Annotated in this window: 94 protein-coding genes, 2 pseudogenes and 1 riboswitch (1 of these 97 running past the window's edge); of the genes and pseudogenes, 57 read left to right on the plus strand and 39 right to left on the minus strand. The window is 72.3% G+C overall.

All coding sequences use genetic code 11. The features are described from left to right. A partial coding sequence (locus ABD120_RS35270; protein WP_343954678.1) for a LuxR C-terminal-related transcriptional regulator occupies positions 1 to 1442 on the plus strand: 1442 nt, incomplete at its 5' end. On the opposite strand, the gene ABD120_RS35275 is transcribed toward ABD120_RS35270, so the two are convergent. Continuing rightward, positions 1384 to 2826 carry an MFS transporter gene (locus ABD120_RS35275; protein ID WP_343954679.1) on the minus strand — a complete coding sequence of 481 codons (1443 nt, stop codon included), beginning with the start codon at positions 2824 to 2826 and terminating at the stop codon, positions 1384 to 1386. The two genes, ABD120_RS35270 and ABD120_RS35275, sit on opposite strands and share 59 nt — an antisense overlap. A gap of 246 nt (positions 2827 to 3072) precedes the next feature. Here ABD120_RS35275 and ABD120_RS35280 point away from each other — a divergent pair, with 246 nt between their 5' ends. After that, on the plus strand, positions 3073 to 4233 hold the full coding sequence (locus ABD120_RS35280) for a sensor histidine kinase (protein WP_343954680.1): 1161 nt from the start codon (positions 3073 to 3075) through the stop codon (positions 4231 to 4233). Further along, a complete protein-coding gene (locus ABD120_RS35285; protein ID WP_343954681.1) occupies positions 4230 to 4835 on the plus strand; it encodes a response regulator in 606 nt (201 codons plus the stop codon). The genes ABD120_RS35280 and ABD120_RS35285 overlap by 4 nt, the downstream gene beginning before the upstream one ends. A 71-nt stretch (positions 4836 to 4906) precedes the next feature. On the opposite strand, the gene ABD120_RS35290 is transcribed toward ABD120_RS35285, so the two are convergent. The 7 genes from ABD120_RS35290 to ABD120_RS35320 form a co-directional block, all read right to left on the minus strand. Continuing rightward, positions 4907 to 5671 carry an SDR family NAD(P)-dependent oxidoreductase gene (locus tag ABD120_RS35290; protein ID WP_343954682.1) on the minus strand — a complete coding sequence of 255 codons (765 nt, stop codon included), beginning with the start codon at positions 5669 to 5671 and terminating at the stop codon, positions 4907 to 4909. Positions 5672 to 5727: 56 nt separating this feature from the next. After that, positions 5728 to 6954 (minus strand): GNAT family N-acetyltransferase, encoded by a 1227-nt coding sequence (locus ABD120_RS35295; RefSeq protein ID WP_343954683.1) that lies wholly within the window; start codon positions 6952 to 6954, stop codon positions 5728 to 5730. Between the two features lie 63 nt (positions 6955 to 7017). Beyond that, positions 7018 to 7809, minus strand: a complete 792-nt coding sequence (locus ABD120_RS35300) for an ABC transporter ATP-binding protein (RefSeq protein ID WP_343954684.1) — start codon at positions 7807 to 7809, stop codon at positions 7018 to 7020. Then, positions 7806 to 8795 carry a FecCD family ABC transporter permease gene (locus ABD120_RS35305; RefSeq protein WP_343954685.1) on the minus strand — a complete coding sequence of 330 codons (990 nt, stop codon included), beginning with the start codon at positions 8793 to 8795 and terminating at the stop codon, positions 7806 to 7808. Before ABD120_RS35305 ends, ABD120_RS35300 begins: the two co-directional genes overlap by 4 nt. 38 nt (positions 8796 to 8833) lie before the next feature. Then, a complete protein-coding gene (locus tag ABD120_RS35310) occupies positions 8834 to 9823 on the minus strand; it encodes an ABC transporter substrate-binding protein (RefSeq protein WP_343954686.1) in 990 nt (329 codons plus the stop codon). A gap of 100 nt (positions 9824 to 9923) precedes the next feature. Beyond that, a riboswitch (cobalamin riboswitch) is annotated at positions 9924 to 10115 on the minus strand. Next, positions 10111 to 10977 carry a bile acid:sodium symporter family protein gene (locus ABD120_RS35315; RefSeq protein WP_343954687.1) on the minus strand — a complete coding sequence of 289 codons (867 nt, stop codon included), beginning with the start codon at positions 10975 to 10977 and terminating at the stop codon, positions 10111 to 10113. Its footprint overlaps the riboswitch before it by 5 nt. A gap of 59 nt (positions 10978 to 11036) precedes the next feature. Further along, positions 11037 to 11399, minus strand: coding sequence for an ArsR/SmtB family transcription factor (locus tag ABD120_RS35320; RefSeq protein ID WP_343954688.1), 363 nt, complete (start codon positions 11397 to 11399; stop codon positions 11037 to 11039). A 114-nt stretch (positions 11400 to 11513) separates the two neighbouring features. On the opposite strand from ABD120_RS35320, the gene ABD120_RS35325 reads away from it, so the two are divergent. Next, entirely contained in the window at positions 11514 to 12491 is a 978-nt protein-coding gene (locus ABD120_RS35325) for an acetylxylan esterase (RefSeq protein WP_343954689.1), read from the plus strand. 24 nt (positions 12492 to 12515) lie between these two features. Here ABD120_RS35325 and ABD120_RS35330 read toward each other — a convergent pair whose 3' ends face one another. Continuing rightward, entirely contained in the window at positions 12516 to 12803 is a 288-nt protein-coding gene (locus ABD120_RS35330) for a Fe-S cluster assembly protein HesB (RefSeq protein WP_343954690.1), read from the minus strand. Between the two features lie 207 nt (positions 12804 to 13010). Between ABD120_RS35330 and fxlM the strand changes: the two genes are divergently transcribed. Continuing rightward, on the plus strand, positions 13011 to 14180 hold the full coding sequence (fxlM, locus tag ABD120_RS35335; protein ID WP_343954692.1) for a methyltransferase, FxLD system: 1170 nt from the start codon (positions 13011 to 13013) through the stop codon (positions 14178 to 14180). Between the two features lie 42 nt (positions 14181 to 14222). Here fxlM and ABD120_RS35340 read toward each other — a convergent pair whose 3' ends face one another. Continuing rightward, complete coding sequence (locus ABD120_RS35340) at positions 14223 to 15281, minus strand: LLM class flavin-dependent oxidoreductase (protein WP_343954693.1); 1059 nt, start codon at positions 15279 to 15281, stop codon at positions 14223 to 14225. 143 nt (positions 15282 to 15424) lie between these two features. Here ABD120_RS35340 and ABD120_RS35345 point away from each other — a divergent pair, with 143 nt between their 5' ends. The 5 genes from ABD120_RS35345 to zwf all read left to right on the plus strand — a co-directional run bounded on the left by ABD120_RS35345 (position 15425) and on the right by zwf (position 20935). Continuing rightward, entirely contained in the window at positions 15425 to 16111 is a 687-nt protein-coding gene (locus tag ABD120_RS35345; protein ID WP_343954694.1) for a response regulator, read from the plus strand. Positions 16112 to 16250: 139 nt separating this feature from the next. Further along, complete coding sequence (locus ABD120_RS35350; RefSeq protein WP_343954695.1) at positions 16251 to 17072, plus strand: nitroreductase/quinone reductase family protein; 822 nt, start codon at positions 16251 to 16253, stop codon at positions 17070 to 17072. Between the two features lie 63 nt (positions 17073 to 17135). Next, complete coding sequence (locus tag ABD120_RS35355) at positions 17136 to 17795, plus strand: nitroreductase family protein (RefSeq protein ID WP_343954696.1); 660 nt, start codon at positions 17136 to 17138, stop codon at positions 17793 to 17795. A 148-nt stretch (positions 17796 to 17943) separates the two neighbouring features. After that, positions 17944 to 19575 (plus strand): glucose-6-phosphate isomerase, encoded by a 1632-nt coding sequence (gene pgi, locus ABD120_RS35360; RefSeq protein WP_343954697.1) that lies wholly within the window; start codon positions 17944 to 17946, stop codon positions 19573 to 19575. Between the two features lies 1 nt (position 19576). Continuing rightward, on the plus strand, positions 19577 to 20935 hold the full coding sequence (gene zwf / locus ABD120_RS35365) for a glucose-6-phosphate dehydrogenase (protein ID WP_343954698.1): 1359 nt from the start codon (positions 19577 to 19579) through the stop codon (positions 20933 to 20935). A gap of 32 nt (positions 20936 to 20967) precedes the next feature. Here zwf and ABD120_RS35370 read toward each other — a convergent pair whose 3' ends face one another. Both ABD120_RS35370 and ABD120_RS35375 read right to left on the minus strand, forming a co-directional pair. Further along, a complete protein-coding gene (locus tag ABD120_RS35370; RefSeq protein WP_343954699.1) occupies positions 20968 to 21693 on the minus strand; it encodes a VIT1/CCC1 transporter family protein in 726 nt (241 codons plus the stop codon). A 108-nt stretch (positions 21694 to 21801) separates the two neighbouring features. Beyond that, complete coding sequence (locus tag ABD120_RS35375; protein ID WP_343954700.1) at positions 21802 to 22458, minus strand: hypothetical protein; 657 nt, start codon at positions 22456 to 22458, stop codon at positions 21802 to 21804. A 188-nt stretch (positions 22459 to 22646) separates the two neighbouring features. On the opposite strand from ABD120_RS35375, the gene ABD120_RS35380 reads away from it, so the two are divergent. The 3 genes from ABD120_RS35380 to ABD120_RS35390 all read left to right on the plus strand — a co-directional run bounded on the left by ABD120_RS35380 (position 22647) and on the right by ABD120_RS35390 (position 30995). Beyond that, the gene (locus ABD120_RS35380; RefSeq protein WP_343954702.1) at positions 22647 to 25553 is read left to right on the plus strand and encodes a YbhB/YbcL family Raf kinase inhibitor-like protein; all 2907 of its coding nucleotides are present in this window, start codon (positions 22647 to 22649) and stop codon (positions 25551 to 25553) included. A 112-nt stretch (positions 25554 to 25665) separates the two neighbouring features. Then, entirely contained in the window at positions 25666 to 27504 is a 1839-nt protein-coding gene (locus ABD120_RS35385; RefSeq protein ID WP_343954703.1) for a PQQ-dependent sugar dehydrogenase, read from the plus strand. A 116-nt stretch (positions 27505 to 27620) separates the two neighbouring features. Further along, positions 27621 to 30995: a phosphodiester glycosidase family protein gene (locus ABD120_RS35390; RefSeq protein WP_343954704.1), complete on the plus strand. Its 3375-nt coding sequence runs from the start codon at positions 27621 to 27623 to the stop codon at positions 30993 to 30995. Between the two features lie 169 nt (positions 30996 to 31164). Here the strand turns inward: ABD120_RS35390 and ABD120_RS35395 are convergent, their stop codons facing one another. Next, on the minus strand, positions 31165 to 32097 hold the full coding sequence (locus ABD120_RS35395; protein WP_343954705.1) for a helix-turn-helix transcriptional regulator: 933 nt from the start codon (positions 32095 to 32097) through the stop codon (positions 31165 to 31167). Positions 32098 to 32184: 87 nt separating this feature from the next. Here ABD120_RS35395 and ABD120_RS35400 point away from each other — a divergent pair, with 87 nt between their 5' ends. The 15 genes from ABD120_RS35400 (at position 32185) to ABD120_RS35470 (ending at position 48579) form a co-directional block, all read left to right on the plus strand. Continuing rightward, positions 32185 to 32613, plus strand: a complete 429-nt coding sequence (locus tag ABD120_RS35400; protein WP_343954706.1) for a VOC family protein — start codon at positions 32185 to 32187, stop codon at positions 32611 to 32613. Beyond that, complete coding sequence (locus ABD120_RS35405; protein WP_343954707.1) at positions 32610 to 32960, plus strand: YdeI/OmpD-associated family protein; 351 nt, start codon at positions 32610 to 32612, stop codon at positions 32958 to 32960. The genes ABD120_RS35400 and ABD120_RS35405 overlap by 4 nt, the downstream gene beginning before the upstream one ends. A gap of 117 nt (positions 32961 to 33077) precedes the next feature. Continuing rightward, positions 33078 to 33353, plus strand: coding sequence for a hypothetical protein (locus ABD120_RS35410; protein ID WP_343954708.1), 276 nt, complete (start codon positions 33078 to 33080; stop codon positions 33351 to 33353). A gap of 10 nt (positions 33354 to 33363) precedes the next feature. Then, complete coding sequence (locus tag ABD120_RS35415; protein ID WP_343954709.1) at positions 33364 to 33843, plus strand: RrF2 family transcriptional regulator; 480 nt, start codon at positions 33364 to 33366, stop codon at positions 33841 to 33843. Positions 33844 to 33924: 81 nt separating this feature from the next. Continuing rightward, a complete protein-coding gene (locus ABD120_RS35420) occupies positions 33925 to 35091 on the plus strand; it encodes an MFS transporter (protein WP_343954710.1) in 1167 nt (388 codons plus the stop codon). A 214-nt stretch (positions 35092 to 35305) separates the two neighbouring features. Beyond that, the gene (tuf, locus tag ABD120_RS35425) at positions 35306 to 36481 is read left to right on the plus strand and encodes an elongation factor Tu (protein WP_343954711.1); all 1176 of its coding nucleotides are present in this window, start codon (positions 35306 to 35308) and stop codon (positions 36479 to 36481) included. A gap of 125 nt (positions 36482 to 36606) precedes the next feature. Then, complete coding sequence (locus tag ABD120_RS35430) at positions 36607 to 38457, plus strand: S9 family peptidase (RefSeq protein ID WP_343954712.1); 1851 nt, start codon at positions 36607 to 36609, stop codon at positions 38455 to 38457. Beyond that, positions 38421 to 39737, plus strand: a complete 1317-nt coding sequence (locus tag ABD120_RS35435; RefSeq protein ID WP_343954713.1) for a serine hydrolase domain-containing protein — start codon at positions 38421 to 38423, stop codon at positions 39735 to 39737. The genes ABD120_RS35430 and ABD120_RS35435 overlap by 37 nt, the downstream gene beginning before the upstream one ends. Positions 39738 to 39739: 2 nt before the next feature. Then, a complete protein-coding gene (locus ABD120_RS35440) occupies positions 39740 to 41065 on the plus strand; it encodes a serine hydrolase domain-containing protein (protein WP_343954714.1) in 1326 nt (441 codons plus the stop codon). A gap of 7 nt (positions 41066 to 41072) precedes the next feature. After that, on the plus strand, positions 41073 to 41912 hold the full coding sequence (locus tag ABD120_RS35445; RefSeq protein ID WP_343954716.1) for a serine hydrolase: 840 nt from the start codon (positions 41073 to 41075) through the stop codon (positions 41910 to 41912). Between the two features lie 29 nt (positions 41913 to 41941). Continuing rightward, complete coding sequence (locus tag ABD120_RS35450; protein WP_343954717.1) at positions 41942 to 43525, plus strand: PucR family transcriptional regulator; 1584 nt, start codon at positions 41942 to 41944, stop codon at positions 43523 to 43525. A gap of 70 nt (positions 43526 to 43595) precedes the next feature. Next, positions 43596 to 45170, plus strand: coding sequence for an ABC transporter substrate-binding protein (locus ABD120_RS35455; protein WP_343954719.1), 1575 nt, complete (start codon positions 43596 to 43598; stop codon positions 45168 to 45170). Beyond that, on the plus strand, positions 45171 to 46097 hold the full coding sequence (locus ABD120_RS35460) for an ABC transporter permease (RefSeq protein ID WP_343954720.1): 927 nt from the start codon (positions 45171 to 45173) through the stop codon (positions 46095 to 46097). Further along, positions 46097 to 47896, plus strand: a complete 1800-nt coding sequence (locus tag ABD120_RS35465; protein WP_343954722.1) for a dipeptide/oligopeptide/nickel ABC transporter permease/ATP-binding protein — start codon at positions 46097 to 46099, stop codon at positions 47894 to 47896. Before ABD120_RS35460 ends, ABD120_RS35465 begins: the two co-directional genes overlap by 1 nt. Next, positions 47893 to 48579 carry an ABC transporter ATP-binding protein gene (locus ABD120_RS35470; protein ID WP_343954723.1) on the plus strand — a complete coding sequence of 229 codons (687 nt, stop codon included), beginning with the start codon at positions 47893 to 47895 and terminating at the stop codon, positions 48577 to 48579. The genes ABD120_RS35465 and ABD120_RS35470 overlap by 4 nt, the downstream gene beginning before the upstream one ends. 74 nt (positions 48580 to 48653) lie before the next feature. Here ABD120_RS35470 and menC read toward each other — a convergent pair whose 3' ends face one another. Both menC and ABD120_RS35480 read right to left on the minus strand, forming a co-directional pair. Beyond that, positions 48654 to 49757, minus strand: a complete 1104-nt coding sequence (gene menC / locus ABD120_RS35475; RefSeq protein ID WP_343954724.1) for an o-succinylbenzoate synthase — start codon at positions 49755 to 49757, stop codon at positions 48654 to 48656. Continuing rightward, a complete protein-coding gene (locus ABD120_RS35480) occupies positions 49754 to 50515 on the minus strand; it encodes a GNAT family N-acetyltransferase (RefSeq protein ID WP_343954725.1) in 762 nt (253 codons plus the stop codon). Before ABD120_RS35480 ends, menC begins: the two co-directional genes overlap by 4 nt. Before the next feature lie 439 nt (positions 50516 to 50954). Here ABD120_RS35480 and ABD120_RS35485 point away from each other — a divergent pair, with 439 nt between their 5' ends. Continuing rightward, on the plus strand, positions 50955 to 51629 hold the full coding sequence (locus tag ABD120_RS35485; protein WP_343954727.1) for a tRNA-dependent cyclodipeptide synthase: 675 nt from the start codon (positions 50955 to 50957) through the stop codon (positions 51627 to 51629). Continuing rightward, entirely contained in the window at positions 51626 to 52822 is a 1197-nt protein-coding gene (locus ABD120_RS35490) for a cytochrome P450 (RefSeq protein WP_343954728.1), read from the plus strand. Before ABD120_RS35485 ends, ABD120_RS35490 begins: the two co-directional genes overlap by 4 nt. 139 nt (positions 52823 to 52961) lie before the next feature. Here the strand turns inward: ABD120_RS35490 and ABD120_RS35495 are convergent, their stop codons facing one another. Genes ABD120_RS35495 through ABD120_RS35520 form a run of 6 tightly spaced genes read right to left on the minus strand, consistent with a single transcriptional unit; the run spans position 52962 to position 59161 of the window. Then, entirely contained in the window at positions 52962 to 53966 is a 1005-nt protein-coding gene (locus ABD120_RS35495; RefSeq protein WP_343954729.1) for a M24 family metallopeptidase, read from the minus strand. Then, a complete protein-coding gene (locus tag ABD120_RS35500) occupies positions 53963 to 54871 on the minus strand; it encodes an ABC transporter ATP-binding protein (RefSeq protein WP_343954730.1) in 909 nt (302 codons plus the stop codon). The genes ABD120_RS35495 and ABD120_RS35500 overlap by 4 nt, the downstream gene beginning before the upstream one ends. Further along, entirely contained in the window at positions 54868 to 55650 is a 783-nt protein-coding gene (locus ABD120_RS35505; protein ID WP_343954731.1) for an ABC transporter ATP-binding protein, read from the minus strand. The genes ABD120_RS35500 and ABD120_RS35505 overlap by 4 nt, the downstream gene beginning before the upstream one ends. Next, positions 55647 to 56516 carry an ABC transporter permease gene (locus ABD120_RS35510; RefSeq protein ID WP_343954732.1) on the minus strand — a complete coding sequence of 290 codons (870 nt, stop codon included), beginning with the start codon at positions 56514 to 56516 and terminating at the stop codon, positions 55647 to 55649. The genes ABD120_RS35505 and ABD120_RS35510 overlap by 4 nt, the downstream gene beginning before the upstream one ends. Next, positions 56513 to 57568 (minus strand): ABC transporter permease, encoded by a 1056-nt coding sequence (locus tag ABD120_RS35515; RefSeq protein WP_343954733.1) that lies wholly within the window; start codon positions 57566 to 57568, stop codon positions 56513 to 56515. The genes ABD120_RS35510 and ABD120_RS35515 overlap by 4 nt, the downstream gene beginning before the upstream one ends. Positions 57569 to 57574: 6 nt before the next feature. Next, complete coding sequence (locus ABD120_RS35520; RefSeq protein ID WP_343954734.1) at positions 57575 to 59161, minus strand: ABC transporter substrate-binding protein; 1587 nt, start codon at positions 59159 to 59161, stop codon at positions 57575 to 57577. 103 nt (positions 59162 to 59264) lie between these two features. Here ABD120_RS35520 and ABD120_RS35525 point away from each other — a divergent pair, with 103 nt between their 5' ends. Continuing rightward, positions 59265 to 59894 (plus strand): Lrp/AsnC family transcriptional regulator, encoded by a 630-nt coding sequence (locus tag ABD120_RS35525; RefSeq protein ID WP_343954735.1) that lies wholly within the window; start codon positions 59265 to 59267, stop codon positions 59892 to 59894. 47 nt (positions 59895 to 59941) lie between these two features. After that, a complete protein-coding gene (locus tag ABD120_RS35530; RefSeq protein WP_343954736.1) occupies positions 59942 to 60565 on the plus strand; it encodes a hypothetical protein in 624 nt (207 codons plus the stop codon). On the opposite strand, the gene ABD120_RS35535 is transcribed toward ABD120_RS35530, so the two are convergent. The 4 genes from ABD120_RS35535 to ABD120_RS35550 form a co-directional block, all read right to left on the minus strand. Then, positions 60546 to 62165 (minus strand): GMC oxidoreductase, encoded by a 1620-nt coding sequence (locus ABD120_RS35535; protein WP_343954737.1) that lies wholly within the window; start codon positions 62163 to 62165, stop codon positions 60546 to 60548. The genes ABD120_RS35530 and ABD120_RS35535 overlap by 20 nt on opposite strands. A gap of 195 nt (positions 62166 to 62360) precedes the next feature. Further along, positions 62361 to 63230 carry a helix-turn-helix domain-containing protein gene (locus tag ABD120_RS35540; protein WP_343954738.1) on the minus strand — a complete coding sequence of 290 codons (870 nt, stop codon included), beginning with the start codon at positions 63228 to 63230 and terminating at the stop codon, positions 62361 to 62363. A gap of 52 nt (positions 63231 to 63282) precedes the next feature. Next, complete coding sequence (locus ABD120_RS35545) at positions 63283 to 64560, minus strand: proprotein convertase P-domain-containing protein (protein WP_343954739.1); 1278 nt, start codon at positions 64558 to 64560, stop codon at positions 63283 to 63285. A 167-nt stretch (positions 64561 to 64727) separates the two neighbouring features. Then, positions 64728 to 65672, minus strand: a complete 945-nt coding sequence (locus tag ABD120_RS35550; protein ID WP_343954740.1) for a phosphotransferase enzyme family protein — start codon at positions 65670 to 65672, stop codon at positions 64728 to 64730. Positions 65673 to 66207: 535 nt separating this feature from the next. Between ABD120_RS35550 and ABD120_RS35555 the strand changes: the two genes are divergently transcribed. The 9 genes from ABD120_RS35555 to ABD120_RS35595 all read left to right on the plus strand — a co-directional run bounded on the left by ABD120_RS35555 (position 66208) and on the right by ABD120_RS35595 (position 83037). Next, positions 66208 to 66969, plus strand: coding sequence for a bestrophin-like domain (locus tag ABD120_RS35555; protein WP_343954741.1), 762 nt, complete (start codon positions 66208 to 66210; stop codon positions 66967 to 66969). 1349 nt (positions 66970 to 68318) lie between these two features. After that, positions 68319 to 68507 (plus strand): hypothetical protein, encoded by a 189-nt coding sequence (locus ABD120_RS35560; RefSeq protein ID WP_343954742.1) that lies wholly within the window; start codon positions 68319 to 68321, stop codon positions 68505 to 68507. A gap of 492 nt (positions 68508 to 68999) precedes the next feature. Continuing rightward, positions 69000 to 71414 (plus strand): PQQ-dependent sugar dehydrogenase, encoded by a 2415-nt coding sequence (locus ABD120_RS35565; protein ID WP_343954743.1) that lies wholly within the window; start codon positions 69000 to 69002, stop codon positions 71412 to 71414. A 65-nt stretch (positions 71415 to 71479) separates the two neighbouring features. Then, on the plus strand, positions 71480 to 73282 hold the full coding sequence (locus ABD120_RS35570) for a glycosyl hydrolase family 28 protein (protein WP_343954744.1): 1803 nt from the start codon (positions 71480 to 71482) through the stop codon (positions 73280 to 73282). Beyond that, on the plus strand, positions 73279 to 75957 hold the full coding sequence (locus tag ABD120_RS35575) for a glycosyl hydrolase family 95 catalytic domain-containing protein (RefSeq protein WP_343954745.1): 2679 nt from the start codon (positions 73279 to 73281) through the stop codon (positions 75955 to 75957). Before ABD120_RS35570 ends, ABD120_RS35575 begins: the two co-directional genes overlap by 4 nt. A 6-nt stretch (positions 75958 to 75963) precedes the next feature. After that, complete coding sequence (locus tag ABD120_RS35580; protein WP_343954746.1) at positions 75964 to 77157, plus strand: CBM35 domain-containing protein; 1194 nt, start codon at positions 75964 to 75966, stop codon at positions 77155 to 77157. Next, positions 77154 to 78995 carry a glycosyl hydrolase family 28 protein gene (locus ABD120_RS35585; protein ID WP_343954747.1) on the plus strand — a complete coding sequence of 614 codons (1842 nt, stop codon included), beginning with the start codon at positions 77154 to 77156 and terminating at the stop codon, positions 78993 to 78995. Before ABD120_RS35580 ends, ABD120_RS35585 begins: the two co-directional genes overlap by 4 nt. Beyond that, entirely contained in the window at positions 78992 to 81319 is a 2328-nt protein-coding gene (locus ABD120_RS35590) for a glycosyl hydrolase family 28 protein (protein ID WP_343954748.1), read from the plus strand. The genes ABD120_RS35585 and ABD120_RS35590 overlap by 4 nt, the downstream gene beginning before the upstream one ends. Positions 81320 to 81330: 11 nt before the next feature. Continuing rightward, positions 81331 to 83037: a CBM35 domain-containing protein gene (locus ABD120_RS35595; RefSeq protein WP_343954749.1), complete on the plus strand. Its 1707-nt coding sequence runs from the start codon at positions 81331 to 81333 to the stop codon at positions 83035 to 83037. Positions 83038 to 83292: 255 nt separating this feature from the next. On the opposite strand, the pseudogene ABD120_RS35600 reads toward ABD120_RS35595, so the two are convergent. Next, positions 83293 to 84528: pseudogene (locus ABD120_RS35600) on the minus strand (Cmx/CmrA family chloramphenicol efflux MFS transporter); the annotation flags it as partial. Positions 84529 to 84834: 306 nt separating this feature from the next. Between ABD120_RS35600 and ABD120_RS35605 the strand changes: the two are divergent. Next, positions 84835 to 85917, plus strand: coding sequence for an FAD-dependent oxidoreductase (locus ABD120_RS35605; protein WP_343954751.1), 1083 nt, complete (start codon positions 84835 to 84837; stop codon positions 85915 to 85917). A 407-nt stretch (positions 85918 to 86324) separates the two neighbouring features. Next, positions 86325 to 87188: an alginate lyase family protein gene (locus ABD120_RS35610; protein ID WP_343954752.1), complete on the plus strand. Its 864-nt coding sequence runs from the start codon at positions 86325 to 86327 to the stop codon at positions 87186 to 87188. Positions 87189 to 87217: 29 nt separating this feature from the next. On the opposite strand, the gene ABD120_RS35615 is transcribed toward ABD120_RS35610, so the two are convergent. After that, positions 87218 to 87913, minus strand: a complete 696-nt coding sequence (locus ABD120_RS35615) for a DUF4396 domain-containing protein (protein WP_343954753.1) — start codon at positions 87911 to 87913, stop codon at positions 87218 to 87220. 27 nt (positions 87914 to 87940) lie between these two features. Further along, the gene (locus ABD120_RS35620; protein ID WP_343954754.1) at positions 87941 to 88525 is read right to left on the minus strand and encodes a GNAT family N-acetyltransferase; all 585 of its coding nucleotides are present in this window, start codon (positions 88523 to 88525) and stop codon (positions 87941 to 87943) included. Positions 88526 to 88603: 78 nt separating this feature from the next. On the opposite strand from ABD120_RS35620, the gene ABD120_RS35625 reads away from it, so the two are divergent. The 5 genes from ABD120_RS35625 (at position 88604) to ABD120_RS35645 (ending at position 94572) form a co-directional block, all read left to right on the plus strand. Next, complete coding sequence (locus ABD120_RS35625; protein ID WP_343954755.1) at positions 88604 to 88909, plus strand: hypothetical protein; 306 nt, start codon at positions 88604 to 88606, stop codon at positions 88907 to 88909. A gap of 58 nt (positions 88910 to 88967) precedes the next feature. Then, the gene (locus tag ABD120_RS35630; RefSeq protein ID WP_343954756.1) at positions 88968 to 90041 is read left to right on the plus strand and encodes a PLP-dependent cysteine synthase family protein; all 1074 of its coding nucleotides are present in this window, start codon (positions 88968 to 88970) and stop codon (positions 90039 to 90041) included. After that, entirely contained in the window at positions 90038 to 91270 is a 1233-nt protein-coding gene (locus ABD120_RS35635) for an MFS transporter (RefSeq protein ID WP_343954757.1), read from the plus strand. Before ABD120_RS35630 ends, ABD120_RS35635 begins: the two co-directional genes overlap by 4 nt. Positions 91271 to 91378: 108 nt before the next feature. Beyond that, complete coding sequence (locus ABD120_RS35640; protein ID WP_343954758.1) at positions 91379 to 92386, plus strand: coiled-coil domain-containing protein; 1008 nt, start codon at positions 91379 to 91381, stop codon at positions 92384 to 92386. A gap of 83 nt (positions 92387 to 92469) precedes the next feature. Then, positions 92470 to 94572, plus strand: a complete 2103-nt coding sequence (locus ABD120_RS35645) for a serine/threonine protein kinase (RefSeq protein ID WP_343954759.1) — start codon at positions 92470 to 92472, stop codon at positions 94570 to 94572. Here ABD120_RS35645 and ABD120_RS35650 read toward each other — a convergent pair. The 4 genes from ABD120_RS35650 to ABD120_RS35665 all read right to left on the minus strand — a co-directional run bounded on the left by ABD120_RS35650 (position 94562) and on the right by ABD120_RS35665 (position 97576). Then, entirely contained in the window at positions 94562 to 94927 is a 366-nt protein-coding gene (locus ABD120_RS35650) for a pirin-like C-terminal cupin domain-containing protein (RefSeq protein WP_343954760.1), read from the minus strand. The genes ABD120_RS35645 and ABD120_RS35650 overlap by 11 nt on opposite strands. Positions 94928 to 95085: 158 nt before the next feature. Further along, on the minus strand, positions 95086 to 96237 hold the full coding sequence (locus ABD120_RS35655) for an MBL fold metallo-hydrolase (protein ID WP_343954761.1): 1152 nt from the start codon (positions 96235 to 96237) through the stop codon (positions 95086 to 95088). A gap of 52 nt (positions 96238 to 96289) precedes the next feature. After that, positions 96290 to 96739 (minus strand): GbsR/MarR family transcriptional regulator, encoded by a 450-nt coding sequence (locus ABD120_RS35660; RefSeq protein ID WP_343954763.1) that lies wholly within the window; start codon positions 96737 to 96739, stop codon positions 96290 to 96292. A 147-nt stretch (positions 96740 to 96886) separates the two neighbouring features. Next, the gene (locus tag ABD120_RS35665; protein WP_343954765.1) at positions 96887 to 97576 is read right to left on the minus strand and encodes a DUF3152 domain-containing protein; all 690 of its coding nucleotides are present in this window, start codon (positions 97574 to 97576) and stop codon (positions 96887 to 96889) included. A gap of 88 nt (positions 97577 to 97664) precedes the next feature. Between ABD120_RS35665 and ABD120_RS35670 the strand changes: the two are divergent. The 3 genes and pseudogenes from ABD120_RS35670 to ABD120_RS35680 all read left to right on the plus strand — a co-directional run bounded on the left by ABD120_RS35670 (position 97665) and on the right by ABD120_RS35680 (position 100160). After that, a pseudogene (locus tag ABD120_RS35670) lies at positions 97665 to 98934 on the plus strand (Tm-1-like ATP-binding domain-containing protein). Further along, positions 98931 to 99752: a phosphoenolpyruvate hydrolase family protein gene (locus tag ABD120_RS35675; RefSeq protein ID WP_343954767.1), complete on the plus strand. Its 822-nt coding sequence runs from the start codon at positions 98931 to 98933 to the stop codon at positions 99750 to 99752. Before ABD120_RS35670 ends, ABD120_RS35675 begins: the two are co-directional and overlap by 4 nt. Then, positions 99753 to 100160, plus strand: coding sequence for a cupin domain-containing protein (locus tag ABD120_RS35680; RefSeq protein ID WP_343954769.1), 408 nt, complete (start codon positions 99753 to 99755; stop codon positions 100158 to 100160). Positions 100161 to 100170: 10 nt separating this feature from the next. Here ABD120_RS35680 and ABD120_RS35685 read toward each other — a convergent pair whose 3' ends face one another. The 3 genes from ABD120_RS35685 to gndA form a co-directional block, all read right to left on the minus strand. Next, positions 100171 to 100602 (minus strand): type II toxin-antitoxin system PemK/MazF family toxin, encoded by a 432-nt coding sequence (locus tag ABD120_RS35685; RefSeq protein ID WP_343954771.1) that lies wholly within the window; start codon positions 100600 to 100602, stop codon positions 100171 to 100173. A 106-nt stretch (positions 100603 to 100708) separates the two neighbouring features. After that, complete coding sequence (locus tag ABD120_RS35690) at positions 100709 to 102163, minus strand: SDR family NAD(P)-dependent oxidoreductase (RefSeq protein ID WP_343954772.1); 1455 nt, start codon at positions 102161 to 102163, stop codon at positions 100709 to 100711. A gap of 472 nt (positions 102164 to 102635) precedes the next feature. Beyond that, on the minus strand, positions 102636 to 104066 hold the full coding sequence (gene gndA, locus ABD120_RS35695; RefSeq protein WP_343954773.1) for an NADP-dependent phosphogluconate dehydrogenase: 1431 nt from the start codon (positions 104064 to 104066) through the stop codon (positions 102636 to 102638). A 304-nt stretch (positions 104067 to 104370) separates the two neighbouring features. On the opposite strand from gndA, the gene ABD120_RS35700 reads away from it, so the two are divergent. Genes ABD120_RS35700 through ABD120_RS35710 form a run of 3 tightly spaced genes read left to right on the plus strand, consistent with a single transcriptional unit; the run spans position 104371 to position 107096 of the window. Then, positions 104371 to 105003: a GOLPH3/VPS74 family protein gene (locus tag ABD120_RS35700; protein ID WP_343954774.1), complete on the plus strand. Its 633-nt coding sequence runs from the start codon at positions 104371 to 104373 to the stop codon at positions 105001 to 105003. Positions 105004 to 105045: 42 nt separating this feature from the next. Continuing rightward, positions 105046 to 106521 (plus strand): APC family permease, encoded by a 1476-nt coding sequence (locus ABD120_RS35705; RefSeq protein ID WP_343954775.1) that lies wholly within the window; start codon positions 105046 to 105048, stop codon positions 106519 to 106521. Further along, the gene (locus ABD120_RS35710; RefSeq protein WP_343954776.1) at positions 106518 to 107096 is read left to right on the plus strand and encodes a GNAT family N-acetyltransferase; all 579 of its coding nucleotides are present in this window, start codon (positions 106518 to 106520) and stop codon (positions 107094 to 107096) included. The genes ABD120_RS35705 and ABD120_RS35710 overlap by 4 nt, the downstream gene beginning before the upstream one ends. A gap of 4 nt (positions 107097 to 107100) precedes the next feature. On the opposite strand, the gene ABD120_RS35715 is transcribed toward ABD120_RS35710, so the two are convergent. Next, complete coding sequence (locus ABD120_RS35715; RefSeq protein ID WP_343954778.1) at positions 107101 to 108039, minus strand: serine hydrolase; 939 nt, start codon at positions 108037 to 108039, stop codon at positions 107101 to 107103. Positions 108040 to 108098: 59 nt separating this feature from the next. Beyond that, entirely contained in the window at positions 108099 to 110609 is a 2511-nt protein-coding gene (locus tag ABD120_RS35720) for an ATP-dependent Clp protease ATP-binding subunit (RefSeq protein WP_343954780.1), read from the minus strand. A gap of 973 nt (positions 110610 to 111582) precedes the next feature. Here ABD120_RS35720 and ABD120_RS35725 point away from each other — a divergent pair. Then, positions 111583 to 112506 (plus strand): alpha/beta hydrolase, encoded by a 924-nt coding sequence (locus ABD120_RS35725; RefSeq protein ID WP_343954782.1) that lies wholly within the window; start codon positions 111583 to 111585, stop codon positions 112504 to 112506. A 192-nt stretch (positions 112507 to 112698) separates the two neighbouring features. Here ABD120_RS35725 and def read toward each other — a convergent pair whose 3' ends face one another. Beyond that, positions 112699 to 113223 carry a peptide deformylase gene (def, locus tag ABD120_RS35730; protein ID WP_343954783.1) on the minus strand — a complete coding sequence of 175 codons (525 nt, stop codon included), beginning with the start codon at positions 113221 to 113223 and terminating at the stop codon, positions 112699 to 112701. A 110-nt stretch (positions 113224 to 113333) separates the two neighbouring features. Between def and ABD120_RS35735 the strand changes: the two genes are divergently transcribed. Further along, positions 113334 to 114128 (plus strand): class I SAM-dependent methyltransferase, encoded by a 795-nt coding sequence (locus ABD120_RS35735; protein WP_343954784.1) that lies wholly within the window; start codon positions 113334 to 113336, stop codon positions 114126 to 114128. A 4-nt stretch (positions 114129 to 114132) separates the two neighbouring features. Here ABD120_RS35735 and ABD120_RS35740 read toward each other — a convergent pair whose 3' ends face one another. After that, positions 114133 to 114657, minus strand: a complete 525-nt coding sequence (locus ABD120_RS35740; RefSeq protein WP_343954785.1) for a hypothetical protein — start codon at positions 114655 to 114657, stop codon at positions 114133 to 114135. Between the two features lie 77 nt (positions 114658 to 114734). Here ABD120_RS35740 and ABD120_RS35745 point away from each other — a divergent pair, with 77 nt between their 5' ends. Next, positions 114735 to 115343: the 5' portion of a DMT family transporter gene (locus ABD120_RS35745; protein ID WP_343954787.1), read on the plus strand. Its footprint extends 318 nt past the window's final position; only the first 609 of its 927 coding nucleotides appear in the window; its start codon is at positions 114735 to 114737; the stop codon falls past the right edge of the window.

The following is a 115343-nucleotide window of genomic DNA, read 5'->3' on the forward strand; positions in this document are numbered from 1 at the left end:
GCCCGGTGGCGCTCGCCCGGGCCGCCTCCATCCGCGCCACCGTCGCCGACGAGCACCACCGTCCCGCCTCCGCCCAGCGGATCCTGACCTCGGCCGGGCTCGCCGCCGGCCTCGATCCCGAACTGGCCGACTCGCTGCTCTTCCGCGCGGTCGACTCCGCGATCGTGGCCGGCGACCTGGCCGCCGTCCGCGAACTCTCGCAGCGGATGGCCCGTGACGTGCCGGGCGCCCGCCGGGCCTCGGCTCTGGCCCGCATGGCCGTCGGATTCGGCGGCGACCTCGCCGACGGCGTACGGGCGCTGCGCGAGCTGACCGGCCTCGCCGGCTCGCCGCACCTGCGGGAGACGGCGCTCGTCCCCTCCTGGTACTGGGCGCTCGGCGACGACGCCGACGGCCTGCGGCTGGCCGACGACCTGGTGGCCGCCTGCCGGGAGGAGGGCGCGATCGGGGTGCTGCCGCTGGCGCTGTGCGCGCAGAGCCGCTTCCAGATCCTGCTCGGCCACCGGCACGACGCGCTCGCGGGCGCCACCGAGGGCCTGCGCATCGCGCAGGACACCGGCCACCGGATGAGCGAGATCTACCTGGCCAGCCTCCTGGCCGACCTCGCCGCCCTCCAGGGCGACGAGGAGCGCTGCCGCGCGCTGATCGCCGACTGCCGGTCGCGTCAGCCGGGTCTCGGGACGGTCCTGACCTCGGGCGCCTCCAGCCTGCTCGCACTCGGACTCGGCCGGTACGACGACGTCCTGGCCGAGCAGGGCGTGATCGAGGACGCCGCGCACCGGCCGTACACGCTGTTCGCGCTGCCCGACGTGATCGAGGCGGCGGCCCGCACGGGACAGCCGGAACGGGCCGCCGCCGCCTGCGACTGGTACACCTCCTGGGCCGCGCACTCCGGCAACACCTGGGCCCTCGCCGTGGCGGCCAGGTGCCGCGCACTGGCCGGCGACGACCCGGACGGCCACTTCACCCGCGCCGTCGAACTCCACGAACGCGGCGGCGGACGGCCGCTGGAAGAGGCGCGGACCAGGCTGCTGTACGGCGAGTGGCTGCGGCGCGAGCGGCGCCGCGCCGAGGCCCGCCCCCACCTGCGTACCGCCCTCGCGGGCTTCGAACGGCTCGGCGCCGCGCTGTTCGCCGAGCGCGCCCGCGCCGAACTGCGCGCGGCAGGGGAGAGCCGTCCGGTCCGGCAGGACGCCGCCGACCTGGTCGCACGGCTCACCCCGCAGGAACTCCAGGTGGCCAGGCTCGCCGCTGACGGGCTGAGCAACCGCGCCATCGGCGCCCGGCTGTTCCTCAGCCCGAGGACCGTCGGCTACCACCTGTCCAACGCCTACCCCAAGCTCGGCGTCTCCTCCCGCGCCGCGCTCGCCACGCTCGCCGCACTCACCCGCCGGGACGGGCCCGGCCCAGCAGACCCGCCGCCACCGCCAGGACCACCATGATCACCGCGCTCAGGCCGGCGACCGTGTTCAGCCCGAGTGTGAACGCCTCCCGCGCCGCACCCTCAAGCAGCCCAGCCGGTACGGCGGGCGCCGCCGTACCCGCGACCTGCGCCCGGTAGACCGCCGCGCCGACACTGCCCAGCAACGCGATACCCAGCGCGGCGCCGAGTTCGGCGCTCGTCTCGGCCATCGCGGACGCCGAACCGGCCCTCTCCCGTGGCGCCGCGCCGACGATGAGGTCCGTGCCCAGGACCATGGCCGGGCTGATGCCCAGGAAGGCCACGAAGAACCCGGCCACCGTGAAGGCCGCGCCCGAGGTGCCGTCCACCTGCGCGATGGCCAGGAACCCGGCCGTCGCGACCGCCATCCCCGCCGCCACCACGAACCCCGGGCGCACCCGCCGCGCGAGCACCGGGGCCAGCAGCGAACCGGCCACGATGCCCAGGGCGGGCACCACGATCCACAGGGCCGCGCGCAGCGGCGACAGGCCCTCGACGAGCTGGAGATACTGCGCGAGGAAGTACTCCGTACCGTTCAACGCGATCATGCTCAGCAGCAGGAGGGCCAGCGCCGCGCCGAACGCGCGGTGGCCGAACAACCGCAGGTCCAGCAGCGGATCGGCGAGCCTGCGCTGCCTGCGGACGAAGAGCGCGCCCACGGCGAGCCCGGCCGCGGCCACCAGCAGCGGCTCCGCCGACGGCCCCTGCTCGGCCACCTTCTTGACCCCGTAGACGACCGGCAGGATCGCCGCGAGCGACAGCACCACGCTGAGCGGATCGAGTCGCCCGCCCGCGCCGGAGCGCTGCTCGGGCAGCAGCACCGGCGCCGTCACCAGCAGCAACACCATGACCGGCACCCCCGGCAGGAACACCGACCCCCACCAGAAGTACTCAAGCAGCACCCCGCCCACCACGGGACCGAGCGCGGTCCCCGCCGAGAAGCAGGCCATCCAGACGCCGATCGCGATGCCGCGCTGCCTGGCGTCACCGAACATCGTGCTGATCAGCGACAACGTGGACGGCATCAGCGTCGCACCGGCGATGCCGAGCAGGGCGCGGGCGGCGATGAGCATCTCCGCGCTGGCCGAGTACGCCGCGAGGACCGAGGCCGCACCGAACGCGGCCGCGCCGACGACCAGCAGGCGCCTGCGGCCGATCCGGTCGCCCAGCGCGCCCATCGTGACCAGGAGCCCGGCGCTCATGAACACGTAGACGTCCATGATCCACAGCAGTTGGGAGCCGCTCGGCGCCAGGTCCGCGCCCAGGTGCGGCAACGCCAGGAACAACACGCTCACATCCAGGGACAGCAGGAGCGTGGGCAGGGCCAGCACGGCCAGCCCGATCCACTCCCGGCGTGTCGCCCGTACTGTCTCACTCCGTACCATGCTGGTGACGCTAGGCGGGCGCAGCCCCCGGGCGCCTCTGTCAGGTGACCGGGTTACCTGCCGGCGCAGAACCCGGTCAACCCCCCGGTGCTCCAGCGCCGTGCTCGCACGCGCTTTTCGAACAGGGACCGCCGACCCGTGCCGCTCGCTCTGCCCGTCGCGCCGCGACCGGGCATGACATCTGTCAGGCGGATCTCCGGCGGTCCGGCACTTGAGCGCGGCCCGGTCCGGCCCGACGATCGAGTCATGACCGGGACACGAACCACCTCGACGCCCGCCGGCCGATTACCGGCGCGGTACACGCGCATTCTCGCCGCGGCGCACGTCGGCTTCCTGACCTTCGCCGTGGTCGCACTGGCCGAACAGGCACTGCCGGTGCCCGCCACCGTACTCGCCGCGCTCGGCATCGCGGCCTTCGGCGCGCTGTTCGTCAGGATCGTGTGGGCGCACCTGCCCCGCCCGCACGCGAACCGCACGCCGTACGCGCTGGCCGGGATGGTCGTCGTCGCGGTCGCCGTCCAGACGGTCATGGAAGCCACCTGGCTGCTGACCGCCCTGTACTACCTGATCACGATGGTGGTCTTCTCCCAGCCGCCGCGGCGCTGGCCGCTCGGGCTCGCCGGGATCCCCGTCGCGGGGGTGGCGGCCGGTGTGGTCCGGCTGGGCGACGACGTCGGCACGTCGCTGTCGCGGATCGTGCCCGTGCTGGTGTACGGCGTGCTCCTCGCCGCCCTCTACCTGATCATCCGGATGAACGGCAAGTTGCGCGCCGCCCGGATCGAACTCGCGCGCGGCGCCGTCGACGCCGAACGCGCCCGCATCGCGCGCGACCTGCACGACGTGCTCGGCCAGCGGCTCACCGCGATCGTGCTCAAGGCCGAACTGTCGGCCCGGCTCGTCACCCGCGACCCGCCGAGGGCCGCCGTCGAGATGGCCTCGGTCGGACGGGCGGCCCGTGAGGTGCTGGACGAGGTCAGAGCCACCGTCACCGGCTACCGGGAGATCTCGCTGGCCGGGGAGATCGCCACCGCCCGGGAGATCGCCGAGGTGGCCGGACTGGAACTCGACGTCCACGTGCCCGACCGCATTCCCGGCGGCGAGGCGGGCCAGGTGCTCGCCTGGGCCGTCCGGGAGGGGCTCACCAACGTGCTGCGGCACGCCGCCGCCGGGACTTGCGTGATCGGCGTCACGGCGGACGGCCCGGCGGTCGTCACCGTGGCGGACGACGGCCCGGCCAGAGGCGGCGGCGCGGGAACGATGACGTACGGCGCGGGGCTCACCGGTCTGGCCGAGCGGGCCGGCGCGCTGGGCGGGCGGCTGGAGGTGTCCGCCGACGACGCGTGGTTCACCCTGCGCGCCGAGGTGCCCGAAGAGGCCGAAGTACCCGGGGAAGGGGAGAAGCGGTGATCAGGGTACTTCTGGCGGAGGACCAGAATCTGGTGCGCGGGGCGCTGGTGGCGCTGCTCGCGCTGGAGGACGACATCACCGTCGTGGCCGACGTCGCGGACGGCCGCGCCGCAGTGGCCGCCGCCGTCGAGCACGCGCCCGACGTGGCGCTGCTGGACGTGGAGATGCCGGTGCTGGACGGCATCGCCGCCACCGCCGCGATCAGGACGAGGATGCCAGGGACCCGGGTGCTGATCCTGACCACCTTCGGCAGGCCCGGTTACCTGCGGCGGGCCATGGACGCGGGGGCGTCCGGGTTCGTCGTCAAGGACATCGAGCCCGACCGGCTGGCCGACGCCGTACGGCGGGTCCGGGCCGGCCGGACGGTGGTGGATCCCGCGCTCGCCGTGGCGTCGCTGGAACGTGGCCTCGACCCGTTGAGCGAGCGCGAGCGCGAGGTGCTCAGGGCCGCTGCGGACGGTGCGACCGTGGCGACGCTCGCCGTCCGGCTGCGGCTCTCGGAGGGGACGGTGCGCAACCACCTGTCCAGTGCCATCGGCAAGACCGGCGCCAGGACTCGCGCCGAGGCGGTGTGGAAGGCGCGCGGCAACGGCTGGCTCTGACGGCGGTCGTCGCACCTCTCACCTCGCCGCGGTGCGGCCTGCGCGGCACCGGTGACGGCAGAGCGGGTGGGTCAGTTGGGCGGGTCGAAGCGGCCGTCCACGGCCGTCCAGCCGCCGTCCACGTACAGCACCGAGCCGGTCACGAAGGTGGCGGCGTCACCGGCGAGGTAGACGACCGCGCCGGCCATCTCCTCCGGCCGCGCCCACCGGCCCAGCGCCGACTTGGCCGCGTACGCGTCGTACCAGGCGGGATGCTCCTTGATCTGGCGGGTCAGCGGTGTCTCCACCACCCCGGGCGCGACCGCGTTGACCCGCACCCCGTGCGGGCCGAACTCGGCCGCCGCCGTACGCAGCAGTTGCACCAGCCCGGCCTTGGTCGCGGAGTACACGCCCTGGCCGGGTTCGGTCACCGACGCCCTGATCGAGGCGAACCCGATGATCGAACCCCGCCCCCGCTCGACCATCCCGGCGCCGAACGCGCGGACCGTCTCGAAGGAGGCCCGCAGGTTCAGCTCGACCACCCGGGAGAACTCCTCGCCCGAGTAGTCGAGCAACCGCTTGCGGACGTTGGTCGCGGCGGTGAAGACCAGCACGTCGGCGGCGGCCTCCTCGGCCAGCGCCCGGACGGCGGGGGTGTCGAGGACGTCCACCTCCCGGGCCTGCCCGCCGCAGCGCTCGGCGCTCTCCCTCGCGGAGGCGGGGTCGCGGTCGGCGCACACCACCTCGGCGCCCTGCGCGGCCAGCGCCAGCGCGGACTCGCGGCCGATCCCGCTGCCCGCGCCGATCACGACCGCGCGCCGTCCGTCCAGCCGGAACAACCGCTCGTACGACGTCATGCAGTCACCATAGCGACTGGTCCGACCAGTGCACCAGGTCTACCTCTGGCGGCCGGTCAGAACTCGTCGGTGGTGTGGGGGAGCAGGGCCGTGGCCAGGGCCGCGTCGAGCGCGGCGGCGGCTCCCGGCGTGTGCTCGGCCGCCACCCCGGCCCGGACCATTCTGCGGACCTGGGAATCGCCCAGGTAGCAGGCGGACAGGTCGGCCACGTCGATCGTGAGGTCGGGGGCGTCGGCCGTGGGCTCGTACGCGCACGAACCGCCGGTGGCGGTCAGGCGGCGGCGCCCCGCGTTGCCGGGCACCATGGGGTCGCGGACGTCCAGGACGAGGTCCAGGTCGGCCCCCCACGTACGGCCCAGCAGCGCCGCGCGCACGTCGGCCAGCCGTACCCACAGCGCGGGGAACAGGCTCGGCGTCAGCACGTGATCGCGGTCGGCCGCGAAGTGCAGGATCGGGTCGTCCAGCGGACGGCCCCACGCGCGCAGCCGTCCGACGCGGTCGATGGAGGCGAGGTAGCGCCACAGCGCGGCCGCCACGGCGGGGGTGTCGGCCTCCAGCTCGTCGATCCGGGCGAAGCCCGCGTCGTCGCCCGACTTGGTGCGGTAGATCGCATACCCGGCGAGCGGGTCGCCGAGCGCGACGATCCTGGGCGGGGACAACTCGTCGTCGTCCTCGTCGTCGTCGGCCAGCCAGACCTCCGCCCATCGGTCGGTGGAACGTGCCACCCGGCCGGCGCGAACGGCGCGGGTCCGCTCGAAGTACGGCCCCAGCAGCGCGGGTGCCTCGGCCGGAGGCACCAGGCGGAGGGGGCGGGGGTCCGGCTCGATCCGCAGCTCCAGCGGATGCTCGGTGTCGATCTCCACGTTGACGCCGTGGGTGGCGGGGCCGAAGCCGAAGCGGCCGTAGATGGCGGCCTCCTCGGTCCAGAGTGCGGCGAGCGGCCGGCCCGCCTCCAGGCAGCCCTGGTACAGTTCGCCGATCATGCCGGTGAGCGCGCCCCGGCGCCGGTGCGTGGGCGCGACGCAGACGAACGTCACGCCCGCGCAGTCCAGCTCGCCCCCCGGCACCGCCATGGAGAAGGCGTGCGCCGCCAGCACCCCCACGAGCAGCGTCCCGTCGTAGGCGCCGATCCGGCGGCAGCCGCGCAGCGTCTCGCGGTGCCGCTCGCGCGCGTCCTCGTCGGGTCTGTCGTGGAAGACCAGGTCGATCAGGTCGAGGGCGTGGTCGATCGCGGTTTCGGGGAGGTCGGCGAAGGTCAGGGTGTCACTCACCGTGTCACTCACTGGCCGCACGATACGCGGGCGCGTCCGCCGGGCGCACCTGCTTTTCGCCCACCTCCGCGAGGCTCACCCCATTTCGTCCGGAAGCACGCTGACCTGCGGCGCCCCTGTTCTCGGGTGCGGATCGACCACCGCCCGCACCCGATACACCTCGGCGAGCAGGTCCGCCGTGAGCACCTCGGACGGTGCCCCGTCCGCCACGACCCGCCCGCCGTCCATCACGCAGACCCGGTCGCAGAACGCCGAGGCCAGGTTCAGGTCGTGCAGCGCCACCAGCGCGGTCACGCCGATCCGCCGCAGCAGGCGCAGCACGTCCAGCTGATGCCGCAGGTCCAGGTGGTTGGTCGGCTCGTCCAGCACCATCGTCCCGGCCTCCTGGGCGAGCGCCCGTGCGATCAGCACCCGCTGCCGCTCCCCGCCGGACAACCGGTCGAACGGTGCCCGCGCGAGCCCGGCGACGTCGAGTTCCGCGAGCGCGCGGTGCACGATCCCCCGGTCCTGCTCGCCGTCCCCCTCGAAGGGCCGCTTGTACGGCGTGCGCCCCATGGCGACCACGTCGTACACGGTGAGCTCGAACTCACCGGGCGCGTCCTGGAGGACGGCGGCGAGGCCGCGCGCCAGCCGCCGCCCGTTCATGCCCCAGATGTCCTCCCCGTCGAGGGTCACCCGCCCGGAGGTGGGCCGCCGGGCGCGGTAGAAGGTCCGCAGCAGCGTGGACTTCCCCGCACCGTTGGGTCCGACGAGCGCGACGACCTCGCCGGGTGAGACCGTCAGGTCGACGTCGGCCACCAGCGCCCTGCCGTCCACGACGACGCTCACGGCGTGGGCCCGCAGTTCCCCGGTCCCTGCTCCGGTCACTGGGCCGCCCTCCGCCGCATCAGCCACAGGAAGAAGGGGCCGCCGACGACGGCGGTCAGGATGCCGATGGGGATCTCCTCGGGGGCGATGAGGGTGCGCGCGGCCAGGTCCGCGGCGATGAGGAAGCCGGCGCCGAGCAGCGCGACGGCGGGCAGGGCACGCCGGTGGTCGGCGCCGACGAGCAGCCGCACGACGTGCGGCAGCATGAGCCCGACGAACCCGATGGACCCGCTGACCGCGACGATCGTGCCCACCATGAGCGCGACCAGCACGAACAGCGCGCTCCTGAAGCGGTGCACGTCGAGGCCGAGCGAGGCGGCCGCCTCCTCGCCCGCCAGCAGCAGGTTGAGCGGCCGGCTCACGCCGAGGAGCACGCCGGTGCCGAGGAGGACTGCGGTGGAGGGGATCCACAGCAGGTCCCACGTGGTGCCCGCGAGCCCGCCGAGCATCCAGCGCATCGCGGAGTCGGCCTTGTGCGGGTCGTCCGAGGTGACGATGAGGAAGCTCGCGACGGCCAGCAGCACCTCCGCCGTCGCCACCCCGGCGAGCACCAGCCGGACGGTGGTCATGCGCCCGCCCGAGCGGGCCAGGAAGTAGACGAGCGCGAGCGCGCCGAGCGCTCCGGCGAAGGCGGCGAGCGGCAGGGAGAACATCCCGAACACGGTGACGTTGAGGACGATCACGCAGACGGCGCCGAGCGTGCCGCCGGAGGAGACGCCGAGCAGCATGGGGTCGGCCAGCGGGTTGCGCACCAGTGCCTGGAGCGCCATGCCGGACACCGAGAGGCCCGCTCCGACGACGGCGCAGAGCAGGACGCGCGGCAGCCGCACGTCCATGACGATGGTCTCGCGGACGGCGGTCCAGGTCGGCTCGGCGAGGGCGGGATGGAGGCGGTGCAGCACGATGCCCCACACCTCGCCGAACGGCAGGCTGATCGAGCCGACGGCGACGCCGGCGGTGGCCGCCGCGAGCAGGGCCGCCGTCATGGTCGTGAGAACCAGCGGGTACGGCGGACGGCGGCGGGTCACTCGAAACGGTCCGGGTGGAACTGCCTGGCCAGCGTCTCGACCCCGGCGGGCACGCGGACGCCGAGCACGGCCGACGACAGCGGCAGCACGGCGAATCGCTGCTTCTGGATCGCGGGCACGTCCTTGAGCGCCGGGTTGGCCAGCAGCGCCTTCTTCTTGTCCTCGACGGAGGTGTCGCCGTAGTCGTAGATGAGCACGAGGTCGGGCGCCCGCTCGGCGACCTGCTCGTAGGAGACGTCGGCCCAGTTCTTCCGGATGTCGGCGAAGACGTTCTCGCCACCGGCGAGCCTGATCATCTCGTTGCCGATCCCGGCCCCGCCCGCGGTGAAGGCGGTCTTGTCCCCGTTGTCGTAGACGAACACCTTGATCGGTTCCGTCTTGCCGAGGCGCTGGGCGACGCCGCCGAGGGTGCTGCGCATCCCGGAGGCGAAGCTCTCGGCCCGCTCGGGCACGCCGAAGATCTTCGCGACGGTGCGGATCTCCTGCTCGGCCTGCTCGGCGGTGACCGGCCCGGCGGGGCACTCCTCCGAGTTGACGTGGGTGTCGATGCCCGCCTTGGCGAGCGCGTCCCGGCCCCTGCCCTCCTTGCCGTCGAAGCCGCTCTTGAAGCCCGCGTAGACGAAGTCGGGTTCGGCCGCGAGCAGCGCCTCGTACGAGGGGTACTTGTCGGCGAGGACCTTGACACGGTCGTAGGCGGCCTGGTGTTCCGGCAGGATCCGGTCGTCGAGGAAGGCGGTGCCGACCATCGACTTCTCCAGACCGAGCGCGAGCAGGATCTCGGTCGCGTGCTGGTTGAGGGCGACGGCCCGCCGGGGCGGCCGCTCGTAGGTCGTGTTCACACCGCAACTGGTGACGGTGAGGGGGAAGCCGGGGGCGTTCGACGGCGCTCCGGCCTGCCCGGCGGGCCGGGCGGCGCCGCCGCATCCGGAGGCGAGCAGGGCGGAGGTCGTCAGCGCGAGGAGGGTTAGCGAGCGTCGGCTCGTCATGAACGGCGTCCTTCTGTGCGAGGAGCCGGATCTCCGGTAAGCGGACACGCGGGCACCCCGCATCACGAGCACCGTCCTCTCTTGGGGAGATCCGCCCCAATTTCCTGAGGAGGCGACCGCGTGAGTCTCCTGGCTCTCGGGTCGACGCTCGTCCCGGCCTTCCCACCCCTGTGGAGGGCAGTGGCCTTGTCGGGATTCGCTCACCGATCACAGTGGCGGGACCGCGCCGGATTCACACCGGCTTCCTCGTTCCGCCGTCGCCTACCCGGCAATGCTCGCATAGCCCATCATTTATCGCTAATCCTCCTCGTCTGGCGGGTTTTGAGGAGGAAGCCGGCCGCTGCCGCCGTGAAGAACATCACCACCCCGTACGCGGCCGACGGCACGGCCATCTGCGGGTTGCCCAGGATCCCGGTGGCGACCGTGATCGACAGCGCGGCGTTGTGGATGCCGATCTCCATGCAGGAGGCGACGGCCTGCGGGTGCCCGACCCCGGCCAGGCGCGGCGCCCCGTAGCCGATCGCCAGGCTGATGACGCTGAAGGACAGCGCGGCCAGCCCGACGTCGCCGAGGTGGGCGCTGATGACGTCCCACGACTGGACGACGGCGCCGATGATCACCGGGGCGAGGATGACGCCGGAGGCGATCTTCACCGGCCGGTGCATGCGCTCGGCGAAGGCGGTGGCCTTCGCCCGCACCAGCATGCCGACGGCGACCGGGACCAGTACCAGCGCGAAGACCTGTGCGCTCTTGTCGAACTGCAGCCCGAGCGCGCCGTCCCCGGACATGAAGTGGCCGAGCGCGAGGTTGGCGACCAGGGGCAGCGTGAAGACCGACACCACCGAGTTGATCGCGGTCAGGGTGACGTTGAGCGCCACGTCGCCGCCGAACAGATGGCTGTACAGGTTGGCGGAGGTGCCGCCGGGCGAGGCGGCCAGCAGCATCATGCCCACCGCCAGCACCGGCGGCAGGTCGAACAGCAGGACCAGGAGCAGGCAGATCGCGGGCAGTAACAGCACCTGGCAGGTCAGTGCGATCACGCTGACCTTCGGGTGGGCGAGGACGCGGCGGAAGTCTGCGACGGTGAGCCCCAAGCCCAGTCCGAACATGATGACGGCCAGTGCGAGGGGCAGTACGAGGGTGGCGAGGTTCATGTGGGGGGATTCCAGTCGCTCATACCGCCTATATCGGTATTCGGCGGTATGGTGTGACGTTACCCCTCCGGCCCGTCATGCTCCAGGGCCGAACCAGGGCGTCGTTCGGGCCTGCTCCGGGCGAACTCAGTGGCCAGGGCGTCGAGGCGCTGCGACCAGAACCGCCGGAACGGCCGCAGCCACGCGTCGACCTCCCGCAGGGGATCCGCGTGGACGGCGTAGAGCCGCCGTGCGCCCTCGGCCCGGACGGTCGCGAACCCCGACTCGCGCAGCACCCGCAGATGCTGCGAGACGGCGGGCTGCGAGATGCCGAACTCCGCCCGGACGGCGGCGGTGATCGCGCCCGAGGTCTGCTCGCCGCCGGCGAGCAACTCGAGGATCCGGCGGCGGACGGGGTCGCCGAGAACGTCGAATGCGTGCACGCCGCCGACTATGCAGCGGTAACTTATATAAGTCAACTCTTATATGAAAGGTCCATAGCGCTCCTTAGGTTCCATGGGTTGAAATGTCAGGAACTACTGCGGTTTGGAGCTGCCGTGACCTTGTTCGACCTTCCGCTTGACCGCCTGCGCGACTACCGGCCCGAGCGCGACGAGCCCGCCGACTTCGACGCCTTCTGGGCGCAGACCCTGGCCGAGGCCGCGAACCACCCCCTGGACCCCGAGTACGTCCGGAGCGACCTGCCGTACGCGGGCGTGGACGTCTTCGACGCCTCCTTCGCCGGATGGGGCGGCGACCGGATCAGCGGCTGGTTCCTCGCCCCGCGCGGCGCGAGCGGCCCGCTGCCGTGCGTGATGCACTACATCGGCTACGGCGGCGGGCGCGGCTTCCCCCACAACCACCTGCTCTGGCCCACGGCGGGCTACGCCGTCCTCGTCGTGGAGACACGCGGACAGGGCGGTGCCAGCGCCGGCAGCCCGGGCATCACCGGCGACCCGCACGGCGGCGCCCACGCGCAGGCGCCGGGCATGATGACCAGGGGCATCATGGACCCCCGCGACTACTACTACCGGCGCGTGTTCACCGACGCCGTGCGCGCGGTGGACGTCGCCGCCGCCCACCCGCTCGTGGACCCGGCCCGCATCGTGGTCTCCGGCGGCAGCCAGGGCGGCGCCATCGCGCAGGCGGTGGCGGGCCTGCGGTCCGACGTCCTGGCCGCGCTCGTCGACGTGCCGTTCCTCAGCCACATCAGCCGCGCGGTGGAGATCACCGGACAGGACCCGTACCAGGAGATCGTGCGCTTCCTGGCCGGCGTCCGAGGCAGCGCGGAGCAGGTCTTCCGGACGCTCGCCTACTTCGACGGCCTCAACTTCGCCGCCCGCGCCACCGCGCCCGCGCTGTACTCCGTGGCGCTCATGGACGAGGTCTGCCCGCCGTCCACGGTCTTCGCCGCCTACAACCACTGGCGGGGGCCGAAGGAGATCACCGTCTGGCCGTGGAACGGGCACGAGGGCGGCGGCGGCTTCCAGAGCGAGGAGCAACTGCGCTACCTGCACAAACTGCTCGGCGACTGAGCAGCCGCCGCCATAGCCGCTAACTCATGCGGGCTTGTCCGTGACGAGGAACGAGACCCCGCCCTGGTCGTCGGCGCCGGCGTCCAGGGCCTTGTCGTCCAGCAGGGTCGCGGCGACCGGGTCGAGGTAGACGCGGGCGCCCTCCGTCTCGACCACCGCGTCCATCGGCTCCGGGGCGTTGGCGAGCGTCAGCGTCAGCGAACCGGCGTTCTCGCTCTTGGACGAGATGCGCACACCGCTCTGCTGCGGCTCGGGCGCCGTGGCCGTGAGGTCGCGGATGGCCTGGGCGGCGGTAGGTGTCAGGGTGAGCACGATGGCTCCTCCTCTGTTTCGACGAACTTGAGTTGCCTGCCCTTCCCCCGATTCACCACCTCAATCATCGGCCGCCGGGAAATCCGGCCGCAGCGGGGCTCGTCCTCCATGACGACTTCTCGGTCAGCTGAGGGTCACACAGCGTCACGAAGCGGCAATCGCGCCGGATCTCCCATCGGATGTCAGACGAAGGGGGATAATCATCAGGTGAGGCGGTTGCGTGAGGCCCTCGTAGCCCGCCTGCTGCGCGACGCACCGATCAGCGCGCCGGTGGTCGCGGCGCTGCGCGAGGTGCCGAGGCACCTGTTCCTGCCCGGCATGGACCCGCGAGAGGCATACCGCGACGAGCCCATCGTCACCAAACGCGACGACAGCGGGCTGCCGATCAGCTCCTCCTCCCAGCCCGCGATCATGGCCGTCATGCTCGACCAACTCCGGGTACGGCCGGGCGACCGGGTCCTGGAGATCGGAGCGGGCACGGGCTACAACGCCGCCCTGCTGGCCTGCCTGGCCGGGCCCGGCGGCGAGGTCGTCAGCGTGGACATCGACGCCGACCTCGTCGACGGCGCCCGCGCGCACCTCACCCGCGCCGGATATCCGGGCATCGGCACGGCACGGCTGCGCGTCGAGCGGGCCGACGGCGCCCTCGGGTTCCCGAAGCGGGCGCCGTACGACCGGATCATCGCCACCGTCGGCGTCTGGGACCTCGAACCGGCCTGGTCGGACCAACTCGCCCCCGGCGGGCGGCTGGTCGTCCCGCTGGACCTGCGCGGCGTCCAGGTCTCGGCCGCCTTCGAACGCGCGGACGGCCACTGGCGCAGCGTGAGCGTCGTGCCCGCCGGGTTCATGCGGCTGCGCGGCCCCTCGGCCGGCCCCGAGACCGAACGGCCCTACACGGACGGGACCACGATCTTCCTGCCGGAGCCGCGCGCCGTCCACACGCCCCCGGACGGCCTCACCGAGCCGGGGGTCGAGGTGCCGAGCGGGGTGTCGGCCACCTACCGGGACGTGGTGCACGGTGCCAACCTCTGGCTCGCCACCCACGACGCGCGCTGGTGCGTGCTGACCGGGCCGACGGAGCGGCTGACCCGCCCGCCCACGGTCATGGGAGCGTACGCCGCGACAGGCGGGCTGGCCGCCGCCGACGGGCTCGCCGTGCTCACGGCCGAACTCGGCGCCCTCGGGTACGGCCCGGCGGGCCCGGCCCTCGCCGAGGAACTCGCTCGGATGCTCCGCGACTGGGACCGGGCGGGCCGGCCGAGATGCGACAGCCTGCGCATCGAGGCGTACCCGCTGACCGGGGACACCCCACGAGGCGAGGCCACCGTCCCCAAACGGCACCACGTCCTCGTGCTCGGCTACACCGCTGCCGGTTAGCCCGCCGGCCGGGGTTCTCGTGCTCGGCCACGCGGCTCTTGGTCAGCCTGCCGTCCGGAACGCGGGGAAGACGCGGTCGTGGATCAGCCGCAGCTGTGCGTCCACCGACGGCACCTCGGGCAGGTCGCGCCCCATGAACTGCCTGACCAGCGTCGAATCGGTGACCGCCAGGATCATGTGGTTGACGCCCGACGGCTCGATCTCTCGCTTGATCTTGGCCACGCACTCCTCCGGCGTACCCGCGATCGACAGGCGGTCGGCGAGTTCGGGTGAGGTCAGCTCGACCGCCCGCGCGAGGTCGCCGTCGCCGAGCGCGTCCACGATCGGCTTCACGGACGCCGGATCGACCCCGTTGCGCTCCAGCTGCGCGGCCGACATCGACGAGGCGTACAGGCCGACCATGCTGCGCGCCGCCTCCTTGGCGACGGCGGAGTCCGGCCCCGTCGCGAACACCACCCACGCGCCGATGTCCAGGTCGGCCGGGTCCTTTCCGGCCTTCTCGGCTCCCGCGCGGACGTTCGCGACCAGGTAGTCGTAGGCCTCGCGGGTGTAGCTGAGCGCGTGGTGCACCCCGTCGGACAACTCGCCGGCCGCCTGGAACGAGCGCGGCCCCACCATCGCGCCGAACTTCACCGGCACCCGCTCCTGCACCGGCCGGGCGAAGGTGAACAGGCCGTCGTACCGGAAGAACTCGCCCTGGTGGGTGATCGCCCCCGTGTCGAGCAGCGTACGGACCACCGCCGCCGCCTCCTTGACCCGCGACAGCGGCTTGGTGACCTGCCAGTCGATTCCGTACTGCGCGAGCAGCCCGAAGTTTCCGCAGCTCAGCACTACTTCGGCGCGGCCGCCGCTGAGCTCGTCGAGCGTCGCGGCCGCCTGCGCGATCAGCGTCGGCTCGCGCAGCACCACCGACGAGACGCTCGGGCCGAGCCGGATCCGGGAGGTCTGCCGGGACGCGGCGGCGAACAGCAGCCACAGGTCCTTGTGCCAGGTCTCGTCCGCCGCGTAGCAGGCGTGGAACCCCAGCTCGTCGGCGAGCCTGATCGACGCCAGCGACTCCTCCAGCGGGTAGTCGGGAAGCATCACGTAGCTGAACCTCATCGTTCGCCCTCCTCGGATGTGATCGGCGGATATGATCGGTGCGGCAGCACCACCGAACCGCCGTCCCCGACCCTTGGCAAGCGTCCGGGGACGCTCCGTTACATGAGTGTCACCACCGGGATTCCGATGCTTGGATGGTCGCGATGAACGAGACCATCGGTGTGCTCATCGCCGACGACCAGCCCAAGGTGCTCCGGTCCTTCGCCGCCGTGCTCAACGCGCAGCCCGGCCTGCGCGTACTCGCCACAGCCGGCGACGGCGCCGACGCCGTGCGCCTGGCCCGCGCCACCCACCCCGACGTGGCCCTGCTCGACATCCGCATGCCCGAACTCGACGGCATCGAGGCGGCCCGCCGCATTCTGCGGACCGAGCGCACCCGGATCATCATGATCACCACGTTCGACCTGGACGACTACGTCTACGACGCGCTCGTCGCGGGGGCCAGCGGATTCCTGCTCAAGGACGTCAGGGCGGCCGACCTCGCCTCGGCCGTCCGCACGGTGGCCGGAGGCGACGCGCTGCTGGCGCCGACGGTGACCCGGCGGCTCATCGCGGAGTTCGCCCGCCAGCGCCGCCGCCCGCCGCAGGACTTCGGTCTCACGCCCAGGGAGACCGAGGTCCTGCGGCTGCTGGCGCGGGGCGGCTCCAACGCCGAGATCGCGGCCGAGCTGGTCGTGTCGGAGCACACGATCAAGTCCCACGTCGCCCGGCTGCTGGCCAAGCTGGGGCTGCGCGACCGCACGCAGGCCGTCATCCACGCCTACGAGAGCGGCCTGATCACCCCCGCGATCGAACATGGTTGCGGTGATTCGTCCCGTCCCCTAGCGTGACCCACGTGACTGCCGGGTCGGCCATTGGCCACACACGAGTAGGGCACCCGGCCGCGAGGTGACCCTCCGGCGGGCCCGAAGCCCGCCCCGCGTTCTCCGCACTCAGGTTCCTGATTCACCCTGATTTCTTCGGAGAACGATGTCCAACATCCAGCAACAGATCATCGACGAGTTCCGCGCGCGCAAGGGCGAGGTCGGCCGGTTCGAGAGCTCGCGACTGCTCCTGCTCACCACCACCGGCGCCCGGTCCGGCGCCCCCCACACCGTGCCTCTCGGCTACCTGCCGGACGTCGAGGAACGCGTCCTCGTCATCGCCTCGGCCATGGGCGCCGACCACCACCCCGCCTGGTACCACAACCTGGTCGCGAACCCACGCGTCACCGTCGAAACCGGGCTGTTCACCCACCAGGCGGACGCCGTCGTCCTCACCGGCGCCGAACGCGACGCCGCCTTCGCCAGGGCCGTCGAGAGCGACCCCGGCTGGGCCGAATACCAGGCCGGAACCTCGCGCCTCATCCCCGTCGTCGCGCTGCACGCCATTCACGACGGGCCGCCCGGCGCGGGCTCGTTCGGTGACACGCTCCGCGCGATCCACGCGGTGTACCGGCGTGAGCTGGCCGTCATCCGCAAGGAGCTCACCGACGCCGGGCCGAGCCTGGTGGCGCAACTGAGGATCAACTGCCTGGCGTTCTGCCAGGGGCTGCACACGCATCACACGATGGAGGACCGGGGGCTGTTCCCCGCGGTCGCCGCCCAGCATCCGGAGAAGGCGGCCGTCGTGGAACGGCTGAGCCGTGAGCACGAGCGGGTGGCCGCTCTCCTTGAGGCGCTCACCGAGGCGGTCACCGACCGGGAGGCCGGGGCGGAGACCGTACGGGCCGAGGTGGAGCGGCTGGCCGACGAACTGGAGGCGCACCTGGACTACGAGGAGGAGCAACTGATCCCCCTGTTCGACGCCTAGCACCCTACTGGACGGGCCCGGTGGAGGGGTGATCCAACGGCGGCCCGTCCTAGGCTGGGCGCCATGACGGACTTCCAAGAGGTGGTACGCCGCCGCCGCATGGTACGCAACTACGACCCCGACCGGCCGGTGCCGCCAGAGATCAGGGAACGCCTCCTGGCCAACGCCCTGCGCGCCCCGTCGGCCGGGTTCAGCCAGGGCTGGGCGTTCCTGGTGCTGGAAGACCCCGCCGACCGGGAACGCTTCTGGAACCTCGCCTCGGCCGCCGAGGGCACCCCTGCCGGTATCCCTCCCACCGGCACCGCCGACGCCTCCGCCGACGGTGACGTCTGGGGCCGGGGGCTGCGCCGGGCGCCGCTGCTGATCGTGGCCTTCTCCCACAAGCAGGCATACCTCGACCGGTACGCCGCCCCCGACAAAGGCTGGACGGACAAGGACGAGGCTCGCTGGCCGGTGCCGTACTGGGACATCGACACCGGCATGGCCTCGCTCCTCATGCTGCTGACCGCCGTGGACGAAGGACTGGGGGCCTGCTTCTTCGGCGTGCCGCCGGGCGAGCGGTCGGCGGCGGTCAAGGAGGCGTTCGGCGTGCCCGCCGCCTATACGCCGATCGGCGTCATCAGCGTGGGCTACCGCGCGCAGGACAAACTGTCGCCGTCACTCAAGCGCGGCAGGAAGCCCGTGGCCGAGGTCGTCCACCGAGGCGCCTGGGGCGTCCACTGACCCACCGCCCCGGACGACCCCGTGCGACAACGAGGCGGAGTGGACAAAGAACAGTGAAAGTCGCACCCGCCCGAAGCGCGGAATCGGTCGGACCGGGTACGGCGTTACGGGACGATGTGATCGGTTTGACGGTTCGAGGAGGAAAACAGTGAGCGGCGACATCACCCGAAGCCAGGAATGGACGGCACTGGCCAAGCACCACGAGGAGATCGCGGACACACATCTGCGCGAGCTGTTCGCCGAGGACCCGGCCCGTGCCGAGCGCATGAACGTGACGGCCGACGGGTTGTACCTCGACTACTCCAAGCATCGTGTCACCGACGAGACCGTCCGGTTGCTGCTGCGCCTGGCCGAGCGGGCCGGGCTGCGCGAGCGGATCGAGGCGATGTTCACCGGCGAGCACATCAACGTCAGCGAGGACCGCGCGGTCCTGCACACGGCGCTGCGCCTGCCGAAGTCGGCGGAGCTGGTCGTGGACGGCCAGGACGTGGTCGCCGACGTGCACGCCGTCCTGGACAAGATGAGCGACTTCGCGGGCCGGGTGCGCTCGCGCGAGTGGCGGGGCGCGACCGGCCGCCCCATCGAGACCGTGGTCAACATCGGCATCGGCGGCTCCGACCTCGGCCCCGCGATGGCCTACGAGGCGCTGAAGGACTACGCGGACGCCGGGGTGTCGGCCCGGTTCGTCTCCAACATCGACCCGGCCGACATCGAGGGCAACCTGCGCGGCCTCGACCCGGAGACCACGCTGTTCGTGATCAGCTCCAAGACGTTCACGACGCTTGAGACGCTCACCAACGCGAGGGTGGCCCGCGACTGGCTGGTGGCCGCGCTCGGCGAGCAGGCCGTGGAGAAGCATTTCGTGGCGGTGTCCACGAACGCGGAGAAGGTCGCCGCGTTCGGCATCGACACGGCCAACATGTTCGGCTTCTGGGACTGGGTCGGCGGACGCTACTCCTTCGACGGCGCCATCGGCCTGTCGCTGATGATCGCGGTCGGCCCCGAGCGCTTCCGCGAGATGCTGGCCGGCTTCCACGCCGTCGACCGGCATTTCAGGACCGCGCCGTTCGAGGCCAACATGCCGGTGCTCATGGGCCTGCTCGGCATCTGGTACACCGACTTCTTCGGCGCGCAGACCCGCGCCGTGCTGCCGTACAGCCAGCGCCTGCACCGCTTCCCCGCCTACCTGCAGCAGCTCACGATGGAGTCCAACGGCAAGTCGGTGCGCGCCGACGGCACCCCCGTCCACACCGACACCGGTGAGATCTTCTGGGGCGAGCCGGGCACCAACGGGCAGCACGCCTTCTACCAGCTGCTCCACCAGGGCACCCGGCTGGTGCCCGCCGACTTCATCGGCTTCGCCGAACCGTACGCCGACCCGGCGGGCATGCACGACATCCTCACGGCCAACCTGCTCGCCCAGACCAGCGCGCTCGCCTTCGGCAAGACCGCCGAGGAGATCGCCGCCGAGGGCACCCCGGCCGACGTGGTGCCGCACAAGGTCATGCCGGGCAACCGGCCGACGTCCACGATCCTGGCACCGAAGCTGACGCCGTACACGCTGGGGCAGCTCGTCGCCCTGTACGAGCACGCGGTCTTCGTCGAGGGCGTCGTGTGGGGCATCGACTCCTTCGACCAGTGGGGTGTCGAACTCGGAAAGAAGACGGCTCTCGACCTCGCCCCGACGCTCACGTCGGAGGAACCTCCCGCCGACTTCCCGGACGCGTCGACCGCGCAGCTGGTAAAGAGGTACAGAGAACTGAGGGGAAGGCGTATCTGACATGCGGCGTGCGGGCGCGATCGTGCTGTTCGGGATCACCGGTGATCTGGCCTACAAGATGTTGCTGCCCGCGCTCTACCGGCTCAGCGCCGACGGGGCCCTCGACCTGCCCGTGATCGGCGTGGCCAAGACCGACCTCGACCTCGCGGGCCTGGTGGCGCGGGCCCGCGAGGCGTGCGGCGAGGTCGACGAGGCGGCCTTCGGCCGCTTCGCGGACCGGCTGCGGCTGGTCGCGGGAGACTACCGCGACCCGGCGACGTTCGGCGCGATCCGCGACGCCGTCGAGGGGACCGGGTTCCTGGTCCATTACCTCGCGGTGCCGCCCGTGCTGTTCGAGACCGTCGCGGAGGGCCTGGCGGGTGTCGGGCTCAACCGTGACGCCAGGCTCGTGGTGGAGAAGCCGTTCGGCCACGACCTCGACTCGGCCCGCGCGCTCAACGCCGCGCTGCTGAAGTACTTCGACGAGGACCACCTGCGCCGTGTCGACCACTTCCTCGGCAAGGAGCCCGTCGAGGACCTGCTGGTCTTCCGGCTCGGCAACATGCTGCTGGAGCCGATCTGGAACCGCAACTACGTGCGCAGCGTCCAGATCACGATGGCCGAGGACTTCGACGTGGCCGACCGAGGCGCCTTCTACGACGCCAACGGCACCGTGCGCGACGTCGTGCAGAACCATCTCATGCAGCTCCTGGCGATCCTCGCCATGGACGCGCCGCCGTCCAAGGACGCCCGCGCGTTCATCGACGAGAAGTGGCGGGTGCTGCGCGCGGTCAAGGACATCGATCCGGCCGACGTCGTACGCGGCCAGTACGACGGCTACCTGGCGACCGAGGGCGTCAAGCCGGGCTCGACCACCGAGACCTTCGTCGCGCTGCGCGCCTACGTCGACAACTGGCGCTGGGCCGGGGTGCCGTTCTGCATCCGCTCGGGCAAGGCGATGCCCACCACCGACCTGGAGATCGTGGCCGAGCTGCGCTGCCCGCCGGTGTCGCTGTTCGGCGGGAAGGTCGAGCCCAACCTGATCAGGTTCCGCCTCCAGCCGGACGCGGGGGTCACCTTCGACCTGACGGCCAAGGAGCCGGGCCGCGACGCCACCCGGCAGGTGCCGGTCAGCGTCGACTTCACCAAGGTGCTCGGGCCGATGGAGAAGGCATACCAGCGCATCCTGTCCGACGCGGTCACCGGCGACCCCCGGCGGTTCGTCCGCTTCGACCTGGCCGAGGAGTCGTGGCGCATCGTGCGGCCGATCCTCGACCTGAAGCAGCCGCCGCTGCCGTACGAGAAGGGGACCTGGGGGCCCGCGCCCGCCGCGAAGATCGCGCCGGGCGGGTGGCACGAGATCTCGACGACCTTCGACTGAGCCCGCGCGGGAGCTCACGCGACCGTCGGCGCTCAGCCGAGGCCGATGCCCAGCAGGTGGCCCAGTCCGTACGTCACCGAGGCCGCCGCCAGGCCGAGCCCGAGTTGCCGCGCACCGCCGATCCACCACGGCCGTGCGGTCATCCGGGCGACCACGGCCCCGAACCCGAACAGTGCCAGCGCGCTGAGCACCACCGAGACCACCAGCCCGGAGGCCCCGAACAGGAACGGCACCAGCGGCACCAGCGCCCCGGCGGCGAAGGCCGCGAACGACGAGGCGGCGGCGAGCCGGGGCGAGGGCAGGTCGTCGGGGTCCACGCCGAGTTCCTCGCGCACATGGACCCGCAGCGCCTGCTCGGGGTCGGCCGACAACTGGGCGGCGACCTCACGGGCCAGCTCCGGTTCGAGCCCGCGTGCGCGGTAGAGCGCGGTCAGCTCGGCCAGCTCGCCTTCGGGGTTGCGGGCCAGTTCGCGGCGCTCGACCGCGATCTCGGCCCGCATCAGCTCCGTCTGCGATTTCACCGACGTGTACTCACCCGCCGCCATCGAGCACGCGCCCGCGACCAGCCCGGCGAATCCGGCGAGCACCGCCCCGCGTCCGGCGCCCGCGGCGCCGACCACTCCGGCGATCAGCGCGACGTTGGACACCAGGCCGTCCATGGCGCCGAACACGGCCGGTCGCAACCATCCGCCGGTGACGTCGCGGTGCGCGTGGTGACTCTCCGGCGTGTATAGCGGGGCCAGCTCGACGGTCATCATTGCCTCCATTTTGCTGCGTTATGCCCGATTCAGGCATAGATCTAGAAGATCCGCAACGAAGGGGAGGCTAGCCTGACCTGCGGAAAAGCGCCCCGAGCGACGCGCGCCTCACACGGCGGCGGGTGCTCGTTCGGGCACGGGAGTACGGGCCGTGAGCAGGGTGGTGTCGGCGATGGCCGTGGTCAGCAGTTCGCGCAGCAGCGTGTCGGGGTCCGGGGTGCACGCCTGCACGATGCCGACCACCGACAACTGCACCGCGTTGGGCGCGGCGTACTTCCTGAAGCCCTTCTCGCTGATCCGGGCCGCCCTGCTGAACCGGCGTGCGTGGGCGGCCGTCTTCGGCACCTGCGCCAGGGCCGCCGCAGCAGGCGGTGAGAGCTGCCCGGACGGTCGCCCGTCGAGCCGGGCCAGCATCTCCTCGGCGGCGAGCACCGACACGGCGAGGGCGAGTTGCCGCTCGGCGGCGGCCACCGGCAGCGCCGTCGTGGCCGAGCGCAGCGCGATGGTGGCGTCCACGCGCAGGTCGTCGCTGGTGAGCCCGATGATCGAGGGCACCAGCCCGAGGAGCTTGCCCCGGTTGTCATCGGAGGTGTTGTCGTTGACGAGGCGGGCGAGGGCGGCCAGCAGCGGGTGCGTGCAGGCCGGGTGATCGCTCCAGCGCTCTCCGGCCAGGTAGGAGGCCAGCTCCATGAAGCAGGCGCCGCGTTTGGGGTTGCGGTGCTTGCCCCGAGAGAGTACCGGCAGGTGGTCGAGGTGGTTGTCCACAGATGCTCCACGTTCGCCTGTAGGTCCACAGCCTGTCCGTCCAGTCTGCGCTGACGCGGCTGGATCCGCCAGTGGTGGGAGGACTTGCGCGTGGAACGTTCATGTGCTTGACACGTCTGAGGGCGAGTGCTCCTATCAATTTTGAAGTTAGGAAGTTTTCCTAACTTAGCCCCCTTAATGGAGGAGTCATGCGAGCTCTCTCCCGGGCGCGCTGGTCCGCAGGCGCGCTCGCGGCCGTGCTGGTGCTGGGCACGGTGGTCACCGGTCCCGCCCACGCGGCCCCGACCAGGTACGAAGCCGAGAACGCCACCATCGTCCAGGGCGTGGTGGAGTCCAACCACGCCGGCCACTCCGGCGCCGGCTTCGTCAACGGCGACAACGTGGCGGGCTCCTACACGGAGTTCACCGTCACCGCCGCCGCCGCAGGCCAGGCCACCATCGGCATCCGCTACGCGAACGGCACGACGATCAACCGCCCCGCCGACGTCGCCGTCAACGGCACCGTGGTCTCGCCCGCGCGCGACTTCACCGGGACCGGCGCCTGGACCACCTGGGTGACCTCCACGGTGAGCGCACCCGTCGTCGCCGGGACCAACCGCGTCCGCCTCACCGCGACCACCGCCAACGGCAACCCCAACCTCGACTTCGCGGACGTCGAGGTGGCCGCCCCCAGCAGCGACCTGCAGGCCGAGGACGCCACCGTCGTCCAGGGCGCGGTCGAGTCCAACCACGCGGGCTTCACCGGCACCGGGTTCGTCAACCTGGACAACGTGGTGGGCTCGTACGTCGAGTTCACGATCAACGCGCCCACCGCGGGCAATTACGAGGTGCGCTTCAGGTACGCCAATGGCACCACGGTGGACCGCCCGATGGACATCTCGGTCAACGGCGGCACCCCCGCAGGCGTGAACTTCCCGAGCACCACCGTGTGGACGGGCTGGACGGAGAAGGCGGTGACCGTACCGCTCATCGCCGGGTCCAACAAGCTGCGCGCCACGTCCTCGACCGCCAGCGGCGGGCCCAACCTCGACCGCATCAGCACCGCCGTCCCGGCCGACCCCGAGCCGCCGACGGCACCGGGCAACCTGCGGGTCGTGGGCGAGGTGCGGCCGAACGCCGTGGACCTGGCCTGGGACGCCTCGACCGACAACGTCGGCGTGTCCAGCTACGTGATCTACAACGGCGGCAACGTCCTCAAGACCGTCGGCGGCAACCAGACCACCGCGACGGTCACCGGCCTGACGCCCAACACCGGGTACGTGCTGAGCGTGCTCGCCACGGACGCGGCCGGGAACTCCTCGCCGACCAGCGGGAACGTGCCGATCACCACGCCGCCGAGCGACGACGCCCAGGCGCCGACGGTGCCCGTGGGCGTGCGCTCCACCTCGGCCGGATCCACCAGCGTCACGCTGGTCTGGGACGCCTCGGCCGACAACGTCGAGGTCACCGGTTACCACGTCTACCGCGACGGCACCCGCTTCGCGACCGTCCCCGACACCACCGCGACGGCGACCGGCCTGACCCAGAACACCGAGTACTCCTTCCAGGTCGAGGCGTTCGACGCCAACGGCAACGTCTCCGCCAGGAGTGCGGCGCTGCGGGTGCGCACCTCGACGCAGGCGATCGGCGGCGACCCGATCTTCGAGCGCAACATCACCCAGCTCGACCTGCCGTGGGGCATCGCCTTCCTTCCCGACGGCAACGCGCTGGTGGCCGAACGCGACCGCTTCGAGATCGTCAAGGTGAGCCCGACCGGCCAGAAGACCGTCGTCGGCAAGATCACCGAAGCGGTCGGCACCGTCGGCGAGGGCGGCCTGCTGGGCCTCGCGCTGTCGCCGAACTTCGCCACCGACCGTTACGTCTACGCCTACCACACGGCCTCAGGCGACAACCGCGTCGTCCGTTTCACCTTCCAGAACGACGCGATCGGCCCGCGCGAGCCGATCGTCACCGGCATCTCCAAGGCCAAGTTCCACAACGGCGGCCGGATCAAGTTCGGCCCGGACGGCATGCTCTACATCACCACCGGCGACGCCCAGACCAGCAGCAGGGCACAGGATCTGGGCTCGCTGAACGGCAAGATCCTGCGCGTCACGCCCACCGGCGCAGGCGCCCCCGGCAATCCGTTCGCCACCGCCCCGCGCGTCTACAGCCTCGGCCACCGCAACCCGCAGGGCATCGCCTGGGACTCCCAGGGCAGGCTGTGGTCCGCCGAGTTCGGCGACGGCACCTGGGACGAACTCAACCTCATCGAGCGCGGCAAGAACTACGGCTGGCCCACCTGCGAGGGTCAGTGCGGCGACTCGCGCTACGTGAACCCGGTACGCCAGTGGAGCGTCTCCTCCGCCTCGCCGAGCGGCCTGGAGATCGTCAACGACTGGATCTACATGGCGGCGGTGCGCGGCGCGCGCCTGTGGGTCATGAAGATCAACGGCAGCACGACCGACACCCCGCGCGCCTTCTTCAACGGAGACTGGGGCCGCCTGCGCACCGTGGCGAAGACCCCGGACGGCGGCCTGTGGCTGACCGCCACCGACAACGACAAGAACGGGGGCACGCCGGCCACGATCGACAACGAGATCGTCAAGCTGCGCTTCGCCGGCCCGCCGATGACGCTGACCAGCACCGCCTTCGCCGACAACGGCACCATCCCGGCCAGGTTCACCTGCACGCAGGACGGGGTGTCAGGCAACGACATCTCACCGCAGCTCGCCTGGAGCAACGTCCCCCAGGGCACCCAGAGCCTCGCGATGACCTTCATCGACACCGCCAACGGCGGCAAGCACTGGGCCGTCTGGGACATCCCCGCCACCAGGACCTCGCTGCCCGAGGGCCTCGGGCTCGGCTTCAACGTGCCGAACCAGTCGCCCGCCAAGCAGAAGGCGATGGGCTCGGGGAACAAGGCGCTGCAGTACTTCGGGCCCTGCCCCGGCGGCTCGACGCACAAGTACGAGTTCACGCTGTACGCCCTGGGCACGGCGACGCTGCCGGGTGTGACCTCCTCCTCGACGGTCGCCCAGGTCGAGACCGCGATCCTGGCCAATGACCTGGCCTCGACGAAGCTGGCGGGCAACTCCAACGCCGCCACCCGCTGACCCGCACCACCTGAGGGGGAGTCCCGGCACCAAGGGGCTCCCCCTATTCATCGGATGACTCATCGGAGATAGTGCGAGAACAGATCCAACCTTTAGCTGGAGGAAGGTTCCCATGCACAGAAGGACGCTGGCCACGCTCCTGGTGGCCGGCCTGCTGGCCGTACTGGTCTTACCCGGCCAGAGCGGGGCGGCGGCCGCGATCGTCTACGAGGCGGAGAACGCCGTCATCGTCAGCGGGGCGGTCGAGAGCAACCACGCCGGCTACTCGGGCACCGGCTTCGTCAACAGCGACAACGTCGCCGGAGCCGCGGTGGAGTTCGCCGTGCGGCAGCCGGCGGCGGGCACCGCCGTCCTGGCCTTCAGGTACGCCAACGGCACCCCGGGCGCCCGTCCCGCCACGCTCACGATCAACGGCACCACCCACTCCACGATCTCCTTCGCGACCACCGGAGCCTGGACGACCTGGGCCAACACCACCGTCTCCGCGCCGCTGAACGCCGGGGCCAACCAGGTCCGCCTCACCGCCACCACCGCGGACGGCCTGCCCAACCTCGACGCCCTCACCGAGGGCGCCGACGGTGGCGGCGGCACCCCCGGCGGGCCCGTCGCCGACCCTATCCCGGAGAACCCGATCCAGTCCGCCCTCGGTCTGGTTCTCACCGAGATCGCCCAGTTCCCCCGGTCGGAGCCGGTCCCGAGCCCCACGGACTCGCGGCTGCGCCGCCACGCCCGGATCAACCACCTCAGCCAGATCGCCGACGGTCGCCGCTTCGTGCCCGACCTGAACGGCCGGCTGTACGTGCTCCCGGTGGCGGGCGGCGCGCCCGCCACCTACCTCGACGTGCGCGCCGCCGTCGGCTCGAACTTCTTCTCCGGGCGCGGTCTCGGCAGCGGCTTCGGCTTCGTCGCCTTCCACCCCGACTTCGCCGCCAACGGCCGCTTCTACACCGTGCACAGCGAGGCGTTCCAGGCGCTGAGCGGCCAGCGCGCCGACTGGACCCAGTCGAGCGCCGCCGTCCAGAGCGTCGTCACCGAGTGGACGGCGGCCGACCCGGCGGCGCCGACGTTCGCCGGCACCCGCAGGCAGGTGCTGCGGCTCGGTTTCGGCACCACGATCCACGCGATCCAGCAGATCGACTTCAACCCCAACGCCGCCCCTGGCAGCCCGGACCACGGGCTGTTGTACATCGCGGTCGGCGACGGCGGCCGGGGTACCAGCAGCACCGTGGCCCGGCAGCGCGACCAGCCGTTCGGCAAGATCCTGCGGATCGACCCGCGCGGGACCGACAGCGCCAACGGCCGCTACGGCATCCCGGCCGCGAACCCGTTCACCGGGCAGGCGGGCACGCTGGGCGAGATCTACGCGCTCGGCCTGCGCGACCCGCACCGCTTCAGCTGGGACCGGGGCGGCACCGGCCGCATGTTCCTCGGCCACATCGGCGAGCACGACATCGAGGCCGTCTACGACATACGGGCGGGGGATGATTTCGGGTGGAGCGAGCGCGAGGGCGCCTTCGTCTTCAACCGCTCAGAACCCTGCTACCTGTACGGTCTGCCCGCCGACGACGCCCGCCACGGCTACACCTACCCGGTCGCCGCCTACGACCACAACGGCCCGCCCGGCTGCACCGGCGACCTCGGCCGGGCCATCGCGGGCGGGTTCGTCTACCGGGGCGGCGCCCTGCCCGCGCTGCGCGGAAAGTATGTTTTCGGCGACCTGGTCCAGGGCTGGATCTTCGCCACCGAGGAACCGGAGATGACGCGCGGCGGCACGGACCTGGCGCCGCTGTACCAGCTCAAGGTCCACACCTCGGCCGGTTCCCTGACGACCATGCGGGACCTGGCCGGCAGCACCCGGGTGGACCTGCGCTTCGGCACCGATCGCGCGGGCGAGCTCTACATCCTGTCCAAGGCCAACGGCAAGATCTGGAAGGTCACCGGCACCCGCTGACCCGGCGGCCCGGGCGTGGGGGAGTGCCCCGTACCCGGGCCGATCCCGGATGAAATTTTCTTACAGTTCACCCTCAAGTCTTGAAAGTTATATCCGCGAGCGATTGAGTTCGGGACGTGATCCCCCTCAAGATTGCGACCGCCGCGGCACTGGTGTTAACCGCGGTGGCCGACCCCCGGCCTCCGGTCGAGGACGCACCCCCCGCCTCCTCCTACCCCCCGCCCTCCACCCTCCTCGCCGCCCCCGCCCCCAAGCACCTGGAGACGGACCGGCAGAGCCGGCCGGTCGCCCCCGGCATCACGCTCACCTCCTTCGACCGCTACGACGCCGCCGGCTGGCTGCGCGCCGACGCGCTGTCCGCCGACCTCGGCGGCGGCGCGGAGGCGGGCTACCTGAACTCCGGCGAGGTCAGCAAGACCGAGCCGCTGTCCGGCCCGGCCGGGCGCGCCCGCGCGGTCGCCGCGGTCAACGGCGACTTCTTCGACATCAACCGCTCCGGGGCCGCCCTCGGCATCGGCGTGCGCGACGGCGCCCTCGTCCAGTCCCCGACCAGCGGCTGGAACCAGGCGGTCGCGATCACCGGCGACGGCGTCGGCCGCGTGCTCAAGATGCATTTCGAGGGCACCGCCACTCCGCAGGGCGCCGCTTCGATCGCGCTCACCCAGTTCAACCAGCTCGTCCAGGCCGACGGCGTCGGCCTGTTCACCCCGTTGTGGGGCTCCTACCCGCGCGCCCGCGCCGTCGAGGGCGCCGCCAAGGTGACCGAGGTCGTCCTGACCGGCGGCGCCGTCACCGAGGTCCGCGACACGGCGGGCAGCGGCCCCATCCCCGCCGGCACCACGATCCTGCTCGGCCGCGACGCCGGAGCCGCCGCGCTGGCCGCGCTCAAGCCGGGCGACCGCGTCGAGGTCGCCTACCGGCCCAAGCCGTCGGACGGCGGCGAGGTGAAGACCGCCATCGGCGGCAACCACGTGCTCGTCAAGGACGGCGCCGCGCAGCCGTCCTCGGACCCGGCCGCCCACCCGCGCACCGCCGTCGGCTTCTCCGCCGACGGCCGCAAGATGTACCTCCTCACCGTGGACGGCCGCCAGGCCGACAGCCGGGGCGTCACCCTCAGCGAACTGGCCGCCCTGATGGTCGAACTCGGCGCGCACAACGCGCTCAACCTCGACGGCGGCGGCTCCTCCACCCTGCTCGCCCGCGAGCCCGGCTCGGCCGAGCCGCAGGTGGAGAACAGCCCGTCCGACGGCGGCGAACGCCCGGTCCCCAACGGCCTGGCGCTGTACGCCCCCGAGGGCAGCGGCAGGCTCAAGGGCTTCTGGCTGGAGACCGCGACCGACCCCAGGCGGGCGCCCGGCGCCGCCCCCGTCGCCGGTGGCCGCCCCGACCGCGTCTTCCCCGGGCTCTCGCGGCGGCTCAGCGCCGCCGGACACGACGAGACGTACGGCCCGGCCGAGGGCACCCCGTCGTGGCGGGCCAACCCGGCCGTGCACGGCACCGTGGACCGCAAGGGCGTCTTCCACGCCCTCGTGCCCGGCCAGACCACCGTCACCGCCTCGCGCGGCGGCGCCAAGGGCACGCTCGGGCTGACCGTGCTGCAGCCGCTCACCCGGCTCGGAGCCACCACCGACCGCGTCGGCCTGGCCACGGCCGAGGCCACCGGCGCGTTCGGCGTCGTCGGCTACGACCGCAACGGCAACTCGGCCCCGATCGAGCCCGCCGACCTGGAACTCGACTACGACCGGGCGATGTTCGAGGTCACGCCCACCGCGCAGGGCGCGTTCACGGTCAAGGCCAAGCAGGACAAGGGCTCCGGCCTGATCACCGTGAGGACCGGCAGAACCGAGGTCGCCGTGCCGGTGACCGTGGGTATGGACGAGCAGGCCGTCGCCGACTTCGAGAACGCCGCCTCCTGGACCTTCGCCGCCGCCCGCGCCACCGGCTCCCTGTCGGCCGCGCCCGGCCAGAGCGGTGGCGGGCTGAAGCTGTCCTACGACTTCACCCAGTCGACCGCCACCCGTGCCGCCTACGCCAGCCCGCCCGGCCAGCTCGTCGTGCCGGGGCAGCCGCAGGCGTTCGGCCTGTGGATCCACTCGACGGGCAAGGGCGAGTGGCCGTCGCTGGAGTTCTACGACGGCCTGGGGCAGTCGCAGATCCTGCGCGGGCCGTACCTCACCTGGACCGGATGGAAGTACGTCGAGTTCACCGTCCCCGCCGGGGTGAGCTACCCGCTGCGGCTGCGGCGCTTCTACGTGGCCGAGACCAGGTCGGACGCCAAGTACACGGGCGAGATCGCCATCGACGGGCTCGTGGCGAAGGTGCCGCCCGCCGTCCAGTCGCCGCCGGCGGCCAAGACCGCGGACCCGGTCGTCCAGCCGTCCGTGGACGGCATGCCGTGGCGGTTCGCGGTGATGTCGGACGCGCAGTTCGTGGCCCGCGACCCGGACAGCGACATCGTCCGCAACACGCGCCGGACGCTGCGCGAGATCAAGGCGGCCGGGCCGGACTTCCTGCTGATCAACGGGGATCTCGTGGACGAGGCGTCGCCGGAGGACTTCGCGCTGGCGAAACGGATCCTGGATGAAGAGCTCGGCGGAACGGTGAAATATCACTACATCCCGGGTAATCATGAGGTGATGGGCGGCAAGATCGACAACTTCCGGGCCGTCTTCGGGGACACCTACGGCAGTTTCGACCACAAGGGCACCCGGTTCGTCACCCTCGACACCTCCCGCCTCAACCTGCGCGGCGGCGGCTTCGACCAGGTCGCCATGCTGCGCGCCCAGCTCGACGCGGCCGCCCGGGACGAGGCCGTCGGCTCGGTCGCGGTCCTGTTCCACGTGCCGCCGCGCGACCCCACGCCGGGCAAGGGCAGCCAGCTCGGCGACCGCAAGGAGGCCGCGCTGGTCGAGCGGTGGCTGGCCGACTTCCAGCGCACCACGGGCAAGGGCGCCGCCTACATCGGCGCGCACGTCGGCACCTTCCACGCCTCGCGGGTGGACGCGGTGCCATACTTCATCAACGGGAACGCGGGCAAGAACCCGGCGACCGCCCCGGACGACGGCGGCTTCACCGGCTGGTCGCTGTGGGGCGTCGACCCCGTCAGCGAGCGGGAGGCCGCGCACGTGCGGCGCAACTGGTTCGTCGACGCGCCCGCCTGGCTCGCCACGCAGACCCGGCCGCACGTGGACGCCCTGACCCTGACCGCGCCCGCCACCGTCGCCGTCGGCACGCCGGGCAAGGTGAGCGCCACCCTCACCCAGGGAACCCGCCAGGTGCCCGTCGCCCACCCGGTCTCGGCACGATGGAGTGGCTCGCCCGGCCTGCACCTCGGCGCCCGCTCCGGGGCCAAGCCATGGCACACCGCCGTCCTCGACCCGGCGACCGGCGAGCTGACCGCCCTGCGCAAGGGCCAGATCGTGGTCGCCGTCGAGGTCGCCGGAGTCCGGAAGGAGGCCACGGTCACCCTCGCCGCCCGCGCGGCCGCCTGACCCCGCCTTCGGCCCGCGCGCCTTCCCCCGCGCGGGCCGATGGTCCGTCGGCGGAGCCCTTCGCGGGGATGACGGACGCCGTTTCCATGAGGCGGCGGCCCTCTCGACGGGATGACGGGATGACGTATGCCGCCTCCCGTGGGGGCTGCGGTGCGGTGCCCGCGCGGGGTCAGGGGCCGGTGTAGCGCTCGGTGAGTTCCCGGCCGATCCTGGCGAGTTCGGCGCGGACGGTCTCCGGCGCGACCACCTCCACCATGGCGCCCCACCCGGCCAGTTGCTCGGCTATCGAACGCGGCATGTGGGCGGACACCCGGACGCGGACCCGGCCGTCGTCCTCGGGGCCGACGGGTTCGCAGTGCCGTCCGAAATGAGTGCGCAGCACCGGCAGGTACCTGCCCTCGATCAGCACCTCCGCCGTGACGAGCGAGCGCAGCCGCTCCATGTCCGCCACGACCCGCGCCCACTCCGAGGGCAGGTCGAAGTCGTCGGGGCGTTCGGCGGGCAGCCCGGTGACCTCGGCCTCGGTGATCCGGTCGACCCGGAAGGTGCGCCTGCCGTCGGGCGTGCCCGCGATCAGGTACCAGAGGCCGTCCTTGTCCGCCAGGCCCAGCGGATCGACCAGTCGTTCCTTGCCTCCGTAGGCCAGCCGTACCTTGGACCGGCGCACCACGGCGGTCTGCAGCGGTTCGACCAGCGCGGGCCGCTCGCGCCCCTGCTCACCCCAGCCCGAGGGGTCGGACACGACCGCCCGCGCGGCGGCGTCGGCGTCGGCCCGGAAGGTGGCGGGCAGCGCCCGCACCAGCTTGCGCAGCGCGGAGGTCAGCTCGGGCGTGGCGGCGCTGGCCGGGCCGAGCAGCAGGAACAGGGCCCGGGACTCGGCCGCGTTGAGCCCGCTCAGGTCGGTACGGGCCCCGCCCACGAGTGACCAGCCGCCGCCGCGTCCCGGCTGCGGATAGACCGGGATCCCGGCGGTCGACAGGGCCTCCAGGTCGCGGCGGGCGGTGGCCACGGAGATCTCCAGCTCTTCGGCCAGCTCGGACGCGGTCACCCGCCCACGGGCCTGGAGCAGCAGGAGGGTGGCGACGAGACGATCAGCGCGCATGTCCCCATCTTTTCTGAAAAAGTGCTCATTCGGTGAGCACTTTACCGTGGATTATCGAACCAACGCCTGCGAGAAAGGGAAACGCACATGTTGCGAGGACTCACCACCACCAGCTTCTACGCCTCCGACTTCGACGCCGCGAGGGCCTGGTACACCGAGCTGTTCGGGATCCCGCCGTACATGGACACCCCGGGGTACATGGAGTGGCGGATCGGCGACTACCGGCACGAGTTCGGCATCATCAACAGCGCATACGCCGGTAGCGAGATGGCCAAGGTGCCCTCGCCCGACACGATCGGCGGGCCTGCGGGGGCCGTGGTCTTCTGGCACGTCGACGACGTACAGGCTGTGCTGGACAAGCTCCTGACGATGGGGGCGAAGGAACTGGACGCGCCGCGCGACCGGGGTACCGGCTTCATCACCGCCACCGTCACCGACCCCTGGGGCAACGTGCTGGGCTTCATGTACAACCCGCACTACCTGGAGGTCCTCGCCTCGCTGAAGGACCAGCCGTGATCGTTCTCGCCGACGCCGCCGCCTGGCGGAACTGGCTGGCCGACCACCACGCCTCCACGGAGGAGGCGTGGGTGGTCCTGGCCAAGAAGGGCACGACGGAGCCGACCAGCCTCACCTACGAGCAGGCCGTCGAAGAGGCGCTGTGCTTCGGGTGGATCGACGGCCTCACCCGCCGCCGCGACGGCGCGACCTACCTCCAGCGCTACACCCCGCGCCGCCCTCGTAGCACCTGGTCGGCGAGCAACGTCGCCCGTGTCGAACGCCTCCGGGCGGGCGGCCGCATGCGGGCCGCCGGGCTGGCCGAGGTCGAACGCGCCCAGGCCGACGGCCGCTGGACGACCTCGTAGCGGCCCTCTGCCATGATCGTGCCAGCCGATCGAGGGTGTGATGTGGGTGTATTTCGTCTATCGCTGCTGGTACGAAGGGCCGCTCGGCAAGCTGGCCAGCGGCCGGGCACGTGCGACGTGCGCGCCTTCGTGATCCACCCGGACCGTCGGGGCAGGCACCACGGCGTGCGGACGGCGCTGCGGCTCTGGCACGAACTACGCGCCGAGGGCATCGACACGGTGGTCTTCACGATGCCGCGCGGGAGAGGGGGCCGGGCGTTGGTGCGCGGCCTCGGGCTGACCGGCGACGAGCGGCCGGGCAGCCGGATCGAGGTGCCGCTCACGCGGCTGCGGGGCGACCGGAGCTACCCGTGGATGAAGCGGAACATGACGGAACTCAAAGGGGACGGGTAATATCCCCTTTATGCGGATGGGTGAAGGGGTCGAATGGGGCCTGCACTGCTGCCTGGCACTGGCGTGGCTGGAGGATGAGGCTCCGGTGCCGACCGGGCGGCTGGCGGGGCTGTTCGAGCTGCCGCCGGTCTACCTGAAGAAGCAGCTCCAGGCGCTGGTCAGGGCGGGCATCCTTCAGTCCGTGCCAGGGGTCCGTGGCGGGTTCCGGCTGGCCAGGGCGCCTGCCGAGATCACCCTCATGGACGTCGTCGCGGCGGTCGAGGGGCCGAGCGAGGCGTTCCGGTGCGCGGAGATCCGGCAGAAGGGGGCGGGCGCCGAGGCTTCGGCGCGGGAGTTCGCCCGTCCGTGCGGTGTGGCGACCGCCATGCGCAGGGCCGAGCTCGCCTGGCGCCGTGAGCTGGCCGGCCAGACCCTCGCCGACCTGCTCGCGGAGGCTCCGCCCGGCGCCCCCGGCCGCATCCGCCGCCACTACGAACGCCACGGCGCCTGAGGCGCCACCGCGACGAGCGGGCGCGCTGTCTCCGCTCGACCTGAGTATGCCGAGTGTCGCCGAAGTGCGAGGAGAAACGGGATGTCAAATGTCCCGATTGTTGTCAGGGGCGGATCACTGCCGACGGCGGTCCTGGCCCTCGGGACCTTCGCCGTCGGAACCGACGCGTTCGTCGTCGCCGGGTTCCTGCCCGCGATGGCGGAGTCCCTGGGTGTCGGCGAGAGCGTCGCCGGGTGGTCGGTCACCGTGTTCGCGGTGGCCTACGCCGTGCTGGCGCCCGTCCTCGCCACCATGACGGCGCGGCTGCCCCGGCGCACCCTGCTGGTCGCGGCGCTGGCGGTGCTCACACTCGCCAACCTCGGCTCGGCGCTGGCCCCGACCTTCCCCCTCCTGCTGGCCACCCGGGTGGTGGCCGCCGCAGGGGCGGCGGCGTTCACGCCCAACGCGGGCGCGGTCGCCGCCGCCCTCGCGACCCCCGAAGCGCGGGGCCGCGCGCTGGCCACCGTGATCGGCGGGCTGTCCGTCGCCACGGCCGTCGGGGTGCCGCTCGGCGGGCTGATCGGTGAGTGGCTCGGCTGGCGGGCCGCGCTCGTGCTGGTCGCGCTCGCCTGCCTGGCGGTCGGCGCGGGCGTGCTCGCGAGTCTGCCGGACCTGCCCGGCGGGCCGAGGGTGCCGCTGCGGCAACGGCTCGGCGTGTTGCGCCGACCCGCCGTCCGGGCGGTGCTGCCGCTGTCGGTGCTGGGCATGGCGGCCGGATACACCGTGTACGCGTACAGCGTCCCCGCGCTGCAGGCCGTCGGCGTGGCCGATCCGGCCCCGATGCTCTTCGGGTACGGCCTCGGCGCCGTCGCCGGGAGCCTGACCGCCGGGTACGCCACGGACCGGTGGGGCGCCACCCGCGTCCTCCTGACCGGATATGTCGTGATGGCGGCCAGTCTGGGGCTGCTGGGGGTGATGGCCGCCACCGGGTCGGCCTCGCCGGTGGCCGTCGCCGTCCTGGTGGCGGGCTGGGGGGCGAGCAGCTGGTGCCAGACCCCGCCGCAGCAGCACCGCCTCATCGCGGCCGCCCCGGAGGAGGCGTCGCTGGTGGTCTCCCTGAACTCGTCGGCGATCTACGCGGGGATCGGCGCCGGGACGCTGGCCGGCGGCCTGACCCTCATCTGCGGGCCCGCGCCGACGTACGGCACCGGCGCCGCACTCGCCGTCGCGGCCCTGGCCCTCGCCCTGCTCACCCGCAGGAGGGAATAACCGATTGTCCCGCGACGCTGTGATGCGGCACTATGACGCTCATGTTCCTGCACGCTCAGCCGATCACGCCCGCCGCCGCGGGCGTCTTCGAGCGTGCCTGCGACGGCCTGGAGCGCTGACCCCTTCCCGTATGTCCTGATGTGACCCGGCGGGGAGGGGTGGAAGACCCCTCGGCGGGTCACTCACTCACCAGGACGTCCCAAGGGAAGGAATCATGGCCAAGCAGGCGTACGTCCGCAACAAGCCCCACCTCAACATCGGCACGATGGGGCACGTCGACCACGGGAAGACCACGCTGACCGCGGCGATCACCAAGGTGCTCGCCGAGCGCGGCGGGGCGACGTACACGCCGTTCGAGCGGATCGACCGCACCCCCGAGGAGGCGCGGCGCGGCATCACGATCAACATCTCGCACGTCGAGTACGAAACCGCCACCCGCCACTACGCGCACGTGGACATGCCCGGCCACGCCGATTACGTCAAGAACATGATCACCGGTGCGGCGCAGCTCGACGGCGCCATCCTCGTGGTCTCCGCGCAGGACGGCATCATGCCGCAGACCCGCGAGCACGTCCTGCTCGCCCGGCGGGTCGGGGTCGAGCACCTGGTCGTCGCGCTCAACAAGGCCGACGGCGCCGACCCCGAGCTCGCCGACCTGGTCGAGCTGGAGCTGTCGGAGCTGCTGGCCGAGCACGGCTACCCCGACGTGCCGATGGTCAGGGTCTCCGGGCTGAGGGCGCTCGAAGGCGACCCGCAGTGGACCGCCTCCGTGGTGGCGCTGCTGCAGGCGGTCGACGACCACGTCCCGGTCCCGGTCCGTTACGTGGACGCGCCGTTCCTGCTCCCGGTGGAGAACGTGATCACGGTCACCGGCCGGGGCACGGTCGTCACCGGGGCGATCGAGCGGGGCGTCGTGCGCGTCGGCGACACCGTGGACGTCGTCGGCTTCGGCGACACCTACAGCGCGGTCGTCACCGGCGTGGAGACGTTCGGCAAGACGATGGAGCGGGGCGAGGCCGGAGACAACGCGGCCGTCCTGCTGCGCGGCGTGCGCCGCGAGCAGGTGCGTCGCGGCATGGTGCTGGCCGCCCCCGGCAGCCAGCGGGCCAGCGGCTCGTTCACCGCCCGCGTCTACCTGCTCACCCCCGAGGAAGGCGGACGGCGCAAGCCGATCGCCGACGGCTACCGGCCGCAGTTCTACCTGCGCACGACCGACGTCCCGGGCCGCATCGACCTGGCCGGGCCCGCCCGTCCGGGCGACACGGTCGAGGTCGCCGTGCAGCTCGGCCGGGAGGTGGCGGTGGAGGCCGGTCTCGGCTTCGCCATCCGCGAAGGCGGCCTCACCGTCGGCGCGGGCACGGTCACCGAGGTCCCCGAGGTCACTGACTGACGGCCGCCGCCGAGGCGTCACACCGATCGCCCGCCTGGGCGATTGGTGTGACGCACAACACGACCGGGCGGGCTTCGGGCGCCAGCACGAAGCCCGCCCGGCCGATGTTCGCCTAGCGTTCGCGCATGCCTCGTCTCACCCTGGACGACCTCTACCGCCTGCGACTACCCTCCGACCCACGGCTCCGCCCGGACGGCACCTCCGTCGCCTACACGCTGACCAGGGCCGACAGAGAGACCGACGAGAACCTCGACGAGATCTGGCTCGCCGCCCCGGGCCAGGAACCGCGCCGTCTGGCGACCGGCTCCCTCCCTCGCTGGTCGCCGGACGGCCGGACCCTCGCCTACGTCCGCGCCGTGGACGGCAGGCCGCAGATCCACCTGCTCCCTATGGACGGCGGCGAGCCCCGCACGCTGACCGCCGCCCCGCTCGGCGCCGGAGCCCCCGTCTGGTCCCCGGACGGCACCCGCATCGCCTTCGCGGGCCCGTACCTGCCCCATCCGCTCGACCCGGCCGCCCCGATCGTCGCCGACCGGCTCGACTACAAGGCCGACGGCCCGGGGCCGCTGCGCGGCATCACCACCCAGGTGTTCGTGGTGGACGCCGCTTCGGGCGAGACGACGGCGCTGACCGGCGGCGACCTCCACGCCTCCGCCCCCGCCTGGTCCCCGGACGGCGGGCGCCTGGCCTTCACCGCGTCCATGGAGGCCGACCGCGACCTCGCCCCGTCCGGCTCCGTCTACGAGGTGGACGCGGACGGTGGCGAGCCCAAGCGGCTGACCGGCGGCGACGTGCTGTTCCTCGCGGTGTGGCAGGTGGGCGGGCGGCTGGTCGCCGCCGGGATGTCCACCGGCGCCACCGGGCACACCCGCCTGTACGCCGTCGGCCCGGACGGGCACGAGGAACTGCGCACCGGCCTGGACCGCAACGTGATGACCGGAGGCCCGGGCTACCCGGGCGCGCCGCCCCGGGCGTACGGGGACGGGCTGCTGTTCTGCGCCCGCGACCGGGGCCGCACCCACCTCTACCGGTTCGGCCCGGACGGCACCGCCAAACTGGTCGGCGGCGGCACCGAGGAGGTCTCGGTCTCCGGCGTGTCCACCGCGCCCGGCCACTACGCCTACGTGGCGGCGACGCCGTACAGCCCGGGGGAGGTCTTCCTGGACGGCGCCCGGCTGACCGCGCACATGCCCGCCGGGCTGGACCTGCCCGCTCCGCAGACCCGCGTCTTCACCGCCCCAGACGGCACCGAGGTCGAGGGTTTCCTCCTGCGGGGCGGCAGCGGCCCGGGGCCGCTGCTGCTCGACATCCACGGCGGCCCGCACAACGCCTGGGCCCCCGTCTTCGACGGCGTCCACCTCTACCACCACGTGCTGGCCGCGCGAGGCTGGACGGTCCTCACCCTCAACCCGCGCGCCAGCGACGGCTACGGCGAGGACTTCTACACCGCGACGCGCGGCGCCTGGGGCTTGGCCGACGAGCAGGACTTCCTGACCGCCGTCGACGAACTCGTCGCCGACGGCACCGCGGACCCCGACCGGCTGGCCGTGACCGGCTACAGCTACGGCGGCTACATGACCTGCTGGCTGACCTCGCGCACCGGCAGGTTCAGGGCGGCGATCCCCGGCGGCTGCGTGAGCGACCTGACCAGCCTGTCCGGCACCTCGGACGCCGGGCTGCTGCTCAAGACCTACGAGTACCCGGGCGACACGGCCGCGCAGTCGCCGTACACCCGGGTCGGCGAGGTCACCACCCCCACCCTCCTCCTGCACGGCGACGCGGACGAACGCTGCCCGGTCGGCCAGGCCGAGCAGTGGTTCGCGGCGCTGCGCGAACGGGAGGTGCCCGTCAGGCTGGTGCGCTACCCGGGCGGCTCCCACCTGTTCATCGTCTCCGGGCGGCCCTCACACCGGTACGACTACAACGAGAGGATCATCGCGTGGCTGGAGCAATGGGTCAGCGGCTCGCCGAGCTGATCGAGCGGTACGAGGTGCCGGGGGCCGCGCTGGCCTACCTGCACGACGGCCGGGTCCACGAGTACGCCGCTGGGGTCCTGCACACGGGCACCGGCGTGGCGGCCACCACGGACTCGCTCTTCCAGATCGGCTCGGTCACGAAGGTGTGGACGGCCACGATGCTGGTCCAGCTCGCTGAGCGCGGCCTGCTGACCCTGGACACGCCCGTCGCGGAACTGCTGCCCGAGTTCCGGGTGGCGGACACGGAGGTCACGAAGACGGTGACGGTCCGCCACCTGCTGTCGCACACCAGCGGCATCGACGGCGACCTGTTCCTCGACACCGGCAGGGGCGACGACTGCGTCGAGAAGTACGTCGAGGCGTGCGCGGGCCTGGCGCAGAACCACCCGCTGGGCGCCACCCAGTCGTACTGCAACTCGGGCTTCACCGTCGCCGGGCGCATCGTGGAGCGGCTGACCGGCAAGGTCTGGGACGCCGCGCTGCGCGAACTGGTCGTCGAGCCGCTGGGCCTGACGCACACGGTGACGCTGCCCGAGGAGGCATTGCGCTTCCGCGCCGCCATGGGACACCTCGACGGCGGCGCCCCCGCGCCGGTGTGGGGGCTGATGCGCTCGGCCGGTCCTGCCGGGCTCATCTGCGCCCGCCCCGCCGACGTGGTGGCCTTCGCCCGCGCCCACCTGGAGGGCGGCCTGCTGAAGGATCCGCGGGTCATGTGGGAGGAGCAGGTCGCGATCCCGAACCCGTACACGCTCGGCTCCCACTGGGGAGTCGGCTGGATCCTCGGCACGTGGAGCGGCCGCAAGGTCATCTCGCACGGCGGCAACACGATCGGCCAGCACGCCATGCTGTGGGCCGTGCCCGACACCGGGACGGTCGTGTGCGTCACCGCGAACGGCGGCCACAGCGGCGCCTTCACACATGCCGTCGCCACCGAGTTGTTCGGCGAGCTCGACGGCCTGGAGGTGCCGCCGTCGCTGGGCCCGCCGCCGACCCCGGTGGAGGTGGACGCCACGCCGTACCTGGGCGTCTACCAGCGGGCGGGCGCCAGGCAGACCGTCGGACGGGCACCGGACGGCACGCTGACCCTGCGGATCGAGGCGCTCGGCGCCCTCGCCGAGCTCCAGGAGCCGCAGGAGTTCGCGCTGGTCGCCGTGGACGAGACCACCTTCGTCGGCCGCCGTCACGGTGACCCGGCATGGACCTCCGTCGTCTTCTTCACCCTGGCCGACGGCACCCCCTACATGCACGCGGGCGCTCGCGCCACGCCGAAGGTGAGCTGAACATGGACCTGCGGGAACGCCTCGACGCGGCCGCCTCCGCGCACGGGATCCCGGGCGCGGCGATCGCCGTGTGGGCGGGCGGCGAACTCCACGAGGCCGCCACCGGCGTCGTCAACGTGAACACCGGCGTCGAGACCACCCCCGACAGCCTCTTCCAGGTCGGCTCCACGACCAAGGTGTGGACGGCCGCACTGGTCATGCAACTCGTCGGAGAGGGCAGGATCGGGCTCGACGACCCGGTCCGCGCCCACCTGCCCGACTTCGGGCTGGGCTACGACGCGGCCGTCACCGTGCGGCAGCTTCTGGCGCACACCGGCGGCTTCGACGGCGACCTGTTCGAGGACACCGGACGGGGCGACGACTGCCTCGACCGGTACCTCTCCTTCCTGGGCGGCGCGGGCCGGGTGCACGAGCCGGGCGCGCTGTTCTCCTACTGCAACTCCGGCTACGTCGTGCTCGGCGCCCTGGTGGCCCGGCTGCGCGGCACCACCTGGGAGCAGGCCGTCCGCGAACACCTGATGGACCCGCTGGGCGTCACCCACGCCGCGCTGCTGGCCGAGGAGGCGGTGCTGTTCCGCACCTCCGCCGGGCACCTCGGCCCCGACCTGGCCGTCTACCCGAAGTGGCAGATGCCGCGCTCCAACGCCCCCGCCGGGTCCACGCTGTGCCTGGCGCCGCGCGAACTGGTGCGCTTCGGCCGCATGCTCCTCGACGGCGGCCGCGCCCAGGACGGCACCCGCGTGCTGCCCGAGTCCGCCGTGGCCGCCATGCGCACCGAGCAGACCGCGGTGCCGACCGCCCCCGGGCTGCTGGCCAACGCGTGGGGGCTCGGCCTGGAGCTGTTCGACTGGGGCGCCTACGGCCACGACGGCGGCACCCCGGGCCAGAGCACCATGTGGCGCATCGTGCCCGGCCACGACGTGGTCGTCGCGATCAGCGGCAACGGCGGCGCCTTCCTCGGGCTCGTCGAGGACCTGGTGCTGCCGCTCCTGCGCGAGACGACCGGCCTGCCCGTCCCCGGCCTGCCCGAGCCGCCCGCCCCGCGCACCCGCGTGGACGCCGGTCCGTACGCCGGGACCTACCGGGTGCCCGCGATGTCGATCGAGGTCGCCGCCTCCGCCGACGGCGGCCTCTCGGTGACGACCCGGCCGGAGGACTTCCTGCGGGAGGCGGGCGCCACCGAGACCACCGTCCTCTACACCCACCTGGAGCGCGACCACTTCGTCACCGTCGAGAAGGAGGGCGGCGCCCACTCCACGCTCACCTTCGTCATGCAGGACGGCGTGGCCGCCTACCTGCACAACAGCCGGGCGGTGCCCCGTGTTTGACATCCCCGTGCTTGACATCTTCGACAGCGCGGGCGCGCGCGGCTTCGTGCACGCCCGCGAAGTGGACGGCGAGGGCGAAGTGAGCTTCGACGGCGACGAGCCCGTCGTCCTCGCCTCGGTGTTCAAGATCCCGATCATGCTGGAGTACGCGCTGCAGGCGGCGGCGGGCGAGATCGACAGGACCGAGCGCCTGAGCGTCACCTCGGCCGACAAGGACGGCGGCATCGGCACCTCGGGCTGCGCGGACGACGTCTCGCTCACCCTGCGCGACCTGGCCCACTTCATGATGACGATGAGCGACAACGCCGCCACGGACGTGCTGCTGCGCAAGGTCGGCCTCGACCGGGTGCACGCCACCCTGGCCCGCCTCGGGCTCGGCCGTACGCGCCTGGTCGGCGGCTGCGCCGAACTGTTCGACCAGGTCAGGCAGGAGCTGGGCGACATCGACCTGGAAGCCCTCACCGGCGCGCAGATCAGCGGGCTGGCCGTGCGCGACCCGGAGCGCACCACCTCCGGCACCCCGCGCGAGATCACCACGTTGCTGACCCGGATCTGGCGCGACGAGGCGGGCCCCGCCGAGGCGTGCGCGGAGGTCCGCGCGGTCATGGGCAGGCAGGTGTGGCCGCACCGGCTGGCCTCGGGCTTCGGCGACGAGGTGAAGGTCTCCGGCAAGACCGGCACCCTGTGGGGGGTGCGCAACGAGGCCGGAGTCGTCGAGTACCCCGACGGGGCACGCTACGCCGTCGGCGTCTTCCTGCGCACCGCCCATCTGGGGCTGCGCCACCCGGCAGCCGACGCGGCCATCGGAAGGGCGGCCAGGGCGGCGGTCGACAGGCTGCGCGCCTGATGTCGATGGACGTCGCATATGGTGAGCGGATGAACGACCGTCCGCTCGCCAGCGTGGGGCGGATCCTGCAGGACCTCGGCACCACCGTCATGGACGTGGCCGCCTCGCCCGGCGACCTCGGCACCGAGGTGAGCGGCGTGCACATATACGACCCCCTCGACGAGCTCCTGGTCCCGCCGGGCGCGATCGTGCTGGCCGTCGGCGTCCACACCGCCGCCGAGATCGGGCGGCTGCTGCGCTCGGCGCGGGAGGCGGCGGCGATCGTGGTCAAGGTGCCGGTGGAGATCGACGAGCACGTACGGGCCACCGTCCTCGAAACCGGCGTCGCCGTGCTCGGCCTGACCAGGGCCGCCTCGTGGGCGCAGGTGGCGGCGCTGCTGCGCTCGCTGCTGGCCGAAGGCGGTATCGAGGAGCCCGGCGAGGGCCCGCAGGGCGACCTGTTCGCGCTGGCCAACGCCGTGTGCGCGCTGCTGGACGCGCCGGTCACGATCGAGGACCGCTCCACCCGGGTACTGGCCTTCTCCGGCAGGCAGGAGGAGGCCGACGCCGGGCGTGTGGAGACCGTCCTCGGCCGCCGGGTTCCGGAGCGCTTTCAGCGCATGCTCGACGACCTCGGCTTCTTCAAACGGCTCTACCAGAGCCGCGACCCCGTCTACCTGGAGTTGGGCGACGGCAACATCAACCGGGTAGCCGTCGCCGTGCGCTCCGGCGACGAGATCCTCGGCTCGATCTGGGTGGCGGTGCGCGAACCGCTCAGCGAGCAGCGTCAGCGCGCCCTCGCGGACGCCGCCAAGATCGTCGCCTTGCAGTTGCTGCGCGAACGCGCCGGGGCCGACACCCAGCGGCGGCTGCGGGCCGACCTGCTGTCCACCGTCCTCGCGGGCGGCAGCGACGCCGCGGAGGCGGCGGGCCGGCTCGGCGTCGCCACCACCCGGCTGTGCGTGCTGGCCGCCCAGCTCACCGGGCAGCCCGACGACGACCCCGCCAGGGGCGAGAGCGACAGGCAGCGTTTCTGCGACGCCTTCGCGCTGCACGTCGGCGCCATCCACCCGAAGGCCGCCGCCGCGCTCGTCGGCTCGGTCGCCTACGCGGTGCTGCCGCTGACGGCGGGCGGCGACGAGGAGGAGCGCGCGGTCCGGGTGGCGCAGAGCTTCCTGGCCAGGATCGGGCCCAGGCACCCGGCCAACGTCGGCGTCGGGCGCCTCGCGGCCCACCTCGGCGAGGTGGCGCGCTCGCGCGCCGACGCCGACCGGGCGCTGCGCGTCCTGCGCTCGCGTTCGGCCTCCGGGCAGGCCGCGGGCTACCCGGACGTCCACTTCGAGTCGCTGCTCATGCAGGTCGCCGACGTGGTCACCGCGGAGGAGCAGGCACCGACCGGGCCGTACCACAAGCTGCTCGCCTACGACGCCGAACACGGCAGCGACCTGGTCGCCACCCTGGGTGCCTACCTGGACGCCTTCGGCGACGTGAACCTCGCCTGCGCGCGGGTGCACGTGCACGCCAACACCTTCCGCTACCGGCTCAAGCGGCTGCTGGAGATCAGCGGGCTGGACCTGTCCGACCCGGACGCCCGGCTCACCGTGATGCTGCAGATGCGCATCTTCGGCCCCTAGGACGAGCCTGTCCGCACATTTCGTGTAATGACACGAAGAACCGGCGGCGCCTTGCCGGGAGTGTTCGTCCATGAAGAAAGCAGCGGTGCTCGCCGCGCTCGCCCTGGCCGCCGCCGCTTGCGGCGGCTCGGACACGCGGACCCCCTCGGGCAGTCCTGTCACCGGCGGCACGTTCACCCACGCCCTCGGCGCCGACCCGGGCGTCCTCGACCCCGCGACCGGCGTGCTCACGGCCACCAACCTGGTGCTCTCGGTCGCCTACGAGTCGCTCGTCACCGTGGACGCGAACGGGGCCATCGCACCCTGGCTGGCCGAGAAGTGGGAGGTCCGGCCCGACGCGGTGACCTTCACCCTCCGCAAGGACGTCACCTGCTCGGACGGTTCCGAACTCACCCCGGCCGACGTGGCGGCGAACGTCAACCACATCACCGACCCGGCCACCAAGTCGCCGGTCAACGGCGTGCTCGTCCCGGCCGGGATGAAGGCCACCGCCGACGACGCCGCCGGGACCGTGACCTTCACGACGCCCAAGCCGTTCTCCTTCATCCTGGAGAGCGCCCGCTCGATCTTCATCGTCTGCGGCAAGGGCGTCAAGGACCGGGCCTCCATCGCCCGCGCCACCTCGGGCACCGGGCCGTACACGCTGACCGAGGCCGTGCCGGGCGACCACTACACCTTCGCCGTCCGGCGGGAGCACGCCTGGGGGCCCGGCGGCGCCACCGCGAAGGACCTGCCGGACAAGGTGGTGCTCAAGGTCGTCCCGAACGAGCAGACCGCCGCGAACATGCTGGTGGCGGGCACGATCAACGGCGCCGTCTTCTACGGAGCGGACCGCGTCCGGATGGAGCAGACCCCCGGCGTCACCGCGACCAAGCTGCCGAACGGCCAGGCCCAGTTCTTCTACCACCAGGGCGACGACCGGCCGACCAAGGACCCAGCCCTGCGCAAGGCGCTCACCCAGGCCGTCAACCTCAAGGAACTCGGCGGCATCGTCACCGGCAACACCGGCGGCCCGGCCACCGGCATGGTCACCGAGCCCCGGCCGTGCAAGGGCGACAGCGTCGCCGGGCACGTCCCCGCCTTCGACCTCGCCGCCGCCACGGCCGCGCTCGACGCCGCAGGATGGAAGCCGGGCGCCGACGGCGTCCGGACGAAGGACGGCAAGCGCCTCAAACTGCGCTACCTGTACGTCACCACCCGGGGCGCCGGCGTCCAGGCCGGGGCCGAGTACCTGGCCGCCGCCTGGAAGAAGGCGGGCGTCGAGATCGAGCTGAAGGGCGTCCTCGACACCAAGCTGGCCGAGTCGCTCAACGCCACCCAGGACTGGGACGTCGTCTACCTGCCGATCGGCGTCAACCTGCCCTCGCAGCTCATCGGCTTCCTGAGCGGCCCCGCCGCGCCCAAGGGCGGCAACTTCGCCCACCTGTCCAACACCGCGTACACGGACCTGGTGACCGAGGCCATGCGCACACCGGGCCCGGACGGCTGCGCGCGCTGGCTGCAGGCGGAGTCCGCGCTGTTCGACAATGCCGACCTGGTCCCGGTCGCCGACATGACCGTGCTCCAGGCCGCCAAGGGCGCCACCTACGACATGAGCATGGGGCTGCTCAACCCCAGCACCTTCCGGCTCACCCAGGGAGGCTGAGTGCTGCGGCATCTGGTGCGGTTCGTCCTGTCGCTGGCCGCGCTGCTGGTGGCCTCGTTCGCGATGATCCACCTCATCCCCGGCGACCCGGTGCGGGCCGCGCTGGGCCCGGCCGCGCCCGTCGAACTCGTCGCGGCCCGGACGGCGGCGCTCGGCCTGGACCGGCCCGTGCTGGAGCAGTTCCTCGTCTACACCGGCAACCTGCTCACCGGCGACCTCGGCACCTCCTTCCTCACCGGCGAGCCCGTGTCCGAGGTCATCGCCACGCGGCTGCCGAACACGCTCACGCTGGCGGTCCTCGCCACCGTGGTCGCGCTGCTGGCGGCCGTGCCCATCGGCATGTGGGCGGCGATCCGCACCGAGAACGGGCGCGGCCGGGGCACCGAGGCCGCGTTCGGCTCGATCACCGGCACCGCCGTCGCCGTGCCCGAGTTCCTCTACTCGATCGCCCTCGTCACCGTCTTCGCCATCGGGCTCGGCATGTTCCCGCCCGCCGGCAAGGCGGGACCGGAGTCGTTCGTGCTGCCGATCGTGGCCCTCGCCGTCGGCCCGATCGCCACCATCGCCCGCATCTCCCGCGTGGAGACGCTGCGCGAGCTCGGCACCGACTACGTGCGCCTGGCCAAGGCGAAACGGTTGCCCGCCACCCGCCTGTACCTCAGGCACGTGCTGCCCAACACCCTCACCGCCACCCTCACGATGGGCGGCCTGCTCCTGACCGCGCTGATCGCCAGCAGCGTGCTCGTCGAGTACGTCTTCGCCTGGCCCGGCCTCGGCCTGAAGATCGTCGAATCGATCACCCAGAAGGACTACCCGGTGGCCCAGGGCGTGATCCTCGTGTACGGGGCCATCGTCCTGCTCGTGAACTTCGTCGTGGACGTCGTGCTCGGCCTGCTCGACCCGACCTCCGCGATCAAGGAGACCTGATGCCGCGCACCCCCTCCGCGATCGTCTCCGCCGTCCTCGTCGCGCTCATGGTCGTGCTGGCGCTCATCGGCCCGCCGCTGTGGGGCGAGGCGGCCGAGCGCATCGACGCCGCCGCGATCATGCAGGGATCCTCGCCAGGGCACCTGCTCGGCACCGACAACCTCGGCCGCGACCTGCTGGCCCGGGTGCTCGTGGCCGGACGCTACTCCCTGCTGCTCGCCCTCGCCGCCACGGCCGTCGGCGCCGGGATCGGCATCGTGCTCGGCGCGCTGCCGTCCGTGCTGCCCCGCCGGGGGGCGCGCCTGGTCACCGGCCTGGTCAACGCACTGGTGGCCTTCCCCGGGCTGCTGCTGGCCATGTTCACCGCCGTGGTCACCGGGATGGGGGCGCGCGGCGCCGTCCTCGGCATCGGGGTGGCCATCGCGCCCGGCTTCGCCCGCCTGACCCAGACGCTGGCCGCCTCCGTCGCCGGGGCCGACTACGTCAAGGCGGCCCGGATGCTCGGCGTGTCCCGGCCGAGGATCCTGTCGCGGCACGTGCTGCCCAACATCGCCGAGCCGCTCATCCTCCACCTGACCCAGGCACTCGGCGGCGCCCTGCTCGGGCTGGCCGGAATGTCGTTCCTCGGACTGGGCGTGCAGCCGCCCGACTACGACTGGGGACGGCTGCTGTTCGACGGCTTCGCCCGCATCTACCTCACGCCCGAGGTCGCGATCGGGCCCGCGCTGGCCGTCGCGCTCGCGGGCATCGGCTTCAACCTGCTCGGGGACACGCTGGCCCGCCGTGCGGCGCGCACCGCCGCACCCGGCGCGCCCGTGGCCCCGCCGCCCGCCGCCGAGGCGTCCGAGCCGGTGGAGGGGGCGGTCCTGGAGGTGCGCGACCTCACGGTTGCCTTCCCCGGCGGGGTCACACCGGTGCGCGGGGTGTCGCTGACGGTACGGCCCGGCGAGATCGTCGGGCTGGTGGGGGAGTCGGGCAGCGGCAAGAGCCTGACGGCGGCGGCGATCGGGGGGCTGGTGCCGTACCCGGGGACGGTGGGGTACGCCGGTCTCCGGCTGGGCGGCCGCGACATCGCCGAAATGTCGCGGAAAGAGGTGGGAACCGGGCTCGCCATGGTCTTCCAGGACCCCATGGCCTCACTCAACCCCGCGCTGCGCGTCGGCGGCCAGCTCGCCGAGGTCGCCCGCGTCCACCAGGGCGCCGGCCGGAAGGAGGCCCGCCGCCGTGCGGTCGACCGTCTCGGACACGTCCACCTGCCCGAACCCGAGAAGCAGGCCGGGCGGCACCCGCACGAACTGTCCGGCGGCATGCGCCAGCGGGCCGTCATCGCCATGGGCCTCATGGGCACCCCCCAGCTGATCGTCGCCGACGAGCCCACGACCGCGCTCGACGTCACCGTGCAGCGGCAGATCCTGCGGCTGCTGCGCGAGGTCGTCGACGACAGCGGCGCCGCCGCGCTGTTCATCTCCCACGACATCGCCGTCGTCAGCGAACTGTGCGACCGCGTCGTCGTCATGTACGCCGGGCGGGTGGTCGAGGAACTGCCCGTCGAGAGGCTGGCCGACGGGGCGGTCCATCCGTACACGCGGGCGCTGGTCGCCTCGCTGCCGGACATGGAGACCGACCGGTCGCTGCCGCTGGCCAGCATCCCCGGCACCCAGCCCGCGCCCGCGGACGTCGGACCCGGCTGCGCGTTCGCGCCCCGCTGCGCGCTCGCGACCGCCGGATGCGCGCAGGAACGACCCCCGCTCACCCCCTACGGCAAGGCGCACGAGGTCGCCTGCTGGGAGGCACCGTGAACATCTCTCGCCTGAGTGTGCGCTTCGGCGCCTTCACCGCCGTGGACGAGGTCTCCCTGGAGATCGGGCCCGGCCGGATCGTCGGGCTGGTCGGGGAGTCCGGGTCGGGCAAGTCGTCCCTCGCCAAGGCGGTCAGCGGGCTGGTGCCGTACACGGGGAGCGTCACCGGGGCGGGACGGGTGCAGATGGTCTTCCAGGACCCGTACGCCTCGCTCGACCCGCGCATGCGGATCGGGGAGTCGGTCGCGGAAGGGCTGCCCCGGATGCCGAAGCGGGAGCGGGCGGGGGAGGTGGCGCGGCTGCTCGAACTCGTCGCGCTGCCGGCCGAGCTGGCCGGGCGCTATCCGCGCGAGCTGTCGGGCGGGATGCGGCAGCGGGTGGCCATCGCCCGCGCGCTCGGGGCCTCGCCCGGGCTGCTGGTGGCCGACGAGATCACCAGCGCGCTGGACGTGTCGGTGCAGGGGGCGGTGCTCAACCTGGTCCGCTCGCTGCGGGACACGCTGGGGCTGTCGATGCTGTTCATCTCGCACAATCTGGCCGTGGTCAGGTACGTGTGCGACACGGTGGCGGTCATGAACAAGGGGCGGCTGGTCGAGCACGGCCCGACGGAGGAGGTCGTCGCGGACCCGCGTGATCCGTACACGCGGACGCTGCTGGCCTCCGTCCCGCGCCTCGTCCGCTGAGGGCGCGCAGTCCGTCCCCCTCCCGCCGCCGGGGCGTCGGTGACGGGGACGGGCGTTCTCCTCGAAGGCGCGGCTCAGGACAGGTTGATCCACTCGGTGGCGGTCGTGACCTCGTCCAGGACGGCGGGGACGGGTTCGACGCCCAGGCCGGGTCCGGCGGGTACGTCCAGGTGGCCGTCGCGCAGTTCGAACGGCTCGGTGATGTCCGTCGCGTAGTAGCGCCGCGACCCCGACGTGTCGCCCGGCAGCGTGAAGCCGGGCAGAGCCGCCAGCGCCACGTTCGCCGCCCGGCCGAGCCCCGTCTCCAGCATGCCGCCGCACCACACCGCGACCCCGTGCGCCCGGCACAGGTCGTGGATGCGGCGGGCCTCCAGGTAGCCGCCGATCCGCCCCGGCTTGATGTTGACGATCGAGCAGGCGCCCAGCGAGATCGCCGCAGCGGCGTGCTCGGCGGACTCGATGGACTCATCCAGGCAGAGCGGGGTGCGCAGCCGCTTGGCGAGCTGCGCGTGCTGGACGAGGTCGTCGTTGGCCAGCGGCTGCTCGATCAGCAGCAGGTCGAACGCGTCGAGCTTGGCCAGGTGCGGGGCGTCGACGAGGGTGTAGGCGGCGTTGGCGTCCACTTGGAGCAGCAGCTCGTCGCCGAAGCGCTCGCGGACCGCGCGCACCGGCTCGACGTCCCAGCCGGGCTCGATCTTCAGCTTGATCCGGACGTACCCCTCGGCGAGGTAGCCCTCGACGGCGTCGAGGAGTTCGGGGATCGAGTCCATGATGCCGACGGACACCCCGCACGGCACCCGCTCACGCGCCGCGCCGAGGAACTGCCCGAAGGACTCGCCGGCGGCCCGCAACTGGGCGTCGAGCACGGCGGTCTCGACGGCGGCCTTGGCCATGCGGTGGCCCTTGACCGGTTCGAAGGCCCGGCCGACGCCGTAGGCGTCCACCTCGGCGGGCAGCGACGGCAGCAGGAAGCGCTTGATGACCTCGGCGGCGCCGTCCACGTACTCGGAGGAGTAGAGCGGCTCCGACATCGCCACGCACTCGCCCCAGCCCTCGGAGTCCGGGGTCACGACGCGGACGAGCAGCACGTCGCGGGCCGTCTCGGTGCCGAACGAGGTGCGGAACGGCGCTACGAGCGGCATCGCGATCCGCCGCAGTTCTACTCCAGTGATCTTCACGCTGTCTCCACTACGTAGTACGACTTGTCACGAAATCCTGTGACAGTGCCCCCGGCGGCCAGCAGGCCGCCCAGAACCTCCCGTACGGCCAGCCGCCATGACTTGGCCGTTCCCGGATCGACCCGGCGCAACCCCTCGACGTCCTCCGGCACCGCCACCAGCACCCGCCTCGCCCGCGTCGGCCTGAGCAGGGGACGCCCGCCGTCGTCGGCCAGCGCCACCTCGGCGCCGGTCACGTCCGGCACGTGCGGCCGATGACGTACGGCGGCCTCGACGCGCGGCTCGGTCAGCTCCCACGCGGCGAGCACCCGGTCGGAGGCTTCCCCCCGGTTGATGGCATCGTCCATCGTCCCGTAGAAGTCCGGCAGGTACTCAAGGGGGCGGGCGCCGAGCTTGGCCAGGTTGAAGTGCGCGTTGCGGCGCACGAGCGGGTCGTAGGTCCAGGTCACCCGCGCAAGCCCGCGTGCCAGCGCCCAGGTGCGCTGGTGCGCCTTGAGCGCGAACCCCGCGCCGTGGCCGCCCGTGGCGCCGGTGATGTGCGAGTGCAGGGCGGCGTTCGCGGCGAGGAACCCGACGGAGGCGCCCACGAGCCGGTCGCCGTCGAAGGCCCCGGCGACGTAGTTGCCCGCGTGCGAGAGGGCCCGCATCAGCTCCACGTTGATCGGCTCGCTGCCGGGATCGAACCGCCAGATGCCGCCGAACAGGCCGGTGACCCGTTCCATCTCGGCGATCTCGTGCAGTTCCCTGATCTCGACCAACGTCTGTCCTCCGAGTCGTCCGATGTCACGGCGACGGTATGCCATGAGGCCGACGTCCCGATTCGTGCCACCACACCAACAGCGACCCCCTCTTCGTCGCCCACACCAGAAGTCACGGCGGCCCGCGGGCGAGGCCCCACCCGCGTGCCGAGCCGCCTCGGCGGTCCTGGCACGGGATTTCCCGCCTGACCCAAAACCGCCCGCCGAAGGCTGGGAGCACGGTGGAAATCGATCATCCCGTAGCCGCGCCCCGAACTGCTGTTGACCATGTTCTCGCTGATCAGAGCCTGTTACCGAAAAGCTCACACCCTTGTTTCCCCTCTAGGACGCCACCTCCGGACGTGTTACAAGGAGTTATGAATCGCAAGCAAAGAGTAGGTAATTAGGGAGGTGTGCGATGTGCGGTTTCTCAACGACGCGCACAACGACGGCCTTCGTCATGGAGCCCTACACCGCCAACTGCCGGGAGATCTGCGGCCGGGCCGACCACGTCCTCGTCGGCGTCAGCCCCGGGAACGGCTACTTCACCGAACAGCGCCTCACCGACCTGTTGACGTGGGCGGGCTCCGTCTTCGCCGACGTGGAGGCGATCGTCCCCGACGCGTCGCTGGTCCACACCTACCAGGCCCTCGGCAGCGACGAGGCGAGCGCCTGGAAGGAGGCCAGGCGGCAGTCCAGGCGCACCTGCCGCCGGATCAGCCGCGCCTGGGCCGCCGGTGGCGTACCCGAGCGGCGCCAGCGCATCCACCTGCTGTCCGACTTCATCGACCACCCCGGCTACCGGCGGCTGCGCGCGGAGGTCGACGCCGCGCTCGCCCAGGAACCGGTCTTCCGCCAGGCGCTGTTCGAGGCCACCGGCAGGGCGCTGTCCACCCGTCTGCACGGCGCCGAACCCAGCCTCGCGCAGATTGAGGAGGGCGTCCGCTACCTCACCTCGGAGGTGCCGCTGTGCATGGACGCCCCCGGCATCCTCGGCGTGCCGACCTCGGTCAACATCTACCACCAGGTGCTGCCCACCGTCCCGGTGATGCTCGGCTCCCAGTACCTGCGGGTCTCGCCCCAGCAGGGCTTCGCCGTGGTACGTCCGGCCGCAGAGACCGTGGGGGTCCTGTGAACGGCCCGACGTTCCCGTTCGGCGACTGGGGCACGGACCTGTCGCCCAGGTACGCCGAACTGTGCACCGACCCCGAACCCGCCCACCAGGTCACCACCGTCACCGGCGACCGCATGTGGCTGGTCACCAGGCACGAGCTGGCCCGGAAGATCCTCACCGACCCGCTGGTCAGCGCGACGGCCGCGCTCGCCCCCGACGCCCCCCGCCAGGAGCCGGTCCCGCAACGCGGCCCCGACGGCACCAACGACGCGCTGACCGCCCTGCGGGAGGCGGGACTGCACCGGCTCCTGGCCGACGCCCTCGGGGCGGGCTCGGTCCGCCGCCACCGCGACTGGACGCGGCGGCAGGCCGGCGCCATGGTCGCCGAGCTGACCGGCCCCGGCGGGTGCGCCGACCTGGTGACCGGGCTGGTGCGGCCGCTGCCTTTCGCGATGCTGTGCCGCGTGCTGGTCGGCCCGCTCGACGACGCCGACCGCGACCTGCTCAACGAATGGGGCGACGTCATGCTCTCCTGGGGGCCGCCGTTCGGCGAGCACACCCACGACGAGCTCACGGCCGCGGGCGGGAAGGCGTACACGTTCTTCCTGGAACGCCTGCCCGAACTCGCCGCCGCGCCGGGGCCGCACCTGCTCGGCCGGGTGGCGCGGGCCGGGGCGCTGCCTCCCGCCGACCTGGCCGTGGTGGCGATGATGCTGTTCATCGCCGGGTACCGGACGACGAGCGCCTTCCTCGGCAACGCGCTGGTGACGCTGCTGCGGCGGCCGGACGTCATGCGGGCCGTACGGGAGGATCCGGGAGTGACCGGGCTCGTGGTGGAGGAACTGCTGCGCCACACGCCGATGGCCACGGGCGGCGTCAAACGGCTGGCCGTCGCCGACGTCGAGGTGGGCGGCATGACCATCGGACGCGGGCAGGGCATCCTGGTCGCGCTGGAGGGGGCCAACCATGACCCCCGGGTCTTCGCCGACCCCGACGCCTTCGACCCCACCCGGCCGGAACGCCAGCACGTGGCCTTCGGGTTCGGCAAGCACTACTGCCCGGGCAACCAGCTCGCCCGGATGCAGATCACGGCCGCCGTGCGCGCGGTGGCCGAGCACACGCCGGAACTGCGGCCCGCGGTTCCGGCCGAGGAACTCACCTGGCAGCGCGCGGCGGCCTTCCGCCGCCTGCGCTCCCTGCCCGTCACCTGGTGAACCCCGACCAGCCCGAAGGGAGTCTGTTCCACAAGCCGCGGCATGCCCACCGCCGCGGCGCCGTACCGCCGCGGCTCGTGGACCCGCCGCGGCGAGGAGGCTGTGGGGCGGAGGGAGCGCCGCCCCACAGCCGTTCCGCTCAGCGGTCGAGTACGTGCACCGTGGCCGGTGGCGTGCTGAGCGCCAGCGCGCCACCGGGCGCGCACACCACGACGTCGGCGAGCCGGGCGCCGAACAGTTCGGGGACGTAGATGGCGGGCTCCAGGCACAGCGCCATCCCGTCGGCGAGCACCGCGTCGTCCGCCTCGGACACGCGCGGCGGCTCGTCGTGCCCGCGCCCGACGCCGCGCCCGCAGTGGGCTCCGGCGAAGCGCCCGTACCCGGAGGAGTCGATCACGCCCGCGACGGTCGCCGCGAGCCCCGCCACCGGTACGGCGGGGCGCACCGCCGCCATGGCCGAGGCGTGCGCGGAGTGCACGACGGAGTACATCGCCTCGAAGTCCTCCGGCGGCTCGGCGACGGCGAAGACCCTGGCCACCTCGGCGCAGTAGCCGTCCCAGCGCCCGCACACGGCCACCTGCACCGCGTCACCGGGGTTGATCACCCGCCCGGTGGGCCGGTGGGCGGGCAGCGCGGTGTGCTCACCGGCGGCCACCCGCAGGTCCAGCACCTCCTCGCAGCCGGACTCCACCATCAGCACCCGCAGGCTCGCCGCCATCGTCCGCTCGCTGGCGCCGAACCAGATCATCTCCCGCGCCTGCCGCAGCACCGCCTGCGCCGAGGCGGCGGCGCGGGCCAGCGCCTCGATCTCGTCGGGCCGCTTGCGCAGCCGCAGTGGCGACAGGACGGCGGAGGCCGGGACGAGTTCGGCGTCGATGCCGAGCCCGAACAGCTCGCGCACCCGCATCTCCGCGTCGACCCCGACCCGGCGTGCCCCTTCCGGCACGCAGCCGCGCGGGTCCTGGGTCTCCCGGACCTCGTCGTGCGTGAGAACGAGGAAGTCCTCGCCGCCTCCCCCGAGGAAGCGGAAGTCGGGGGAGGGCCGCAGCACCAGCGCGTCGATCTCGGCTCGCCGCATGGCCGCCCGCACCTGGGCGAGCACGTCGGCGGGGGGTGAGCCGCCGGGGCGGCCGGTCGCGTTCACGCCGGTTCGTGGAGCCAGCAGGCGACCGGGCCGAAGTCCGGTTCCTTGTCCCGGCAGATGTCCATGACCTGCGGGCAGCGCGGGTTGAACCGGCAGCCGGGCGGCGGGTCGGCCGGGTCCGGCACGTCTCCGGCGAGCTCTGCGGGCAGTACGCCCAGGCCGTCCGGCGCGGGGATGGCCCGCAGCAGCGCCTGCGTGTACGGGTGCCGGGGCGCGTCCCACACCTCGGCGGTCGGCCCCACTTCGACGATCTTGCCGAGGTACATGACCGCGATCCGGTCGGCGATGAGCCGGACCACGGACAGGTCGTGGCTGATGAACAGCAGCCCGGCCCCCGACTCCACGGCGAGGTCGCGCATGAGCGTGGCCACCTGCGCCTGCGCGGAGGCGTCCAGCGCGGAGATGGGCTCGTCGCCGATCAGCAGCCTCGGCCGGGCCGCGAGCGCGCGGGCGATGGCGATGCGCTGCCGCTGGCCGCCGGAGAACTCGTGCGGGTGCCGTCCCGCGAAGTCGCGCGGCAGCCCGACCCGCTCCAGCAGGTCCTCCGGCACGGAGGCGGTGTCGCCCGCGACGCGCAGCCCGTCGGCGATCTGGTCGCCGACGCGACGGCGCGGGTTGAGCGAGGAGTACGGGTCCTGGAAGACCATCTGGATCCCCGTCAGCTTGCGCCGCCGCAGGCCGAGCGGGGTGACCGGCTGCCCCTCGAAACGGATCGCGCCCTGTGTGACGGGGTTCAGCCCGCAGACCGCGCGGGCCAGCGTGGACTTGCCGCAGCCCGACTCGCCGACCAGCCCGACGACCTCGCCCGCCGCGACGGTGAGGCTCGCGCCCGCGACGGCCCGGACCACGGGCCGTCCCGGCGTGCGGTGCTCGACGACCAGGTCGTCGACGGTGAGCAGGCTCATGTCCTCTCCTCACGGACGGACTCGGGCAGGGAGTCGAGCAGCGCCCGGGTGTACGGATGCTCGGGCTCGCGCAGCACGCGCCCGCGCGGCCCGGTCTCCACGACCAGGCCGTCCTTCATCACGCTCACCTCGTCGGCGACCGCCGACATGACGCCGAGGTCGTGCGTGACCAGCAGCACCGCGAGGCCGAGTTCGTCGCACAGCCCGCGCAGCAGCCGCAGGATGCCCGCCTGCACGGTCACGTCGAGCGCGGTCGTGGGCTCGTCGGCGATGAGCACCTTGGGCGAGCAGGCGAGCGCGACGGCGATGGCGATGCGCTGGCGCATACCGCCGGAGAACTGGTGCGGGTAGCGGCCGAACGCCTCTGCCGCGCCCGGGATGCGCACCTTGCCGAGCAGTTCGACCGCACGCTCGCGCGCCTCGGCCCGGCCGAGGCCGAGATGGTGGCGCATGTGCTCGGTGAGCTGCCTGCCGACGGTGAGCATCGGGTGCAGGCTGGTGGCCGGGTCCTGGAAGACCATGGCGATCTGGCCGCCGCGCACCCGGTTGAGCTCCTTGGGCGGCAGGTCCAGCAGATTGCGGCCGTCGAAGTCGATCGCGCCCGAGGTCCTGGCGCCGTGGGGCAGCAGGCCGAGTACGGCGAGGCCGGTCATGGTCTTGCCGGAGCCGGACTCGCCCGCCAGGCCGTGCACCTGGCCCGCGCGCAGGTCGAGCGAGACGCCCTTGAGGATCGGCCGGCCGTGGATGTCGACCTTCAGATCGGTGATCCGCAGGCTCACAGGGCACGCTCCTTGATGGCGCGGGCCGTGCGGGGGTCGAGGGCGTCGCGCAGCGTGTCTCCCAGGAAGTTGAAGGCCAGCACCACCGTGAGGATGGCGAGGCCGGGGAAGGTCGCCACCCACCAGCTGTCGAACACCTCGACGCCGGAGGCGACCATCGCGCCCCACTCGGGGGAGGGCGGCTTGGCGCCCAGGCCGAGGAAGCTGAGGCCGGACAGCAGCAGCAGCGCCGTACCGATGTCGAGGGTGGCCAGCACGAGCACCGGGCCGGTCACGTTCGGCAGCACGTCCACGCGCAGCGAGCGCCAGGCGGAGAAGCCGAGCAGGCGCCCGCTCAGCACGAACTCGCGCCCGCGCACGCCGAGCACCAGGCCGCGGGTGACGCGGGCGTAGGCGGGCCAGGCGACGACGAGGACGGCGAGTACCGCGTTGCCGAGGCTGGCTCCGAGCGCCGCGGCGACCACCATCGCCAGGATGATCGTCGGGAAGGCGAAGACCAGGTCGGCCAGTCGCATCACCGTTTCGTCCACCCATTTGCCGAGATATCCGGCGCAGGCGCCGAGCAGGCCGCCGATCAGCACGCTCAGCACCACCAGCAGCAGCGTGAGCGGGATCGACACCCGCGCGCCGTACATGATCCGGCTCAGGATGTCGCGCCCGAGCTGGTCGGTCCCGAGCCAGTGGTCTGGACCGGGCGGCGCCAGGCGCGGCAGCTCCTGCGCGAGTGGGTCGTACGGCGCCAGCAGCGGCGCGGCCAGCGCGACGACCAGCCAGGCGACGGCGACGACGGCTCCGGTGACCGCGAGCGGCTGCCGCCACGCCCGTGGGATGCGCCGCTTGCGCGGCGCCAGGGGATCGCGTCTCACTGCAGCCTCACTCGGGGATCGATGACGCCGTAGAGGACGTCCACGATCAGGTTGATGACGAGGTAGACGACGCCGACCACGAGCCCGACGCCCATGATGGCGGGCAGGTCGAGGGTGGTCGCGCTCTTGTAGGCGTACTGACCGATGCCGGGCCAGGCGAAGATCGCCTCGACCAGTACGGTCCCCGACAGCAGTGACCCGAACGCCAGGCCCGCCACGGTGATGATGGGCACCAGGGCCGAGCGCAGCACGTACCTGAACAGGATCGTGCGGCCGGGCAGTCCCTTGGCGCGCGCGGCCCGCACGTAGTCCTGGCCGAGCACCTCCAGCACCGCGCTGCGGGTGAATCGGGTCAGCAACCCGATCGTGTACAGCGCCAGCACCAGCGCGGGCGTCACCAGGTGGCCCGCCGCGCTGGCGAAGACGTCCCACTGCCCGGTCAGGGCCGCGTCCACGGTGTGCAGCCCGGTGATCGGCTCGGGCGCCGACAGGCTCGGATCGAGCCGGCCGCTGCCCGGCGTGAGCTGCAGCCGGTAGAAGAACACGTAGAAGGCCACCAGCGCCAGCCAGAACGTCGGCACCGAGATACCGACCAGGCTGACCACGCGCAGCACGTGGTCGGGCAGCCGGTCGCGGCGCAGCGCCGCGACCACGCCGAAGGCCACGCCCAGCACCAGCGAGATGAGGATGGCGGCGCCCGCCAGTTCCAGCGTCGCCGGGACGAACTCGGCGAGGTCCTCACTGACCGGGCGGTGGCTCTGCTGACTGGTGCCGAAGTCGCCCTGCAGCAGGCCCTGCAGGTGCATCAGGTACTGCTCGGGCAGCGGCTTGTCGAGGCCGTGCTCGGCCCGCCACTGTGCCACGATCGCCGGGTCGCCCAGCGCCCGCTGGCCCAGGTTGGCCGCCACCGGGTCACCGGGCACCAGGTTCGTCAGCACGAACGTCACCAGCGTGATGCCCCAGGCCAGGAGGATCGCGATGAGGATCCTCCTGACCAGGAAGCGGGCCAGCGGGAAGCGTCCGGTACGCCGCCGCTTGGTCGTTTCGCTCACCGGGCGTTACTTCACACCGAGGTCGGCGAGGTCGACCGTCCAGACCGGGTGGTACTCCAGCCCGGTCACCGACGCGGCGGTGACGATGTTCTGGCTGGGCTGGATCAGCGGGATGAACGGGCCGCCCGCGTTGAGCTTGGTCTGCACGTCGTGGTAGGCGGCGGTACGGGCCTCGTCGCCGATGGTGGCGGCGGCCTTGTCGCCGGCGGCCTCGATCTCCTTGGCGGCGCCGGGCTTCCAGCCGGCCCGCAGGCCGACGGTCTTGCCGGGCAGGAAGGCCAGGTAGTCGCTGGGGTCCGGGTAGTCGGGGCCCCAGTACCAGAGACCCATCTCCTCCTTGCCCTTGCGGTAGTTGTCGAGCGCGGTCGTGACCGGCGCGGGCGCCAGGTCGACGGTGATGCCGACCTCCTTGAGGTTGGCCTGGATCCGCTCGGCCAACGGCTGGAAGGACAGGCCGTTGACGGTCAGCTCGCTCGGGTACTCCAGCTTGACCGTCGGGTCGGACAGCCCGCTGGCCGCCAGCGCCGCCTTGGCGCCCTCGACGTCGCGCTTGGCGCCCTGGTCGACGGGCAGCGCGCCGAGGATCTGCGACGGGATCACGCCGGGGGCCTGGGTCGCGCCCTCACCGGCCAGTTCCAGCAGGCCCGCGTAGTCGACACCCTTGCGGACGGCCTCGACGAACTTGGCGTTCGGCGTGGTCTTGCTGATCGCCTCGTCCTGGTTGGCGAGCAGGAAGATGACGTTGGCCGAGGCGGTCTTCTTCACCTGGAGGGTGTTCGGCATGCCGGTGACCTGGTCGCCGGACAGGTTCAGCGCGATCTGGCTGTCGCCGCGCTGGACGTTCAGCTTCTGCGTGGCGGCCTCGACGTTGCGGATGACGACCTTCTCGTAGGCGGGCTTGGCGCCGTAGTACTTCGGGTTCGCCTTGAGCACGACCTGGCTGCTGACGTTGAAGGTCTCGATCGTGTACGGCCCGGAGCCGAGCGAGTTGGCGTTCAGGTACTGCTCGGCCTTGTCCTGCGCGTCGGTGGTGGCGCCGTTCTGCTTGGCGACCTTGCTGTTGATGATGCCGAGCGCCGGGTTCGGCAGGATGAACGGCAGCGCCGGGTTGGCCGCCTTCGACGTCAGCTTGATCGTCGAGTCGTCCTCCTTGGCCACCTCCACGCCGTCGAGCAGGAACGACGGGGTGCCCTTCAGGTCGCGCACGCGGCTGAGGGAGAACACCACGTCGTCGGCGGTCACCGGGGAGCCGTCGGAGAAGACCGCGCCCTGCTTGAGCTTGAGGGTGAGGGTCTTGCCGTCCTTCGACAGCTCGTACGACTCGGCCAGCGCGGGCACCGGCTTGGTCACGTCGGCGCCGTCGAAGGTGAGCAGCGTCTCGTAGGTCGCCTTGCCCACGAAGAGGCCCGTCGGCTCGTACGTCCGGCCCGGGTCGCCGGTCTTCAGGTCGAAGGAGGTGTCGATGACCAGGGTCTTCCCACCCTGCGCGCCGCCCTGGGCGGAGGGGGTCTTGGATGCGCCGCCGCTTCCGCAGGCGGCGAGAGCGAGTGCACCGACGAGCAGCACAGCCGCCGTCTGCGAGCGGGTCGCCATGGTGAGTCCTCCAGATGTTCGTGAAAGCTGTCCGGGATTGTGGGGCAGAATGTCCAGATCGCGCTATCTTGGCGAGACTGATAGCCGGAGGATATGACACGATATGAGCGATATATCCAGAGATCATGGTGGGCGCGGTGCTCCACCTGGACGGATCGGGATCGGCCTTGAGCTGGACTCCACCCATCTGAAGATCCTTGAGGTCCTGCGCGAGAACGGCCGCATCTCCGTCGCGGCGCTGGCCGAACGCGTCGGCATCTCGCGCGCCAACGCCTACACCCGCTTCGAGGCGCTGCGCGCCGACGGCGCCATCAAGCGCTTCACCGCCGAGATCGACCACGGCCGGGCCGGGCTCGGTATCACCGCACTCATCTTCGTCACCGTCCGCCAGGTCATGTGGCGCCAGTTCAGGGCCGAACTCGCGCGCATGCCCGAGGTCGAGTACTGCGCCATCACCACCGGCCAGCACGACGCCATGATCCAGGTCAGGGTGTCGGACGTCTCCGAGGTGCACACCCTCGTCACCGACCGCCTGGCCAACATCCCCGCCGTCAAGGCCACCGAGACCGTCTTCATCCTGGACGAGGTCATGCGGCGGCCGTACGTGCTGCCCTCCGACCAGCGCCCCCGCCCCAGGCGCCAGCCCCAGGAGTCGGCGCCCGCCGACGTGCCGCTCGGCAAGATGCGCTTCGTCGGCGCCGCCGAGGGCCGTGCCGCCCTGCGCAAGGACTGACCCCCGCTTGACCCGGCGCTGGCCGGGCGCGTGGCAGGGTCGGGTGCATGCAGGAGTGGTTCGCCCGGGAGGTCATGGCCGCCGGGAGACTGCGGATGTTCTGCTTCTTCGTGATGTTCCTGGTGACCTTCCTGTTCATCAGGTTCAGCGTCCGGCTGATCCGCAGGCAGGTGCGCTGGTGGCCGGGCAACGTGACACCCGGCGGGCTGCACATCCACCACGTGGTCTTCGGGCTGGTCCTCATGTGCCTGGGCGGCATCGGCGGCCTCGCCGTGGAGGACACCCGGTCGTGGATCGCCGCGCTGGCCGCCGGCCTGTTCGGCGTCGGCGCCGCGCTGGTGCTCGACGAGTTCGCGCTGGTGCTGCACCTCGACGACGTCTACTGCCCCGCTGGCCGTGATCGGCGCCGTCCGCCTGGCGCGGCCCGGCTCGCCGTGGGCGCGGTGGCGCTACAAGGAGGGCTCGCGCAAGCTCCGCCGCGCCACCTGGCGGGAGGCCCGGCTGCGCCGGCCGATCGAGCGCGCCAAGCACGCTCTGCAGGACCTGGTCGCGGGCCGCCCGGACCGGTGACCGGTTCGAGCGGACCCGCCGCTATCGGGCACCGGCTGGGCGGCCCCACCGGTTTCGGTGACCGGCCGGGCGGCCCGCCGCTCAGAGGTCGGCGGCGATGATCGCCTCGATGTTGCGCTCGGCCAGCGCGGTGATCGTGACGAACGGGTTGACGCTGGTGTTGCCCGGGATCAGCGCGCCGTCGATGACGTACAGGCCGGGGTAGGCGGCCAGCCGCCCGTAACCGTCGGTCGCCCGGCCGAGCACCGCGCCGCCGAGCGGGTGGTAGGTGAGGTGGTCACCCCAGATCTTGTACACGCCGAACAGGTCGGAGCGGTAGATCGTCCCCTCCTTGGCGTTGATCTTGTCGAAGATCGTCTTCGCCATGTCGATCGACGGTTGCTTCCACGCGGTCTGCCAGTCCAGCTCGGCCCGCCCGGCCGCCGAATTCCAGCGGAAACTCGCCCGGTTCGGGTTGCGGGTGATCGCCAGGTAGAACGAGGCGAACGTCTCGATGCCCGTCGGCAGCGGCGCCACCTCGGCGAAGGCGCCGCCCGCCGCCCAGTTGTCGATGCCCGCGCACGGGATCGTCGACTGCAGGCTGCCCGTCGCGTCCCACACGTGGTTGGCCCGGCCGCACATCACGTTGCCGTTGTCGCCCCAGCCCTTGCCGACCTCGTCGTTCAGCGCCGGAAGCGCGCCGGTCGCCTTCAATTTGACCAGCAGCTTGCTGGTGCCGACGCTGCCCGCGGCGAAGAACACCCGGTCGGCGGTCACCGTCTTGGTGGCGACGACCGCGCCGCCGGTGTCGAGCTGCTCGATGACCACCGTGTAGCCGCCGTGGCCGCCCCCGGAGGCCGGGCTGACCGAGGCCACCCGGTGCAGCGCCGACACGGTGACCCGGCCCGTCGCCTTCGCCCGCGCGAGGTAGGTGTGCTGGAGCGTCTTCTTGCCGTGGTTGTTGCCGTAGAGGATCTCACCGGCCAGCGCCGACTTCGGTACGGTCCCCGCCGCCTCCCGCTCCATGTAGTCCCAGTCGTAGACGTCGGGCACGAACACGAACGGGAACCCGGAGCGCTGCGCGTGCTTACGGCCGACGCGGGCGTACTGGTAGTAGTCGGTGGAGTCGAACCAGGCCGGGTTCACCGTGCCGACCCCGAGTTCGGTGTTGGCGCGCGGGTAGTAGGTCGCGTACATCTCGGCGGCGTTCACGCCCGGCAGGATGTCGGCGAAGTTCTCCCGGCGCGGCGTGACCGCCATGCCGCCGTTGACCAGCGACCCGCCGCCGACGCCGCGCCCCTGGTAGACGGTGATGCCCGCGAAGTCCTCCGCGTCCAGGACGCCGGTGTACCGGGTGATGTCGCGGTCGATGGGGAAGCCGAGGAAGAAGTTGAGCGGCGCCTTCGTCCGCTCACGCAGCCAGTACGAGCGGTGGTCGGGCCGCAGGGTGTTGCAGAAGATCTTGCCGTCGGGGCCGGGGGTGTCCCAGGCCATGCCCATCTCCACCAGGTGCACGTGCACCCCTGCCTGCGCCAGGCGCAGCGCCGCGACCGACCCGCCGTACCCGCTGCCGACGACCAGGGCGGCCACGTGGGCGCCGGCGGCGATCGGAGCGGCGGCCCTGGCGGTGGCCGAGGCAGTGGGTGCGTTCAGGGCGGCGGCGCCTAACAGGGTGCCGGTGCCCGCGATGAATCCACGCCGTGAGATGCCCGCTCGGCTCATGACAGGTCCTTCCACATCGGGTGCGCCGCCCGCGCGGGCGGCCGTGCGAGGTCGTGGGGGACCGCACGGCCGGGCGGAGCGCCCGAAGGTCCGGGGTCCCGGCACATGATCCAGTCTGCCCAAGGCGGGCGGCGCCCGTGCTCCGGCGAGTGGATCATTTCCGAGCGTAGCAAGCGCTTGGTTGGATGGCTACGGTCACGCCCACTCCCAGCGGATCCCGTGCACGCCGGGCGCCACCCCCGCCTGGGCCAGGTGGACCGCGTTCCAGCCGCTCAGCCGCAGCTCCGCCACGTCGCCCGCGTCCCTCGTCCGGAAGCAGCGCACCGGCCGCGCCGTCGGCTCGAACTGCACCGTCAGCAGGTAGGAGTGCGAGGGGAAGCGGAACCAGCGGTTGTAGTGGCTGCTCTCGGGGCCGCCGCCGCTGTAGCCGAAGGTGTACTCGACGACGTACGTCTCATCCTGCTCCAGCGGCCGGTCGAACAGCAGCTCCATCGCGGTGAGCCCGGCGCTCTCGTCGGTGCGCACCCGGCCGGGGCGGCAGAACGAGGTGGACCACCGGTCGGGCAGTCGCCCGTGCTCGTTGTAGTGGATGGCCACGTGCCGGTCCACGCCGCTCTTCCGGGCGCGGAAGACCGCGTGCGTGCGCACCGCGCGCTCGTCGCGGGAGGGGCCCGCCGTGAAATGGTCGTGATAGGCGACCGGCTCCAGCTGGCCGTCCGTGACATGGTCGATCTCGCCGAACAGCCGCTGCAGGCTCGCCGGCACCGGGCACAGGTCGCGGTAGGCGAGCGACCCCCTCGGCTGGCGCACCCACCGGCCGCGCGGGCGCGGCGGGCCCAGGCTGGAGATGAGCGTGTCGTCCGGCAGCGCCAGGATCTCCTCCAGGGCGTGCAACGCCCGGAGCGAGTGCGATCGCTCCGGGCGGCACTTGCCCCGCTGCCAGTTGCTGAGGCTGGCCAGGCTGACCCTGATGCCTCGCTGGGACAGATGGGCGTGCAGGCGTTCCAGACTCAGGCCGCGCGCATGGATGGCTTCGCGAAGAACCCGGTCGAACTGCTGCGTCATGGGCGACCCTCCCGAGGGGCAGGAGTGATCACCTGACTTTACAGTTGTTTAGTCAGAAAGTCAGGCTCCATGCGTCGATGTATCCGGAATGGTTGGTGTCGACGTCGGTGACCCGCAACTTCCACGTCCCGTTGGCGGGGGAGCCGGAGGCGTCCTTGGTGTACGTCTCGTGGAGGATCGTGCCGTTGTCGTTCGGCGCCGGATCCTTCAGCCGGTAGGTCTGGCCCGTCGGCCCCACCAGATCGATCCGCACGTCACCGCGCCAGCCGTGGTGGACGTCCACGAAGACGCTCAGCGCGCTCGGCGCGTTGCCCGCGACACCGCTCACCGTGATCGACGACTCGCCCTGGCCGAGGTCCGGCACCTGCACGTCGTCGAGGTTCTCGAAGGTACGGCCGCCGGGGGTTTCCGGGCCGAAGTTCTCCAGCCAGTCGCCCACGTACCGGGTCGCGGTGCCCCTGCGGGCGCCGCCGCCGTACGCGCTGGAGCCCTCGAAGTACGTCCAGCCGCCGATCGTCTTGTCCTGCAGCGGCTCCCACGCCGAGCCCTTCTTCAGCGCGAAGTGCACGTGGTTGCTGCCCGCCGAGCCGCCGCACGGGATGCGGGTGCTCGTCTGCCCGAGGTACTGGCCCATCCGCACCTGGGTGCCCGGCGCGGGCTGGATCTCGTTGAGCAGGTGGTAGTACTCCGTCGTCCAGCCGTTGTCGTGGATGACGCGGATGTGCCCGCCGTTGGAGCACATCGAGTACGCCCGGCCCGACTGCGCCGCCAGCACGTCGCGGTTGGCGGCCCGGCTGTCCAGGTCGAGCGAACTCCACGGCCGGGGCTGGCCCGACCAGCCGTGCGGGCCGCCGATGATCCTCCAGGAGGCGCCCACCGGGTACGGCAGCGACAGCCCGGTGGCCGTGGCCTGCGTCCCGACGTTGGCCGCGAACGTGGTCTTCTCGCCGGCGCTGACGACCTCGCGCGGTGCGCCCTGGGCGAGTTCGGCGAAGGCGGGGCTGCCGTCCAGGCCGACGCGCCAGCCCGACGCCTCGCGCTTGGCCACGAACAGCCAGCTCTCCGGATAGGCGCCCTCGATCTGCGGGGCCTTGATCACCGAGGAGCCGAACACCCAGGCGCCGTCACGGCTCTTGCGCTGGACGTTCACCTCGGTGCCGGCGCCCGCCGAGGCCAGCCGGGAACCCTCTGCGGTGCTGCGCTCGGTCATCGCGCCGACCACCACCTCGTCGAGCGACGGGGCGGCGGCTGCGGACACGGGGGTGGCGGCGACAGAGGCGGCGGCGGCCAGCGCGACGGACGCCAGAATGCCGGGTAAGCGATGCCTCATGAATGGGTCTCCTTGCTACCTGGAGGCTGTTTCGCTGCGTACGGTGCAACAGGCGCGTCACAGGCAACAAGGGCACCGGCCGGGGGAGCGCCCAATACTCTGAACCGACGTTGAAACTCCGCACGTCAAAGCGGGACAATCCCCCAGGCATGGTGAACTTTCAGCGTTTATCCGAGTATGGAGACGGCTCGCGCCAGCGAGCCCCGCACTCCCTCCCACGCGGTGCGCAGGTCCGCCGTGTCACCGTGCGGCGCGCGGAACTCACCCACGTAGATCGACAGGTCGTCGAGGTCCCAGCGCAGCCGGAACAGCGCCAGCCGCTCCTGCGACACCTCGTGCCCGCTCGCCCGCGTGTAGACGTCCTGGGCGGCCCGGTCGTCGCCGAGCGCCAGCCACAGGTCGCGCTCGGGCGCCGCGACGGCCACCGTGTCCCAGTCGACCAGCAGCAGCCGCCCGGCCGAACGCAGCACGTTGCCCGGGTGCGGCTCGCCGTGCGTGATCACCCGGGGTCCCGCCGGTCGCGCCGACCACTCGTCGTACGCGGCCAGCACCTCGCGCACCGCGTCGGCGCCGTGGCCGCGCAGCCACGCGCGGGCCGGTTCGGAGTACGGCCCGCCGCTCCACGGCCGGTCGAGCTCCTCCAGCGCCGCCTCGAGTTCGCCCCTGGCGCCCAGCACCGGATCGAACGGCGGCGCCCCCGCCGGGTCGGCCCGGTGCAGCTCGGCCAGCAGTTCGGCCATCGCCACCCGGGCCTCGGGGCCCGGATCCTCGCCGAACTCGCCGGACGTGCCGTCCACCTTCGGGAACACCGTGACGGCGAAGCCGTCGCCCAGCCTGACCACGCTGCGGCCCGACCGCGACGGCATCGGGGCCACCACGAACGGCGCCGCCAGCGTCGCGGCCGTGTCCATCGCGGCGCACAGGCGGTCGAAGGCGGCGCCGGGATCGTCCTTCGCCAGCCTCACCACCGTCACGAACCAGCGCTCGCCGGCGGTCCAGTGATGATCGCCGAACCCCACCGGTGCGTAGCGCAAGCCGTCCGTGATGTCCCAATGCTCGCGTAGCACTCCGGCGAGCTCACGGTCGGTGAGGTCTTCGGGACGGTCCTGCATGAACGTCACTCCTCGACGGCCGGACACCCGCTCGTCCGGCCGAGGGTCGTCGGGTACACGCCGCTCCGGCCGCCTCCCGGCTCCGTGGGCGCCTGTCCACGGCCACGGCGCCCGCCACGCGCCCGCCCCGGCCGATGTCCGCCCCCTGCCGGGCGGGCGGCGCCCATGCTAGTCAACGCCAGGTGACCGAAGCAGCTGATTTTCCGGCCCGGCCGGTGAGCCGCCGTCTTGCGAACCGCCATCGCTTCCACCGCGCCGAGGCGGCTCCACGACGTCCGCGCTCGCCTCCGCAGTGCCCATGTCGGCCCCGCGACGTCCGCGCTCGCCTCTTCCGGGCCCTATTCGTCTCCCGGACGTTCGGGAGGGTTCTGCGTAGTTCCGGGGGGTCTGTGCGTTCTGCGGGGAGATGTGCGGGTTCTGTCACGAGATCCCGCCTTGCACGCAGGCCAGTCCTTCTGATCCATGTACGAGCCCATGCGGACTGTGATAGCTACGTGACACACAGTATCCGACGATCCTCTGGAGAGAAGACTCAATGGTGGCTTACGCGCTCGCGGTGGCGGCGGCGGTGGGCGTGGTGGCGCTCGCAGCCATCCTGTTCAGGAAGCTCGGCAGCGAGGACCGTGACCCTGGCGGCCCCTCGGTGTCCCACGCGGGGGCGATGCTGTCGGCGTTGTTCCTGCTCGCCTTCGCCATCGCCATCATCGTGCCGTGGACCTCCTCCGACTCGGCCAGGCAGAACACGCAGGCCGAGAGCAGCGCCGCCGTCGAGGCGTACTGGGCCGCGGCCGGGCTCCCCGAGTCCAGCCGCGACCTCGTCAGGGACGGCCTGCGCGACTACGTCCGCGCGGTCGTCGACGACGAGTGGGCGCTCATGGCCCAGGGCCGCCTCGACCCGGTCGGCGGCGAGCGCCTCGACGCGCTCCGCACCCAGGTCGCCCAGGTCAGGGCCACGGTCGACGCCGTCGCCGACACGCAGGGCAAGGTCCTCGACCACATCGGCGACCTCGCGGCCGCCCGCGCCCAGCGCGCCGCCGACGCGGCCACGACGCCGCCTCCCGGCCTGCTCGTCCTCACGGCGCTGACCGGCGTGGTGGTGGTGCTGTTCCCGTTCATGGCCGGTGCCAGGCCGCGCGGCGCCGCCGTGGTGCCGCTGCTGGCGCTGGCCGGAATGCTGGGCTTCGGCATCTACCTCACGTGGGACATCATGCGCGTCTTCGACGGGCCGCTGGCTGTCGGGCCGGAGGCGTTCAGGGCGGCGTTGCAGGAGTTCGCGCGGATCTCCTCGGGCGTGTGACCATGGCCGTCCCGCGAACGCCGCTGCTGGTCGCGGCCGCCCTCCTGGCGTTGTGCGCGATCATCCCGTGGGGCGCGGCCGCCCTCGGCAACTCCGGCCCGTCCGCGCTCACCCCCGCCGCAGACGCCGGCGCTCTCTCGGCCAGTCGCCCTCTCGCAGACCTCGAACACCTTTCGTCGTCCCACGTGGACTCCGAACACTCCCCGGGGTCCCGATCGTCCGCAGGTTCTGGACACCCTTCCGTGTCCCGGCCATCCCCAGACTCTGGGCACGTCTCGGGGTTCCGGTCGTCTGCGGACTCTGGGCACGTCTCGGGGTTCCGGTCGTCTGCGGACTCCGGGCGCGTTTCGGGGTTCCGGTCGTCCCCGGACTCCGGGCACCGTTCGGGGGCCCGCCCGTCCGCGGACTCCGGACGACTTTCGGCGTCGGGGCCGTCCGCAGAAGAGACACCCGAAGGGGACGGCCCGGCCCTCGGCGGGCGTACCGCGACGTCTTCTGGCCCGTCCGCGACGCCGGGCCGGCCCGCTGGCGCGGAGGCCGCGTCTCGGAGCGCGGCCGACGCCCCTGGGCGCAGTTCGGCAGCCGACGGCGACGAAGGCCGGGCCGGTGCGCCCCCCGTCACGGCGGAGACCCACGCGACCCCCGGCACTCCCGGCGCCGCCGTCCCCGGCACCCCGGGCGACGCCGTGGACACTACCTCCGACCGGGCGGGTGGCACAGTCTCCGACCGGGAGGGAGGGACGGCCTCTGATCCGGAGGGTGGGCCGGCCTCTGCCCGGGAGGGAGGGACGGCCTCTGACTCGGGGGGTGGGACGGCCTCTGACCAGGCCGCCCGGCCGGATTTCGAGCGGGCCGCCGAGCCGGCCCCAGAGAAGGCTGTCGAATCGGGTTCGGAGAGGGCTCCGCAACCGGTTCCCGAGGGGGCTGGCGAGTCAGCCCCGGAGCACGCCGCCGAGACGGAGGCCGGTCGGTCTGTCGCCGTTGAGACGGGGGCCGATCGCGTGAAGGTGGAGGTCCGGGATCCTGAGACCGACGAGGCGGTCGGCGTGACGGTGATCGGGCCCGTGGACGTGACGGTCTGTCTGGACGCGGGCATCGTCAGCGTGCACGTCGGAGACTGCCTGCCCCCGTGCGCGCTTCGGTGCGCGCCCGCGCCGACCCCGAAGCCCACGCCTGAACCACCCCCGACACCCCCGACCCCGACACCCCCGACCCCGACACCCCCGACCCCGACACCCCCGACCCCGACACCCCCGACCCCCACACCAACTCCCACGCCCACGCCTGAACCGACCCCGAAGCCGACGCCCGGCCGTTCTCAGGCGCCGCCACCCCGGGTGGTCGCGCGGGTGACACCGCAGGCGCGCCCGACGCCCACACCCACGCCCACCCCGACGCCGACGCTCAAGCGGGCCTACGCGCGGGACGACGGCCCGCCGAAGCCCCGAAAGAACCCCCTGGCCACGGTCCTGATCCTCGTGGTTCTGGCGACGGCCATCTCCTCGACGACCGCCGTCGCGTTCGGCGCGTTCCGCTGACGACGGCCGACAGACGGCCCGGGAACCGACGACCGGCCTCGCCCGTATCACCGGGGCGAGGCCGGTCGCCCGGGAGGTGTCGCGAGGGCGGGCGGCGGCACTCTGGGAGATCGCGGCGTGCTCGGCTTCGAGGAGCGCGGGGGCTGAGGCCGTCGGCGGCTGCTGCGGCGAGGGTGAGCGTCGTGGAGATGGGGGAGTGCACGGCTCCTCACACGTGATACATCCCATGTATCGCGGCAAGGTGGAGTCTCCCGGACCGGCTGGAGGTTTGTTCGGTCCGGGAGACAGATCCAATCTTTCGCCGGATGAGATCTCCATCATTCGTACCTCCAACCGGTTGTTGCGTCTAGTACATCGGATCTTTTCTTCGACAAAACATCAATCCTCGCCAAGAATGGAGCGTTCCAAGATCCGATATCTGTTGACGAGTGTGACTCTTTGTGGGAACACGATGAAAAGCTCCAATCTTTCGCCATCCTCTCAAGGAGCACCATGAAGTTACGCGGGTTCCGAGGAACCTTGGCCCTGTTGCTCGCCGCAGGCGGACTGGCGGTGATCGCACCCGCCGCCGCGGTCTCGGCGGCCCCCACCCGATACGAGGCGGAGAACGCCACCATCGCGCAGGGCGCGGTGGAGTCCAACCACGCCGGCTTCTCCGGCACCGGGTTCGTCAACGGCGAGAACATCGCCGGGCCGTACGTCGAGTGGACGGTCAACGCCCCCTCGGCGGGTACCGCCACCCTCGCGTTCAGATACGCGAACGGCACCACGGCCAACCGGCCGAGCGACATCAGCGTCAACGGCACCCTGGTCGCCGACGACCGCGCCTTCGAGCCGACCGGCGGCTGGCCCACCTGGGTCACGAGCACGTTGACCGCCCCGCTGGTCGCCGGTGAGAACAAGATCCGCGCCACGGCCTCCGCCGTCGGCGGCAACCCCAACTGGGACTACCTCGACGTCGAGATCGCCGGGCCGAGCACGGAGTACCAGGCGGAGAGCGCCGTCATCACCCAGGGCGCGGTGGAGTCCAACCACACCGGCTTCACCGGCTCCGGGTTCGTCAACTTCGACAACGTGGTCGGCTCCGGCATCGAGTTCACCGTGAGCGCGGCCGTCGCCGGGCCGCAGAGCCTGGTCTTCCGTTTCGCCAACGGCACCGCCGACAACCGGCCCATGGCGATCTCCGTCAACGGCGGCACCGCCGTGAACCAGGACTTCACCGGCACCGGCGCCTGGACCACCTGGACCGAGGTCACCGTCAACGCCACGCTGCGCGCGGGCGCCAACTCGGTCAAGGCCACCTCCACCACGGCCAACGGCGGCCCGAACCTGGACCGGCTGAACGTCACCGGCCCCGGCGACACCGAGCGGCCCACCACTCCGGGCCAGCCCTCGTGCACCGAGGTCACGCACAACAGCCTCAAGGTGAACTTCGCGCCGGCCAGCGACAACATCGGCGTCGTCGCTTATGACATCTTCCACCTCGGCACCCAGATCGGCACCGCGCCGGCCTCGCCCGCGACCGTCACCGGACTGAGCCCGAACACCCAGTACCAGATCTCCGTCTTCGCCCGAGACGGCTCCGGCAACGTCTCGCCGTCCAGCCCCGAGGTGCTCTGCCGGACGCTGCCCGCGCCGGCCGACGACCCGCCCACCCAGCCGGGCCAGCCGACGGTCACCGGCGTCCAGCCGACGCAGGCCACCGTGAGCTGGGGCGCCTCGACCGACGACAACGGCGTCACCGCCTACCTCGTCCGCGACCAGAACAACACGGTCCTGCAGACCGTCACCGGCACCCCGCCGGCGACCACCTCGACCGTGCCGCTGGAGTGCGGCACGACGTACCAGGTGCGGATCGTCGCCCGCGACACCACCGGCCAGTTGTCGGCCCCGAGCGCGGCCAGTGCCTCGTTCACCACCGGAAGCTGCGGCAGCGTGCCGCAGACCCCGACCACCGTGGCGAGCGGCTGGGACATCCCGTGGGACATCGGCTGGGCCCCCGGCGGCGGTTTCGCCCTGGTGACCGAGCGCGACACCTTCCGGGTGTTCAAGGTGACCGCCTCCGGCACCAAGACGCAGGTGGGGACCGTACCGAACAGTCAGACCACCGGCGGTGAGGGCGGCCTCATGGGCGTCGCGCTGTCGCCGACCTGGAACGGATCCTCCGACCAGGACGTGTTCTTCATGCACACCTCCTCGGAGGGCAACCGGGTGGCCCGGATGACCTTCAACGGCACCGCGCTGTCGGGCTACACGACGGTTCTGCAGGGCATCGCCAAGAGCAGGTTCCACAACGGCGGCCGGATGAAGTTCGGCCCCGACGGCCACCTGTACGTGGCCACCGGTGACGCGCAGCAGACCAGCCACTCGCAGAACCTCGGCTCCCTCAACGGCAAGATCCTGCGCATCACCAAGACCGGCGCCGCGGCCCCCGGCAACCCGTTCAACAGCCGCGTCTACTCCTACGGCCACCGCAACCCGCAGGGCCTGGCGTGGGACTCGGCCGGTCGCCTGTGGTCGTCGGAACTCGGCAACTCCTCGCGCGACGAGCTCAACCTGATCCAGTCCGGCCGCAACTACGGCTGGCCCCAGTGCGAGGGCAACTGCAGCGTCTCCGGCATGACCAACCCGAAGCGCACCTGGAGCGTCGGAGAGGCGTCGCCGTCCGGCATCGCGATCGTCAACAACACGGTCTTCATGGCCACGCTGAAGGGCCAGCGCCTGTGGCGGATCGTGCTGAACGGCGAGAACGTCGGCACCGTCAACAGCTACTTCAACGGCACCTACGGCCGCCTGCGCGCCGTCGAGAAGGTGCCGGGCGCCGGCGCGATCTGGTTCGGCTCCACCAACTCCGACAACAACGGCAGCGGCGCGGCCGACACGATCCGCCGCTCCGACATCCAGTGACCGCCCCGACCCGCCCGGCGGCCCCGGCCGCCGGGCGGGTCACACCCCCGAGCGGAGACTTGGCGATGAGAGCCTCTCGACGCGACCTGTTCCGGGTCGCGGGACTCGCGGGCGGCGGCGCGGCGCTGCTGCCCACGACGGCCGCCCCGGCCGTCGCCGCGACGGCGGCGGACTCCCCGTGGGACGCGGTCCCCGGCATCCTGGCCCGGATCGTGCCGCCGACCTTCCCCGACCGCACCTTCGACATCACCGACTACGGCGCCCTGCCGGACAACTCCACCGACTGCACCCCGGCCTTCCGCGCGGCCATCGCCGCCTGCAACGCGGCAGGCGGCGGCACGGTGCTGGTGCCGGGAACCGGCAGATTCCGCACGGGCGCCATCCACCTGCTGTCGAAGGTGCGACTGCACGTGGCGGCGGGCGGCACCATCCGCTTCCGGTCGGACGCGGCCGCCTTCCTGCCGATGGTCTTCACCCGCTGGCAGGGCATCGAGTGCCACAACTTCTCCCCGTTCATCTACGCCAGAGGCCAGACCGACATCGCGCTCACCGGCTCCGGCACCATCGACGGCAACGCGGCGGCCGGGCCGTGGTTCGGCTTCGACGGGCAGCGCGGCCCCGACTGGGACCGGCTGCAGCAGACGGCGGTGGACGGCCTGCCCGTCGACCAGCGCCGCTTCGGCGACGGCCACTTCCTCAAACCGAACATGATCCAGCTCTACGAGTGCCGGAACGTCCTCATCGAGGACCTCGACATCAGGAACCCGGCCATGTGGGCGGTCCACCCGGTCCTGTCGCGCAACGTCACCGTCAGGCGGGTCAAGATCTACAGCCGAGGCGCCATGGTGGACGGCGTGGACCCGGAGAGCTGCGCGGACGTCCTGATCGAGAACTGCTCCTTCGACACCGGAGACGACGGCACCGTCATCAAGTCCGGCCGCGACATCGACGGCCGCCGGGTGAACGTGCCGTCGGAGAACATTGTCATCCGGGGCAACAAGTACTACGGCCGGTGGGGCGCGATCACCGTCGGCAGCGAGATGTCGGGCGGCGTCCGCAACGTCTTCGCCGAGAACAACCAGATCTTCTCTGGTTCCGGCTACCGCTCCTTCTACGCGCTCTACCTCAAGACGAACAACCGGCGCGGCGGGGTCGTCGACGGCGTGCACGTGCGCGGCCTGTCCGGCGGACCGTGCGACAGGGGCGGCTTCTACATCGACATGAACTACAGCCTGACCGGCCCCGGCCACGGCCCGATCGCCAACCCGACGATCAGGAACCTGACCGTGGACGGGATGACGATCGCGGACTCGCCGTTCGCGATCAAGCTGTCCGGCTCCTCGGCCAGTCCCGTCACGAACGTGACGATCTCCAACTGCGTCTTCACCGCGATCGACACTCCCGCGCCGCAGCTCAGCAACACCGTCGGCGTGCGGCTGCACAACGTACGGATCAACGGCACCCTGTACGGTTCCCCGCCCGCCGCCACCCGCCACGAGGCGGAGAACGCGGCGATCACCCTGGGCGTGGTCGAGTCCAACCACGCGGGCCACTCCGGGACCGGCTTCGTGAACTTCGACAACGTCGCCGGCAGCGGCATCGAGTTCACGCTCACCGCCGCGTCGGCGGGCACCGCGACGCTGGCCTTCCGTTTCGCCAACGGCACCACCGCCAACCGCCCGATGGACGTCGCGGTCAACGGCTCCGTCGTCGCCGCCGGCAAGGCGTTCAACGGCACGGGCGCGTGGACCACCTGGCAGACCACCACCGTGTCCGCCCGGCTGGAGGCGGGGACCAACACCGTCAGGCTGACGGCGACGACCGCGAACGGCGGACCGAACCTCGACTACCTGGAGGTGGGCGCATGACGGAGCTGTCGCGGCGGGCCCTGCTCGGCACCGCCGCCGGGGGGCTGGCCGCGACGGCCCTCCCGTCCGGAGCCGCCCACGCCGCCACCGCCCCCTGGCGGCTCGACGACCGGGTGGACTGGGCGGCGTTCCTGCGCGACCAGGACCTGCTGTGGGCCCGCCTGCCCACCGTCTGGCACGAGGGGCCCTTTCTCGGCGACGGCCTGCTGGGCAGCATGGTGTACAAGGAACCGGGCGCCAACAAGATCCGCTTCACCACGCAGCACGGCCGGGTCCAGGACCACCGGCCGCAGTTCGGCAGCGGGTTCGGCACCTGCAGGCTGCCCGTCGGCCACCTCACCCTCGACCCGGTCGGTACGATCACCGGGGTCGACTGGCGGCTCAGCCTGTGGGACGCCGAGCTCACCGGAACGATCACCACCAGCGCGGGCCGGATCTCGCTCACCGTCTTCGTCCACGGCGAGACGCTGGTCGCCGACGCCTCGGCCACCGGCACCGAGCAGGTCCGCTGGACCTTCCACCCGGCGGCGGCCGACAGCCCGCGCGAGGCGTCGGAGGCGCCTCCGGCCGGGTACGTGCGCAACCCCACCTGGAGCACGAAGAGCACCGGCGGGGTCGAACTGGTGCTGCAGCCGCTCGCGGGCGGCGGCCAGACCGCGACCGCCTACCGCAGGAGCGGCGGGCTGCTGCTGCTCAGCGTCGCCCACAGCTTCCCCTCCGGCACCGCCGCCGAAGGGCAGGCGCTGGCCCGGGTCAGGGACGCCAGGCCGTACGAGGAACTGCGGGCCGCCCATCGGGCCTGGTGGCACGCCTTCTACCCGAAGAGTTTCCTGTCGATCCCCGACGAGCGGCTGCAGGGCTTCCACTGGATCCAGCTCTACAAGGTCGCGAGCGCGACCCGCGCGGGCGGCCCGGTCATGGCCACGACCGGGCCGTGGCTGGAGCCGACCCCGTGGCCCGCCGTGTGGTGGAACCTCAACGTCCAGCTCGAATACTGGCTGATCCACGGTTCCAACCACCTGGAACTCGACTCGCTGACGACCACGCTCAGCCAGAACAGGCAGCAGCTCGTCGCCAACGTCCCGAGCGCCTACCGCGGGGACTCGGCGGGCGTGGGCCGCAGCTCGGACATGTTCGCGACCAGGAGCGTCGGCACCCCGGGCAGCGGCGCCGAGGTCGGCGACCTGGCCTGGGCGCTGCACAACGTGTGGCTGTCCTACCGGCACACCATGGACGACGCGCTGCTGCGCGACACGCTCTTCCCGCTGCTGCGGCGGGCCGTCAACTACTACCTGCACTTCCTGCGCACCGAGACCGACGGCAGGCTGCACCTGCCCTCGACGCTGTCACCGGAGTACCCGGTGGTGCCGCCGAAGGACTGCAACTACGACCTGTCCCTCATCCGCTGGGGCTGCCAGACGCTGCTGGAGGCCGCCGACCGGCTCGGCGTCGACGACCCGCTCAAGCCGCGCTGGCGTGCGACCCTGGCCGACCTGACGCCGTACCCGGCCGACGGCAACGGCTACATGATCGGCGCGAGCACGCCGTACGCCCAGTCGCACCGGCACTACTCCCACCTGCTCATGATCTACCCGCTCTACCTGGTGAACTGGGACCAGACCGGCAGCCGTGTGATCATCGAGCGCTCCCTCACCCGCTGGCAGGCCCTCACCGGCGCCCACCGGGGCTACAGCTACACCGGAGCCGCCTCCGTCTACGCCTCGATGGGCCGGGGCGACACCGCCCTGTCGTACCTGCGCAGGTTCTTCGACCCCGCGACCTCCTTCCCGTGCCGCGCCAACACCCACTACACCGAGGCCGGGCCGGTCATCGAGACGCCGCTGTCGGCCTCGCAGAGCATCCACGACCTGCTGTGCCAGAGCTGGGGCGGCGTGATCCGGATCTTCCCCGCCGTGCCGTCGGCCTGGCCGGACGTCACCCTGCACGACTTCCGCACCCAGGGCGCCTTCCTGGTCACGGCCGTACGCCGGGCGGGCACGACCCGCTTCGTCCGGGTGCGCAGCCTGGCCGGTGAGCCGCTGCGGCTGCGGCACGGACTGACCGGCCCGCTCACCGCCGTGCTCGACGACGGCACCCCGGCGCAGGTCACCGACCTCGGCGGCGGCACCGTGCAGATCGCCCTGCCGAAGGACCGCGAGGTGCTCGTGCACACCGGCGAACGGCCGCCGCTGGTCGTGGACCGGGTGCCGATCGCCACCCCGGGCACCCGCTGGGGCCTGCCGGGCAGCCCGCCCCGCCCCGGAAGATACGAGGCGGAGCAGGCCCGCATCACGCAGGGCGCGGTGGAGTCCAACCACGCGGGATTCTCCGGCACCGGGTTCGTCAACCTGGACAACGTGCCCGGGTCGGCGCTGGAGTTCACCGTGGTCGAGACCGGGACCCGCGATCTCACCTTCGGCTACGCCAACGGCACCGCGGCCGTCCGGTCGATGGAGGTCAGCGTGGACGACGTCCGCGTGGGCACGCTCGACTTCCCGCCGACGGGCGCCTGGACCACCTGGCGGACCCTGTCCCTGCGGGCGACGCTCGGCAGCCGGGTCCGGCTCGTCTCGCTGTCCGCCGAGGGCGGACCCAACCTCGACTACCTGGACGTCGGCGCCGCCGCGGGCACCGGCGACCAGGCGGAGGACCCCGACACGATCACCATCGGATAGGACACCATGGAACTGTCACGCCGCCAGTTCGGCCTTCTCGCCGGCGCGGTCGCCGCCGCTCCGCTCCTGACCGGGCGCCCCGCCTTCGCCGCCGCCCCCACCCTGCTGCCGCCCGGCCAGAGCTGGCAGCTCATGTGGTCGCCGTCGGCCCGCACCGACGGCATGCGGGCCTGGGAGTCGATCGAGGACGACCGCGCGGACTCCCACACCTCGGCGGCCCCGCACATCTTCCCCGAGGGCGACAACTTCCGCTTCACCATGCACACCGTCGACCGCGACACCAGCACCGACCGGCAGCGGCACGAGGTGACGGGCAACCGTACGCCCTCGGGCTTCCTGCAGTGGCGGACCGGCGAGCTGTGGCGGGTGACGTACTCGATGTTCATCCCGAGCACGCTGAAGGCCACCACCACCTTCACCCACATCTTCCAGACCAAGATGCCCGGCACCGGAACCGGCCCGATCACCGTGACCTCGCTGCGCCGCTCCGGCGGCACGCAGACCATCGAGCACAAGATCTTCGAGCCGAACATCCTGGTCGGGCGGACGAACCTGGAACCGCTGCACGACAAGTGGATCGACATCGACTACGAGATCAGGATCGGCGACGGTTCGGCCGGCGCGGTCCGCTGGGTGCTGCGCGACGGCGCCACCACCGTGGTGGACGCCACCAGGACCGGGATCGACACCTTCCTCGGCGACCGGGTGCGTCCCAAATGGGGCATCTACCGCTCGCTCGGCGACTCCTCCGGCTCGTTGCAGAACTGCCACCTCCTGCTCACGAACCTGCGCTCGTACAAGGCGGTCGCGGGCAACGGCGGCGGGACCACCCGCTACGAGGCCGAGGCCGCGACGATCTCGCAGGGCGCGGTCGAGTCCAACCACGCCGGGCACTCCGGCACCGGTTTCGTCAACAGCGACAACGTCGCAGGCTGCTACACCGAGTGGACCGTCACCGGTACGGCCGGCGCCGCCACCCTCGGCGTCCGCTTCGCCAACGGCACCACCGCCGACCGGCCCGCCACGATCACCGTCAACGGCAGCCCGATCACCCAGAACTTCCCCGGCACCGGCACCTGGACGGGGTGGACGACGGCGACGCTGCCGGTCACCCTCAACGCGGGCGCCAACACCGTACGGATCACCGCGAACACCGCGAACGGCAACCCCAACCTGGACTACCTAGAGGTGACCCAATGAGCGGTACGTCGCGGCGCGGATTCCTACGCGCGGCCGTCCTCACGACCGGCGCCGCGGCCCTCTCTGTACCTCTCTCGGGGCCTCTCTCCGGGCCACTCGCGGCGGGCCAGGCGCGGCCCGCAAGGGCGGCCGCGCCCGCCGTCGCCTCCCCGTGGGACGAGGTGCCGTCCATCCTGGCCCGCATCGTCGCGCCGGTCTTCCCCGACCGCACCTTCCCCGTCACCGATTACGGCGCGGTCGGCGACAACAGCACCGACTGCACGAACGCCTTCCGCGCGGCCATCGCCGCCTGCAACGCGGCGGGCGGCGGGCGCGTGCTGGTGCCGCAGGGCACCTTCCGCACCGGCAAGATCCACCTGCTGTCGAACGTGGAACTGCACGTGGCCAGCGGCGGCACCATCCGCTTCCGTACCGACCCCGCCTCCTACCTGCCCGCCGTGTTCACCCGGTGGGAGGGCATCGAGTGCTACAACTACTCGCCCTTCGTGTACGCCAACGGCCAGACCGACATCGCGCTCACCGGCGCGGGCACCATCGACGGCAACGCCCCGGCGGGGGAGTGGTCCTCGTGGGGCAACGGCGGAGCCGACCGCGACCGGCTGTGGGGCTGGGGGGCGAACGACCACCCGGTCGAGCAGCGCAGATTCGGCGCGGGAAGCAGGCTGCGGCCGAACCTGATCGGCCTGTACAACTGCACGAACGTGCTGGTCGAGGGCCTCGACCTGCGCAACCCGGCGATGTGGACGCTGCACCCGGTCTACTGCACCAACGTCACCGTCAGGAACGTCACCTTCTACAGCACCAACTCCCAGGGCGACGGCTGCAACCCGGACTCCTCGACGGACGTGCTGATCTCCGGCTGCCGCTTCAACACCAACGACGACTGCATCCCGGTCAAGTCGGGCCGCGACCGTGACGGCCGCCGCGTCAACCGGCCCTCGCAGAACATCGTCGTGCGCGACTGCCGGTTCTCCGGGCGCTGGGGCGGCATCACGGTCGGCTCGGAGATGTCCGGCGGGGTCCGCAAGGTCTTCGCCGAGGACTGCGCCTGCAACGCCGCCGACTTCCCCGGCCGCTACCCCGTGAAGTACGCCTTGTACGTCAAGACCAGCTTCAACCGGGGCGGCTTCGTCGAGGACGTGCACCTGCGCCGCTTCACCGGCCGCAACCTCGAACGCGACGCCCTGTACGTCACGATGAACTACGAGACCTCGGGCAACCTCCCGCCCACCGTCCGCGACATCACCGTGGACGGGATGACGATCACGGGCGCGCGCTCGGCGTACAACATCGACGGCCGCTCGGCCCGCCACATCCAGAACGTGACGATCACCAACAGCACGTTCACCGGGATGACCGACGCGGGCAACACCGCGAACTTCGTCGACGGCCTCCGGCTGGTCAACGTCTTCCACAACGGCAGGGACATCTCCAACACCCAGCCGGGCACCGGCACCCGCTACGAGGCGGAGAACGCGACGATCTCGCAGGGCGCGGTCGAGTCCAACCACGCCGGGCACTCCGGCACCGGCTTCGTCAACGGCGACAACGTCGCGGGCAGCTACATCGAGTGGACCGTCACGGGGTCGGCGGGCGGCTTGGCGGGCGCTGCCACCCTGCGCGTCCGCTACGCCAACGGCACCACCGCCAACCGCCAGGCCACGATCGCCGTCAACGGCGCGACCGTCGTGCGCGACTTCCCCGGAACCGGCGCCTGGACCACCTGGACCACGCTCACCCTGCCGGTCACGCTCAACGCCGGCAACAACACCGTACGGATCACCGCGAACACCGCCAACGGCAACCCCAACCTGGACTACATCGAGGTGGCGCAATGACCCGCCTGGCCTGGCTCCCCGCCCTGGTGCTGGCGTTACCGCTGCTGACGGCGCCACCGGCGGCCGCGGTCGCGGAGTTCGACGTCCGCGACTACGGCGCCACCGGCAACGGTTCCACCAACGACGACGACGCGATCGACCGGGCCATCGACGCCGCCAGCGCGGCCCCCGGCGGCGTCGTCGTCTTCCCCTCCGGCAACTACCGGGCCCGCACCATCCACCTGAAGAGCAACGTCACCATCCGCCTGGACGCGGGCTCGACCGTACGGGCCGCCGCGAGCGGCATGGACGCCCCCGAGAACAACCCCTACGACGCCTACCAGGACTTCGGCCACAGCCACTTCGACAACTCGCTGTTCGTCGGCAGGGGCGTCAGCAACGTGCACTTCGCGGGCACCGGCTCCATCGACGGCGACGGCAACCTGTCCACCAGCAACTCCCCGCCGGGCGGCGCGGGCAACAAGGCCATCGCCCTCACCGACTGCGCGGACGTCAGCATCAAGGACATCACGATCAGGCGCGGCGGCCACTTCATGGCCCTGCTGAACGGCTGCCACGACGTCCTCATCGACAACCTCAAGACCGTGTACGCGCGCGACAACGTCCGCGACGGCATCAACCTCATCAACAGCTGGAACGTCGTGCTGCAGAACAGCCGCATCGAGGCCAGCGACGACGCCATCGGGCTCAAGAGCGACTACGCCCTCGGCCGCACCCACACCAGCCAGAACATCCGCGTCCGCAACACGGTCGTCTACTCCCACGAGAACAACGCGCTGCAGTTCGGCTCCGAGACGTGCGGCAACTTCCGCGACATCCGCTTCGACGACATCACCGTGCTCGGCGGCGGCAAGGCCGGGATCGGCATGGTCTCCATGGACGGCGCGATCATCGAGGACGTCCACTACCGCAACATCTCGCTCACCAAGACGACCACGCCCATCTTCATGAAGATCGGCGAACGCCGCCGCTGCCCCGGCTCACCGCCTGCGGGCCGCATCAGGAACATCAGCGTGACGAACGTGACCGGCGTCAACCTGACCGCGCCCGAACCGTCCGGAACGACCGGCGGCTCCGAGCTGACCAGCACCGTCACCGGCACCCCCTCGGTCGACATCGGCCCCGGCATCACCTTCGACAACGTCAGGCTGACCGTCCCGGGCGGCCACCCGGCCTCCGACGCCAATCGGGTACCGGGCGAGTTCCTCACCAGCTACCCGCCCCGCGACTACGGCACCCGGCCCGCGTTCGGCGTGTGGGCCCGCCACGTGCGGGGGCTCAGCATCGGCAACGGCTCGGCCTTCCGGCTCGACGCCAACGACAACCGGCCCGCCTTCATCGTCGACGACGGCTCCGACCTGCGCCTGGACGTGACCGCCCAGCGCGGCTCCGGCAGCGCCTACGACGTCGGCGTCAGCGGCGTCAGCGGCTACACGGTGGCCGGCGCCAACACCTCGGGCGGCGCGCTGCGGGTGCGGGCCACGAACTCCACCCCCGTCCCCGGTACCCCCGTCACCAGGTACGCCGAGGCCGAGTCCGGCACCGTGACCGCCCCCATGCAGACCCTCCAGGACCCGGCCGCCTCCGGCGGCTCCTACGTCGCCGTCGCCCCCGGCAGCAACAGCCAGGCGTCGGCCCCGGCCACGGGCCACGCCACCGTGTCGTTCGACGTCCCGGACCCGGGGGCGTTCACGGTGTGGGGGCGGGTGATCGCCCCCACCGACAGCGACGACTCCTTCTGGGTGCGCGCCGACGGCGGCGCCTGGACCAACTGGAACAACATCCCGCTCGGCGCGTCCTGGCACTGGGCGCAGTTCCCGGTCACCTACGACCTGGCGGCGGGCACCCACACGCTCACCTTCGCCTACCGCGAGGACGGCGCGCTCCTCGACCGGATCGCCGTCTCCAGCGACCCCGCCTTCACCCCGTCGGACGGCCCGCCGCCCACTCTCCTGGAGGCGGAGAACGCCGTCATCGGGCAGGGCGTGATCGAGTCCAACCACGCCGGCTTCACCGGCACCGGCTTCGTCAACTACGACAACCTCGTCGGCTCCTACGTGGAGTTCACCGTGACCGCCGCCCAGGCGGGCACCGCCACCCTCACCTTCAGGTACGCCAACGGCACCGCCGTCGGCCGCCCGATGGACATCACGGTCAACGGCACCCTCGCGGCGGGCGGCCTCGCCTTCGACCCGACAGGCGCCTGGCCCACCTGGACGACCCGGACGGTCACCGTCCCGCTGGCGGCGGGCGCCAACACCGTCAGGGCCACCGCGACGACCGCCAACGGCGGCCCCAACCTGGACCGGCTCAGCGTCGGCTGAAGGAGGAAGCGGTGAGAAGGATCCTCGCGGCACTCGCGCTGGTGGCAGCGGCACTGACCGTGACCCAGCAGCCCGCCGCCCGAGCCTCGGACAACGGACAGTCCATCCGGCCCGCCATGGGCTGGAGCAGCTGGAGCTTCGTTCGCCGCTGGCCGGACGAGGCCAAGCTGCGCGCCCAGGCCGACGCCCTGGTCAGCAGTGGCCTGGCCGCCAAGGGCTACGTCTACGTCAACCTCGACGACTTCTTCCAGAAGTGCGACGCCAACGGCTTCCTGGTCGACGAGTACGGCCGCTGGGCGATCGACGCCGCGAAGTTCCCCAGCGGGATCAAGGCCCTGGCCGACTACGTCCACTCCAAGGGACTGAAGTTCGGCTTCTACGTCACGCCCGGCATCGCCAAGAACGCGGTCACCCGCAACACCCGCGTCGAGGGCACCGCGTACCGGGCCGCCGACATCGCCGACACGAGCGCCACGCACAAGAACTACAACTGCAGGAACATGTACCGGCTGCGTTTCGACCACCCGGGCACGCAGGCGTTCATCAACTCGTGGGCCGATCAGATGGCCTCGTGGGGCGTCGACCATCTCAAGATCGACGGTGTGGACGCCACCACCGTCGCCGACGTCGAAGCCTGGGACCGTGCCCTGCGCCAGACCGGGCGGCCCATCAACTTCGCCCTGTCCAACAACCTGCCCATCTCCCACGCCACCACGTGGAAACGCCTGGCCAACAGCTGGCGCACCCAGGGCGACGTCGAATGCTACTGCGGGCCGGGACCCAACGGCAGCGGCTTCCCGCTCACCACCTGGGCCAAGGTCAGCGGGCGCTTCAACTCGGCCGCGTCCTGGCAGCAGTACGCGGCGCCCGGTGGCTGGAACGACCTCGACTCGCTGCAGATCGGCAACGGCGACCAGATGGGCATCAACGCCGACCAGCGCCGCTCCCACCTGACACTGTGGGCGATGGCGGCCTCGCCGCTGCTGCTCGGCAGCGACCTGACCGCACTCACCGCCACCGACCTCGCCATGCTCACCAACGACCGGCTCATCGCCGTCAACCAGGACGGCGTCGCTGCCCAGCGCATCATCAGCAGCGGCGTCAACCAGGTGTGGCGCAAACGCCAGGCGGGCGGCGACCACATCGTCGCCCTGTTCAACACCGGCACCTCCGGCAACTCCACGGTGAGCGTCACCTGGCCGCAGGTCGGCTTCACCGGCCCCGCCGAGGTCACGAACCTGTGGTCCGGCGCGGCCGAGGGCAGCGCCGCCTCCGGGTACAGCGCCACCCTGCGGCCCGGCGAGACCCGCCTGATCAGGGCCCGGCCGACCGGCGGCACCCTCACCCGCGTCGAGGCCGAGTCCGCCGCCATCACCCAGGGCGCGGTCGAGTCCAACCACGCCGGATACTCCGGCACCGGCTTCGTCAACTTCGACAACGTCGTCGGCAGCGGCATCGAGTTCCCCGTCGACGCCGCGTCGGCGGGCAACGTCCGGCTGACGCTCAGATACGCCAACGGCACCTCGGTCGCGCGGCCCATGAGCGTCTCCGTCAACGGCGGCCCGCCCGTCGTCCGCGACTTCCCGGGCACCACCACGTGGGACGGCTGGACCAACGCGGCCGTCGACGTGAGCGTGACGGCCGGGGCCAACAGCGTCAAACTGGTGGCCACGACCGCCGACGGCGGGCCCAACCTGGACCGGATCAGTCTCAGGTAGGCCCGCCTCCCGAGGGCCCGCCGCGCGCCGAACCCCCACGCGCGGCGGGCCGCTTCACCTCCGGCCGGGTGATTGTCGCGGTCGCTCGCCCCGTGTTCGGGCGCGACCGTGGAGGGCGGCGTCCTGTGTCCGGTCGGATGACCGTTACGGGCGCCTGTCTTGCGTGCGGCCGGTGTCAGGCCGGGTCATCGGTATGGTCACCCGCCCCCAAACGCCACCCGCCGTCTCCGGCTCGCGGCCTCCAGGGAGACGCTCCTGCCCGCCCGCCCGGACCGCCGTCACGGCGCGACGGTCCAGGCGCCGGGCCCAGACCAGGGTGAGCAGGGCCAGTGCCATCAACGCCACGCTCACCCACACCGGCGAGCGGTAGCCGAGACCGCCGTCGATGGCCAGGCCGCCGAGCCCGGGTCCGGCGGCGGCGCCCACGTTGAAGGCGGCGGTGCCGAACGCGCCCGCCAGCGTCGGCGCACCCGCCGCCAGCGCATAGGCCCGCGAGGTCAGCGCCGGGGCCAGGCCGAAGGCCAGCATCCCCTGGATGAGGATCAGCGTCACGAGGGCGGGGCCGCTTCCGGCGGTCAGCGCGAGTACGATCCAGCCGGTGATGAGGGCGGCGGCGCCGTACCAGAGGATCCGCACGGGGTGCGCGTCGGCCAGCCGCCCACCGGCCGTGATGCCGATCAGCGAGCCCACTCCGAACAGCACCAGCAGCACCGGAACCGCCCCCGGCCCGAACCCGGCCTCCTCGGTGGCGAGCGGCGCGAGGAAGGTGTAGGTGCAGAACGTGGCTCCCTGCACGAACGCGTTCAGCAGGTAGGTGGCGGCCAGCCGAGGATCGGCCAGCGCCCGCAACTCGGCCACCGCACTCGGCCGCCGTGGTCCGCTGTTCGCGAAGCCGCCCGGCCCGGACGCGGAGCCCGCGTCGCGGGCAGACGGCGCCGCCCGGTCGGCCTCGGCGGGCAGGGCGGCGAAGACGGCGACGGCGGACAGGGCCGAGAGCGCGGCGACGCCCCAGAACGCGGCCCGCCAGCCCCAGAGCTGACCGACCAGCGCCCCGAGGGGCACGCCCGCGACGGTCGCGAGCGTGACCCCGCCGACGACGATCGCCAGCGCCCTGGCCCTGACCTCGACGGGGACCATCGCGACGGCGGCGGCCGCCGCGACGGCCCAGAATCCCGCGTTGGCGAGGGCGGAGACGATCCGCGCCGCGAGCAGCATGCCGTAATCGGGCGTGAGCGCCGCGACCACGTGCGAGACGGCGAAGACCAGCAGGAACAGCCCCAGCGCACGGCGCCTCGGCCAGCGGAGGGTGGCGGCGGCGAGCACGGGCGCGCCGACGACCATACCGGCGGCGAACGCCGAGGTCAGCAGCCCGGCTTGGGCGATGGAGACGTGCAGGTCGGCGGAGATGGCGGGCAGCAGCCCGGAGAGCATGAACTCCGAGGTGCCCTGGGCGAACACGGCCAGACCGAGGATGAAGACGGCCAATGGCATGACGAGATGACTCCCGAGTGACAGAGGAACTGGACCGGCACGGCGGCCCGGTCACTCCTCACGCGCCAGGCGTCCCAGGACAGGGTGCGGCGGACGTCCGGCGACGGACGTCATGCGGGTGCGTGGAGGCGACCACCGGACAGCCGGTGGTCAGCGTCTGTTCGACTCAGGGCTGGACATGATGACGGGACTGTAGTGCCCCCCGAAGGCCAGAGCAAGGGATTAAAACCCGCCCCGGGAAGCACCCGGCTACCACCAGAAGTCGGCACGGGAAGCATCGCGGCGCCCGCGCGGTTCACCACAGATGTGGACACCGTACAGCTGGATCCGGCCCTGGCGCTCGACGCCCGTCCGGCCGACGCCGTGGTGATCGGCGCGGGTCAGGCGGGGCTGTCCAGCGCCTACTTCCTGCGCCGGTTCGGGCTGGACACCGTGGTCCTCGACGCCGAGGACGGGCCGGGCGGCGCGTGGCGGCACCGCTCGCCCAGCCTGACCATGGACAAGATCCACGGCATCTTCGACCTCCCCGGCGTCCGGAGGGAGGCCGAGCCCGCTTTCACCGCGCGGGCCCGCGACGTGGTGCCCGCCTACTACGCCGAGTATGAGCGGGAGGCCGGGCTGGACGTCGTGCGGCCGGTAAAGGTCGGAGCGGTGAGCGAAGGTCCGGATGATCGCCTGCTCGTGTCGGCGGGGGAGCGGCGCTGGGCCGCGCGGGCCGTCGTCAACGCCAGCGGCACCTGGGCACGCCCGCACTGGCCGTACTACCCGGGCGCCGCCGCCTTCCTCGGCCGCCAGACGCACTACGCCGCCTACCGGGGGCCGGAGCCGTACGCGGGGCTGCGGGTGGCCGTCGTCGGCGGCGGGGCGTCCGCCGCGCACGTGCTGTCCGAGCTGGCAGGGGTGGCGGCGGCCACCCTGTGGATGACCCGCAGGCCGGTCGAGTGGCGCGACGACGACTTCGGCGAGGAGGCGAGGCGCGACGCCGTCGCCCTGGTCGAGCGGCGGGTACGCGCCGGGCTGCCGCCGCGCAGCGTGGTCAGCGTGACCGGCCTCTCCCGCACCGGCGTGGTACGCACCGCCCTGGCGAAGGGCGCGCTGGACCGGCAGGAGATGTTCACCCGCCTCACCCCCGACGGCGCGAGCTGGGCGGACGGCCGCCACGAGCGGCTCGACGCGATCGTCTGGGCGACCGGGTTCCGCTCGGCGCTCGGCCACCTCGCGCCGCTGCGGCTGCGCGAGCCGGGCGGCGGAATCCGCGTGGACGGCACCCGCGTCCTGCGCGAACCCCGGCTGCACCTCGTCGGGTACGGCCCGTCGGCGAGCACCGTCGGCGCCAACCGGGCCGGGCGGGCGGCGGCTCTCGCCGTACGGGAACTGCTGACGGGATAGCGGGCGGGCGGCGGTGACCGTACGGGAACCGCTGACGGGAAGGCGTTGACGGGCGTTCCGACACCCGGCTTGGATGGACGTCAGACACCCGATGTCTGAGAGGAGTCCCCCGTGCGCCTGCGATCTCTGGTGACCGCCGCAGCCCTCCTGCTCGCCGGGCTGACCGTCCCGCAGCCCCCGGTGGCCGCCCGTGCCGCCGCCTTCAACCATCCCGGAGTCTCGTCAGCCGGGCGCAACTCGACCACGTCAAGGCCAACCTCGCCAACGAGCCGTGGAAGAGCGCCTGGAGCGCCTTACGGGCCCACGCCTTCGCGTCCCTGTCGTACACGGCCGCACCGCGCGCCACCGTCGAGTGCGGGCCCTCGTCCAACCCCGACCTCGGGTGCTCGGACGAGCGCAAGGACGCGATGGCCGCCTACACCCACGCCCTGCAGTGGTACCTCACCGGCGACGAGCGCCACGCCCGCAAGGCCGTCCAGATCATGGACGCCTGGTCGGCCGTGATCACCACCCACACCGGGCACAACGCGCGCCTCCAGACCGGCTGGGCGGGCGCCTCGTTCTCCCGCGCCGCCGAGCTCATGAAGCACACCTACCCCGGCTGGGCCTCGGCCGGGCGCATGGCCGACAAACTGCGCACCGTCTACCTGCCGGTGGTCATCGCGGGCAGTCCCAACACCAACGGCAACTGGGAACTCATCATGACCGACGCGGCGATCGGCATCGCCGTGCACCTCGACGACCGCGCCTCCTTCGACCGGGCCGTACGCACCTGGCGCGGGCGTCTGCCCGCCTACGTGTACCTGACCGCCGACGGCGCGCTGCCCAAGCAGGCGCCCGGCAGCAGGTACGACACCCGTGACGAGCTGATCGGCTACTGGTACGGCCAGACCACCTTCGTCAACGGCCTGGCCCAGGAGACGTGCCGCGACTTCGGGCACACCGGCTGGGGCATCGCGGCCGCCGTCCACGTCGCGGAGACCGCCCGTCACCAGGGCCTCGACCTGTACGCCGAGGGCAAGGACCGGTTGCGTCACGCCATGGGCTTCCACTCGGGGCTCCAGCTCGGCGAGCCGGTGCCGTCGTGGCTGTGCGGCGGATCGGTCAAGCCGGGGCTCGGGCCGACGTTCGAGGTCGGCCTCAACGCCCTGGCCGGACGGCTGGGCGTCGGCATGCCGCGCACCCAGCGACTGGTCGAGCAGGGGCGCCCGGCGGGCGTGAGCCACTTCTTCGGCTGGGAGACCCTCACCCACGCCGAGAACCCCGCCTGAGGCGGCGGCACGGTCCGCAGGGGCGGGGGTCAGTGGTAGGCGTGCACCACCGCGTGGCCCTTGCCCTTGCCGATCAGCCACTTGTTGACGGGGGTCGTCACGAGGAAGGCGATGAGGAAGGCGAAGGCGAGCGCACCCCAGAACAGCCAGGAGGCGACGCCCGCGTCCATGGCGCCGGGGACGATGACCATGATGCCGTTGTCGACGATCTCCATGACGAGGATCGAGATGGTGTCGGCGGCGAGCGCGACGCGCAGCGCCTGCTTGAAGGTCAGCCCGGCCTTGAGGACGCCGACCATGGTGAGCGCGTAGCCGAAGACGAACGCCAGGCCGACCGCGAGGGCGATCGTCTGGATGTTGTTCCAGCCGAGCGAGGTGCCGATGACCATGCCGAGCACCTCGCCGATCGCACAGCCGGTCAGGCAGTGCAGGGTGGCCTTGGCCGCCATGCCCCACGAGGTCCCGCCGTGGGCCCCATGTCCCCCGTGAGCGCCGTGCCCGGCGTCGCCGTCATGTCCGATGTGCTGGCCGTCGTGGGCACCATGGCCTGCGTGGCCGCCGTGTTCCCCGTGGGCGGCGGTTGCCCCGGATCCGGTGTGGCCGGTGTGGCCCGCGTGCGTCGCGGGCTCGCCGTGACCGGTGTGTCCCGCGTGGTCGCCGTGACCCGTGTGCGGGTCGTGGGCGGCGTGTCCGTCGTGGGGTTCGTGCGAGTGGTGCCTAGACATGAATCGTAATTATACCCCTTAGGGGTATTAACGCAAACCCTCCGTGACGCCGAACGCCCGCCATCCGACGTCGGGGAATCCCGCGGCCTCGGCGACCGCGGCGGAGGGGAGGTTGCCGGGGTCGTGCATGTACGTGGGCACCGCGCCCTCGTCCAGCACCCGTCGCGCCGCCTGCGCCACCAGTCGCCGCGCGAGCCCGCGTCCGCGTGCCTCCGGGGCGGTCACGACCGACAACTCCATGCCGTGGACGTCGTGCCGCTTCACGCCGACGCCCGCCAGGTGCGCGCCCGTCTCTGGATCCGTGGCCACGAGTGCCTCGCCGCCGAACGGGCGCAGCCATGCGGGCGCGTCGGCGGCGGGGACCCATTCGCCCGCGTCCGGCAGTTCGGCCGGACGGTCGCACCACCGGTAGACGGCCTCGAACCACCCCCGCTCGCCGTGCCCGACCAACGCGGGCACACGCGCGAAGACCGGGTCGGCCCCTGTGGGTGCGTGTTCGAGGGGCGAGTCCGCGTCGGGTGCGGCGTGCGGTGGCCGGGGTGCCGCCCCGTCGAGGGGGCCGGTGGGCGGCCAGGCGCCGAGCCACTGGCGCAGATGTCGCGTGAGAGTCACCCCAGCTACTATGGGAAGTAGTAAAGATTGTCCCGGCATTCGAGGTGGCGTCACCCTGCGTGATGTAGCGTTCACGCTATGACCTGGAGGCCGCTCGTGGCGCTCATGGTCCTGCTCACGCTGTTCTGCGTGGCCGGGCCGCACGCCCACGCGGACACCCCGCGACCCGAGGGCGTGTCGAGCTGCGACGGCGGCGCGCACCCCCATCGGCATGCGGCCTCCTGTGACGCGCCCGCCGCCCAGCCGCAGGCGGCCGACCTGCCGCCGCTCGGCGACCAGGGCCGCTGCGGCCCCGCCTCCGCGTCCCCGGCCGGCCTCGCGCCCGCCCCGGTGTCACCCGCAGGGCCGGACCTGCTCGCTCTCCTCTGTCTCGCACGGGTGTAGAAGGCCGCGTCCCCCCACGCGCTTCTGCACCTACATAAGCCGAGAGAGCACATCAAAAATGGATATTTCAGGACTCGTGGGCGACACGCCCGTTCTTTGGGTGCCCGAACTCTGGACCGGAGGCGAGCGCGGCTTCTGGGCCAAACTCGAAGGCCGCAACCCCGGAGGCATCAAGGACCGCCCCGCCCTCCACATGGTCGGCGAAGCCAGGAAGCGCGGTGACCTGCGCCCCGGCGCCCCCATCGTCGAATCCACCAGCGGCACCCTCGGGCTCGGCCTCGCGCTGGCCGGAGTCGTGCACGGCCACCCCGTCACCCTCGTCGCCGACCCCGGCATGGAGCCGCTCATGCGCAGGCTCCTGCTCGCCTACGGAGCCCGCCTGGAGATCGTCGCCGAGCCGTACGCCGAAGGCGGATGGCAGGCCGCCCGCCGCGCCCGCGTCCGCGACCTGCTTGCGCGCCTGCCCGGCGCCTACTGCCCCGACCAGTACACCAACCCGGACAACGTCGGCGCCTACGCCGGGCTCGCCCGCGAACTGGCCGCCCGCCTCGGCCGCGTGGACGTGCTCGTCTGCAGCGTCGGCACCGGCGGCCACAGCGCCGGCATCCACCGCGTGCTGCGCGAACTGTCGCCCGGTGTCCGCCTGGTCGGCGTGGATACCGTCGGCTCCACCATCTTCGGCCAGCCCGCCCGCACCCGCCTCATGCGCGGCCTCGGCAGCAGCATCCACCCCGCGAACGTCGCCTACGAGGCGTTCAGCGAGGTCCACTGGGTCGCGCCCGCCGAGGCCGTGTGGGCCTGCCGCCGCCTCGCCTCCGCCCGCTACGCCAGCGGCGGCTGGAGCGTCGGCGCGGTCGCCCTCGTGGCGTCCTGGCTGGCCCGCCGCGAACCGGCGGGCACCCGGATCGCCGCCGTCTTCCCCGACGGACCCGAGCGCTACTTCGACACCGTGTACGGCGACGCCTACTGCGCCGAGCACGGCCTCCTCGACGGCAAACCCGAACCGGACCCGGACGAGCTCCCGTACCCGGGCGCGGCGGAAGCCGTCCGCTGGACCCGCTGCACCCGCGTGACCCGCCCGGAGCCGGCCGCGTGCGGGGGCGCGATCGAGGCGGCGGAGGCGGGGCGATGACCGGAGAGCTGCGCGACAACCGGGCCATCCGGCTGCTGATGGTCAACCAGCTGACGATCAACATCGGCTTCTACATGCTGATGCCGTACCTCGCCGCCCATCTCACCGGAGGGCTCGGCCTGGCGGTGTGGCTGGCCGGGCTGGTCCTCGGCGTGCGCAACCTGTGCCAGCAGGGCCTGTTCCTGGTCGGCGGCACGCTGGCCGACCGGGTCGGCTACAAGCCGATGATCCTCGCCGGACTGCTCCTGCGGACCGTCGGTTTCGCCCTGCTCGGCGTCGCCGAGCAGGTGCCCGTCCTTCTCGCCGCCTCGGCCCTGACCGGCCTCGCGGGCGCGCTGTTCAACCCGGCCGCCCGCGCCTACCTCGCCCAGGAGGCGGGCGAGCGCAGGGTCGAGGCGTTCGCCCTGTTCAACGTCTTCTACCAGACGGGCATCCTGGTGGGCCCGCTCGTCGGGCTGCTGCTGAACGGCCTCGCCTTCCGGGTGACCTGTCTGACGGCAGCGGCGCTGTTCGCCGTGCTGGCCGTCGCCCAGGCCAGGGCGCTGCCCTCGCGCAGGGGGAGCAGGGCCGGAGCCGAGGGCGGCGTGCTCACCGACTGGCGGGCGGCGCTGGCCGATCGCAGGTTCGTCCTGTTCACGCTGGTCATGGCGGGCTCGTACACGCTGGGCTTCCAGGTCTACCTGAGCCTGCCGCTGGCCGCGCCGGAGCAGGCGACGTGGATCTTCGTGCTGTCCGGCGCCATGGCGGTGCTCGGGCAGGTGCGGGTGACCTCGTGGGTGAGCGCCCACTGGAGTCCGGAGCGGGCCATGGCCACCGGGCTGGCCGTCATGGGGCTGGCGTTCGTGCCCCCGGCGGTGGCGGCCGGGCCGGTGACCGTACTCGTGGCGGCGGGGCTGCTCACCCTCGGCACCATGATCGTCTACCCGTTCGAGATGGCGGCGGTCGCCGCGTACGGCGCCGACCGCGTGGGCACGTACTACGGCCTCTACAGCACCGTGGCCGGGCTCGCGATCGCGATCGGGAACGCGGCGATCGGCGCCGCCCTGCAGTCGGGCGCCGCGTGGTGGGCCCTGGCCGCGCTGGGCGGCGCATGCGCGCTCGCGCTCCGGCTCCTGGTCGGCGGGACGGGCCGCGCGAGCAGGCGGGCGGGGCTTCGCGACCGCCCTTCCGGAGGCGGCCGGCGCCGGACGCCGCAGGACACCTGGTCCGGAGAGACCGAAACGACCTGATTGCACTCCTTCCTCGCTGATCCCCTACTATCGTCGATCGGACAGAGGGCGCCCCCCGGCCTGCGCATATCGGCGGCCACCGCCCTTCGGCTCGGGCGAAGGAGAAGCGTGGCGGTTGCGTCCCCCGCAGGCATGCGGCGTGGGCCGCGACGGAAACTGGCGCTGGCCGCCGTCGCCGGTCTGGGCCTGGCGCTCTCGTCCGGGCTCCCGGCGGCGGCCGCCCCCAAGCCGTCCGTCAAGCAGCTGAAGAAGGAGATCTCGTCGCTGTCCAAGGAGTCCGACAAGCTCATCGAGGACTACTACAACAGCCGCATCGCCCTGCAGAAGGCCGACAAGCGCGAGAAGGAGGCGCGCAAGCGCCTCGACGGCGCGCAGGAGGTCCTCACCCGCGAGTCCACGCGCCTGCGCTCGATCGCCGTCCAGCAGTACATGAACGGCGGGCCGAACATCGCCAACGTGTTCGGCGGCGGCACCGCCGACGGCTTGGAGGGGATGCTGCCGCGCCTCGCGCTCACCCAGCACCTGGTCGACCAGCAGTACGCCAGCCTGAAGGGCTACGCCCAGGTGCGCGATGACTTCTCCCGGGCGCAGAAGGAGGCCGCGGGCCGCGAGGACGAACTGCGCGACAAGGTCGAGGACCTGGAGGACCGCAAGTCCAAGGCGGAGAAGACGATCGAGAAGATCCGCGACCGCATCGACAAGCTGTTCGAGGTGCCCGGCGCGCGGACCGACGGCACCTTCGTGCCGCAACTGCCCTCCGGCTCCGACAACATCACCCCGCGCATGCGCCTGGTCAAGACCCTCATCCAGGAGCGCTTCGACGTCCCGTTCGGCATCGGCTGCTACCGCTCGATCCAGGACGGCGGCGAGCACCCCCTCGGCCGTGCCTGCGACTTCATGCTGAGCCGGGGCGGCGCGATGCCGTCACAGCAGGAGATCCAGCGGGGCAACGAGATCTGCGAGTGGGTCGTCAAGAACGGCAAGCGGCTCGGCATCATGTACGTGATCTACCGCCAGCGCATCTGGCACGTGAAGAACGGCTCCTGGCGCACCATGAGCGACCGGGGCGGCACCACGGCCAACCACTACGACCACCCGCACATCTCCGTCTACTAGCCGGAACGCCGGTCGCCCGCCCTGTCACGCCGCGCCGGGGGTCGTGCAACCGTCCTGCAAGGATGATCTTAGATAATTCGGACATGCCGCCGATCGACGAGCTGAGACCCGAAGACCCTTCGCGTCTTGGCGACCATGAGATACGCGGACGGCTCGGCGAAGGCGGCCAGGGGGTCGTCTACCTCGGCGAAGGGCCTGAAGGGGACAAGGCGGCCGTCAAGTGGCTGCGCCCCCAGCTCGCCGGGGATCCCGTCGCCGCCGACCGTTTCGCCAAGGAGGCCGCCGCCGCGCAGCGGGTCGCCCCCTTCTGCACCGCCGCCGTCCTCGCCACCGGAGTTCACGACGGGCGGCCCTACATCGTCAGCGAGTACGTCGAGGGCGCGTCGCTGCGGCAGTCGGTCGCGGAGAAGGGACCCCACGGCGACCTGGCCCTGTACCGGCTGGCCGTCGGCACCGCGACCGCGCTGGCCGCCATCCACCGGGCCGGCATCGTGCACCGCGACTTCAGCCCGAGCAACGTGCTGCTCGACGCCGAGGGGCCCCGGGTCATCGACTTCGGCATCGCCAGGGCACTCGACGCCACCGCGACGCTGACCACCTCGCCCGTCGGCACGCCCGCCTTCATGGCCCCCGAGATCGTCCTCGGGCATCCGGCCGGGCCCGCCGCGGACCTGTTCGCCTGGGCGTCCACGATGGTCTTCGCCGCCACGGGGGTCTCGCCGTTCGCGGCGGAGACCGTACCGGCGGCCATTCACCGGGTCCTGTACGCCGAAGCGGACCTGTCGCGGCTCACCGGGCCGCTGCGCGGGCTCGTCGGCGCCTGCCTGGCCAAGGACCCCGCCCTGCGACCCACCGCCGAGCAGGTCATCCTCGGACTGCTGGCCCGCCCGGCGTCGAGTCCGCCGGACCTCGGCCACGCGGCGGCCGTCGCCACCGGCAACCGGCCGCTGCCCGCACCCGCCCGGCCCCCGGCCTCGCCCCAGCACCAGGGCGGCTGGCACCAGCCGGACCCCGGCCACCGGCCCGCCGCCCATCAGCTCACCGCCCATCAGCCGGTGGTCCATCAGCCCGTTGTTCTCCAGCCGGACGGCCGTTGGGCCGGCCAGCCCGGCTACGGGCCGCCGCCCATGACGGCCGGGCGCTCCCGGGGGCGGCGGCGTCGCCTGATCATGGGCCTGGCCGCCGGATTCACGGCCCTCGTCGCGCTGGCGGTGGTCGGCGTGGTGCTCGCCAACACCTCAGGACGGCGGGGCACCGCCCCGTCCGCCCAGGCGGGGGGCGCGGTACCGGCCACGGGCCAGAAGCAGGTCCCGCTCACGGATCTGCCCGGCGCCGTCGTCCACGAGAATCCCTCCGACCCGGTACGGCTCACCGCGTACTCCGTCCTGGACAGCGTGAAGGACGAGTGGGTCGTCTACACGCGCGCCGCGCTGAACGGTCCCTTCCAGACCTACCGCGACCGTTACGAGAGCATGCTCTCCCCGGACGGGAGGCACATGGCCGGGCGTTCCATGGACTACACCCACGACGACTACGACAGCGTCGACGTCACCGACCTCGCCACCGGACGCCAGGTCACCGTGAGGACGGTGAAGGACCCGGAGGTCGCCGAGATCGTGGGCTGGTCACGCGACAGCCGCAGGATCCTCCTGGAGGTCGGGGTCGTCGACAAGAAGGACGAATGGCAGCCCCGCGGCTTCGGCGTCGTGGACGTCGGCGTCGGGAAAGCCACGATCGCCAAGGCGGACACGAAAGATCTGGGCGATGTCTTCTTCGGCTTCGACCCGACCGGCGAGCAGGTCGTCGCGGTGGCGCCCGACGCGGGCCTGCTGCGTGTCTACCACCCGTCTGGGACGCAGGTGACCGAGATACCGAACGTGGGCAAGGGCAACGGCGCCGGCCTGTACTCCCCGTCGGGCCACCGCTTCGCCACCACCTGCCCGCCTCCGACGGAGGACACGCAGTGCGTGTTCAACCTCACGGGAGGTGCGATCGATCGGGTGGAGAAGCCCTGTAAGGCCCCGCCGACCTGGTACGACGACAAGCACCTGGCCTGCTGGGCGCAGCGTCCCACCGGATCCCGGCGCAACGCCTACGAGGTGTTCGACTTCAAGGGGCGCACCGTCCGCGTGCTGGCGGACATCCCGCAGGGCCCCGACAACGTCGAACTCCACTTCACCCGGTGACCTGGCGCTCGCGGCCCCGGGGGCGCAACGGGGTGCCCGGCAGGTCGGGGGCGGGAAGGGCGGCGCCGTCGAAGCCGGTGACGGTGCCGAAACCCTCGCCCCGCGTCCACGCCTCGCGGAAGGCGACGATGTCGTCGTGGTCGCGGCCGACGAAGTTCCACCACATGACGATCTCCTCGGCGAACGGCTCGCCGCCGATGAGCAGGGCCCGCCCCCGGCCGCTCAGCCGTACGGTCTCCCGGCCGGGCGGGAGGTAGCGCAGGGCGCCCGCCGCCAGGCCGGACAGTTCGCCGTCCAGGAGCAGCAGGCCGTGCTCGAAGGCGGCGTCGAGCGGCGGCTCCGCCACGCCGTCCACGGTGAGCTCCGCCCCGGTGATCGGGGTGAAGGCCGCCGAGCGGCACCGCCCGCCCGGTCAGCAGTTCGCCGCCGTCCGGGGCCGAGGCGCCGCAGACGAGTTCCCGCGGCACCTGCTCAAGGTTGCTCACCCCCGCACTCTACGGGCGCCCGAGACGATCAGAGCCGGTCGGCCGTGAAGGTCGGAGCCGTGGCGCCGAGCGGTTCCCACCAGGTGTCCACCTCGGGCACCGCCTCGGTGTCCACGCCCTGGCCCGGACGGGGGACCACGATCGGCACCTGGCGGGCGCGCGCCTCCCGCCACAGCCGGTCGATCGGCTCCACCCACGGGTGCAGCGCCAGCGAGAACGTCGCCCAGTGGACCGGCAGCAGCAGGCTCGCGCCCAGGTCGGTCGCGGCGGTGACCGCTTCCTCCGGGTTCATGTGGATGTCGGGCCAGGCCGGGCTGTAGGCGCCGATCGGCATCAGCGCGAGGTCGAACGGCCCGTGGGCGGCGCCGATGCTCTTGTAGCCCTCGAAGTAACCGGAGTCGCCCGCGTAGAAGACGCGCTTGGTCCGCCCGGCCACCACCCACGACCCCCACAGTGTGTCGTTGCGCCGCAGCGACCGGCCGGAGAAGTGGCGGGCCGCCGTCGACACGAAGCGCAGCCCGGCGACCTCGGCCTCCTCGTCCCAGTCGAGTTCGATGATCCGGTACAGCGGCACGCCCCACCGCTCCAGGTGTGCCCCGATGCCGAGCGGCACCAGGAACGGCGCCCGCTGGGTGCGGGTGAGCGACCTGACGGTCGCCATGTCCAGGTGGTCGTAGTGGTCGTGGGAGATCACGATCGCGTCGAGCTGGGGCAGGTCGCCGAGCTCGGCGGGCAGCGGGTGGTGCCGCCTCGGCCCGACCAGCCGCGACGGTGACACCCTGTTGCTCCACACCGGGTCGAACATGACCCGCCTGCCCTCGATCTCCACCATCGTGGTGGCATGGCCGTACCAGACCGCCCGCAGCCCGGCCGGCGGCGGCGGGTCGGACGGCGGGGCCATCAGGGGGACCATCCCGGCCGGGCGGCGCTGTGCCCGGTCGCGGGCCAGTTCGCGCAGCATGGCGGGCTCCGGCGCGCCCACGTGGGTCGGCTCCGGCATCGGGTTGTAGAAAGAGCCGTCCCTGAACTGGGGGGAGCGCTGGATGCGCTCGGCCCGGTCGGGGCCGGACGCCAGCGGCCGCACGCCGAGTTCGGCGGGTATCTCACGCAGCACCCATCCCGCGGCCGCAAGCGCCGCGCCGCCGGCGACCACCCGCCGCACCGTACGCCATCCCGCCATATGCTCACACTCCTCGATCGGATATCCCTTTCGAAGATATATCGCGATACGATCACGTGGGTGCCGTGGCCTCCGGTTCCCGCGACCCGGCGGCCCTGGTCTCGCTCCACCGGGTCAGCAGTCTCGGCACCTCGGCGCCGAGGTAGGCGAAGAAGCTCTGGATCTCCTCCAGGCGTGCACCCACCGCAGTGCCCGCGCCGAAGACCGCCACTCCCTCCCCGGCCCCCTCCTCCAGCCGCCGGAAGATCTCGCCGGCCGGTCCCATCGCGCCGTCCCACGCCGACTCGTGGATGCGGTAGTGGTCGCGGCGCTCGTTCGGATCCCGCTCGCGGGCGAGCATCCCGACGCTCATCAGGTACTTCACCGCACCGGAGATCGCCGAGGCCCCGACCCGGAGCTCGTCGGCGAGTTCGGCGGCGGTGCGCCTGCCCTCGTCGGAGACCAGGACCGCGGCGAACACCCGGGCTGCCATGCGGGGGTAGCCGGAGTCCGACATGATCATGGCGAAGCGCTCGCGGAGCCGCGCTGTCCTGATCGCCGCCGGTCTCCACTGTCTCGGCCATCCGTGCCTCTCCGCGTCGCCCGACCCTGACGGGACCGGGTTTACCCACTCCGTGTAGTTACGAAATTTCGTGAAATTCCTGGTGGGTCAGCGCTCCGGGTACGGCCACGGGTTGGGGCGGCAGCCGTCCAGGGACTTCGACTGCTGCATCATCACCGGCGCGAGCCGGTCCCGGCCGGGGCAGGAACGATGGCCGTGACCGAGCCCGTGACCGACCTCGTGGCCGATCACGTAGTCGCGGTAGTCCGCCAGCCGGCCCCGGTACTGCGGCACCCCGCGCGCCCAGCGCACCGCGTTGATCACCGAGCGCCGCCCGTTCCAGCACGACAGGTCGCCCCCGGTGTTCAGCGGCAGGCACTGCCGGTCGGTGAGAGCGGGACTCGACAGCGCCACGCTCAGTCGTACCGGGCCGCCGTCCACACGCCGGAAACGCCCCCAGCCACGGCGGTCGTTCAGAGTGCTGTGCACCTCTTCGGCGAAGGCCCGCCGCTCGAACGGCAGCCCCCGCTCCACCTCCACCGTGTACCTGACCACCGGCCCCCGCCCGCGCGGCGGCGCCGCGTCGCCCGCCACCAGGGCGTACCGGCCGGAGGCCCGCCACGGCACCCGCACGGGCACGTTCCTGCGCGAGACCTCGGCCTTGCGGGTGACCCCCGCCCGGGGCGCGGCGGCCGGCGGCGGCGCGCTCGCGAACGTGGGCACAGGCGGCGCGGGGATGGGGACGGCGGCGGCACACCCGGTCGTGACCAGCAGCAGGACGAACGGCAGACGTGGCAACGGACCTCCCCGGCACGGAACACGACGGGGAGGACACGAGCATACGCCACCGGTGCGAAAGTGATCGGGAACCGGATAGCGTCGGCCCATGGCAGTAGTCCTGATCGGAACGCTGGACACCAAGGGTGCCGAGTACGCCTGGCTGCACGACCGGCTGCGCGAACTCGGCGACGAGGTGATCGTCATCGACGCGGGCGTCGGCCCGCCCCATCCCGGCGCCCCGGCGGGCCTCGCGCATCTCGACAACGACCAGGTCGCCACGGCGGGCNNCGGCCGCCGACGAGCGCGCCGCCGCCGACCGGGGCTCCGCCGTCACCGCCATGGGCGAGGGCGCCGCGCGGATCCTCGCCGGTCTGCACGAGGACGGGCAGGTGGACGCGGTCCTCGCCGTCGGCGGCAGCAGCGGTTCCTCGATCGCCGCCCGCGCCGTCCGCGACCTGCCGGTCGGGCTGCCGAAACTGATCGTCTCCACGATGGCCTCCGGCGACGTCTCGCCCTACGTCGGCGCGAAGGACGTCACGCTCATGTACAGCGTCGTCGACATCGCCGGGATCAACCGCGTCTCCCGCGCCATCCTCGGCAACGCCGCCGCCGCGATCTCCGGCATGGCCGCGGCCCACCGGGCCCGGCACCCCGGCGAGCCGGGCATGCACTCCGGCCACGTCGAGGCGGTGGTGTCGGCGGCCGCGAGTGACCCCTCTCCCGGCGAGAGGCCGCTGGTCGGCGCCACCATGTTCGGTGTCACCACCCCCGCCGTCGATGCCGCTCGCGAACGCCTCGAACGACTCGGCTACGAGGTCCTCGTCTTCCACGCCACCGGCGCGGGCGGCCGCGCCCTTGAGGGCCTGGCCGCGAGCGGGATGCTCGCCGGCGTCCTCGACCTCACCACCACCGAACTCGCCGACGACCTGGTCGGCGGCGTCCTGTCGGCGGGCCCCGACCGGCTCACCGCGGCAGGCCGCCACGGCGTCCCCCAGGTGGTCGCGCCCGGCGCCCTCGACATGGTCAACTTCGGGCCCGACGTGCCCGAGCGGTTCGCCGGCCGCACCCTGTACGTGCACAACCCGACGGTCACGCTCATGCGCACCACACCGGAGGAGATGGCCGAACTCGACGCCCGCGTCGCCGCCAAACTCGCCGCCGCCAAGGGGCCTGCCGTCCTGTTCGTCCCACTGCGCGGCGTGTCCGCGCTGGACGCGCCGGGCCTGCCCTTCCACGACCCGGAGGCCGACGCGGCCTGCTTCGCCGCCCTCGCCGCCCACAGCCCGGCCGAACGGCTCGACCTGCACATCAACGATCCGGAGTTCGGACACGCCATGGCCGACCGGCTCCACCGGCTCATCCAGGGGGAGCGATGAACAGGCAGACGGTTCTCGAACGGCTGCGCCGTACCGTCGCCGACGGCAGGCCGATCATCGGCGCGGGCGCGGGCACCGGCCTGTCGGCCAAGTGCGCGGAGGCCGGAGGCGTCGACCTGATCATCATCTACAACTCCGGCCGCTACCGCATGGCCGGGCGCGGCTCGCTGGCCGGGCTGCTGCCGTACGGCGACGCCAACCAGATCGTCGTCGAGATGGCCGCCGAGGTGCTGCCCGTCGTGCGCGACACACCGGTGCTGGCCGGAGTGTGCGGCACCGACCCGTTCCGCCTCATGCCGTACTTCCTGGACCAGCTCAAGGCCATGGGCTTCGCGGGCGTGCAGAACTTCCCCACCGTCGGCCTGTACGACGGGGTGTTCCGGCAGAACCTGGAGGAGACCGGCATGGGCTTCGACCTGGAGGTCGAGATGGTCCGGCTGGCCCGCGAGCGCGACCTGGTCACCGCGCCCTACGTCTTCGACGAGGACCAGGCCCGCGCCATGACCGAGGCCGGGGCCGACGTCCTCGTCCCGCACGTGGGACTGACCACCAAGGGGTCCATCGGCGCGGGCACCGCCCTCACCCTGGACGAGGCCGTCGAGCGGGTCGCCGCGATGCGCGCGGCCGCCGTCGCGGTTCGCCCCGACGTGCTGGTGCTGTGCCACGGCGGGCCCATCGCCGAACCCGCCGACGCGGCCTACGTGCTGCGCCGCGCCGAGGGCGTCGCCGGATTCTTCGGCGCGTCCTCTGTCGAGCGCCTGCCCACCGAACGAGCGATCACCGAGCAGGTGGCCGCGTTCAAGAATCTGGAGATCTGAATGCTGGTGAGTCCGGACAAGGTGGCCACGATGACCTTCGACTGGGGGTCGATCAAGTGGTTCGTCACCCCGACGCTCGTGCCGGGCGCGGGCTCGACGCTCGGCGAGGTGATCGTCAACCCCGGCAAGGGCCACGCCCGGCACAACCACCCCGGCGCCGAGGAGATCATCTACGTGGTCTCCGGCGAGGCCGAGCAGATGGTCGGCGACGGGGAGCCGTTCCAGATCAAGGAGGGGGACACCGTCCACATCCCGGCCGGTGCCTACCACTCGACCTTCAACCGCACCTGGCGGCCGCTGCGCCTGATCGTCACCTACACCCCGGGCGGTGAGGAGAAGGCGCTGGAGGGCGCACCGGACTACCGCTGCCACGAGGCGGGCACGGTCGCCGAATGGCAGCAGGTCTGACGCTCCGGTTCTAACCGTCGGCGGCCCAGCCGTGCGTGCGCCTCAGCCGGGCCGCCACCCGGGCGAAGCGCTCCGGGTCGAGGATCGCGCCCTCGCGGCGGATCCCGTCCTCGGCGAGCGCGAAGACCCGGTCCAGCCGTACGTGGGAGGTCTTTCCGTCGCGCCCCCAGGGGCCGAGTTCCAGCCACTCGGGGCCGTCGTCGCCCCGGCTGGAGAGCATCAGCGCCAGCAGGTCGCGGCCGCTGCGGCCGACCACGAGCAGCGGGCGGTCCTTGCCGCGCGCCGGATCCTCCTCGTACGGCACCCACGCCCAGACGATCTCGCCGGGGTCGGCCAGGCCGTCCAGGTCGGGGGAGTAGGCGAGCGTCGCGGCCCGGTCAACGGAGTAGACCTCCCGCACGGCGCCGCGTGCCGGGCGGGGGTCTTCGTCGAGATCACGCACAGGGCGAGCCTATGTCTTCACCGCCCGCCCTCGCCTCCACCCGCATGCACGCGGCCCACCGTTTCACGGCCCGCGCCCCTACCGCCCGAGGTGCCACGGCCTGGCTTCACAGTCCGCGCTCCACCGTCTCGCCGCCCATCGCGAGGGGGCCGGGTGCGCCTGCTCGGCCGTGGGCGGGCTCGCCGGGAAGCCCGTGCGGGGCGGCCGAACGGCCGTGCCGTCCATGGGGGGCAGCGCCGGACCTACCATGCGGAGCGCCGCCGGGTGGACCGCCTGCGGGACTCCCGACCGTGCCGCCCAGGGCGTTCCCTGCCGACGCGCCGGTCGAGCCGCCGGAGCGGCCGGTGCCTCCCGAAGTCCTGCTCGGCGTGTTTCCCGAGGACCTGCCCGTGGTCCTGCCCTCGGTCCTGCCCGTCGGCGCGCCGGTGGTTCTCGCGGCCTTGTCGGCGGCGATGGCGGCGGCGCGGCACTCCTCCCAGTACCACTCCGGCCCGAGGAGCGCCCCGGCCCGTGGGATCGCCTCCACACCCGTGTAGTACCGGACCGGCTCGACCCGCCCGTCGGTCGCCGCCCGGTGGACGACCGCCGCCGTCACACCCGGCAGGTCGTCCAGCGGCACCGCCGTACCGAACACACCTGGGGCGTGCGTGCCGGGCAGAATCACCTTGACCACCACCCCGTACGGCGCCAACTCCGCGTTGAGCCCCTCGCTGAAGGCGGCGAGGGCCGCCGTCGACGCGGCGTGCACGGACCCCTGTCCCGCACGGACCGAGGCCAGATTGACCACGACCCCGGACCGCCGGGCCCGGAAGTACGGCAGGAACGCCTGGGCCAGCGCCATCGGCCCGAACACCCCGGCCTGGAAGTGCCGCTGGACGCCGGCCGTGCTCGCCGTCTCCACCGGCCCGGTCGGGTGGCTTCCGGCGGTGTTGACGAGCACGTCCACGGCACCGAACGCGGCGAGGGCCTGCTCCGCGAACGCCGCCCCCGGCCGCTCACGCCCGCCTCGGCTCGTGCACCTGCCTGTGAGTACCTCACCATCCGCGCACTCACCGCCGCCCGCGCACGTCCCACCGCCCGGACGGGCCCCGCGCCCGCTGCCCACGTGCCTCCCGTCGGCATCGCCGGCGCGCACAGTGCCCGAGTTCACGCCGTCTCCGGCCGGGCGACCCCAACCTGTGCCGTCTCCGGTCGGGCCGCTTCTGCCTGTGGGGTCTCCGCCACCGGCTCCAGCACTGCCGGTGCCGTCGCCCCGCGTTCCGCCTGTGCCAGGGTGCGGGTGTCCACCTGCGTGCCCTCGACCCCCCTGCGCGTTGCCCTCGCGCCCGCCTCCGGCCGCACGCGCACTTCCGTCAGCCGCGCCGCCGCCGTCGATCACGTACGGGTTCAGCGTCTCCGGGTCCAGCAGCAGGGTCCGCACGGACGGCGAGCCTCGGTGCGCGTCGAGGTCCTCCGGGGTCCGTACGGTGGCCACGACGTTCCACCCCTCGGCGGCGAACAGGGCGACGGCGGCACGTCCAGGCCCGGAGGCGGTGCCGGTGATGACGACGGTACGAGGCATAGCGCCCTTTCTTCGACTTTGGCGGCAAATCCGGTCGGGGCACACCGGCGCCGGCCGCGACCCGAGGCCCGTCCAGGATGCATCGGGCGAGGTCGCGGCCGTAGGCCGGTCAGGTTCATCGGGCCAGGCAGTGACCTCGGGGCGGGTTCGAGATCGCAGGCAACCGCCCCGGGCCGCTGGGCATGGCCGGGTTCATGACTCGGGTCGTGGTTCCGGGGCAGGGGTTCGGGGCTGTTCATTGCGGCGGAGGTCGCCGGTCGGGTGGCCTACCCGGTGCTCAGCCCTCGGACACCTCTCGGGCCGGCGACGTCGGGATCGCCGGTCAGGGCGGTGCGCCGACCGGCGATCGGCACACCTGCGCCCGGGGCCCGTGGGTGGTCATCTTGCGTGTTCACCCCAGAGGAGGCGGGCGCCCGTACCCGCGATGGGTTTCTGCCCCCAGAGCTCCCGCATCAGGATCGCGAGCCTCTCGTCAGGACGTCTGCGACTCCGTACGGTCCCCCGACCAGTCCGTGTGGAAGGAGCCCTCCCGATCGACCCGGTGGTAGGTGTGCGCCCCGAAGTAGTCGCGCAGCCCCTGCACCAGCGCGGCGGGCAGCCGCTCGCGCCGCAGCCCGTCGTAGTAGGCGAGCGCGGAGGAGAAGCCCGGCGTCGGCACGCCGATCTCGACGGCCGTGGTGACGACCCGCCGCCACGCGTCCTGTGCCGCGTTGAGCGCCTCGGCGAAGTCCGGGGCGGCGAGCAGGGTGGGCAGATCGGGGTCGGCGTCGTAGGCGGCGCGGATCCGGTCGAGGAAGCGGGCCCTGATGATGCAGCCGCCGCGCCAGATGGTGGCCAGGGCGCCGAGGTCGAGGTTCCAGTCGTACTCGCGGGAGGCGGCGGCCATCTGGTCGAACCCCTGGGCGTACGCGACGATCTTGGAGGCGTACAGGGCGTGGCGCACGTCCTCGATGAGTGAGCGCTCACTGGCGCCGGAGACCGAGGGGCCCGCCAGCACGCGGGCGGCGGCGGCGCGCTGCTCGGGGTGGCCGGACAGCGCGCGGGCGAAGGTGGCCTCGGCGATGCCGGTGACGGGCACGCCCAGGTCGAGCGCGCTCTGCACGGTCCACCGTCCGGTGCCCTTCTGCTCGGCCTGGTCGACCACCACGTCCACGAACGGCGTGCCGGTGGCGGCGTCCACGTGGTCGAGCACCTCGGCGGTGATCTCGATGAGGTAGGAGCCGAGCTCGCCCTCGTTCCACTCGCGGAAGATCGGGGCGAGTTCGGCGGGGGTGACGCCGAGGGCCTGGCGCAGCAGGTCGTACGACTCGGCGATCAGTTGCATGTCGGAGTACTCGATGCCGTTGTGCACCATCTTCACGAAGTGCCCGGCGCCGTCCGGGCCCACGTGGACCGCACAGGGCACGCCGTCCACCTTAGCCGCGATGTCCTGGAGGATCGGGCCGAGCGCCTCCCACGACTCCTTGGACCCGCCCGGCATGATGGACGGCCCGTTGAGCGCGCCCTCCTCGCCGCCGGAGATGCCGGTGCCGACGAAGTGGATGCCGCGCTCGCGCAGCGCCGCCTCACGCCTGCGGGTGTCGGCGTAATGGGCGTTGCCGCCGTCGACGATCATGTCGCCCGGCTCCATCAGCTCGGCCAGTTCCTCGATCACCGCGTCGGTGGCGGCGCCCGCCTTCACCATGATGATCGCGCGGCGGGGCCGCTTCAGGGAGGCGACGAAGGCGGCGGTCTCATGCGATGGCAGGAAGGTCCCCTCGCCACCGAACTCCCGCACGAGGTCGTCCGTGCGCCCGGCGCTCCGGTTGTGCACGGCCACGGCGTGGCCGTGCCTGGCCAGGTTGCGGGCGAGATTACGACCCATAGTGGCCAGGCCGGTGACGCCGATGTCTGCCAAATCCATGTTCAGGCTCCTTTGCCGGGACTACGCATGGTCAGAAGCTGGTGGTTCGGCGAGGTATTCCCCGCATCCATGACGCTACGCTCCGTAGTCGGCCTGGAGTTCGGAGGGGGTCGGGTGATGGATGGTTGCGGCGAAGAAGGTTTGCTCCGCAAATATCCATCGTCTATGAAATATTATTCGAAAAAGCTGAATCTTTGATAAGTGGGACTTCCCACGACGATCAGCTTTCTGGTAGAAATTTCGCTCTAGCCGATCAGCTGGTCATGTCCGAATAGTGGTCATCCCAAAGGGCGGAGAACTGCGGGTGTTAGCCGATGAGCTCTTCCTGATCGGCTGGGATACCACCGCATCGGGCAAGCCCCGCATGCATCTTCAGGGCATCGAGCTGGGGCTGGCCGGTGCCCTGATCGCCGAGCTGGTGATCGCCGGGTGCGTCGCCGTCCGAGGCTCCACCCTCGGCGTCCGCGACGGAACTCCGGCCGCAGAAGAGGCCACGAGCCGAATCCTGGCCGAAATGCGCGGGCTGCCGCAGCACTCCGACGTACGTACCTGGCTGGTTTACCTCGCCCGCCGCGCGGTCGCCGAGGTGGGCGGGAGAATGGTCCTGGCCGGATTGCTGACCCGCGAAGAACCGAAGTTCTTCAAACGCCAGCAGAGCCGATTTCACGCCACCGATTCCGGTGCGGCCGCCTGGCCCAGAACCCGGTTGCACATGGCGCTGACCCGATGGCAGCCGCTCACCCCCGACGACATGGCGCTCGTCGCGTTCGTCGAGGCCTGCGGCATGACCGCGGTCGTCGTGCAGGACCCCGCCGAGCGGCGCGCGGCCCGCCGCCACCTGACCGCCGTGCTCGCCGCGCTCCCGCAGCCCATCGCCGACCTGGCCCGGCACGTCGAGGCGGCGACGGGGGACGCCGTCCTCACCTACCGCACCTGAGAACTCCTCGAAAGGCCTGACACCCCCCTCGAAAGGAACGCCATGACCGTCCCCCTGACCGGCCGCAGGCCGGATCCGGTCGCCAGCGCGCTCGCCGCCGACCGCCTGGGCGCGCCCTCGGTCGTCTACTTCGTGCTGTCGGCCGCGGCGCCGCTCACCGTGGTCGCGGGCGTCCTCACCACCGCGTACGCCGTCACCGGCATCACCGGGCTACCGATCGGCTTCGTCGCCGTCGGCGCCGTGCTCGCACTCTTCTCCGTCGGATATGTCGCGATGGCCAGGCACATGGCCAACGCGGGCGCGTTCTACACCTACGTCAGCCGGGGCCTCGGCCGTCCGGCGGGCGTCGGTGCCGCCTGGGTCGCGCTGGTCGCCTACAACGCGCTCCAGGTCGGCCTGTACGGCGCGTTCGGTGCCGCGGCGGTGCCGCTCGCCGAACGCTGGCTGGGCATCAGCCCACCGTGGTGGGCGCTCTCGCTCGTCACGTGGGCGCTGGTGGCGATGCTCGGCATGGCGCGCGTGGACGTCAACGGCCGCCTGCTGGCCGTCCTGCTCACCGCCGAGGTCGCCGTCATCCTGCTGTTCGACGTCGCCGGGCTGCTCAACCCCGCCCCCGGCAACCTGGCGGCGGAGGCGTTCTCACCGGCGGCGCTCGTCGCGCCGGGCGTGGGCGCGATGATCATCATCTCCACGCTGGGGTTCGTCGGCTTCGAGTCCGCGGTGGTCTTCTCGGAGGAGAGCAAGGACCCCCGGCGTACGGTGCCGATCGCCACCTACTCCTCGGTCGCGATCATCGCGGGCCTGTACGCGCTGTCGGCGCTGGCGATGACGGTCGCCACCGGCGACATCGTCGCGACCGCCCGGCGCGACCAGGCGGAGACCATCTTCGCGCTCGCCACCGCCCACCTCGGCGGCGTGGTGGTGGACATCGCCCGGGTCCTGTTCGTGACCAGCGTCTTCGCCGCGATGATCTCCTTCCACAACACCACCGCCCGGTACTTCTTCGCGCTCGGCCGCGAGCGGGTGCTGCCCTCGGTGTTCGGCCGCACCGCCGCGCGCAGCGGCGCCCCCCGCGCCGGATCGCTCGCCCAGAGCGCGCTCGGCCTGCTGGTGATCGTCGTGTACGCGGTGTTCGGCCTCGACCCGCTGGTCCACCTGTTCTTCTACGTGGGCGCGTTCGGCGGCTTCGGCGTCCTGGTGCTGGTGTTCGCGACCTCGCTGGCCGTCATCGTGTTCTTCTTCCGCGAGCCCTCCGGAGAGAGCGTGCTCAGAAGGGTGGTGGCGCCCGTTCCCGCTGCGCTCGCGCTGGGCGTGATGGTGGTGATGGGAGTGACCAACTTCGGGGTACTGTTGGGCGTTGAGCCAGGAAATGTGCTGGCATGGCTGCTGCCGTTGGTGTATGTGACGGCCGCTGTGCTGGGGGTGGCCTGGGCACTGGTTCTGCGCGCCCGGCAGCCGTCGGTGTACGCACTGGTCGGTATGGGCGCCAAGGCGGCCACGGCACGCGAGGGGACATGATGACAGAGATCCGCCAGGCGGGCCCCGATGAGGTGGAAGAGGTCGCCGACCTGGTCGCGACCGCTTTCTTCGACAACGAGATCTCGCCGTACCTGGTCCCGGACACCGCCGTCAGACAGCAGGTCATGGCGGGGCAGTTCCGCATCATCGTCGAGCACGCGATCGCGCACGGCAGCGTGGAGGCGGTGGCCGGGGGACGGGCGGCGGCCGTGTGGTTCCCGCGTACCGGACCCCTGCCCGAGCCCGCCGACTACGACGCGCGGCTGGCCGCCGCGACCGGCGAGGCCGTCGAGCGGTTCCGGGTCCTGGACGCCAACTTCGAGGCCCACCACCCCGACGAGCCGCACCATCACCTGGCCCTGCTCGCGGTGCATCCCGAGGAGCAGGGGCAGGGCCTCGGCAGCATGCTGCTCGACCACCACCACGCGCTGATCAGCGGTACGGCCGCCTACCTGGAGACCGGCAACCCCAAGGCGCGCGCCCTGTACGCCAGGCACGGCTACCGCGACCGCGGCCGGTTCACCATGCCGGACGGCACCGTGTTCTGGACGATGTGGCGGCCCGAGCAGGACTGAACGGCTACGGCAGCGCGCGGTACAGGTCGCGGGCGAGCGTGGTGACCCTTTTGACGGAGGCGTTCCACGACCCGCCGGCCGGGTGCGCGGTCAGCAACGCGACGGCGTACCGCTCGTCCTTGCCGACCAGGCCCGTCGTGTGGAGCACCGGCCTGCCGTAGTCGGGCACGCCGGTGCCCGACGCGGCGAAGGCGACCTGCGAGATCGCGCCGCCGCCCGCCGAGACGTCGCCGCCGCACCTGACCGGCGGCGTCAGTCCGAACCCGGACCAGCCCTGCTTGACCGCCCAGGGGCGCGGCACCGCCGCCGGGATGCCGAACGACTGGTCGAAGCCGTCGGTGCCGCACCTTGTCGCCTTGCGCAGGTGGCCGAGGACCAGGTCGCGGGCGCGAGGGTCGGCGCGATCGAGCAGGTGGCGGTAGGTCGTGACGACGTCGTACGCGCTGAGGGAGACATACCCCCAGAAACCCGGCTTGGAGGCAGGCGGCGGAGTGGTCTCCCTCAGACGCAGCTCGCGCGCCATCCGGGTGACGATGGCGCCCTTGCCGCCCCGGTTCCACAGGTTCGTGGCGGCGTCGTCGTCGCTGGAGCGCAGCATCACCTTCAGCAGCCGGGCGTCCTCGGCGGACAGGGTCTTGGTCCTGTTCAGGAGGTCGAGGGCGATGAGGATCTTGACGACGGACGCCGAGCGGAACTTCCTGCGCGCGTTCCGGTGCGCGACGATCTTCCCCGACACCCGGTCGAAGACCACGTAGCCCGCCGTGGTTCCAGGGGGCACCGCCGGGGGCCGCGCCGCGCGGGGCCGGTCCAGCGCGCCTCCGGCGTCCCGGGCCTGTGTGCTCGACGGAGGCGGCGGCTCGGCGGCGGGCGTCCTCGGCGGTTCGCTCACGGCGCATCCCGTCGCGAGGGGTACGGCCGCCGCCACGGCGACCCACGGCTTCATTCGCATTCCGCCATAACTACCAGATTCGCGGCGGTCACCCATTCATCGGTGACGGGATGTCATCCCGCGACCGGCTCCGGCGTCGAGGCCACCAGCGAAAGGCGGTTGCCGTCCCCGGCGTCCACGCGGACCGTGCCGCCCTCGCCCACCTCGCCGGTGAGGACCATGGTCGACAACCGGTTGTCCAGCTCCCGCTGCACCGTGCGGCGCAGCGGCCGCGCACCGAACTCCGGCTGGTAACCGCGCTCGGCCAGCCAGTCCTTGGCCGCGTCGGAGACCTCCAGCGCGATGTCCTGCCCGCGCAGCCGCTGCCTGGTCCGCTCCAGCAGCAGGTCCACGATCTGGCGCAACTCGTGCTTCTCCAGCCGCTTGAACACGATCGTCTCGTCGATGCGGTTGAGCAGCTCGGGCCGCAGCGAGTGGCGCAGCAACTGCATCAGCTGCTCGTGCGCGCCCTCGGAGTCCGGGTCCGGCGCGTCCAGGATGAGCTGGGCGCCGATGTTGCTCGTCATGATCACGATGGTGTTCGTGAAGTCGACCGTACGGCCCTGCCCGTCGGTCAGCCGCCCGTCGTCCAGCATCTGCAGCAGGATGTTCATCACGTCCGGATGCGCCTTCTCGATCTCGTCGAGCAGCACCACGCTGTGCGGGCGGCGCCGTACGGCCTCGGTCAGCTGGCCCGCCTCTTCGTAGCCGACGTAGCCGGGAGGGGCGCCGATGAGCCGCGAGACCGTGTGCTTCTCCTGGTACTCGCTCATGTCGGCGCGCACCATGTGGTCGGCGCCGCCGAACAGCGCCTCGGCCAGCGCCCGCGCGAGCTCCGTCTTGCCGACGCCCGTCGGGCCGAGGAACAGGAAGCTGCCGATCGGCCGGTTCGGGTCCGACAGGCCCGCGCGCGCCCTGCGCACCGCCTCGGCCACCGCGACCACCGCCTCGTCCTGCCCGACCACCCGCCGGTGCAGGTGCTCCTCCAGGCGCATCAGCCGGTCGCGCTCCTGCTCGGTCAGCTGCGTCACCGGGATCCCCGTTCGGCGGGAGACCACCTGGGCGATGTCCTCGACGGTCACGTCCGGCACCGCCTCGTGCCCGTGGCGCGCGTTCTCCAGCTCCGGGCGGAGTTTGTCGATCTCGCGGGTCAGCTCCTTGGCCCGGTCGAAGTCGTCGGAGGAGATCGCCTGGTCCTTCTCCCTGCGCAGGGAGCCGAGCCGTTCCTCCAGCTCGCGCACGTCCGCGCCGGGGGTGCGTGAGCGCAGCCGTACCCGGGCTGCGGCCTGGTCCATCAGGTCGATCGCCTTGTCCGGCAGGAAGCGGTCGGAGATGTAGCGGTCCGACAGGTTCGCGGCGGCGTCGAGGGATTCGTCGGTCAGCCGTACCTGGTGGTGGGCCTCGTAGGCGTCGCGCAGGCCGGCGAGGATCTCCACCGTCTGCTCCACCGTCGGCTCGGAGACGAGGATCGGCTGAAGGCGGCGTTCGAGCGCGGCGTCCTTCTCGATGTGCTTGCGGTACTCGTCGATGGTCGTCGCGGCGATGACGTGCAGCTCGCCGCGCGCCAGGGCGGGCTTGAGGATGTTGGCCGCGTCCATGCCGCCCTCGGCCGAGCCGGCGCCGACCAGGTTGTGCACCTCGTCGATGAACACGATGATCTTCTCGGAGTTGGCGACGACCTCGTCGATGACCTTCTTGATGCGCTCCTCGAACTCGCCCCGGTACTTCGTCCCCGCCACCATCCCGGTCAGGTCGAGGGCGATCACCCGCCGGTCCTTCAGCGTGTCGGGGACGCTGCCGTTCACGATGCGCTGGGCGATGCCCTCCACGATGGCGGTTTTGCCGACGCCGGGCTCGCCGATGAGCACCGGGTTGTTCTTGGTGCGGCGCGAGAGCACCTCGATGGCCTGCTCGATCTCGTCCTCGCGGCCGACGACCGGGTCCACGCGCCCCTGCCTGGCCTCCTCGGTCAGGTCCCGGCCGTACTCGTCGAGCGCCTGCGTCGCCCCCTGGGCCTGCTCTGCGCCCCGGCCCTGGCGGGCGGCGCCGGAGGCGAGGGCCTGCTGCAGTTCGTTGGCCGAGACGCCCTGCTCGGCGAGGACTCTGGAGGCGCTGGAGTCGGGGTTGGCGGCCAGAGCCAGCAGCAGGTGCTCGGGGCCGATGTACGACGAGCCGAGGGCGCGGGCGATGCGCTGGGCGTCGAGGACGGCCCGCTTGGTGGCGGGGGACAGCGTGGACGGCGGCTCCTCGGAGGGGGCGCCGCCCGAGGTGAGGTCGGAGATGCGGGTGTGGAGGCGGTCGGTGTCCACGCCGGAGGTGCGCAGGAGGGTGCGGCCGGGATCGATACGGGTGGCGGCGTCGAGCAGGTCGAGGACGTCGAGGTCGGCGGCGCCGCGCTCGGCCGCGCCCGCCAGGGCGGCGGACAGCAGCTCGCGGGAGGACTGGCTGAGCAGCTTGCCGACGTCCACCCGCTGGACGCTGGGGCGGCTGGGCGGCCAGGGATCGCGACCGCCGAACACACGGCCGGTGAGCTCCTCGAAACCACGGAACGGGTCTCCGCCGAAGAATGGTGACATATCGGTCATGGGCGCTGCCTCCTCTTCCGCAGGGCCCATTACCGGATGTACGACCTGAAATGCCCACCACCTCGCAAAGCTTCACGCCATACACATTTCCCCACTTTCCATACGCTTTCTGTCTGCGCGGGTTTCTCCGAACGCGCCGTCGCCATCCTTAGGGCCCCTCTTTGTCACGGCGGGCGCAGTCTCCCTGAGGGCGGCCGCCGTCTTTCCTGAGGTCCTTCGCCGTCACGGCCCAGCCGCCCCCACCCGCCTCCCGCCGCCCCCGGCCGCCGGCCTCCAAAGCGCCCCTCCTCCCGACGGCAGCCCGCCGTGACGCCGCCCTGTGAGCCGCCGAGACGGGCGCCGAGACGGGCGCCGACACGGCCCCTCGGTTGGCGCCGCCGGGACGGGCCGACGTGACCGCTTGGCGCTCCACGCCTACCGATTGACCGCATGGCAGGGCGTACGCAGGCGTCGGCCCTGGGGCCGGTGGGGGACCTGGGGTGGCGTGAAGGTCATTCTGGTGGCTCCCCTGGCGCTGGCGACGATGATCAGCCTCACACCTGCGGCCTCCGCCACACCCTCCCCTCCCGGGGGACCGGTGCGGCAGCATCCACCCGCCCGGCTGCCCGCTCTTCCCCGGCTCCCGCCCGACTTCAGACCCCTCGCCGGGCTCCCCGCCCCCGCCCGGGTCGATACCCCCGCCCGGGTCGATACCCCTGCCCGGGTCGATACCCCTGCCCGGATCGAGGCCCCTGCCCGGTCCCCGGTCGCCGCCCGGCATCCTGGCCCCACCCTGCTTCCGGCCCCTGCCGTCATCCCCGACCTGTCCGTCTTCTTCCGGCCGAAATCCCTGACCCCGGTCGGCGCGGTGAAGTCGCTCCCGCCGGCAGCCCGAACCCACCGCACAGCCGGACCGCAGAGCACAGCCGGGCCGCAGAGCACAGCCGGGTCACAGGGCGCGGCCAGGTCACAGGGTTCGGCCGAGGCTCAGAGCATGGGCGGGGCCCGGGGCGTGGCTCGGGGGCGGACTGCGGTGCCGCTCGGGTCGTCGGTTCCCGGGTCCCCGGCTGCCGGGGACCTCAAGGCGTCGGCCGCGCGGGCCGTCCCCCAGGCGGCGGTACGGCGGGCGACGGCACAGGGGCGGATGACGGCGCAGGAGCGGGCGGCGGTGCGGAGACGGGCGGCGGTCACCGTCGGGTACGGTGCCGGAGGCGTCCAGCAGATGGACGTCATCCCCGGGGCGGCGACGTCGCGGCCCGGGGTGTTCGTCGTGCACGGCGGATGGTGGTCGGCGGGCGACAAGAAGACGTTCGCGCCGGTGGCCCAGCACTTCGCCCGGCAGGGCTACGCCGTCTTCAACCTCAACTACCGGCTGACCGGCGCCGCCACCTGGCCCGCGCAGCGCGACGACGTGGTGGCCGCCATCGCGTACGCCCGCCGCAACGCGGCCCGCTACCGTTTCGACCGCGACAGGTACGTCATCGTCGGCTTCTCGGCGGGCGGGCACCTGGCGGCGTCCGTGGGGGTCATGGGCGGCAGACCGTACGGGCTGCGCGGGGTGGTGGGGTTCTCGCCGGTCGTCTCACCCAAGCTCGCCCACGCGCACGGCCGGGACGGCGTGCAGGAGCAGCGGCTGAGCCGCTCGGCGGTGGCGCTGGCCGGATGCGGTCCGGCGCGCTGCCCGGCGGTGTGGTCGAGCATGGAGGTCGCCGAGCACGCCGGACCCGGCGACGCGCCCGCCCTGCTGTTTCACTCGGTGGGCGACTTCGTGCCGCCCGGTCACAGCTTCCGGCTGGCGGGGCGGCTGCGCGGACTGGACGTGCGCGTCGTCCCCGGCACCGGGCACTCCACCGAGTTGTACGCCCAGGCGGCGCTCGCCCGCACCGCCGACCACTGGATCGCCGCAGCCCTCGCCTGAAACCCGGGCAAAGAGCCGCGAACCAGCCGAAGCCCGCCGCTTCCCCAGCTCCGGTCGACGCCGGCCACCCCGCGTCGGCTTCCCGAGCCCGGCCGCCCCCCGGCAGATCGCGGCGAGGCGAGATCCGGCGTCGTCCTTCCTGTGCCCGGCCGACGGCGGCCGCCCCGCTTCGCCCTCGGGCGCGGGTGAAGGTCAGGACCCCGAGGTCAGAGACTCCTCGTACGCCCTGAGCACCTGCTTGCGCTTCTTGGCCGGGAGGCGGTCGATGTACAGGTACCCGTCGACGTGGTCGGTCTCGTGCTGGAGGCAGCGCGCCAGCAGGCCGGTGCCCTCGACGGTGATCGGCTCGCCCTGGGCGTCGTAGCCGTGCACCCGGGCGAAGTCGGCCCTGGGCAGCGGCGCGTACTGGCCGGGCACCGACAGGCAGCCCTCCTCGCCGGGGTCGAGGCTGCGCTGCCCCACGGGTGGCAGGTCGAGGGTGGGGTTGACGACGACGCCCACGTGCCCGACGCCGTCGGCATCGGGGCAGTCGTAGACGAACACGCGCAGCGCCACGCCGATCTGGTTGGCGGCCAGGCCGACCCCCTTGGCGGCGTACATGCTGGCGAACATGTCGTCGACCAGGGTCGCGAGCGATCCGTCGAACCGGGTGACCGGTTCGCAGGGCGTGTGCAGCACCGGATCGCCGACGTACACGATCGGATGGACCTCACCCACAGCAGTGCCTTCCCCAGGTGCGAACAGTTCGCAACAAGTGTACGCGACATCACGTCTTGAAATATAAGACATATCCTCTTGAATAGTGAGACTTCAGCTAGGCTCGCGCCATGAGTGCCGTTTACACGCACGGACACCACGAGTCCGTTCTCCGCTCCCACCGCTGGCGCACCGCCGAGAACTCCGCCGCCTACCTGCTGCCGCACCTGCGGCCGGACACGGAACTGCTCGACATCGGCGCCGGACCCGGCACGATCACCGCCGACCTCGCCACCCGGGTCGCCCGCGTGACCGCCACCGAGGTGAGCGCCGAAGCCCTGGAGCTGACGCGGGCGGAGGTGGCCGGGCGCGGCCTCGGCAACGTCGAGTTCGCGGTGGCGGACGTCCACGCGCTGCCGTACCCCGACGGGGTCTTCTCCGTCACGCACGTCCACCAGGTGCTCCAGCATGTCGGCGACCCCGTGGCGGCGTTGCGCGAGATGCGGCGCGTCACCCGGCCCGGCGGGCACGTCGCGGCCCGCGAGAGCGACTACGCCGCCTTCGCCTGGTACCCGCGCCTGCCCGCGCTGGATGAGTGGATGGCGCTCTACCAGAAGGCTGCCCGTGCCAACGGCGGCGAGCCCGACGCCGGACGGCGGCTGCTGTCATGGGCCCGCCGGGCGGGCTTCACCGGCATCGCGGCCACCTCGTCCACCTGGTGTTTCTCCTCGCCCGCCGACCGCGCCTGGTGGGGCGGGATGTGGGCGGACCGGGTGACCGCCTCGGCGATGGCCGCGCAGGCGCTCTCGACGGGCCTGGCCACCGAGGCCGGCTTGCGGCGCATCGCGGACGCCTGGCGGCAATGGGCCGAGGCGGAGGACGGCTGGATGTCGATCCTGCACGGCGAGATCGTCTGCCGCGCCTGACCGGTCAGAGACCGAGGGTGCGGGCCCGCTGCCAGGCCGGATCGCGGTAGAGGACGACCTCCGTGCCGTCGATCAGCTCGTCGGGGGCGGACACCATGGCGATCTCGCCCGCCGCCTGCAACTCCAGCAGCAGGTCGCGCACCCGGGGCCCCACCGGGAGCCGTCCTGCGGGCAGTCGCAACCCGTCGCGGACGAGGTCGGCGATCTCCGACAGCCGGAACGGCCCGTCGAACCCGGCCACCACCGACCGCACCGTCGCCAGCGTGATCAGCTGCTCGGCCTCGGTGTGCGCGAGCTGCCACACGATCTGCTCCTTGCGCCCGCCGGTGCCCGCGCAGGTGGAGCAGCCGCGTTCCAGACCCGGCGCGAGTTCTTCCGACCCGGTGCCGAGGCAGCTCGTGCACCGGTTGGTCTCCATCGCGTGCAGCTCGGCGGCCGTCCGCTCGGTGAACGCGGCCCCGCACGCACACGAGTAGGCCTCACCGAGGAGGCCACCGGTCGTGAGCGTGATCGCGTGCGTGTCAGTCATCGAGAGGCGACTCTACCGCGCACATCCGAGACGACGACCGCTAGGGCGGCGAAACGTCCGTAAAGTACAGTTCCGGCATGGAACAAACCCCCCAGCAGCGCCCCGACAGCAAGGCGCTGGTGGCCGCCGTCGCCACCTTCGTGCTGTGGGCGTCGGCCTTCGTGGCGATCCGCGTGGCCGTCCAGGACTACTCGCCGGGCGCGCTCGCGCTCGGTCGCCTGCTGTCCGGCTCCCTCGTCCTGGTCGCCATACTGCTGATTCGCCGCGAGGGCCTGCCGCCGCGCGCGGCCTGGCCCGGGATCCTCATCTCCGGCATCCTGTGGTTCGGCGTGTACACGGTCGCGCTCAACGCGGGGGAGCAGGCCGTCGACGCCGGAACCGCCTCCCTGATCCTGGGCCTGGGCCCGGTGCTGATCGCGGTCCTCGGCGGCTGGATCCTCAAGGAGGGCTTCCCGCGTCGGCTGGTCGCGGGCGTGGTGATCTCCTTCACGGGCGCCGCCGTCGTCGGCCTGTCGATGTCCGGCCACGGCAGCGCCTCCCTGGCGGGCGTCCTGCTCTGCGTGCTCGCGGCCGTCTCCTGGGCCGTCGCCACGCTCGCGCAGAAGCCCGCACTCCAGCACGCCTCCGCCCTCCAGGTCACCGCGTACGGTTGCCTCGTCGGCACCGTCGCCTGCCTGCCGTTCGCC

This window comes from Nonomuraea longicatena (genome assembly GCF_039525605.1).
Classification (GTDB): domain Bacteria; phylum Actinomycetota; class Actinomycetes; order Streptosporangiales; family Streptosporangiaceae; genus Nonomuraea; species Nonomuraea longicatena.

What these genes read in the sequence shown, in the direction of transcription:
- ABD120_RS35715 (WP_343954778.1), bottom strand. Translation starts at nt 108,039, where the DNA reads ATGAAGCCGTGGGTCGCCGTGGCGGCGGCCGTACCCCTCGCGACGGGA.
- ABD120_RS35660 (WP_343954763.1), bottom strand. Translation starts at nt 96,739, where the DNA reads ATGATCATGTCGGACTCCGGCTACCCCCGCATGGCAGCCCGGGTGTTC.
- ABD120_RS35315 (WP_343954687.1), bottom strand. Translation starts at nt 10,977, where the DNA reads ATGAACCTCGCCACCCTCGTACTGCCCCTCGCACTGGCCGTCATCATG.
- ABD120_RS35675 (WP_343954767.1), top strand. Translation starts at nt 98,931, where the DNA reads ATGAACAGGCAGACGGTTCTCGAACGGCTGCGCCGTACCGTCGCCGAC.
- ABD120_RS35355 (WP_343954696.1), top strand. Translation starts at nt 17,136, where the DNA reads ATGACGGACTTCCAAGAGGTGGTACGCCGCCGCCGCATGGTACGCAAC.
- zwf (WP_343954698.1), top strand. Translation starts at nt 19,577, where the DNA reads ATGCGGCGTGCGGGCGCGATCGTGCTGTTCGGGATCACCGGTGATCTG.
- ABD120_RS35350 (WP_343954695.1), top strand. Translation starts at nt 16,251, where the DNA reads ATGTCCAACATCCAGCAACAGATCATCGACGAGTTCCGCGCGCGCAAG.
- ABD120_RS35485 (WP_343954727.1), top strand. Translation starts at nt 50,955, where the DNA reads ATGGAGCCCTACACCGCCAACTGCCGGGAGATCTGCGGCCGGGCCGAC.
- ABD120_RS35615 (WP_343954753.1), bottom strand. Translation starts at nt 87,913, where the DNA reads ATGTCTAGGCACCACTCGCACGAACCCCACGACGGACACGCCGCCCAC.
- ABD120_RS35735 (WP_343954784.1), top strand. Translation starts at nt 113,334, where the DNA reads ATGAGTGCCGTTTACACGCACGGACACCACGAGTCCGTTCTCCGCTCC.
- ABD120_RS35415 (WP_343954709.1), top strand. Translation starts at nt 33,364, where the DNA reads ATGCGGATGGGTGAAGGGGTCGAATGGGGCCTGCACTGCTGCCTGGCA.
- ABD120_RS35610 (WP_343954752.1), top strand. Translation starts at nt 86,325, where the DNA reads ATGGCCGCCTACACCCACGCCCTGCAGTGGTACCTCACCGGCGACGAG.
- ABD120_RS35525 (WP_343954735.1), top strand. Translation starts at nt 59,265, where the DNA reads ATGAGCGATATATCCAGAGATCATGGTGGGCGCGGTGCTCCACCTGGA.
- ABD120_RS35740 (WP_343954785.1), bottom strand. Translation starts at nt 114,657, where the DNA reads ATGACTGACACGCACGCGATCACGCTCACGACCGGTGGCCTCCTCGGT.
- ABD120_RS35430 (WP_343954712.1), top strand. Translation starts at nt 36,607, where the DNA reads ATGCCTCGTCTCACCCTGGACGACCTCTACCGCCTGCGACTACCCTCC.
- ABD120_RS35625 (WP_343954755.1), top strand. Translation starts at nt 88,604, where the DNA reads ATGACCTGGAGGCCGCTCGTGGCGCTCATGGTCCTGCTCACGCTGTTC.
- ABD120_RS35545 (WP_343954739.1), bottom strand. Translation starts at nt 64,560, where the DNA reads ATGAGGCATCGCTTACCCGGCATTCTGGCGTCCGTCGCGCTGGCCGCC.
- ABD120_RS35570 (WP_343954744.1), top strand. Translation starts at nt 71,480, where the DNA reads ATGAGAGCCTCTCGACGCGACCTGTTCCGGGTCGCGGGACTCGCGGGC.
- ABD120_RS35310 (WP_343954686.1), bottom strand. Translation starts at nt 9,823, where the DNA reads ATGACGAGCCGACGCTCGCTAACCCTCCTCGCGCTGACGACCTCCGCC.
- ABD120_RS35520 (WP_343954734.1), bottom strand. Translation starts at nt 59,161, where the DNA reads ATGGCGACCCGCTCGCAGACGGCGGCTGTGCTGCTCGTCGGTGCACTC.
- ABD120_RS35395 (WP_343954705.1), bottom strand. Translation starts at nt 32,097, where the DNA reads ATGCGCGCTGATCGTCTCGTCGCCACCCTCCTGCTGCTCCAGGCCCGT.
- ABD120_RS35500 (WP_343954730.1), bottom strand. Translation starts at nt 54,871, where the DNA reads ATGAGCCTGCTCACCGTCGACGACCTGGTCGTCGAGCACCGCACGCCG.
- ABD120_RS35585 (WP_343954747.1), top strand. Translation starts at nt 77,154, where the DNA reads ATGAGCGGTACGTCGCGGCGCGGATTCCTACGCGCGGCCGTCCTCACG.
- ABD120_RS35370 (WP_343954699.1), bottom strand. Translation starts at nt 21,693, where the DNA reads ATGATGACCGTCGAGCTGGCCCCGCTATACACGCCGGAGAGTCACCAC.
- ABD120_RS35420 (WP_343954710.1), top strand. Translation starts at nt 33,925, where the DNA reads ATGTCAAATGTCCCGATTGTTGTCAGGGGCGGATCACTGCCGACGGCG.
- ABD120_RS35450 (WP_343954717.1), top strand. Translation starts at nt 41,942, where the DNA reads ATGAACGACCGTCCGCTCGCCAGCGTGGGGCGGATCCTGCAGGACCTC.
- ABD120_RS35400 (WP_343954706.1), top strand. Translation starts at nt 32,185, where the DNA reads ATGTTGCGAGGACTCACCACCACCAGCTTCTACGCCTCCGACTTCGAC.
- ABD120_RS35590 (WP_343954748.1), top strand. Translation starts at nt 78,992, where the DNA reads ATGACCCGCCTGGCCTGGCTCCCCGCCCTGGTGCTGGCGTTACCGCTG.
- ABD120_RS35725 (WP_343954782.1), top strand. Translation starts at nt 111,583, where the DNA reads ATGGGCGGGGCCCGGGGCGTGGCTCGGGGGCGGACTGCGGTGCCGCTC.
- ABD120_RS35565 (WP_343954743.1), top strand. Translation starts at nt 69,000, where the DNA reads ATGAAGTTACGCGGGTTCCGAGGAACCTTGGCCCTGTTGCTCGCCGCA.
- ABD120_RS35550 (WP_343954740.1), bottom strand. Translation starts at nt 65,672, where the DNA reads ATGCAGGACCGTCCCGAAGACCTCACCGACCGTGAGCTCGCCGGAGTG.
- gndA (WP_343954773.1), bottom strand. Translation starts at nt 104,066, where the DNA reads ATGGATTTGGCAGACATCGGCGTCACCGGCCTGGCCACTATGGGTCGT.
- ABD120_RS35535 (WP_343954737.1), bottom strand. Translation starts at nt 62,165, where the DNA reads ATGAGCCGAGCGGGCATCTCACGGCGTGGATTCATCGCGGGCACCGGC.
- ABD120_RS35680 (WP_343954769.1), top strand. Translation starts at nt 99,753, where the DNA reads ATGCTGGTGAGTCCGGACAAGGTGGCCACGATGACCTTCGACTGGGGG.
- ABD120_RS35635 (WP_343954757.1), top strand. Translation starts at nt 90,038, where the DNA reads ATGACCGGAGAGCTGCGCGACAACCGGGCCATCCGGCTGCTGATGGTC.
- ABD120_RS35655 (WP_343954761.1), bottom strand. Translation starts at nt 96,237, where the DNA reads ATGGCGGGATGGCGTACGGTGCGGCGGGTGGTCGCCGGCGGCGCGGCG.
- ABD120_RS35705 (WP_343954775.1), top strand. Translation starts at nt 105,046, where the DNA reads ATGACCGTCCCCCTGACCGGCCGCAGGCCGGATCCGGTCGCCAGCGCG.
- ABD120_RS35345 (WP_343954694.1), top strand. Translation starts at nt 15,425, where the DNA reads ATGAACGAGACCATCGGTGTGCTCATCGCCGACGACCAGCCCAAGGTG.
- ABD120_RS35380 (WP_343954702.1), top strand. Translation starts at nt 22,647, where the DNA reads ATGCGAGCTCTCTCCCGGGCGCGCTGGTCCGCAGGCGCGCTCGCGGCC.
- ABD120_RS35340 (WP_343954693.1), bottom strand. Translation starts at nt 15,281, where the DNA reads ATGAGGTTCAGCTACGTGATGCTTCCCGACTACCCGCTGGAGGAGTCG.
- ABD120_RS35455 (WP_343954719.1), top strand. Translation starts at nt 43,596, where the DNA reads ATGAAGAAAGCAGCGGTGCTCGCCGCGCTCGCCCTGGCCGCCGCCGCT.
- ABD120_RS35540 (WP_343954738.1), bottom strand. Translation starts at nt 63,230, where the DNA reads ATGACGCAGCAGTTCGACCGGGTTCTTCGCGAAGCCATCCATGCGCGC.
- ABD120_RS35465 (WP_343954722.1), top strand. Translation starts at nt 46,097, where the DNA reads ATGCCGCGCACCCCCTCCGCGATCGTCTCCGCCGTCCTCGTCGCGCTC.
- ABD120_RS35280 (WP_343954680.1), top strand. Translation starts at nt 3,073, where the DNA reads ATGACCGGGACACGAACCACCTCGACGCCCGCCGGCCGATTACCGGCG.
- ABD120_RS35580 (WP_343954746.1), top strand. Translation starts at nt 75,964, where the DNA reads ATGGAACTGTCACGCCGCCAGTTCGGCCTTCTCGCCGGCGCGGTCGCC.
- ABD120_RS35530 (WP_343954736.1), top strand. Translation starts at nt 59,942, where the DNA reads ATGCAGGAGTGGTTCGCCCGGGAGGTCATGGCCGCCGGGAGACTGCGG.
- tuf (WP_343954711.1), top strand. Translation starts at nt 35,306, where the DNA reads ATGGCCAAGCAGGCGTACGTCCGCAACAAGCCCCACCTCAACATCGGC.
- ABD120_RS35645 (WP_343954759.1), top strand. Translation starts at nt 92,470, where the DNA reads ATGCCGCCGATCGACGAGCTGAGACCCGAAGACCCTTCGCGTCTTGGC.
- ABD120_RS35575 (WP_343954745.1), top strand. Translation starts at nt 73,279, where the DNA reads ATGACGGAGCTGTCGCGGCGGGCCCTGCTCGGCACCGCCGCCGGGGGG.
- ABD120_RS35720 (WP_343954780.1), bottom strand. Translation starts at nt 110,609, where the DNA reads ATGACCGATATGTCACCATTCTTCGGCGGAGACCCGTTCCGTGGTTTC.
- ABD120_RS35555 (WP_343954741.1), top strand. Translation starts at nt 66,208, where the DNA reads ATGGTGGCTTACGCGCTCGCGGTGGCGGCGGCGGTGGGCGTGGTGGCG.
- ABD120_RS35385 (WP_343954703.1), top strand. Translation starts at nt 25,666, where the DNA reads ATGCACAGAAGGACGCTGGCCACGCTCCTGGTGGCCGGCCTGCTGGCC.
- ABD120_RS35305 (WP_343954685.1), bottom strand. Translation starts at nt 8,795, where the DNA reads ATGACGGCGGCCCTGCTCGCGGCGGCCACCGCCGGCGTCGCCGTCGGC.
- ABD120_RS35690 (WP_343954772.1), bottom strand. Translation starts at nt 102,163, where the DNA reads ATGCCTCGTACCGTCGTCATCACCGGCACCGCCTCCGGGCCTGGACGT.
- ABD120_RS35290 (WP_343954682.1), bottom strand. Translation starts at nt 5,671, where the DNA reads ATGACGTCGTACGAGCGGTTGTTCCGGCTGGACGGACGGCGCGCGGTC.
- ABD120_RS35710 (WP_343954776.1), top strand. Translation starts at nt 106,518, where the DNA reads ATGATGACAGAGATCCGCCAGGCGGGCCCCGATGAGGTGGAAGAGGTC.
- ABD120_RS35275 (WP_343954679.1), bottom strand. Translation starts at nt 2,826, where the DNA reads ATGGTACGGAGTGAGACAGTACGGGCGACACGCCGGGAGTGGATCGGG.
- ABD120_RS35630 (WP_343954756.1), top strand. Translation starts at nt 88,968, where the DNA reads ATGGATATTTCAGGACTCGTGGGCGACACGCCCGTTCTTTGGGTGCCC.
- ABD120_RS35440 (WP_343954714.1), top strand. Translation starts at nt 39,740, where the DNA reads ATGGACCTGCGGGAACGCCTCGACGCGGCCGCCTCCGCGCACGGGATC.